Origin of the sequence: Lentzea flaviverrucosa (assembly GCF_003350445.1) — a bacterium.
Lineage (GTDB): Bacteria > Actinomycetota > Actinomycetes > Mycobacteriales > Pseudonocardiaceae > Lentzea > Lentzea californiensis.
Genome location: NZ_QQAU01000008.1, coordinates 1 through 115343 on the forward strand (window position 1 = coordinate 1; position 115343 = coordinate 115343).

Below are 115343 nucleotides of genomic sequence, written 5' to 3' on the forward strand. Positions count from 1 at the left end.
GCGACTTCAGCTCCACCAACCCGTTGTGGCTCGCCAGGTACGCGGCCACGGTGGGCCCGATGCCGTTCAAGTGGCCGTTCCACACGATCTGGCAGTACACCTCGTCGCCGATCGACCAGAACGTCTTCAACGGGGGCGCCGACCGGCTCGCCGCCCTGGCGTCGGGATGAGCCGTGCGCGCCCCGGTCCGCAGGTCTGAGCTCCTCCTGCTCGTCTTCCTCGGCATGGTGTTCGCGGTGTCGTCCACCGTCGTCGTGGCCTCCGTGACGCACATCGAGAAGATCGGCCTGACCGTCGTCGGTCTCGAGGACGGCGCGGTGCTGAGGGCGGCGGCCTTCCGCGACGTCCACATCAGCGCGGGTGATCCGGACACCCTGGAACGGGTGGAGGTCCTCGTGGACGACGCCGTGATCGCGACGCGCCGTGACGGGGACCGGCTGACCCTGGAGAGCTTCACGCCGACCGAGGGGGACCATGCGCTGATGGCCCGTGTCCGCAGCACCATGCCGTTGATCATGGATGTCGTCGTGGACCACGAGTTCACCGTCGACAACACCGCGCCGTCCCCGTGAGACGGTCCGATGTGGACCTCTGACGTGTCACTCGATGCGGTCGAATCCTGCGCGGCACGACGAGTCACGCGACCGCGCGGGTACCTGTCGGCTGACCGATCGGCCGATGTCCAGGAGGACGACATGAAGACCAGGACGACCGCACTGGCCGCACTGTTCGCCGCGATCCCGCTGGTGCTCGCGCCCACGGCCGCGAACGCGATCGCGTGCTACGGCGATTTCAGCGACACAGTCGGCACGCTGGCGGAGATCACGCGCGAGGAGTTCATGTCACGGGTCTGCCAGGCACAGCTCCAACCTGGGACAGACCGCCGGGACGTGCAGGAGCTCAAGGACGTCGTGCTGCCGAAAGCGGTCTCCGGACTGGGCAGCACGGAGATGATCTACCGCCACGGCAAGCCCGCGATCGACGACGTCGTCGAGAAGTGCTACTCGCCGGAGGACTACTGCAGCCCCGACGCCGTCGGGCGCGCCACCCGGTGCATGAAGGACGAGCTGCCGGGCGCCGCCATGAACGCGCTCGGCCCCGAATCACTGGCCTCCAGCTGTGAGGGGCTGAAGGCCGCGGCGGCGACCGACCCGCAGGCGTTACGGGACCGGGCCCGCGCCGCAGCCGAGTCCTACATCGCCTTCCTGCGGAGCCGGCAGAGCTGACCCGAACGACGTGTAGGCGCGCCGAAGGCATCCGGCGCGCCTACACGTCGTTGTGCTGACCGGCGACCGCCCGCGCGAGCTCGGCCGCGTGTTGCATGGCTTCGGCGCACAACGCCATGTGCCCCAACGACTCCACCTCTACCGACAGATCGTCCGCACCTGTCACTGGTGCCAGCCTCGTGTCCGCGATCGCACGCACGATCGACGCCGTCGCCGTGGCCATCCGCTGTGCGAGAGCGGCGATCGCGAGCATGACGTTCTCGGCCTGACTGGAACTGATCGGTGCGTGCTCGCCGCCAGGAGATCGGCCGAGGCCGGCGTCCCAGGTGGAGGCTGCCACACACAGCGCGTCGACGAACGGTTGCCAGGCCGCGTCCGTCTCGGTAGCGGATTCGTGCTCGTTCACGGGACACCTCCGGTCAGGTCCTCACCGGGTACCCGCGTCGATGACGGTCCGTGAGGAATTCACTAGACAGGGTGCTTCCAGGTCGGACATGTCTGGGGGAGGGGACGGCGGGTAGCCACCTACCACATGAACCACCCACGTTCAGGAAAGGGACATGAGCATGGCTATGGACGATCTCCTGAACGAGGGTTCCCGGCACTTCCGCACCCGGTGGCTCGGTTACGACCGGGCCCAGGTCGACGAGGAGTACGCCCGGCTGGAGGCGCAGCTGGAGCTGGCCTGCACCGACCGCGACGCCGCCCTCGAGACGGCCGACGACCTCGCCCGTCACCTGGAGGAAGCGCGTTCGGAGCTCGCCGAGTACCACACGCTCCACGCCGGGCACAGCAAGGACAACGCCGTCTCCGGGTGCATCCGCTACCTGCTGCACGTGGCCAGGCGCAAGGCGGACGAGATCGAGGCCGAGGCCCGCGCCCGCGCCGAGGACGCCGTGCAGCGCGCGGAGGAAGCCGCCGGACGTCAGGCCGTCCTGCTGGACGAGGCCGAGCAGGAGAGCCAGCGCAGGCTGGCCGAGGCGAACCGGCGCGCCCAGGAGATCGTCGGTGAGGCGCTGGAGCGGTCCCGGGTCATGCTCGCCGAGCTGTCCGAGCGGCAGCGGCTGCTGGACCAGTGGTACGCCGAGGTCACCACCGCGCCGAACATGCCGGTGCCGAGGAGTCCTGAGCCGGCAACGGCCGAGACGACCCTCTCCGGCCCCGAGACGGCGCTCACCGCCGACACGATGTTCTCCGCCCCCGAGAAGACGCTCGCCGCCTCCGAGGCGGCGCTCACCACCGCCGACACACCGAGCGTGACGCGATGACCGCGCTCGCGCACGAGTCGGTGCGGATCACGGCGACCTGCGTGCTGGTGGACGTCCGCGACTCGGGTGCCAAGGGCGTTCGATGGGCTGCCGCGTGTGCCGAGGCGCTCGGTGTCGGCCTGGTCGTGCACGCGGGCCCGAAGAACGACCCCGCTCACGCCACCGTCGCGGCACTGCTCGCCGAGCACCCCGAACTCACCGTCCACATCGAACACTCCGAGTGCACTCCCGGCCGCTGGGAAGGCGCCCTGGTGGTCATCTCCCGCGCTCGTGCCTTCGCCGCGCCACCTCTCGCGGGCCTCGACCTCCGTGACGTCGTGGTCGTGGGCGGTTCCGCCGCCGCGGTCGCCTGCCGCTTCGGGGTGGTCACCGCCGTCCTCGACGCGGTGGGGCGCGAAGGTGTTCTGCAGCGGGCGACGGCTTTCTGCCGTGCGCGAGGAGCCACCCGCCTGCGCGTGCTGACGCGTCCGTACCTCGACGCCGCCGACTCGCTCGACGCCGCCGCGGACCTCGTCCACGCCGCCTGTCCCGACGTCATCGTCGAGTTGGTGCGCGAGATCAGGTCGGTCCAGGAGGAGACGCGGCTGTTCCCGAGCGACCTGCTCGTGGTGTCCGGCCGGGAACGTGGTCCCGCGGAAGGCCTCCAGCCCGCCGCGAGGGCGGCGTTGCACCACGCGCCGTGCCCAGTGCTGTTCAGCTGCTCGTGATGGGGGAGTGAAGTCGTGACCGTCGGAAGAATCGTCATGTACGTCTTCGCCGCGATGCTCGCCGGAGTGACCATCGGCCTGTTCAAGAGCCTGCCGCAGGACACGCCCGCTCAGCACGTGGCGCAGCCGCAGATCCCGGTCGTGGGCACGACCATCTCGGTGAGGCCGGCACCTTCGTCGTCCGCGTCCCCGTCATCGCCGCCACCGTCTGAGCCGCCCTCGTCCGCCGCGCCGACGGCGCCGCTCGCCCTGGCCGGCCAGGGCGTGTTCCGTCCAGGACCGGAACTCCCGCCGGGAGTCCCGGTGCGCGCGCAGGGCGAGGGGTGGTGGCGCACCGTCCCAGGCACGACCGCGCAGGTCGGCACCGGCAAGGTGCGCACCTACTCCGTCGAGGTCGAACAGGGTGCCGTGGTGCCGCAGGCCCAACTGCCGTTCGCCGCGGCCGTCGACGAGGCCCTCGCCGACCCGCGGGGGTGGACCGCGTCGGGCGACGTCGCCTTCCGCCGCGTCGACGTCGCCGAGCCGGACGTGCGAATCCGGCTCACCGCAACGGAAACCGCCCGAGCCATCTGCGGGTTCGACCTCCCCTACGACACCTCCTGCTACGTCAGCGGTGTGGTGTACGTGAGTGCGCCGCGCTGGTTCCGCGGAGCCCAGTCGTTCGCGGGCGACCTGGAGGGGTACCGGAGGTACCTCGTCAACCACGAGATCGGGCACTTCCTCGGCCACGGGCACGAGTCCTGCCCCGCCGACGGCGCCCCCGCGCCCGTGATGATGCAGCAGACGTTCTCGGTGTCGAACGACAAGCTCGCCGAGATCACCGCCGCCGCGCCCCAGGGGCTGGCGGTGGCCCGGGACGGGAAGACCTGCGTGGCGAACCCGTGGCCCAACCCGGGGGTGACCAGGTGAAGATCGCGATGGTCTCGATGCGGGACAACCCGCTGACCGCCCTGCGCGACCAGGACGTGACCGGGCCGCGCCTGCACGTCGCCAAGCTCTCCGAAGCACTGCACCTGCACGGGCACGACCTGACGGTCTACACCCGCCGTACCGACGCACGCCTGCCGGAACGGGTGCGGATCGCGAGCGGGTTCGAGGTGGTGCACGTGCCCGCCGGACCCGTCCGGCAGCTCGACGACACCCCGTACGTCGGCGAGTTCGCGCTGTCGCTGCAGAAGATCTGGACCGGCGACGCCCCGGACCTGGTCCACGCCCACCACTGGACCTCCGGCTTCGCGGCGGTGCTCGGCGCACGCCACAGTGGAATCCCTGTCGTGCAGAGCTACCACGCACTCGAGGGAGGCGACTCCACCACGTACGAGCGGCTGGTCGGCCGCGAGGCGGCGTGCGTGATCGCCACGTCGGGCCACGAGGCGAACGAGCTCGCCAGGCTGGGGGTGCGCCGGTCGAAGATCTCGACCGCTCCCTGGGGCGTGGACCTGCGAGCGTTCACGCCGAACGGCCCCAGCGCACCGCGCAACGGGATGCCGCGCATCCTCACGGTCGGGGGTCTCGCGCCGCACGACGGGGTCGACGACCTGATCAACGCCCTCACCACGGTGAACTGGGCCGAGCTCGTGGTCGCCGGTGGCCCGAGCGGCTCCACGCCGGACGCGAACCTGGTGCGGCTGCGGGAGCTGGCGGGCCGGCGCGGTGTGGCGCACCGGGTCACCTTCCTCGGACGTGTGCCGCACGCGGACGTACCCGCTCTCCTGCGTTCCGCGGACGTCGTGGCGTGCCCGCAGTGGCACGAACCGTTCGGGATCGTGCCGATCGAGGCGATGGCGTGCGGTGTTCCGGTGGTGGCGTCGGCGGTGGGCGGCCTGACCGAAACCGTTGTGCACGGCGTGACCGGCGTGCACGTTCCGCCTCGGGAACCCCGCGCGCTGGCGCGGGCACTGCGATCACTGCTGTCCAACGAGGTCCAGCGCCAGGAGATGAGCTGCGCCGCGGAGGACCGCGCGCGCGTCCGCTACGACTGGCAACGCATCGCGCTCGAAGTGGGCCGCGCCTACCAGCGCGTGGGTGCTCCGGCCGGGGCGGAGGCGACCCCGGCGCTGCGGTGACGCCGTCAGGCGCCGTCGCGCAGGGAGTGGACCATGCTCCGCAGCACCCGGAACGCGGCCGCCTGCTCGGTCTCGCTCAGGCCGGCCAGCATTCTGACCTCGACGGACCGGACCGCCGCGGTCGCCTTCTCGAGACTGCGCCGCCCGCGAGGCGTCAACCGGGTGGGGAGGACCTTCCCGACGGGCGCCTCGGCGGGCCTGCTCACGTAGCCGTCCCGTTCCAGGGCCTGGAGCAGCACGTTCATCGACTGCCGCGTCACGAACGCGCCGCGCGCGAGCTCGGAGTTCGACAAGCCGGGCCGTTGAGCCAGCAACTCGAGGCAGGAGTAGTGCGTCACGCTCATCCCGAGCGGCCGCAGCACCTCCTCCATGGCGGCGCGAAGCACGCTCGACGCCTCCTTCAGCAGGTAGCCCAGCGACGTCTCCAGGTCGACACCGTCTTGACTCATGTCAGCATTCTGACATAGGTTGACCCGTGTCAGAATACTGACACGAACCGAAGGAGCGTCATGCCCGCCACCGGCCCCGACTTCATCTCGCTGCAAGCACGCGACCTCACCGTCTCCCAGGCGTTCTACGAGCGGTACCTGGGCCTCGTCCGCTCACCGGCCGGACCCCCGCACGCCGTCGTCTTCGAGACGAAGCCGATCGCGTTCGCACTCCGCGACGTCATTCCCGGCACGGACCTCGACTCGGTCGCCCAGCCCGGCATCGGCGCCGCGATCTGGCTGCACGCCACGGAAGTCCAGTCCATCCACGACACCCTCGCCGCCGACGGCCACACCATCGTCTCGGCGCCGATCGACGGCCCTTTCGGCCGCACCTTCACCTTCGTCGACCCCGACGGCTACCACGTCACCCTCCACGACCGCGCCTGACAGGCCCACTGACGCGGAGGTGCCGCTGCCGTCCTCACGCGGGTAATGGGCACGCAGCAGACCACCGGGCGTGAGCTCGTCCACGCCGTAGTTGACCACCTTGTCCCGAAGCCGGGAGACGGCGTCTCCGCCGGTCCTGGTCGACCGGGCTGGGCGCAGCGACCGGGGACATCGCGTCCTCTTCGCTAGGGTTGCCGCGATCCTGAAGATCGCGTTTCGCGGGAGGGGCTTGAGGCATGGGCGATCCGCTGACAGCGACAGTGGTTTCCGGAGTCTTCGCGCTTCTCGTCGCGTTGCTCGGGATCGCCGGGGCGATCGCGGCTCAGGTGATCGCGACTCGCCGGGCGTTCGAGTACTCGCTGGCGCTGTTCGAGCGTCAGACAGCCGAAGCGCAACAGGCGCGTGAAGAGGCGACACGAACCGAGAACCACCACAGGTTCGCCGATCAGAAACGCAGCACCTACGGCCGAGCACTCCGCCTGGCCGACGAAGTCGTCATCGCCCAGGAGAAGGAACGCGGAGCGCGCCAGTACCACAACCGCACGATGCGGACCTTGGACAAGGTCGGTGATCAGTCGGAGTCACTCGTCCAAGCCGCCAAGAACTACCGGACGGAGGCCGACGAACAAGCGGACCAGGCACGTCGTCTCGCCGTCGAACTGGCCGACGTCGTGGGCGAGATCCATCTGCTGTCGGCCCCTGCCGTCCGGGCAGCCGCTGAGGGCCTGCGAAGGTCCGCACGAGCCGCTGGGCACGTCGAAGAGTCGCAGTACGTCGAGGCACGCGAGGAGTTCGTGGACGCCGCGAGAGATGAGCTCGGCGTTGAGCCCGTGTGATGCTCCGTGACGAACCGCCCGAGGGTCCCGAACCCTGTCACTCAGCGGGCTTCCGGTAGACCAGCCGGATGTTCTGCGGGCCGGCCGAGCCGCGACGGCGTTCGAAGAGCTCGTCCAGCAGTGCGACGACAGGGCGGCGGCGACGCCGCGTGAACACGGGCCGCCAGAGGAACAGGACGAGTTCACCGCCCGGCCGAAGTACCCGGTGCGCCTCGCGAATGGCCGCCAGCGGGTCGGGCATCTCCTCGAGGCTGTAGCCGTAGAACAGGGTGTCGGCCTGGTCGTCGGCCAACGGGAGCTTGCAGCCGTCACCGGCCACAAAGGACACTCGCGCGCCCGGCACGCCGTCCAGCCGGTGCCGCAGTGATCGCATGGCCGACGGTGCCGGGTCGAGGGCGATCAGGGTGTTCTCGTTGCCCAGGTGGGTTTTGAGTGCCGTGGTGTAGAAGCCGCCTCCGCTGCCGACCTCCAGGCAGACCGTGCCGGGGCGCCGGTCGATCACGCGCAGGTCGTGGCGGGGCAGGTCCCAGCCGAGGATCATCCGCAGGACGGGGCTGCTGATCAGCCGGTACAGGCGGTCGGGTGTGCGCCAGCCGCCCCTGACACCCGGCTGGGCCGGATGTGTCGTGCTGGTCTTGAGGTCAAGCTCGGTCATCGTTGTGTGGTTCCTTCGTCTTGGGCAGGGCACGTGCCGCGGCGATCGTGGCGAGGACGAACAGGACGACGCCGACCACCATCGCGGCCCTCAGGCCGGTCACGAACGCGGCGCGGGCCAGCTCGAGCAGATGGGAGCCCGCTTCGGGCGGCAGCCCGGCGGCAGCGGCTGTCGCCTCGGTGAGGCCGTCGCGGGCCTGTGCCGCCGCGCCGGGAAGACTGACTGAGTAGATCAGGGTGGCGACGCTGCCCAGAACCGTGACGCCGAGCCCGGCGCCGAGCTCGTAGGCGGTCTCCTCCACGGCGGCCGCCGCGCCCGCCTGCTCGGCCGGTGCGGCGGCGAGCAGGGCGTCGGAGGCTGCGGTGAGCGAGATCGAGACACCGAACCCGGTCGCCGCCAGCACCGGCCCGAGCAGCCACAGGTTCTCGGTCACCGTCAGACCCGCGGCGGCGGCGGCCAGGGCCACCGCGCTGACCGCGAACCCGGCGACCGTCATCCGGCGGTTCCCGAACCGCTGCAACAACGGACCGGCGACGATGCTGCCGATGACCGCCGAGCCCATGACGAACATCAGCCGGAACGCGGCGGGCACGGGTTGCAGCGCGAGCACGAGCTGGAGGTACTGGGCCAGCAGCAGGCCCAGGCCGACCAGCGAGGTCATGACCAGCAGGACGCTGCCGACCGCGACGCTGAACGCGCGGTCGCGGAACAGCGTCACGTCGAGCAGCGGAACAGGCAGCTTTCGTTGCCGCCGGACGAACGCCACGAGCAACAGGAACCCGAGCAACCCGGCGACCGGGCCGAGCACGTACATCGTCCCGCCGTGCGGGGTCTGCTTGATCGCGAAGGCGACCCCGATGACGCCCAGCCCGGCCAGCACCGCGCTGAGCGCGTCCCACGGCCCGTCCGGCGGGTCCGCGGACTCCGGGATCAGCCAGTAGGTCAGCGGAATCGCCACGACCATCACCGGCACGTTGATCAGGAACGCGGCGTGCCAGGAGAACGTCTCCACCAGGAAGCCGCCGAGCAGCGGCCCGAGCACCGCCCCCGAACCGGCCACCCCGCTCCAGATGCCGATGGCGGTCTGACGTTCGGCACGGTCCGGGAAAGCCTGGCGCAACAGCGACAGCGTGGCCGGCATGATCATCGCGCCGCCGACGCCGAGCGCGGCCCGTGCGCCGATCAGCACCGCGACGTTGGGCGCCCACGCGCAGGCGAGTGAGGCCAGCCCGAACACGACGTAGCCGAGCACCAGGATCCGGCGCCGCCCGTACCGATCGCCCAACGTGCCGAAGGCGAGCAGCAGGGGCGCCGCGACCAGCGAGTAGACCGCGATGATCCACAACTGGCTGGTGGCGGTGGGCCGCAGGTCCTCCGCCAGCGCGGGCAAAGCCATGTGCAGCACCGTGGCGTCCACCGACACCAGCAGCAGACTGGCGCACAAGATCGCCAGCACGAGCCAGCGCCTGCTCACCAGCACCCTGGGAGGAACGGTCACAACCAGGTCGCCTTGCGCTGATGACGGTGCACGGGTCCAGTCTGGCCGATTTCGCTCGGTGACACCTCATACTTCCGGTGCTCGTGAATCATTCCGTGGTATTAGAAGCGCAGGTCCTACCCGCCCTGAGACGCGGGTCACTCGACCGGGACGGCCTTGGGTGAACGGAGACCGTGCACCGTTTCGACGAGTCCGATGAGGACTCCGGCCGGCGTGCGACGACTTGCCCGGCGCCGGCTCCGGCCCGATCAGTCGGACTCGAGCCTCACACCGCGCCGCCAGACCCCCTGGATGCCGAGCGTGTCGGAGATGGTCGACGTCGGGTCTCCCTCGACCAGGAGCAGGTCCGCGCGCAGGCCTTCGGCGATGCGCCCGCGGTCGGTGAGGCCGAAGCGACGTGCCGGGGTGCTGGTCGCCGCGCGCAGTGCCTCGACGGGCGTGAGGCCTGCCTGGACGAGGTACTGGAGTTCGTGGTGGACGCTCGCGCCGTGGGCGAGACCGCCGAGGAACGGCACCGGTACCGACGCGTCGGTGCCCACGATCAGGTCGACTCCGGCCTGGTGCAGTGCCGCGACCGATGCCATGACATCGCTGAGAGCGCCCTGGTGGTAGAGGTCGAAGCTGGAGCGCAACGTCTTCATCCACGCGTCGTCCAGCCGCGAGCTCACTCGGGGGTCCGCCGCGAGTTCGGCACCGGTGATGCCCATCAGTGAGGCGTTCAGCACCACGCACGGGACGACGAAGGCGCCGGAGCGGGCGATCAAGCCGATGATCTGGTCGTCGTGGGGCCGGTCGAGGAACAGGTGGGCGAAGCCGTCGACACCGGCTTCGAGGGACATCCAGGTGGCGTCGACGGTCAGGGCGTGCGCGATCGTGAGCATGCCGTGGCGCTTGGCTTCCGCGACTCCCGCGTCCAGCGTCGCCTGGTCGAGCGCGGGGATTCCCGGATGTCCTTCGACGCTGCCGTCGTCGACCATGAACTTGATGTAGTCCGAGCCGGTCTCGACGAGCCGGGGGATGAAGGCGACCGCCTGCTCCGGAGTGGTGGAGAACGGCATGACAGGCGGGCCGAAGTCACCGTTGGGGTACTGGATCGTGCGGTCGCCGACCGGTTCGAAGCCTTCCGGGAACAGTTCACTGGGATGTCCTCCCGGCGGGGTGATGGCGAAGCCCGCCGAGCGCACGTCGGCGACCGAGTCGTTGTCCGTGATGTGACCGCGGTTGCCACGCGTGTGGCTGCCCTGCATCTCCAGCTCCGTCGTCACCCCGAAACGCAGGGCGAGAGCGAGGGACTCCTCGCTGGTGTGGACGTGTGCGTCGATCAGGCCTGGCAGCAGGGTGCCGCCGCGTGCGTCGACGATCTCGGCATCGGCGGGGGCCTCGCCGCCGACAGCGGTGATCAGTCCGTCCTCGACGAGAACCGTTCGTGCGTCGAGGAGTTCACGGCCGTCGAAGATCCGTGCGTTGGTGATGGCGATGGTCATGGTGGTGCACCTTTTCGGGGAAGTGGGGTGTGGACGGGTCGGCGGCAGGACTACTTCCTCGCCTGGCGAACGCCTCGGCGCCAGACCTCCTTGATCGACAGCGAGTCACTGATCTTCGTCGTCGGATCGCCCGCGACCAGCAGCAGGTCCGCGCGTGCTCCCGCGGCGATGCGGCCGCGGTCGAGCAGTCCGAACCGCCGCGCGGGCGTGGACGTCGCCGCTGTCAACGCCGCGATGGGGGTGAGGCCGGCCTGGACGAGCAGTTGCATCTCGTGGTGGACGCTGGCGCCGTGGGCCATGCCACCGAGTTCGGGCCACGCGACGGACACGTCGGTGCCGACGAGGATGTCCACCCCGGCCGTGTGCAGTGCCGCGACGGTCGCGAGGACCGCGTCGAAGTCACCCTGCGGGTACTTGTCGAGGCTGCCGTTGAGCGTCGCGAGCCACTCGGGGCTCAGCTTCGGGCCCACGCGCGGGTCGGCCGCGAGTCCGGCGCCGGTCCGGCCCATGATGGAGGCGTTGAGGCACAGGCACGGAGTCACGAACGCACCGGACCGCACCACGTTCTCGATGATCTGCGGTGTGTGCGGCCGGTCGACGAACAGGTGCGCCAGGCCGTCCATACCGGCGGCGACGGCCTGCTCGGTCGCCGCCGCGGTCAGCGTGTGCGCGACGGTGAGCTTGCCCAGTCGTCGTGCCTCCAGCACCGCTGCCCTGACCGTGGCCTCGCTCATCATCGGCAGGCCGGGCGCGCCGAGGACGTGCCCGTCCTCGATCATGATCTTGATGAAGTCGGAGCCTCCCTCCGCTCGCGTGCGCACCGCGGCGATGGCCTCTTCCGGTGTGGTGACCTCCGACGCCGCCGGGTTCGCCGAGGACTCACCCTCCGGAGGCCCCTGCCCGTCGCCCGTGTCCGGCCCAGCGTCGTCGGGGACCAGTTCGCTGGGGTGTCCACCCGGTGCGGTCAGGCCGAACCCGGCTGAACGGACGTCGGCCAGGTCGTCCCGGTCCGCGATCGACCTGCGGCCGGCCGCGTCGAACCCGCCCTGCATCTCCAGTTCCGTGGTGACACCGAACAGCAAGGCGTCGCGCAGACCTTCCTCCGAGGTGTGCACGTGGGAGTCGATCAGTCCCGGCAGGAGCGTGGCACCCGCGGCGTCGACGATCTGGGCGTGCGACGGGGGAGTGCCGGTGACGGCGACGATCGAGCCGCCCTCGATCAGAACGGTGCGCTGGTCGAGCACCCGTTCACCGTCGAAGATCCGCGCGTTCGTGATGGCCGTCAGGCCCGGCGACCGCTGCGGCGTGTCACCGGCGCAGGCCCCCAGCAGCGTTGACGAGCCCACGGCGGCTGCCGTCAGCCCTGCTGTCCTCAGCAGCCCGCGACGGTTGATTGCACACATCGGGAACGACCCCCTTCTTTGACTATTGGCATGCATATGCATACCGTCTATGTATGCAAACTACATGCTTTTTGAAGGGCGCCGCGCCGGAGCTGAGAGTTCCCTCAGCTGGCAGCACGGTTGCCGCCGCGCGGCTGGCTCTAGACTTCGGCCTGTGGTGAAGAGGGACGAGTCCGGCGCTGGTCGCGAGGCGGATCTGCTGGACGCGGTGGGTCCGGCGTTCGCCCGGTTGCGCAGGCGCACGACGCAGGTGCCCGTGGATCCGCCGGTCGAGCGCAAGGACATGAACCGCAACCTGGTGCTCAACGTCGTCGACGAGGCGCAGGGTGAGATCAGCGTCGGCGGCGTGGCCGACGCGCTCGGGATCGACCCGTCGGTGGCCAGCAGGATGGCCGGCGACTGCATCGCGCACGGCTATCTGCTGCGCGTCCCGTCGCAGGCCGACGGCCGCCGGGCGGTGCTGCAGCTCACCGAGGCCGGAATCGCACTGCGCGACCGCTTCCGGTCACAACAACGCCAAGCCTTCGAGTACATCACCCGCGACTGGCCCGACACCGAACGCCGCGAACTCGCACGCTTGATCATCAAATACGCCGACGCAGCGGCCGAGGCAACCAGCCATTGACGCTGTTCGCCCGAGTTCCCGGCCTTCAGCTCGCCGCTCCGCTGCGGGAACGACGCTTCGCGCTGTACCTCGCCGGCCAGCTGCTGTCCCAGATCGGCGACGGCATATACCTCGTCACACTGCCGTTCATCGTGCTCGACCAGGGCGGCGGCCCGACGAACCTCGGCGTGGTGCTGGCCTGCTACGGAACGGCCAGACTGGCCTTCCTCCCGGTGGGCGGAGCGCTCGCCGACCGCCTGGGCGCCCGCCCGGTGATGCTGGCCGCGGACGCGCTCCGCGGCCTCGCAGTGCTCGGTTTCGCAGTGCTCACCGCCAACGAGCACATCCCCCTGTGGGCCATGATCACGGTCGCGGTTCCGTTCGGCGCCCTGGGCGGAATCTTCATGCCGGCCTCGTTCGCCGTGCTACCGCACATCGTGCGCCCCGAGTCGCTCGCCGCGGGCAACTCCCTGATCCAGATCATGCAGAGCACGTCGAGGATCGCCGGGCCGGCGCTGGGCGGAATGCTCGTCGCGTCACTCAAGAGCGGCGTGGGCCTGCTGATCGACGCGATCACCTTCCTGGTGTCCAGCCTGACCCTGATGGCGATCCGACCACCCGAACCCGCAGCCGGAGCAGCCGACGACACGGTTGTCCAGGACGCCGACGACACCGACCGGTTGCGAACTTGGCGATCGGTGCTGCGCTACGCCGCCGCCGCGCCCCTGGTGAGGATGACCCTGCTGACCACGCTCGTGTTCAACCTCGCCGCTGTAGGCCTGATCGAGATCGCACTGCCGGTCTTCGCCCAGGACTCGCTGGGCCGGGGAGCCTTCGGGTTCGGCGTCATGATGGCCGGCCTCGGCGCCGGCTCGGTCGTGGGAGCACTGCTGGGCCCGGCACTCCTTCGCCTGCGCCGCCGAGGGCTCGTAGCGCTCTGCCTCGGCATCGCAGAGGGACTCGCACTGGCAGGTGTCCCAGTGGGTTCCTCGCTGGTGATGGCAACCGCGGCGATGTTCACCGCCGCGTCCCTGCAAGCCACGGTGAACGTCTTCTACATGACGATGCTCCAGCGGACAGTGCCCGCCCGAGCGCTGGGCAGGGTCATGAGCCTGCTGGCCACCTGCGCCGGTCTCGCCTACCCGGCCTCCGCGTTGCTCGCGGGGACCGCACTGGCCAAGGGCGCCCCGGAGGTCGTGATCGTCGTCGCCGGACTGGGCGTGTCCGCGGCCTTCTCGGTCGGTTTCTTCAGCAGGCCGTACCGGAACCTCTGAATCGCACCCGCCGCGGTCCGTCCGGCTCGTGGGTCAGTTGACGGCACGCGTGTTCGCGTCCAGGTGTACCAAGCCTGGATCGCGCGAGCCTGAGCGCTGTTCGCGCATGCTGCTGGAGAGCACCCCCGACACCGAGATCGTCGGCGAGGCCGAGAACGGCGCCGAGGCCGTTCGGCGGGCCATCGAGTTGCCTCCGGTTCTTCCAGTGAGCCGTCACTGACAGAGGTCGTCGGCCGCTTCAGTTCCGCGAATCCTGATGGTTCTTGCGGTGGTTGGAGAACAGCGTGATGCCGCTGGCGACGGCGATCAGTCCGAAAGCGGCGCTGATGTAGAGGCTCAGACCGAAGGCTTGAGTGGCGACGTTGGCCGCGACGCTCACCACCAGGATCGTCGCGAGCAGGGCTTGGCTGCGAGCGGGAGAGAAGTTCATGACGAAGAAATTAGTCGTGTTCGCCAGCGTCGCCGATACCGCAGGCTCCCAGGTACCAGGTAGAGCAGGCTGCACCTCGATCCTTTGCGACGTCGACCGTTGTCAGCCGTGAGCCCGCTGCCGGTCACGTTCGTCTGGGAGGTCAGTTGCATGAACAACGTCACCAGTGGCTTGCAGTGGAACAGTCGTGACACCGAAATGTTCTTGCCCTGAGCGCCCAGGAGCGTCCGGTACACGAACTGGACGTACGTCTTCGAAGACGTCGCCCTTGTCGGGCATCCGCCATGCCTCGTCGCGCCGCGCCGACCCGGACGATGCCCTGCTCTCCGGCCTCGGAGAACGGCGAACGCCTGTCCACTCCGGGAAATCATCGCCATGGCGATGCTCCTGCTGATGGCCGGCCACGAGCCCACCGCGGTGTTCGTCACCAACGCGTGCGAGCCCTGACCGCCCACAGCTGAGGCTGTGGACGGTCACAGGCCTGCGGTGATCGTGCCCATCGGCTGCAAAGATCATCCACAACTGGTGGCGCGGAAGTGCGTCAGGCTGTGTCGTACTGCGTGGGCCCCACGACCGCGGTGCAGCACCCGGGGTTCGCCCACCCCTGCGCCACGAGGTTCCACTTGACCCGCACGCCTTCTGTGAAGTCGTAGTTGCAGGTCTTGGAGGTGTTGTCGCCCTTGCTGTTCACGCATTCGCCGGTGACCGCCCCGGCCTGCCAGAACACGACGGCAGCCCGGCCATCGGCTTCGTCGTCCCAGACTGTGAACGAGTCGCCATGGCTTGTGAATGTCGCGTGCGCGAGCCGGTTCGGCCAGGTTCCGTAGACGTTGCTGCTGGAGTCAGCCGTCGCGGGCGTGGCCATGACGGCGGCAAGCGCCACCGCCACGACAGCGGTCACCCCGAACTTCTGTGACAGACGCAAGATCATCACTCCTGACTGGACTCCGTTTGGCTGGACAACTACGTATTCGACGAAGCCGATCATCGGACTGATAGCCTGAACGTACGTACCGCGCCGTCCATCAGGGTGAACTCGATCATGGAATGGTTCCCGGACGGGGCCGTGTGGTGAACGGTCGTCGCTGCCGCCGAACCGCGTGTCCATGCTCGAACAACTGCCGAAGCTGCTCATCGGCGTTCCAAGCCTGATCTCGCCCCGTTTCCCCGCGCAGGAACGACGCCGCTCAGGGTGCTGTGCCCGTAGGCGTCGCTGAGAGCAGGGTGGAAGGATCCGAACGATGCGGCGCTCAAACGCCGGCCCTGCTCGCAACTGTTCGATCGGCCAGGCAGACGTCACCAGAGTGCCGGTGAACGTCCGCGCCGAACCTCGAGCGAATGCGCCGGTGATCGGATGTCCCGGTGAGGCACGGACGACGGTGGCGAGGGTGTGCGGCAACACCGAGCGCGTGTGTTGGCGCCAGACGCAGCTGCGTCACCGCGGTCACGGGCGAGCGGTCCGGTGGGAACGTCGACCGCGCCCACGAGTTCGAGCCGCACGATCAGTCACGTCATCCGAGGCGGCCAGGTACGGGAGTCGCCGCCGTGGCCCGCAGGTCCTCATCGATGGTCCGTTGTGGCTGCAGGACGGACAACAGCGGTGCGGCCATGGCCGTCGTCACCAGGGCCATGATCACCATCAGGGTGTACAGCTGCTGGTTCAGCAGGCCCAGCTGGACACCGATGCTCAGTACCACCAGCTCGGTCAGCCCCCTCGTGTTCATCAGCGTGCCGAGCACGGCCGCTTGGCGCACAGGGGCGCCGCACAGGCGGGCGGCGGCGAAGGCGCCGAGGAACTTGCCGCTGATGGCGGCCGCGAGGATGAGCGCGAGGGCACCCAGCCCGCCGGCGCCCAGTGCGGAGAAGTCGATCGCGAGGCCTGCGGCGATGAAGAAGATGGGCAGCAACAGCACCGAGTTCAGCTCGGCGACGCGGTCGTGCACGAGCTGGCGGACGCCGTTGCGCGGCATCACCGTGCCGAAGAGGAACGCGCCGAAGATCAGGTGCAGGCCGATCCACTCGGTCACCGCCGCCGACAGCAGCAGACCGCCCACGACGACGGCCAGACTGCCGGGGCTCAGCGCGCGATCCGCCGGCATGATCCTGGTCAGCAGCGGCCGCACCACTCCCAGCATCACCGCCAGGTAGGGCACCGACAGCGCGAGAAGCCACGGGGGGTTGCCGCCCTGCCCGCTCAGCGCCACGGCCACGGCCAGCAGGACCCAGGCGAGCACGTCGTTGATCGCCGCCGACACGAGCGCCAGCGACCCGGTCGTCGTGTGGTGCATGCCCCTGTCGGTGAGGATGCGGGCGAGCACCGGGAACGCCGTGACCGCCATGGCCACCGCGAAGAACATCAGGAAACCGGTGCGCGCGCCGGCTGGTGCGTGCTGATCCGCGTAGACGAGGGCGACCAGCAGGCCGAAGCCGAAGGGCAGCGCGACCGACGTCACCGCTACTGATATCGCCATCCGGCCGCCGCGGCGCACGGCGCCGAGGTCGAGCTCCATGCCGACGACGAACATGAACAGCGCCACGCCGATGTTGGCCAGCACGGACAGGTCGGCCCGGATGGCGGAGGGGAACAGGGCGGCGCCGGGTGCGGTCGTGACGATCAGGGGGAGCACCAGCACGCCCGCGAGCACCTCGCCGATCACCGGAGGCTGTCCGAGCCGCCGCGCGGCCGCTCCGAGGATCCGCGCCAGCGCGATGATCAGCGCCAGGTCGACGAGCAGGATCACGATGTGCGACATCCGCACGCCCTCCACTCAATTCTGCGGGCCGGCACCGGGATTTTCCGCTCGCCGACGTTCCGCATATCGCCGAGATCGCGTCGTATTCGTCGGCAAAGACCGGCGGTGGATCTGCTTCCGCAGTATGGCCGAACGCGTTCCGCGGCCGTCAAGAACGACCGTTCGTGTCGCGACCGGGGTCGGCGGCGGCGGCGTCCCGGCCCGGTTTGAATTCATCCTGGTGCGGTCGCCTTTTGTGTTCTGCGTTCGTGTCGCACGTGGGCCGTTCGTCGTACCGTGATTACTCCGGCCGTTGTCGCGTCCTGTTGACGGGACGCGCCGGTTGCTTGAAAGTTCTGACCGCTTGTCCAATGATTTGGGTAGAAAACGCGGTGGGGGTGGTGATGAAGGTCGGCGTGGATCAGAAGCTCTGTCTTTCGTCCGGCCAGTGCGTGCTGGCCGCTGTCGACGTCTTCGACCAGCGTGATTACGACGGCGTGGTGATCTTGAGGGATCCGGCTCCGCCGGAGAGCGCCGCCGAGGGCGTGCGTGCCGCCGCAGCCGCGTGTCCGGCGCTCGCGATCAGGATCGAGGAGTAGACCGCGCATGGCGATCCGCGCCGCCGCAGTGCCCCGATCCCTGCTGCGGGAGACCGGGAATCGAACGAACGGGTCCAAAGCGGACGGTAGCCGGGTGGGAGCGTTGCGTGTACAGTCGCTCGCAGATGGGGTTTGCATTTGTCTGCCTGCGACATATCTGATGCTGCGGGCGACATGTCGCCGTGTGATTTCCTGTCGTGGGATTGGGGGGTCCCTGATGTGATAGCGCCTGTTGCTCAGTCCTGATTGTGGAGTGACGGTCACGCGGTCTGCAGGGCTTCGACTCTGTACTGATAACGGACACCTCCGCATATTTGCCGGACATTTGTTTCGCACTCACTGGTGCAGGGCTTGGGCGACCAAGGACCTGGTCGCGCGAGCGGTGTTGCCCACGCCACCCACGGGCGACGCGACGGCCTTCGTCCCCGGCCCTGCGATCTTTTCTCGGGGGCTGGTGTGGTTGACGACGGCACATTGATCGACGAACACGTCCTGGTGAGCGACTATCCGGCGAACGGCCTGCCGGCCGCGTCGGACCGGGTGCTGATGACCGGCACCGGACTGTGGATCCCGAAGGAGCTGGGGTTCGACGAGTGGGAACGCGCGGGCCGCCAGTTGGCGGGCATCGTGGACTCCTCGTCGTGGTGGCTCGGGGACTGGCTGGTGTACGGCAAGAAGCACTACGCCGACCGCTACCGCATCGCGATCCGCAGCGCCGGTCTGCGCTACCAGACACTGCGCAACTACGCCTGGGTCGCCCGGCGCTTCGACCTGAGCAGACGTCGCGCCGCGCTCACCTTCCAGCACCACGCTGAGGTTGCCTCCCGCCCGCCGCACGAGCAGGACCAGTTGCTCGACCAGGCCGAGCAGGAGAACTGGACCACCAAGCAGCTGCGCGAGGCGACCAGAGGCGCCGTCGAGCCCGTCGTGATCCCCACCGTTCCCAGCGCTCGCATCGAGCTGCCGAACAACCGGGTCGGCGTGTGGCGCCGGGCTGCCGACGAGGCCAGGGTGGACTTCGAGAAGTGGGTCATGACGATGCTCGACTGGGCGGCGGCCGAGGTGCTCGGCGACGAGACGCCGCCCAGCTCCCAGTGACATCCCGACGTCACTCCGGCCAGCGGCGGGTGCTCACCCGCCGGCGCCCAGCCGGGTCACCAGGTCGATGAACTGACCCGCCGTCGAGTTCAGGTAGAACTCGCGCACCGACACCCTCGGCATCCGCCGCGAGCGCATGGTGATCAGCACGCGCTCGACCAGCAGCGAGTTGCCGCCGAGCTCGAAGAAGTTGTCCTCCCGCTTGACCTCGGTGTTGAGCACGTCCGACCACAGGGCGAGGACGTTGCCGCCGAGGTCGTCCCCGCAGGCGGTGTCTTCCCCTCGTGCCTGGCTCGCGAGCACGGGCTCGGGCAGCGCCGCCAGATCCGCTTTGCCGTTCGGCGTCAACGGCAAAGCGGGGATGGCGGTGATCGTCGACGGCACCATGTACTCGGGCAGCAGGCCGCGCACCGCGCTCCACACCTCGCCGACGTCCCGGCCACCGGGCAGCACGACGAAGGCGTCGATGCGCGCGCTGGCCGGGTCGTCCGGCGTGCCCAGTCCGACGGTGACCACGGCGGCCGCGACACCCACGTCGTTCACCAGGACGGATCGGATCTCGTCCAGTTCGATGCGGTAGCCGCGGATCTTCACCTGGTTGTCGACGCGGCCGAGGTGGTCGAGCCGCCCGTCCGGCCGCAGCCGGCCGCGGTCGCCGCTGCGGTAGCGGCGCTCGCCGTCCACCGGGTCCGTGACGAATCGTTCCGCCGTCAGCTCAGGCCTGCCGAGGTACCCCTCGGCGACACCGGCGCCGCCGACCCAGATCTCGCCGGGCGCCCCGACGGGCAGCACTTGTCCTGCCTGGTCCCGGACCGACACCGACCACCCCGGCAATGCCCGGCCGACCGACCGGGAACCCGTGACGACCTCCGCCGGCCCGATGGTCTGCGCCGTCACGTGCACGGTGGTCTCGGTGATGCCGAACATGTTCACCACCCGGCAGCGGGTGTGCGGGTACCGGGCGAACCAGGGCGCGGTGCCGCGCAGGTCCACCGGCTCCCCGCCGAGCACCACCAGCCGGACCGCGAGACCGTCATCCGCCTCCTGGTCGGCGCGGATCAGCTGGGTGAACGCCGAGGGTGTCTGGCTCAGCACCGTGACCTTCCTCCGCGCCAGCAACGCACGGAACGCCTCCGCGTCCCGTGCGGCCCAGTACGACACCACGACCAGCGAACCGCCCGTGAGCAGACACCCCCACACCTCCCAGACGGAGAAGTCGAAGGCACTGGAGTGGAACATCGTCCACGTGTCACGCGCGCCCAGCGCGAACTCGCCGCGGGTGGCGTTCATCAGAGCCACGACGTTGCGGTGCGGGACCAGAACTCCCTTGGGACGGCCGGTCGATCCCGACGTGTAGATCACGTACGCGGTGTCCTCATCGGATCCCGCCGCCTCCGGATCCCTGCCCTCGCCGTGCGCTTCGACGTCGCGCAGCGCCACGGCGGTGATGCCCGGCAGCGGCGGCGGGGTGCCCACCACCCAGCGCACGCCGGCGTCCTCGGCGATGAACCGCAGCCGTTCAGGCGGGTTGTGCGGCTCCAGCGGCACGTAGGCGCAGCCGGCCTTGAGCACGCCGAGCAGTGCGACGACGAGGTCGGTACCGCGGTCGAGGCACACGCCGACCAGGTCACCCCGGCGGGCGCCGAGCACGCCCAGCCCGGCCGCCACGCGCGTCGCCCGCTCGTCGAGCTGCCGGTAGGTCAGCTCGGTCTTCTCGTCGCTGACCGCGACAGCGTCCGGCGCCGACCGGGCCACAGCCGCCACGACCTGGTCTATGCGCCCGGTCAGGCCCGGCCCGGTGAGGGGGGTGCGGCCGAGCGCCAGCACCGCCGTTTCGGCCTCGGCGGACAGGTGGCCGCCAGGCTCGCCCTGCGCCGACACGAGCTGGTCGGCGACGTGTTCGACGTGGCGGCTGAACGCCTCGGCGACGGCGGGTGTGACCGCTCCCTCGTCGAAGTGGCACCAGCCGGTGAACCGGCCGCCACCGAACGCGCCGTGCAGGGTCAGTGCGTTCGGCGGTGCGAGGCGGGGCAGGTACTCGCCGCCGCCGGACACGATGATCCCGACGTCGGCGCGGTCACCGCCGGGTGTGACGTCGAAGTCCGCGAGGCCCGAGCGCGAGTCCGGAACGCCGACGCGGTGCACCGCGTCGTTGAGTCCGATGTGGACTGTTGAGGACTCCGTGTAGGTGGAGAGTGTGACGGCTGCGGCGGCGAGGAGCGTCTTCTCGTCACCCGCGACGGAGACGGGGAGCCGGTGCTGCCTGCCCGCGCGCGTCCGGTCGCCCAGACCCCACTCCGGCGCGCCACCGGACGTGGTGCGCGGCGGTGAACCGGGCTCCGGTTCGGGACCGAGGGGCTCGCCGCCGGTCACCGCGGAGGCGAGCAGGCGCAGGGCACGTTCGGAGAGCGCGGACCGGCGGGCGACCAGCACCAGGCGCGCCTGCTTGGCGCTGTGCACGAGCACCACCCGCACGCCATCCCCGACCGGGCGGGACGCTTCCCTGCGCGTCCGGTCCGCCACCGCATCGTCGGGCACCTCGCACGGCCACAGCCGCACTCCTTCGAGCGCTCGCCACCGTCCGGCCGTCCGTGCCGTCCGGCCGGCCAGCTCGTCCGGCCGGACCGGGGCGGGGGTCACGAGGCTGTGGCACTCCCGCATGTCGTCGACGTCCGCGCTCGTCATCGTCACTCCGCTCTCATCGGCTGCTGAACCCGCCGTCGACCGCCACCACCGACCCGGTCACCTGCCGGGAACCGTCGCCGGCGAGCCAGAGCGCGGCATCGGCCACGTCACCCGGTTCCATCAGCGCGTTCATCGGCTGGTCGCGCACGAACACCCGCTCGTGCTCGGCGGCCGGGACGTCCAGCGACCGCGCGATCTCCGCGAGCATGCGCCCCTCGACCATCGGGTCGTCGCGCACCGAACCGGGACACAGGGCGTTGGCGCGCACCTTGAACGGCGCGTAGTCCAGCGCGGCGGCCCTGGTCAGCCCGATCAGCCCGTGCTTGGCCGCCACGTACGCGCCGAAGCGCCGGTAGCCGACCAGTCCCGCGGTCGAGGAGATGTTGATGATGCTGCCGGCGCGTCGCCCGACCATCAGCGGTGCCACCGTCCTGATCATCCGCCAGGCCCCGGTCAGGTCGATGTCGAGCATCAGCGCCCAGTCCGGTTCGGTGATCTCGTGCAGTTCGGCGCCGGACGGTGCGGCGATGCCCGCGTTGTTCACCAGCACGTCGATCGCGTGGAACCGGTCCACCGCCGACCGGACCGCGGCCTCGACCTGGCCCAGGTCGCGCACGTCCACCGCGGCGGCGAGCACCGCGCTGCCCAGCGCCCGGCACAGACCGGCGGTGTGGTCGAGCTGGTCGCGGCCGCCCATCGGGTAGCCGACGCCGTCGATGTCCGCCGCCACGTCGAGCAGGACGAGGTCCGCGCCCTCCTCGGCGAAACGGAGTGCGCACTCGCGGCCGATCCCGCGCGCGGCCCCCGTGATGATCGCGGTCTTGTTCTCCAGGCGCATGTCGCGTCAGCTTCCGCTGATCGCGTTCAGCAGCGCCTCCGGGCCGTCGACGAGGTACATGTGCCCTCCCGGCAGCTCGACGTGGGTGAACGTCTTCACCGTCGTCTCCTCCCAGCCGCGGACCTGCTCGGCCGTCACCAGGGTGTCGTCCACGCCGCGCAACGCCGTCACAGGGACGCGCAGCGGTTCCGTCGTCGACGGGCGGTAGTTCTCGTGCATCTCCACGTCGCTGCGCAGCGTGGGCAGCAGCAGCTCACGCAGGTCAGGGCTGTCCAGCGCGCTGTGCCGGTAGCCGGCGAACTCCCGCACCCGCGCCAGGAACGCCTCGTCGTCGAGCCCGGTCGCCTGGTTCTCACGGACGTGGCCGGGTCCGGGGGAGCCGCTGACGTACACGTGCTGCAACGACGTGTTGCCCGTACGTGCCAGCTCCTGCGCGATCTCGTACGCGAGCACCGCGCCGAGGCTGTGCCCGAAGAGTGCGAACCGCTGCCCGCCCACGGCCTCCAGCACGCGCGGTGTCAGCCACCGCGCCGCTCGTACCGCGTCGATGAAGGCGCTTTCCAGGTAGAGCTCCTCCCGGCCGGGCAGTTGGATCGGGACGATGTGCAGCGCGTCGGAGTCCAGGTGCCGCCAGGCGCGGTAGACCCCGGCTCCGCTGCCCGCGAAGGGCAGGCAGGCCAAGGGCAGTGCGGTCGATGCCATGCTCGTCTCCAGTGTTGCTCGCGCACAGGTGCTGTCGCCCGTGCAGACTGGGCCTCGATACCTTCGGGCGCAAGGAAGAACGGCGCTCAGGGGAGGGTTTCGACGCGCTGCCCGAGTCGGGCGACCGCTCGCAACGTATTGCAGCGCCACGCGGTCGGGCAACACCGGAGCCGGTCGTCGCGGAGACGGACAACGCCGCTGTCCCAACGGGTTTCGTCAAGCTGGTTCGGTGTCCTGTCGACGGGACAGCCCTGTCCGGCGGCGTGCCTTGTGGCGTGCGAGCGGTGTCCACGATGCTCGGTCCGTCGTGCCGCCGACGGCCGCCGGTACCGGGTTTCCGGTGCGGCACAAGGAGGTGGGCGACCTCGCCGAATCACTCAGTTTCCCGGGGGCAGGTGGTTGATGTGCACGAGCGGTCGCCGCACGGCGGACGGGGCCGGTCGGTTCCGGCGGTGTTCGCCGCGCGCACGGCGGACGCCCCGGACAAGCCCGCGGTGGTGGCCGGCGGCGTTGTGCTGACCTACCGGGAGCTCGACGAACGGTCGTCGCGCGTCGCCGCCGCGCTCGCGGGCCTCGGCGTCGGGCCGGAGACACCGGTGGGCGTGGTGCTGCCGAGGTCCGCCGACCTGGCGGTCGTGCTCCTCGGCGTGCTGAAGGCGGGCGGCACGTACCTGCCCGTCGACCTCGGGCACCCCGCCGTGCGCATCCGGCAGATGTTCGACGACGTGCGTCCCGCCGTCGTGGTGGCGGGCGGGAAGGACGACGAGCTCGCCGCCCTTCCCGGTTCGTGCCGGCGGATCACGTTGGCAGAGCTGGAGAACACGGCGAGCGGCGCCGCACCGTCCGCCCCGCGTCCCGATCAGCTCGCGTACGTCATCTACACCTCGGGGTCGACCGGGTCGCCGAAGGGAATCGGCATCAGCCATCGCGACGTCGTGTCGCTCGCGCAGGACCGGAGGTGGTGCGGCGCAACGCAGTCGCGCGTGCTGCTGCACTCACCGCTGGTGTTCGACGCGTCGGTGTACGAGCTGTGGGTTCCGCTGCTGACCGGCAACACCGTGGTCGTCTCGCCGGTGAGCGAGCTGGAGCCCGCGACGCTCGCGGACCTCGTCGCGCGGCACGGGGTCACATCCGTCTTCCTCACCACCGCGCACTTCAACCTCCTCGCCGAGGAGGACCCGCGCTGCCTGTCCGGTGTGACCGAGGTGTGGACCGGCGGTGAACGCGTCTCGCCCGCGTCGTTCCAGCGTGCACTCCTCGCCTGTCCCGCAACGGTTTTCTCGCACGTCTACGGTCCCACCGAGACCACCGTCTTCGCCACCGCCCGGCTGGTCGACCCGGCCGTGCCGGTCGAGGGCAACATCCCCATCGGCCTGCCGTTCGACGGGCTTCGCGCGCACGTGCTCGACGACGCGCTCACCCCGGTCGGAGTGGGCGTGCCCGGTGAGCTCTACCTCAGCGGCGCCCAGGTCGGCCGCGGCTACCCGGGACGTCCCGCGCTGACCGCCGAGCGGTTCGTCGCCTGTCCCGCTGAGCCCGGCGAGCGCATGTACCGCACCGGCGACGTCGTCGAGCTGACCGCGCAGCGGGAGCTGCTGTTCCGCGGCCGCGGCGACGACCAGGTGAAGATCCGGGGTTTCCGCGTGGAACCGGGTGAGGTGGAGGCGGCGCTCGTCGCCCTGCCCGGCGTGGAGCGGGCGGTCGTGGTGGTGCGCGAGACACCCGGCGGCAAACGGCTCGTCGGCTACGTCGTGCCCGCTTCCGGCCAGGCGGTGCACGACCTCTCCTCGACCGTCCGGGAACTTCTCGGCCGGAGGCTGCCGGAGTTCATGGTCCCCTCGGCCGTGGTGGTCGTGGACGGGTTCCCGATGATGCCGTCCGGCAAGGTCGACAGGACGCTGTTGCCGGAACCCCTGTGGGACACCGGTGCTGGACGCGCACCACGGTCCGGGGCGGAGTCCCTGCTCGCCGGCGTGATCGGCGAGGTGCTCGGCGTCGGGACGTTCGGCGCGGACGCGGACTTCTTCGCCGCGGGCGGCGACTCGATCCAAGCCATCCAGGTCGCCTCCCGCGCGCGGGACCTGGGTGTGGTGATCAACGCACGGGACGTCTTCCGTGCGCGGACCGTCGCGGCCATGGCGGAGGTCGCCACGACGGACGCCCTGCCGGCGGTCGTGACCGGTGACGAGGAGACCGCACGGGTTCCGCTGTCCCCGGTGACGCGGTGGCTGAGCGAGCGCGGGCCGGGGTTCACCACCTTCATGCAGGCCGCCGTTCTGGAGCTGCCGGAGGGCATCGACCACAGTGGACTGACCGGTGTGTTCGCCGCCGTGCTGGCCCGGCATCCGATGCTGCGCGCACGGCTGCTGCCCGGTGGTGAGGCGTGGGAGGTGACCGGCGCGGGTGCGCCGGCGCTGCGCCGCGTGCCGTTCGCGGACGGTTTCGGCTCTCCGCGGTGGCGCACTCTGCTCGTGTCCGAACTGGACGGACTCGCGGACGCGATCGACCCGGCGGCGGGTGTCGTGCTCAGCGCGGTGTGGTTCGACCCCCCGTCCGGCCGGGGCAGGCTGCTGCTCGGAGTGCACCACGGCGTCGTCGACGGGGTCTCGTGGCGGATCCTCACCCGCGACCTCGCGACCGCCTGGCGTGAGCTGAGGGCGGGCCGCCCGCCCGTGCTGCCGCCGGAGCCTGCGCGGTTCGGCACCTGGGTGCGCGCGCTGACCGCCGGGGTGAGGTCCGTCGACGAACCGGAACGGCCGGGTGCGCGGCGGTGGCTGGACGAGCTGGATCGCTGGCGGTCGCTGATCAGCACCCCGGATCCCGTGTTCGGTGCACGCGTTCTCGACACCGCCGTGGACGTCCGGTCGACCGTGCACCGGGTGCGCGTGGTGGTGCCACCGGAGTTGGCCCGCGCAGTGCTGACGGCCCTGCCCGCGGCGTACCGCTGCGGCGCCGCGGACGTGCTGCTGGGCGCGCTCGTGCTCGCGGTGCTGCGCAGGCGGGCCGCGCTCGGGCAACGCGTGGACGAGCCGGTGCGGGTCAGGATGGAAGGCCACGGCAGGGAGGAGGACGTGCTCGGTGAGCCGTTCGACCTCTCCGGCACGGTGGGGTGGTTCACCAGCCTGTTCCCCGTCCGGTTCGACGTCGCGGGAATCGACCCCGCCGGCGCCTGCGCCGGGACGCCGGACGCGGGCGCGTTGATCAGGCTGGTGCGCCAGGCGCTGGCGGAGACCCCGAACCGCGGTGTCGGCTTCGGGGCGCTGCGGTACCTCAGCGACCGCGGCCGCGCCGAGCTCGGCGGACTGCACCTCGGCCAGGTCGGCTTCAACCACCTCGGCCGGGTGGCCTGCGGGGACCTGCCGGGACTGGAGGGCATGGGTTTCGGGTTGTCCCGCGACATCGCCGACGTGCCGGAACTCGCGGAGTTCGATGCGGGGCACGACGCGGCGATGCCCGCCCTCTGCGAGGTCGACGTCAACTCGGTGGTGGTGGACCTCCCGTCCGGTCCGGTGCTCAGCGCTGTGTTCACCGCGCCGTCCGGAGTGCTGGGACACGAGGAGCTCACCACGTTCAGCGAGCACTGGCTCGCGGCGCTGTCCGGGCTCGCCGCCCACGTGCCGCACCCGGCGGCGGCCGGGCTGATGCCGTCCGACGTGCCCCTGGTGCCCGTGCGGCAACACGAGATCGAGACGTGGGAACGGCGCTACGGCGTCGGCGCGACCGGCCGCGGTGTCGTCGACGTCTGGCCGGTGACGGCGCTGCAGGAAGGCCTGCTGTTCCAGTCGGCCGTCGCCGGTGGTCCCGGCACCGACCCCTACGTGGTGCAGTACGCGGTCCGGCTCGAGGGCGACGTCGACGCCGGGCGGCTGCGGGACGCCGTGGCCCGCACCGTGTCCGCGCACCCCGCGCTGTGGTCGGCGTTCGTGCCCACCGAGACCGGGGAGATGGCCGCCGTGGTCGTGGCGGGCACCGCCGTTCCGTGGCGGGAGGTCGTCGCGGAGACACCGGAGCACGAGGCACCCCGTGACTGGGACGCCGCCGCGTTGCGGATGGTGGGCGAGGTACCGGTGACCGGTGCGCCGTGGTCTGGGGACGACGTGGCCGACGACGTGCTGTCCGAGCTGCTGGCGCGGGACCGGGCACTCGGGTTCGACGTCGCCGAACCACCGTTGCTGCGAGCGATGCTGGTCCGCACGGGCGAGCGCGCGTCACTGGTGCTGACCGCCCACCACGCCCTGTTCGACGGGTGGTCGCTCGCCTTGCTGCTCGAGGACGTGCTGCGGGCGTACGCGGGTGGCGTCACGCGCAGAGCACCTGCCTTCCGCGACTTCCTGGCCTGGTATCGCGGGCAGGATCGGGCCGCGGCGCTGCGCCGCTGGCGTGAGGAACTGGCCGGGTTCGCCGAGCCCGCGCTCCTCGCACCCGTGCTGTCCCGCCTGTCCGGCGACCGCGGTGCCCGGACGGGTGGCGGTGTCGTCGGTGCGGAGCTCGGCGCGGACGCGACCCGGCTGCTCACCGGCCGTGCGGCGGAGTGGGGAGTCACGGTCAACACGCTCGTGCAGGTCGCGTGGGCGTCCGTGCTGGCCACCATGACGGGGCAGCGCGACGTGGTGTTCGCCGCCGCCGTCTCCGGGCGGCCGTCCGAACTGCCCGGAGTGGACGGAGTGGTGGGATGCCTGCTGGGCAGCGTGCCCGTCCGGGTCCGCCGCTCACCCGGTGCGTCCACCCGCGACGTCGCGCGTGAGCTGCAGGACCGCCAGGCCGCGCTGCTGGACTTCCAGCACGTGCCGCTCGCGGACCTGCAGGCAGGGCGCGCAGGACCCCTGTTCGACACCTACCTCGCGTTCGAGTCCTTCCCCGTGGACCGTGCCGCCATCGCGGCGTTCGGTGCCGCCGCCGGGATGGAGTTCGCCGCCTTCCGGCCGCTGGTCGGCACCCACTACCCGGTGACGGTGCTGGCGTTCCTCGACGAGGACAGCGGACTGCGGTTCGTGGTGCGGTACCGGCGGGACGTCGTGAACCACGCGGTCGCCGCCGGTCTCGCCGCCCGCCTGTGCCAGGTGGTCGAGGGGTTCGCCAGCGGGGTCGAGCCCGACCGGTTGCTGCCGTCCGAGCGCGCGTCGCTCGCGCGGTTCACCCGGCCGCCCCGCGCGCTCGGCGACAGCACGCTCCCGCGCCTGGTCGCCGCACAGACCGCCAGGACGCCGGACGCGACCGCGCTGGTCGTGGGTGAACGCCGGCTCTCCTACCGCGAGGTCGGCGAACGCGCCGCGCGGATCGCGGCGGCGTTGCGCGCGGGAGGAACCGGACCGGGCAGCCTCGTCGCCGTCGCCCTGCCGCGCTCGGCCGACCTCGTGCCCGCACTGCTCGGCGTGCTCAAGGCCGGTGCCGCCTACCTGCCCGTGGACCCCCGCTTCCCCAGCGCGCGCTCGGAGTTCGTCCTGCGCGACGCGGCCCCGCACGCCCTGCTCACCACTCCCGAGGTGCTGCGGGCCCTGTCCTCGGACGGGGTGCCCGCCGTGTTCGTCGCGGACGCGCTCACGGCCGCCCCGCTCGCGGCCGACGTGCCCGTCCACCCCGACGAGCTCGCGTACGTGCTCTACACGTCCGGCTCGACCGGAGTGCCCAAGGGCGTGGCGATCACGCACCGCAACGTGTGCGCCTGCGTGCCGGGACTGATCGCCGGCGCCGGGATCGGCGCGGGCGTGCGCGTCCTCGCCGGCGCGTCGGTCAGCTTCGACGTGTCGGTGTTCGAGCTGCTCGTCACGCTGTGCGCGGGTGGCGTCGTCGAGGTCGTCGAGGACGTGCTCGCACTGGCGGACGGCTTCGGCGGAGACGGCGCCCCGGTGGTGCTCAGCGGGGTGCCGTCCGTGCTGGGCGCCGTGCTCTCCGGCCGGCGGCGCGACCCCGGGGTGGCCGGCGTCGTGTTCGCCGGTGAAGGCCTGCCCAGGGCGCTCGTCGAGCGGGTGCGCCGCGCCTTCCCCGGCGCGCGCGTCGTGAACGCCTACGGGCAGAGCGAGACGTTCTACGCGTCGATGGGCGCGGTGGATCCGGGCGGTTCCGGGTTCGCCCCCGTCGGCGCCCCCCTCGACGCCGTCCGCGTGCTGGTGCTCGACCCGTGGCTGGCCGAGGTGCCGCCGGGTGTCGTCGGTGAGGTGCACGTCGGCGGTCTGTCGGTGGGCCGCGGGTACCGGGGACGTCCCGGGCTGACCGCGGACCGGTTCGTCGCCGATCCCACCGGGGGCGGTGGGCGGGTGTTCCGCACCGGAGACCTCGGGCGTGTCGTCGACGGCGTGCTGGAGTGCGTCGGCAGGGCGGACGACCAGGTGAAGGTGCGCGGCGTCCGGGTCGAGCCCGGCGAGGTCGAGTCCGTGCTCTGTTCGCACCCGCTGGTGGGCGCGGCGGCCGTGCGGGTGTGGGACGGGCGGCTCGTGGCCTACGTGACGTCCGGTGTCGCGGCGGCCGAGCTGCGCGCGTTCGCCGGCGGTCGGCTGCCGGAGTACATGGTGCCGTCGGTGTTCGTCGCGGTGGACGAGCTGCCGCTGACGCCCACCGGCAAGATCGACCGCGGTGCGCTCCCCGAGCCGGTCGTCGCGCCGTCCAGCGCCTACCGCGCACCGCGCACGCACGACGAACGCGTGCTGTGCGCCCTGTTCGCCGAGGTGCTGGAGGTTGACCGGGTGGGGCTGGACGACGACTTCTTCCTGCTGGGCGGGCATTCGCTGCTCGCGACGCGGCTGGTGGGCCGGATCAGGGCCGAGCTCGGTAGCGACGTCGCCGTGAGCAAGGTCTTCGACCACCCCGCGGTCGCGGCGCTGGCCGCGCAACTGGTGCCGGCGAAGGTGGTGCGCCCGAGGCTGCGGCGCCAGGTCCCCTCAGGTGGTGGTGTGGCGTGATTCCCCTGTCGTACGCGCAGCGCAGGCTGTGGTTCCTCGACCAGGTCGAGGGTCCGTCCGCGCGGTACAACCTGCCGTTCGTGGTGGAGGCCCGCGGTCCGCTCGACGTCACCGCGCTGCGGGCCGCCGTGCACGACGTCGTGGTACGGCACCAGAGCCTGCGGACGCTGCTCGTCGCCGACGAGCACGGTGTCCCTTGGCAGCACGTGGTTCCCGTGGACGACCTCGTGCTCGACATCCCCCTGGTCGACCTGACAGGTCAGGACGCCGGGCGCACGGAGGACTCGGTCGTCGCGGAGTGGTCCGCTCGCCACTTCGCCCTCGCCGACGAGATCCCGATCCGCGCCGGAGTCCTGCGCCGGGACGAGTCGGCGTGGGTGCTGGTGCTGGTCGTGCACCACTGCGCGGCGGACGGCGAGTCGATGGGGCCGCTGGCCGCGGACCTGTCCGCGGCCTACCGGGCCAGGTCGGCTGGCGCAGCCCCGGTGTGGGGCGACCTCGCGGTGCAGTACGGGGACTTCGCCATGTGGCAGCAGGAGCTCCTGGAGGAGGTCGCCGCGCGGCAACTGGACTTCTGGCGGGACGTGGTCGCCGGTGCCCCCGGTGTGGTGTCGGTGCCGGGTGACCGCGTGCGGGGCGCGGTGGTGTCCGGCAGGGGAGCGCGGGTCGAGTTCGAGCTGGACGCCGTGCTGACCGGTGCGCTCGGCGACCTCGCCCGCGCGCACGGCATGTCGCGGGCCATGGTGGCGCAGGCGGTGCTCGTGGTGCTGCTGTCCCGGCTCGGGGGCGGGAAGGACGTGGTGCTGGGGTCCACCGTCGCGGGGCGGGTGGAACCGGAGCTGGCGGACCTGGTCGGTTTCTTCGTCAACACGTGGGTGCTGCGCGTCGACCTGGGCGACGACCCTTCGCTCGCCGAGGTGCTGCGCCGGGTCCGCGCGCACGCGCTGGCCGCCTACGACCACCAGGACCTGCCGTTCGAGCAGCTGGTGGAGACGCTGAACCCGGAACGCTCGGTGGCCGCGCACCCGCTGTTCCAGGTGATGCTCACCTGGCAGACGGCCGAGTCGGTGCCGCTGGACATGGCCGGTGCGCCTGCCGTGCTGCGCGTGGTGCCCACCGACACGGCCAAGTTCGACCTCGAGTTCAACTTCGCCCCGCACGGTGACGGGCTGCGCTGCACTCTCGAGTACTCGACCGACCTGTACGACCGGGCGACCGTCGCCGGTCTCGCCGACCGCTTCGTACGGGTCGCCGAGCAGTTCGCCGCCGGCCTGACCACCCGTGCCGGCGCGGTGAGCGTGCTGCTGCCGCGCGAACGGGCCGAGCTCGACCGCTTCAACGACACCGCCCGCCCGCACGACCCCGCCGCGCCTGTGACCGTGCCAGAGGTCTTCGGCCGCCAGGTGCGGCTGACCCCGGACGCCGTCGCGGTCGCGGACGCGGGGCTCACCCTGACCTACCGGGAGCTGGACGAGCTGAGCGCCCGCGTCGCGGCGGGGCTGCGCGCGGCGGGGGTGGGGCCGGAGTCGCTCGTCGCCGTGGCGATGCCGCGCTCGGCCGATCTGGTGGCGGCGCTGCTCGGCGTCCTGCGCTGCGGTGCCGGCTACCTGCCCGTCGACCCGCGGTTTCCCAGCGAGCGGCTGCGGTTCGCCGTCGCGGACGCCGGTGTCGTGCTGGCACTGACCGAACCGGGAGCGCTCGCCGAGCTCCCGGACCTCGGTGTGCCGCACGTCCTGTTCGACGACGTGAGGACCACCCCGGCCGGCGCGGAGCCGGCCGTCCATCCCGACAGCACCGCCTACGTCCTGCACACCTCCGGTTCGACCGGGGTGCCGAAAGGCGTGGTGATCGCCCACCGCAACATCGTGACCTGCCTGCCCGACCTGGCGGCGGTGTCCGGCATCGAGACGGGCACCAGGGTGTTCGCCGGCGCGTCGATCGGGTTCGACGTGTCGGTGTTCGAGCTGCTCGCGACGCTCTCGGCCGGCGGCCGCGTCGAGCTGGTGCGCGACGTCCTGGAGCTCGGGGAGCGGGACGACTGGCTCTCCGGCGGGCCGGTGGTGCTCAGCGGTGTGCCGTCGGTGCTGAACCTGCTGCTGTCCGGCGTCGACGCTCCGGACGCCCCGGTGACCGGGGTGGTCTTCGCCGGTGAGGGCCTGACGTGGGCCGTGGCCGACGCCGTCCGCCGTGTCTTCCCCGCCGCGCGGGTGGTGAACGCCTACGGGCAGAGCGAGACCTACTACGCGTCCCTCGGCGTGGTGGAGCGCACCGGAGGTGTCGGGCTGGCCCCCGTCGGCGCGCCGATCGGCGGTGTGCGGATCCACGTGCTGGACGAGGCGCTCGCACCGGTGCCACCGGGTGTGACCGGTGAGATCTACGTCGGCGGGGCGTCCGTCGGCCGCGGGTACCGCGATCGGCCCGGGCTCACCGCCGGCCGGTTCGTCGCCGATCCCGCCGGGAGCGGCGGGAGGATGTTCCGCACCGGCGACCTGGGACGGGTCGCCGACGGCGCGCTGGTGTTCGCCGGCCGGGCGGACGACCAGGTGAAGGTGCGCGGCATCCGGATCGAGCCGGCCGAGGTGGAGTCCGTGACCGGCGGGCACCCCGGTGTCGCCGCGGTCGCGGCACGGGTCTGGGACGGACGGCTCGTCGCGTACGTCGTGCCGGTCGAGGTGGGCGGTATCGGCACCGTCGCCGACCTGGTGGACGTGGACGTCGACCTCACGGCTGGCCTGTCGGCGGGCGAGCTGCGGGCGTTCGTCGCCGCACGCCTGCCCGAGTACATGGTGCCGTCGGTCTTCGTGGTGGTGGACGAGCTGCCGCTGACGCCGAGCGGCAAGGTCGACCGCGCCGCGTTGCCGGAGCCCCAAGCACCGGTGGGGGCCTATCGCGCCCCTGACGGCCACACCGAGCAGGTGCTCGCGGCCGTCTACGCCGAGGTGCTCGGGGTGGACGTGGTCGGCGTGGACGACGACTTCTTCGCCGTGGGCGGCGACAGCATCCGCTCCATCCAGGTCGTGTCCCGCGCCCGTGCCCGCGGTGTCGGGATCAGCCCGCGCGAGGTGTTCCGGCAGCGCACGGTCGCCGCGCTGGCCGAGCTGGTGGAAGGTCGCGCGGGAGACACGCCGGTGCTGGCCGAGTTGCCCGGCGGGGGCACCGGGTGGGCACCGCTGCTGCCGGTGGCTCGCTACCTGCTGGAACTGGGCGGTGGCCGGAACCGCTTCGCGATGTCCGTGGTCGTCGACCTGCCGGAGGGCGTCGACGAGGCGGGGCTGGTGGCGACGCTCGACGCCGTCACCGACCGGCACGACGTGCTGCGCTCCAGGCTGGTTGTCTCCGGGGCCGAGCCGGGCCTCGAGGTCGCGCCGCAGGGCTCGGTCAACGTCCGCGCGCTCGTGCACCGGGTGCCGTGGGGCGGGCGCTGGGACGCACGACTCGCCGCCGCCCTGCTCGACGAGGCCTCGGACGGGCTCGACCCCGAGTCGGGGATCGTCGCCCGCTACGTCTGGTTCGACGCGGGCCCGGCTGCCGGCCGGTTGCTGATCGTGTTGCACCACCTCGTCGTGGACGGCGTGTCCTGGCGCGTCCTGCTGCCCGACCTCGCCGCGGCGTGGGCGCGTGTCCGCACCGGCGCCCAGCCGGGGCTCGCGGTGTCCGGCACGTCCGCACGGCGCTGGGCACACGCGCTCGCCGAGGAGGCGGTGCGGCCGGGGCGCGTCGCGGAGCTGGCTTTCTGGCAGTCCGTTGTGGACGGACCGGATCCGTTGCTGGGCAGTCGTCCGCTCGACCCGGTGCTCGACGTGGCCGGCACCGTCGAGCACCACTGGGTGACCGTCGCGGCACCGGTCACCGAGGCACTGCTGACCGAGCTGCCCGCGCGGTTCCACGGCGGTGTCAACGACGGTCTGGTCGCCGCACTCGCGCTCGCCGTCGTGCGCTGGCGCCGTGACCGCGGTGCCGGCGTGCCGTCGGTGCTGCTCAAGATGGAGGGGCACGGCCGCGAGGACGCCGTCGTGCCGGGAGCCGACCTCTCCCAGACGGTCGGCTGGTTCACCGCGATGTACCCGGTGCGGCTGGACCTCACCGGGATCGGGGTGGACGACGCGCTGGCCGGAGGAGCGCAGGCCGGTGCCGCGGTGAAGGCGGTGAAGGAACAGCTGCGCGCGGTTCCCGACCGGGGCATCGGGTTCGGCCTCCTGCGCTACCTGAACCCGGAGACCGCGCGGGTGCTCGAAGGTGCGGGAATCGGTCAGATCGCCTTCAACTACCTGGGGCGCCACGCCGCCGCCGACATGCCGGAGAACCTGCGCGGCCTCGGCTGGACCCAGGCGGGGGACACCATCGAACTCGTCCCCGTGCCCGACCCCGACATGCCCGCGATGGCCGTGCTCGAGATCAACGCGATGGCGATCGAGACCGCCGAGGGACTCTCCCTGCGTGCCCGCGTGAGCCACCCGCGCGGCGTGCTCGACGCGGCGGCGGCCACCGAGCTGATCGACCTGTGGTGCTCAGCGCTACGCGGTCTCAGCGAGCACCTGGCTGATCCGGCCGCGGGCGGCCGCACCCCCTCGGACCTGCCGCTGGTGTCCTTGCGGCAGCAGGAGATCGAGGAGTGGGAGTCGCGCTACCCCGGACTCGCGGACGTCTGGCCGCTCACCGGGCTGCAGTCCGGCCTGCTCTACCACGCCCTGCTCGCCGGGACCGGCGCCGACGCCTACCACGTGCAGTTCGTCTTCCACCTGTCCGGGCAGGTGGACCCGGAACGGATGCGCAGGGCGGGCCAGGCGCTGCTGGACCGGCACGCGCCGCTGAGGGGCGCGTTCGTCGCGAGCTCGGCCGGTGACCCCGTCCAGGTGCTGCCCGCGCGGGCCGGCCTGCCGTGGCGGCACCTCGACCTCACCGGTCAGCCCGCGAGCGTGCTGGACGAGCACCTCGAGCGGGACCGGCGCACCCCGTTCGACGTCACCCGCCCCCCGCTGTTGCGCCTGACGCTCGCCACGCTCGGAGCCGGCCGCGCGGAGCTCGTGCTCACCGCGCACCACGTGCTGTTCGACGGCTGGTCCGTGCCGTTGCTGATGAGCGACCTGCTGCGGCTCTACGCCTCCGGCGGTGACGCCGCGGCGCTGCCCAGGGTGCGCGAGTACCGCGAGTTCCTCGGCTGGCTCGCGGGCCAGGACCAGGACGCCGCCGTCCGGGCGTGGACGCGGGAACTGGCGGGCGTCAACGAGCCGACGCTGCTCGCGCGGGGCGTCGCGGGCAGTGCCGAGGCGGGCGACGTCGGACAGGTGGACGTCGCGCTGCCGGGAGACCTCGCCCGCACGCTGGCCGGCTGCGCGACCCGCCTCGGCATCACCCTCAACACGCTCGTCCAGGCCGCGTGGGGCGTGCTGCTGGGCAAGCTCACCGGTCGTGACGACGTCGTGTTCGGCGCGACCGTGTCGGGCAGGCCCGCCGACGTGCCCGGTGTCGACACGATGGTCGGGCTGTTCATCAACACCGTGCCCGTGCGGGTCGCGGGCGGGCCAGGAGAGCGGTTCGCCGACGTCGCAGCCGATCTGCAGCGCAGGCAGGCCGAGCTGCTCGACCACCACCACTGCGGTCTCGCCGGGATCCAGCGCGCCGTGGGACTGCCCGAGCTGTTCGACACGGTGGTCGTGTTCGAGTCGTTCCCGGTCGACCGGGCGGAACTGGCGGAGGCCAACACGGCCTCCGGTATCACGATCACCGGGCTGAGCCCGGTCAGCGGGTCGCACTACCCGTTCGCCCTCGTCGCCGACGCGGACCCGGTGCTGCGGCTGGCGCTGCAGTTCCGGCACGACGTCGTCGGTGCGGCGGAGGCGGAGGCGACCGCGGCCCGGTTCGGGCGGCTGCTGAGCCAGGTCGCCGCCGAGCCGGAACTGGCCGTCGGAGACGTCGACCTGCTGACGCCGGGCGAGCGCGACCTGGTCGTCCGCACGTGGAACGACACAGACCACCCGGTTCTCGCGACGACGCTGCCCGCGCTGTTCTCCGCCCAGGTGGCGAGCACCCCCGAGGCGCCCGCGCTGACCTTCGAGGACCGCACCCTGACCTACGCGGAGCTGGACGCCGAGGTCGACGCACTCGCCCACACGCTGGCCGGGCTCGGCGTCCGGCCGGAAACCGTCGTCGGTGTGCTGCTGCCCCGGTCGGCCGAGCTGCTCGTGGCGTTGCTCGCCGTGCACCGCGCGGGTGCGGCCTACCTGCCGATCGACGCCGGCCACCCCGCCGCGCGCATCGAGCACGTCCTGCGCGAGGCGCGGCCGCTGGTGACCCTCACCGGTCGGGAGGAACCGCCGGTGGAGGTGCCGGGGCGGCTCGTCGTCGGCGGCCCGCTGCCGCGGCGGCGGGCAGAACCGGTGCCACCGGCTCCCGGCAACGCGGCGTACCTGCTCTACACCTCCGGTTCCACCGGTAGTCCGAAAGGTGTGCTGGTCGAGCACGCGGCGATCGTCAACCGGCTGCTGTGGATGCGCGACGAGTACGGCGTCGGCCCCGGCGACCGGGTGCTGCAGAAGACGCCGGCCGGGTTCGACGTGTCGGTGTGGGAGCTGTTCCTGCCGCTGCTCTGCGGTGCGGAGCTCGTGGTGGCACGCCCCGGCGGGCACCGCGACCCCGCGTACCTGGCCGAGACCGTCCGGCGCGCGGGCGTGACCCTCGTCCACTTCGTCCCGACGATGCTGCGAGCGTTCCTCGCCGAACCCGCGGCCGCCCTGTGCACCTCGCTGCGCGGGGTGATCTGCAGTGGTGAACCACTGCCGGACACCCTGCGCGATGAGTGCAGGAAGGTGCTCACGGCAACGCTGCACAACCTCTACGGACCGACCGAGGCGGCCGTCGACGTCACCGCCGGCGCCGTCGCGCAGGAGGGGACCGTCACCATCGGCACCCCGGTGTGGAACACCAGGGTGTACGTGCTCGACCAGCGGCTGCGGCCGGTGCCGCCGGGCACCGCGGGCGAGCTGTACCTGGCGGGCGTCCAGCTCGCCAGGGGCTACCTGGGCAGGCCCGGGCTCACCGCGGACCGGTTCGTGGCCGACCCCTTCCGCGGGCGGGGCAGCAGGTTGTACCGCACCGGCGACGTCGTGCGCTGGGACGACCGGGGCGAGCTCGTCCACCTCGGCCGCGCGGACGGCCAGATCAAGGTGCGCGGTCAGCGGGTCGAGCTCGGCGAGATCGAGTCCGTGCTCGCCGGGCACCCCGGTGTCGCCCAGGCCGTCGTCCTGCCGCACGAGACCGCGGCGGGGGAGCGGACGCTCGCCGCTTACCTCGTCCCGTCCGCCGCGACTGCGGGCCCGGTGGCCGCGCTGACCCGGCTGCGCGCGGACGGCCTCGAACCCGACGCGGAACTGCACGAACTGCCCGGCGGCATGGCGGTCTGGGCGCACAACCGGTCCGGTGTGGACTTCCTGCACCGGGAGATCTTCGACCGCGCCGAGTACGCGAACGCGGTCGCGACGCTGCCGGAGGACGCGTGCGTGCTCGACGTCGGCGCCCACGTCGGCATGTTCTCGTTGCTGCTGGGCGACCAGCGGCCCGGCTGCCGCGTCGTCGCCGTGGAACCGGTGCCCGAGCTGGCCGCGATGCTGCGGGCCAACCTCGTGCTCAACGGTGTCACCGCGACCGTGCTGGACTGCGGCCTCGGCAGCACCCCCGGCGCGGCGGTGTTCACCTACTACCCGGACATGTCGATGATGTCGGGCCGCTACGCCGACGAGGACGCCGACCGCGAGGTGCTCGCCAGGGTCGTGCGCAACCAGACCGGCGGCGAGGAGACCGGGCTCGACGAGCTGCTGACCGACCGGTTGCGGTCCGTCCGGGTCGAGGTGCCGGTGCGCACCCTCTCGCAGGTGATCCGCGAGCACGGGCTGACGTCGGTCGACCTGCTCAAGCTCGACGTGGAGAAGGCCGAGCTGGACGTGCTGCACGGCGTGGAACCTGAACACTGGCCGATCATCGGACAGGTCGTCGCCGAGGTGCACGACCTGGACGGCAGACTGGCCACGGTCGTAAAGCTGTTGTGCGACAACGGGTTCGACGTCGCCGTGGAGGAGACCGACGCGCTCGAGGGCACCGGCATGCACTCCGTGCACGCGACGCGCCCCGGTCCGGTTCCGACCCGGGTGCCGATCGCGGCACGGGTGCGGCCGCGCTGGGGCAGCGAGCGGGCTCTCGCCGCCGACGTGCGCACGCACGCCGCGCGGCTGCTGCCCGAGCACATGGTTCCCGCCGGTCTGGTGTTCCTCTCCGAGATCCCGGCCACCGCCAACGGCAAGCTCGACCGCGCCGCCCTGCCGCAGCCCCGGTTCGGCGGCGGTGAGGCCGGGTTCCGCGCTCCCCGCACCCCGCGTGAGGCGCTGCTGTGCGGGTTGTTCGCCGAGCTGCTCGGGGCGGAACGGGTCGGTGCCGATGACGACTTCTTCGCGCTGGGCGGCCATTCGGTGCTCGTCACGAAGCTGGTCAACCGGCTGCGCGCCGAGCTGGGCGCCGACGTGCCGATCCGCACCGTGTTCGACGCGCCGACCGCCGCGCTGCTGGCCGAGCGCATCACGGAGGGAGCCAGGAGCCGGCCGCCGCTGGAACGGGCCGCGGTGCGCCCGGAGCGCGTGCCGCTCTCGGCCGCGCAGCGCAGGGTGTGGTTCATCGACCGGTTCCACGGGCCTTCCGCTGCGTACAACCTGCCGTTCGCGCTGCGTCTCACCGGACCGCTCGACGCGGCCGCGCTGCGCGAGGCGCTGTCGGACGTGGTGGGCAGGCACGAAAGCCTGCGCACCCTCGTGCACACGGACGACGACGGGGTACCGCACCAGGTCGTGCTGCCGCCGTCCGTCGCTGTCGCCGAGCTGACCGTGGTGGACGCGGGCGACGAGCGGGCCGTGCTGGCCGAGGCGGCCGCGCACGTGTTCGACCTGGCCGCGGACCTGCCGGTGCGCGCGACGCTCGTCCGCCGCGGCGAACGCGAGCACGTGCTGCTGCTCCTGCTGCACCACATCGCGGGCGACGGAGAGTCGATGCCGCCGCTGGTGCGCGACCTGGCCACGGCCTACGGGGCGCGGCTGCGCGGGATGGCGCCCTGCTGGGCCGAGCCTCCTGTCCAGTACGCCGACCACACGCTCTGGCAGCAGGAGCTCCTCGGCTCCGAGGAGGACCCGGCGAGCCTCGCCGCGGCCCAGATCGGCCACTGGCGGCAGGAGCTGGCCGACCCGCCGCCGCCGTTGTCGCTGCCGGGGCGCGCGCGATCCGCCGTGCCGAGCGGCCGGGGCGACACCGTCGAATTCGGCCTGGACGCCACACTGATGACGGATGTGCGCGCGTTCGCGGCGCGGCACGGAGCCACGGCACCCATGGTGGTGCAGGCGGCGCTTGCCGTGCTGCTGCGCCGGTTCTGCGGCGACGACGTGCTCATCGGCTCGCCGATCGCCAACCGCTCCGACGCCGCGCTCGCCGACTCCGTCGGGTTCTTCCTCAACACCTGGGTGCTGCGGGTGCGGTTCGCGGGCGACCCGGCGTTCACCGACGTGGTCGCGCAGGTGCGGGCGAGGTCGCTGGACGCCTACGACAACCAGGACGTGCCGTTCGACCGGCTCGTCGAGCTGCTCAACCCGGACCGGGCGCCGGGCAGGCACCCGTTCTTCCAGGTGATGTTCGCCTGGCAGGCGGTGTCGGCGGACGCCTTCAGCCTGCCGGGCCTGCGGGTGGGGCTGGAGGCGGTGCACACGCGCACCGCGAAGTTCGACCTGTGCTTCAACCTGACCGACCTGGGCTCGGAGGTGCTCTGCCACCTCGAGTACGCCACCGACGTCGTGGATCGCGACCTGGTCGAGGACATCGCGTCCTCGCTGCGCACGGTGCTCACGACGCTGGTCACCGATCCGGGCACCCCGATCGGTGAGCTGGTGCGGGCGCCAGGGCGGGTCGCGGCGGTGAACGGTGAGCTCGTCGCGCTCGATGCCGTCGAGGCCGTGCTGGCCGGGCTCCCCGGTGTCGCCGACGCGGCGGTCGCGGCGGGAGGCGACGGTGGCTTCGTCGGTTACGTCGTACCCCGGCACACCGGCGACGGGCTGGAGCTCGTGGACCGGCTGTCGACCGCGCGGCTGCGCCAGGCAGCCGCCGAGCAGCTGCCCGCGCACGCGGTCCCGTCGTCGTTCGTCGTCGTGGGTTCCCTTCCTCGCCTCGCGGACGGGACCGCCGATCCGGCCGCGTTGCCGAAGCCGGTCACCGGGCGGGCCCCGTACCGCGCGCCGGAAGGGGACGTGGAGGTGGTGCTGGCCGAGGTGGTCGCCGAGGTGCTCGGCCTGGACCGGGTCGGCGTGGACGACGACTACTTCCTCATCGGCGGCGACAGCATCCGTTCCATCCAGGTGGTGTCGCGGGCCAGGGCACGCGGCATCGTGGTGACGCCGCGCCAGGTGTTCGAACGGCGCACGGTCGCCGGGCTCGCTCTCGCGGCTGCCGAGGCCCGCGGGGGACCCGCGCTCGCCGAGCTGCCCGGCGGCGGGACGGGCCTGGTGCCGTTGCCGTCGATGGCCCGGTTCGTCGTCGAACGCGGTGGCGGTCTGGACCGCTTCGCGATGGTGTCGGTGCTCCGCGTGCCGCCCGGCCTGGACGAGACCGTGCTGACGGCGGCGCTGGCCGCGCTGGTGAACCGGCACGACGCGTTGCGCGCCCGGCTCACCGGTGAGGGCTTGCTGATCGGCCCGGCAGGGTCGGTCGACGCCTCGGCGTTGCTGACCACGGTGCCCGGTGACGACCTGCAGGCGGCGGCCGACACCGCGGTCGCGGGCCTGCGCCCGGCCGAGGGCGCCGTGCTGCGCTGCGTCAGCGTGCCGTCGGCGAACCGGCTCGTCGTCGCGGTCCACCACCTCGTGGTGGACGCGGTGTCCTGGCAGGTGCTGCTGCCCGACCTCGCGGCCGCCTGCGCACGGGTGCTCGAGGGCCGGGCCCCCGCGCTGCCGGCCGTCGGCACGTCGTTGCGGCGCTGGATGCACGGCCTGCTCGAGTCGGCACAGGACAGGGTCGCGGAGATGGACCACTGGCGGTCCGTGCTCGCCGGCGGCGACGTGCTGCTCGGCACGCGTGACCTCGACCCCGCACTGGACGTGCGTTCCACCGTGCGCGGGTTCACCGTCGAGGTACCCGCCGAGACGACCCGGACGTTGCTGGCCGCCGTGCCCGCCGCGCTGCACTGCGGCGTGGAGGACGCGCTCCTCGCGGGACTGGCCGTCGCCGTGGCGGCCGTGCGCGCGGAACCCGCCGGCTCGGTGCTGGTGCGGGTGGAGGGGCACGGCCGCGAGGAAGACCTCGTGCCCGGTGCCGACCTCAGCCGCACGGTCGGCTGGTTCACCAGCACGTTCCCCGTCCGCGTCGACGTCTCCGCAACGGCGCTGCCCGACGTGGCAGCCGGCGGGGCGGCCGCGGGCGAGGTCGTCGCGCGGGTCCGCAGGGCGTTCACCGAGCTGCCCGGCCGCGGTGCCGGGTTCGGTGTGCTGCGCTGGCTGAACGAGGAGACCGGGGCCGAACTGGCCGGCGCGCCGCTCGGCCAAGTCGGGTTCAACTACCTCGGCAGGCACGCCGAGTCGGGCTTCCCGGAGGAGCAGCGCGCGGCAGGGTTCGCCCAGGACCTCGACGCGGCGGCATCGGTCGAGGTCGGCTTCGACGCCGACATGCCCGCACTGGCGGTGCTCGACGTCAACGCGTTCGTCACCGACGCCGCCGATGGTTCCCGTCTGACGGCCCGGTTCGACTTCGCCTCGGCGGTGGTGCCGGCTGAGCTGGCCCAGCGGGTCGCGGAAGCCTGGCTGACGGCGCTGTCCGGCATCGCCCGCCACGCCGCGGACCAGGCACACGGCCTGTCCGCCGCGAACCTGTCCCTGGTCAGGCTGAGCGGGCGCGAGGTCGACGCGATCAGCGCTCGTCATCCCGGCGCCACCGACGTGTGGCCGGTGACACCGCTGCAGTCCGGCCTGCTGTTCGAGTCGATGGTCACGAGCGGTGTGGACGTCTACCAGATGCAACTGGTGGCGCACGTGGAAGGCGAGATCGACCCGCCCCGGCTCCACGCCGCCGCCCAGGCACTGCTGGACCGGCACGACAACCTGAGGGTCGCGTTCGCCAGAGCGGTCTCCGGCGAACAGCTGCAGGTCGTGTGCGGCGCTGTCCGGCTGCCGTGGCACGAGTTCGATCTGCGCGGTCTGCCCGACGCGGACGACCGGCTCGCGGCGTTCCTGGCGGAGGACGCACGGGACAGGCTCGACCCCGCCGTCCCGCCGCTGCTGCGCGTCACCCTCGTACGGCTGGCCGACGACGCCGCCCGGCTCGTCCTCACCGTGCACCACGCCTTGCTGGACGGCTGGTCGGTGCCGGTGCTGGTGCGCGACCTCCTCGCACTGCACCGGGGCGACGCACTCGCACCCGCACCCCCGTACCGCGACTACCTCGCCTGGCTGGCCGCCCGCGACCGCCAAGCCGGAGTGGCGGCGTGGGCGGAGGCGCTGGACGGTGTCGATGAGCCGACGTTGCTGGCCGCCGGGAGGCGGACCGGTGCGGTGGCGCGGGCTGAGGCGCTCGAAGAGCCGACGCCCCTCACCGACGCCGCCGCAGGACGGGACCCGGCCGGCGCCCGCGAGCTGGAGGTGCCGCTGTCCGCGGACGTGGCCGCCGCCCTCGCCGCAAGGGCCGCGCAGCTGGGCGTCACCCTCAACACCGTCGTGCAGACCGCCTGGGGCCTGGTCCTGTCGGCGCTGACCGGTCGTGACGACGTCGTGTTCGGCACCACCGTCTCCGGCAGGGACGCGGCCGTGCCCGGGGTGGACGAGATGGTCGGGTTGTTCATCAACACCGTTCCCGTCCGGGTCCGGCACACTCCGTGGGACACGCTTGCCGGCGTGCTCGCCGCGGTCCAGCGGCAGCAGGCCGCCCTGCTCGACCACCACCACACGGGGCTGCCCGACGTGCAGCGGGCGCTCGGGCTTCCCGCGTTGTTCGACACCACCACCGTCTTCGAGTCGTTCCCCGTCGGCGGCGCACCGGAGCGGGCGCCGGATGAGGTCGTGATCACCACGATCACCGCCGACAACGGCACGCACTACGGGATGGGCGTGTCGGCGAGCGCGGATCCGTTGCTGCGCCTGGTGTTGCGTTACCAGCGCGACCTGTTCGGAGACGGCTACGCGGAGGCGGTGCTGGCGCGGCTCGGCACCGTGCTGCGGCTGGTCGCCACCGCGCCGGACACCCCGGTCGGCGCGATCGGCCTGGTCGACCCGGTGGACCACGCCGCCGTGCTGGCCAGGACCGACGGCTCGAAGCGGGCGCCCGTCGAGGAGACGGTGCCGGTGCTGTTCGGCAAGCAGGCCGCCGCGACCCCCGAGGCCGAGGCGGTGGTGTTCGGCGACCGGGTGCTCACCTACCGGGAACTGGACGAGCGGTCCGCGGCGCTGGCCCGCGACCTGGTGCGGCGCGGTGTTCGACCGGAGTCCGTGGTCGCGGCCGGGCTGCGCCGCTCGCCCGAACTCGTCGTCGCGCTGCTCGCGGTGATGCGCGCCGGGGCCGCCTACCTCCCGATCGACCACGCGCTGCCACCCGACCGGATCCGGTACATGACCGAGGACGCGGATGCCGTGCTCGTGCTCGTCGACAAGGCGACGGCGGCGGGCCTCGCGTTCCTGCCTGCTCCCGCGCTGCGGGTGGACGCCGCCGGGCGGGACGGCGGCGCCGAGGTGGTCGAACCCGCCGTGCACGTGGACAACACCGCCTACGTGATCTACACGTCGGGTTCCACCGGCAGGCCCAAGGGTGTCGCGGTGCCGCACCGGGGCATCGCCGCACTGGCGGCGGGGCACGTCGAACGGATGCGCGTCACCGGCGACAGCCGCATGCTCCAGTTCGCCTCCGCCAGTTTCGACGTCTCGTTGTGCGAGCTGTTCACCGCGCTGCTGAGCGGTGCCGCGATCGTGCTGGCCGACCGCGAGGCGCTCACCGCGGGTGAACGGCTCGCGCGCACCATCGACGCGCACCGCGTCACGCACGCGATGATCCCGCCCGCCGTGCTCGCCACGCTGCCGGCCGACGCACTGTCCACTGTGGAGTCACTGGTGGTCGGCGGCGAGGTGACGCCACCGGAGCTGGTGGCGAGGTGGGCGCCGGGGCGGCGGGTCACCAACGTCTACGGGCCGACCGAGACCACCGCCTGCGCCACCATGAGCCTGCCGCTTACCCCCGGCGCGGGCGACCTGCCGATCGGCCTCGCCGTTCCCGGTACCCGCCTGCACGTGCTCGACCACGCGCTGCGTCCGGTGCCCGCAGGGGTGGCGGGCGAGCTGTACGTGGCGGGCAGCGGTGTGGCCCGCGGCTACGTCGGCCGGCCGGGGTTGACCTCGGAGCGTTTCCTCCCCAGCCCCTTCGGAATGCCCGGCGAGCGCATGTACCGCACCGGTGACGTGGTCTCGCTCGGCGAGGACGGCCAGCTGGTGTTCCTCGGCCGCCTCGACCAGCAGGTGAAGCTGCGCGGCTTCCGGGTGGAGCTCGCCGAGATCGAGGCCGTGCTGCTGGCGCACGAGGACGTGCGGAGGGCGGCGGTGGTCGTCGACACCTCGGCGGGTGACCGGCGCCTGGTCGCGTACGTCGTCCCGTCCGGGACCCCGGCGCCGGGGCTGGCCGCCGGGCTGCGCGAGCACCTGCGCGGCAGGCTGCCCGACTACATGGTCGTGTCCGCCGTGGTGTTGCTCAAGGCGATCCCGCTGACGACGAGCTCGAAGGTGGACCGGCGCAGGCTGCCCGCGCCGGACTACACGGCGCAGAGCGCGGGACGGCCACCGCGCACCGTGCGGGAGGAGATCCTCGCGGGGTTGTTCGCCGAGGTCCTCGGCGTCGACCGGGTCGGCGTCGACGACGACTTCTTCGCGCTCGGCGGGCACTCGCTGCTCGCCACCCGGCTGGTCGACCGGATCTCCGCGGTGCTGGGCGTGGACGTGCCGATCAAGGACGTGTTCGCCGCGACGACAGCGGCGGACCTCGCGGCGGTGCTCGAACCGGGAGCCGCGCTCGCGGCCGGGACGCCTCTCGACCCCTTCGGGCCGGTGCTGGTCATCAAGCACACAGGCGACCGCGAACCGCTGTGGTGGGTCCACCCCGGCGGCGGCATCTGCTGGCCCTACCTGGGGCTCGCCGGCAGTCTGCCCGCCGACCGGCCCGCGTACGGCATCCAGGCCAAGGGATTCGACGGCATGACGCCGCTGCCCGCGTCCATCGAGGAGATGGTCGCCGACTACGCCGACGAGGTGCTCGCGGTCCAGCCCCAGGGCCCGTTCCACCTCGCGGGCCTGTCGGTGGGCGGCACGCTCGCCCACGCCCTGGCGTGCGAGCTGCGGCGGCGCGGGCACGAGGTCGGCCTGCTCGCCGTGCTGGACAGCGCCCCCGCGCGCTATCTCACGGGCGAGTCCGCGCCCACCCCGCACGAGGTTCGCGAGTGGTTCGCCGAGCATCTCACCACCGCCGGCGCGAACACCGGCACCGAGTCCTTCGTGGACAACGCCGTCACGGTGATCGGCAACCACGTCCGGCTGATGCCGGCCTTCACGTCCCCTGTCTACGACGGCGACATCGTGTTCTTCAACGCGGTGCCGAACACCCACGGTTCCTACGGCCCGCTGTGGGAGCCCTACACCACCGGAGAGATCCGCGAGCGCGACATCGCCAGTGCGCACGGCGAGATGTACCGGCCTCGGCCGGCAGCCGAGATCTGCCAGGTCCTGTGCGAGGAGCTTGGCCCGTGAGGAGGGAAGTTCCGTGACCAGCGAACCCTACGACGTGGTCGGGATCGGCTTCGGCCCATCGAACCTGAGCCTCGCGATCGCGCTCGAGGAGACGGGCGGGCTCAGCGCCGCCTTCTTCGAGAAGCAGGACTCGCTTCGCTGGCACAGCGGCATGCTCGTGCCGGGCGCCAAGATGCAGGTGTCCTTCCTCAAGGACCTCGCGACGCCGCGCAACCCCGTGTCGTCCTACAGCTTCGTGTCCTACCTGCACGACCGAGGAAGGTTCGCGAGGTTCGTCAACAACAGCGACTTCTTCCCCACCCGGCGGGAGTTCCAGGACTACCTCCGCTGGGCGGAGGCGCGGCTGTCCCCGCCGGTGCACTACCGGGCGGAGGTCGTGTCAGTGCGCCGGGCGGAAGGAGTGCTGCGGGTGCACGTGCGTGACACGGAGTCCGGGGCGACGCGCACGGTGGACACGCGCAACATCGTCATCTCCACAGGGCTGGTGCCGAGGATGCCGGTCGGGCTCGAGGCGGGTGAGTCGGTCTGGCACAGCTCGCAGTTCCTGCACCGGTTCCACGCTCTCGGTGACCGCGACGTGCGCAGGGTCGCGGTGGTCGGAGCGGGGCAGAGCGCGGCCGAGCTCGTCCGGTACCTGCACGAGAACCTCCCGTCGGCGCAGGTGTTCGCGGTGCTGCCGAGCTACGGCTACGCGATCGCGGACAGCACGCCGTTCGCCAACGAGGTGTTCGACGCCGACGCCGTCGACGTCTTCTACGACGCGTCCGACAAGGCGAAGGCGGCGATCTGGCGCTACCACCGCAACACCAACTACTCGGTGGTCGACGACGAGGTGATCCGCGACCTCTACCAGCGCGCCTACGACGACGAGGTGCGCGGCGAGCCGCGGCTGCGGTTCCTGCCGCTGACCAGGGTCGTCGGCGCGAAGCAGGACCGCGACGGGATCACCCTGCTGACCCATTCGACAGTCGATGACCAGGCTCGGGACCTCCCGCTCGACCTGGTGGTCTGCGCGACCGGGTACGACCCGATGGACCCCGGCGAGCTGCTCGCCGGCCTCGGCTGCTCCGTCGCCTACGACGAGCTCGGGCGCCACCTGGTCGGCCGCGACCACCGCCTGGTCACCGAGCCGGACCAGGACTGCGGCATCTACCTGCAGGGCGGCACCGAGCACACGCACGGCCTCACCTCGTCCCTGTTGTCCAACATCGCCGTGCGCGGCGGCGAGATCACGCAGTCGATCCTGCGTCGCCGCGCGGAGCAGAGGAATGGAGCACCCGCATGAGCACCAACCCGTTCGACGACGAGAACGGTGAGTTCTTCGTACTGGTCAACGACGAGGAACAGCACTCGCTGTGGCCGACGTTCGCACCCGTTCCCGACGGGTGGCGCGCTGTCTTCGGCGCGAGCACGCGCCAGGAGTGCGTCGACTACGTCGAAGAGCACTGGACGGACATGCGCCCGAAGAGCCTGCGCGACGCCATGGAGCGCGACGAGCAGGCCGCCAGGGCCGCGGGCTGAGCGGGGGACAGGGGATGACGACACTCGCCCAGAAGTGGGGAATCCACCCCGAGCACGGCTGGTTGCACGGCGCCCGGCCGGACGAGCCGGTCGTGCGCGACCAGGACTCCGGGGTGTGGAACGTGTACGGGTACCGGGAGGCGGTCGCCGTGCTCGGCGATCCGGCCACGTTCTCCTCCAGGACGGCGCACCTGTTCGCGGAGGACGGCGGCGACGTCATCGCGGAGGGAGACCTGCTGCAGACCGACCCGCCGCGGCACCGCCAGCAGCGCGATCTCGTCCGGTACGCCTTCACCCCGCGCCTGCTCGCCGGGATGGAACCGCGCATCAGCGAGCTGGTGGACGAGCTGCTCGGCGCGATCGCCGACCCCACCGGGTTCGACCTGGTGGACGCGTTCTGCTCGCCCCTGCCGATCCTGGTCGTCGGCGAGATGCTCGGATTGCCGCGCGCCGACGTGCCGAAGCTGGAGCGGTGGATGCGGGAGATGGCGGCCAGCTTCGGCGACCTGTCACCCGCCGCGGACCAGGCCGAGCAGGAACGGGTCTTCGCGGCCACCGCCGTGCTGATGGAACAGGTCGTGGAGTACCTGCGGGAGCACGTCCGCGCGCGGGCGGGCGCGGGCGGCGACGGGCTGCTCGACCGGCTGGTGACCGCCGAGATCGACGGTGAGCGGCTCAGCGAGGACTACGTGGTGGCCTTCGCGAAGACGATGCTGGCGGCGGGGCACACGACCACCTCGATGCTGATCGCCAACACCGTGCTGTGCCTCGACGCGGATCCCGGGCTGGACCGCCGCGTGCGCGCCGACCGGTCGCTGGTTCCGGGACTGCTGGAGGAGTCCATGCGGTTCCTCAGCCCGATCGCCGCCACCTACCGGGCGACGACCCGCCCCACCGCACTCGGAGGCCAGGAGCTCGACGCGGGCAGCATCGTGATGGTGTGGCTGGCCGCGGCCAACCGCGACCCGGCGCAGTTCCCCGATCCCGACGTGTTCGACCCGAGCCGCACGCCCAGTTCGCAGATCGGGTACGGCCACGGCATCCACTTCTGCATCGGGGCGCAACTCGCGCGGATGGAGGCGCGGATCGCGCTCAACGCCCTGTTCGACCGGTTCCCCGGCTTGAGGGTGGCCGACGGTGCCGTCCCGAAGGTCCACCCGGCGTTCGACACGACAGGTCTCGCATCACTGCCCGTCGTGGCGCAGGTGTGACGCCATCGATGCGCCATCCCGTTCCCGGTTCGGAAGAAGGCTGTCGTGGCAGTTGATCCAGTGACTTTTTCGCTGGTGGAAGCCTGGTGGTCTGGAATTTTGGCGAGGGTGGCAACCAGTTGGGTCAGGAGTGAGTCGGTAGTCGGGTGATCACCCCGGGTTGGCATGGCGCCATAGGTGTGCCAGAATGGCGCCATGGACCTGGAACACTACGCCGACCAGCTGCGGCAGCAGTTCCTGCTCGCCGCTGAGGCGCACGGCGACGAGGCGCTCGGGGTCGCCGAGCGCCTCGTCGCGCTGCTCGACTCCGCGGTCCAGGTGGCGATGCTCGGCCTGCTGTCGGAGGCCGCCGACGAGCTCACCCGCGACCTGGCTCCGGACACGGTGGAGCTGCGCCTGCGCGGCATGGCGCCGTCGTTCGCGGTGACCAGGACGGAGAGCGGCCGCGAGCAGGGAGGCGGGCCGGTATTCGGCGTGCCGGACGGCGGGCTCCCCGCGGAGGCGGTGGCCGAGGACAGCACCCCGGCGCGCATCAACTTCCGCCCGCCGGAGCACCTCAAGGTCCGCGTCGAGGAGGCCGCGCAACGCGAGGGGCTGTCCGTCAACGCCTGGCTGGTCCGCGTGACGGCCGCCGCGCTGTCGGAGCAGTCCGGCCAGTCCGAGCGCGGCGCGGTGATGAGCAACCGCCTGCGGGGATGGGTCCGCTGAACCGCCGTGCCGATCCGCGAACCCGATGCCATCCCGGAGCCCCGATGACCGCCTTCCCGACGCCAGAACCGATCTTCCTGTCGATCCAGCTCCCCGCGGGCGAGGTGCACGTCGTCGCCGGCCCGGTCGTCGAGACCACCGTCGTCGTCGAGCCCGTGGACGCCGGCAACGCCGCAGACGTCGCCGCCGTCGAGCGCACCAAGGTCGAGCACACGCCGGGCAAGGTGGTGGTGCGCGCTCCCGGATCGGCCAAGGGCAGGCGAGGCCGGACGGACGGTGCCGTCGCGGTGCGGGTGACACTGCCGGAGGACTCGCACGTGCGTGCGGGTTCGGCGTGGGCGAACTTCCGCGCCGAGGGCCGGCTCGGAGTGTGCCGCCTGGACACCGTCACCAGCGCCATCCAGCTCGACCGCACCGGGATGCTCCAGGTGCTCGCCGTGCGGGCCGAGCTCACCGTCGGCAGGGTCATCGGCCAGGTGAAGGTCGCGACCCGCTCGGGATCGCTGTGGTTCGACGAGATCGACGGTTCCGCGGTGATCAAGAACGACAACGGCGAGTGCACCATCGGGACGGTCACCGGTCCGCTGCGACTGGTCGGCGCCAACGGGGAGTTCACGGTGGACTCCGCGGGCGCCGAGGTGCGCAGCAAGACCGCGTACGGAGCCGTGCGCATCGGCGAGCTGCTGGGCGGCACGGCCATGCTCGCGTCCGCCTCCGGCGAGGTGGAGATCGGCATCCCCGAGGGCACCGCCGCGCGCCTGGACGTCAGCACCGTGCGCGGAATCATCTACAACGGGCTCACCGAGGTCGACCGGCCCAGCGGCGGGGACCGCACGGTCGACGTGCACGCCCACACCTTCGACGGCGACATCATCATCCGGCGTACGAGACCGCGATGAGTCGTCCACGCCGGGAAAAGACGACACGAACACAAGAGAGGGGGACCGCGATGACGAGGAACGACGAGCTGGCGCTGGACGTCGAGGGCCTGCGGATGCGGTACGGCAGCACCGATGTCCTGCACGACGTCACGCTGCAGGTACGACGCGGTGAGGTGGTGTGCCTGCTCGGTCCGAACGGAGCGGGCAAGACGACGACGATCGAGATCCTCGAGGGTTTCCGGATGCGGTCGGCGGGCAGGGTCTCCGTGCTGGGCGTCGATCCGGCGAGCGGCGACGAGGCCTGGCGGGCGCGGGTGGGAGTCGTCCTGCAGTCCTGGCGCGACCACGCGCGCTGGCGGATCAGGGAGTTGCTCCAGCACCAGGGTTCTTACTACGCGCCGTACTCCGACAGCGAGGTGCAGCGGCCGTGGGACGCCGACGAGCTGATCGCCGCCGTCGGACTCACCGAGCACGCGCACAAGAAGCTGCGCATGCTCTCCGGTGGTCAGCGTCGCCGGGTGGACGTCGCGATCGGCATGGTCGGCAAGCCGGAGCTGATCTTCCTGGACGAGCCGACGGCGGGCCTCGACCCCGAGGCGCGCCGGGAGTTCCACTCGCTGGTCGCCGAGGTCTCCGGGCAGGGCCACACCACGATCGTGCTCACCACGCACGACCTGGCGGAGGCGGAGAAGCTGGCCACCCGCATCATGATCCTCGACGGTGGGCGCATCGTCGCCGACGGCACCGCGGCGGAGCTGCGCGACAGCATCGCGGGCGAGGACCAGGTCAGCTGGACACTCGACGGTGAACGCCACACCGAGTCCACGACGGACGCGACCAAGTTCATCTTCGACCTGTTCAAGGAACACGGGGACGCGGTCGCCGATCTGGACATCAAGAAGGCGTCCCTGGAGGACACCTACCTGACCATCGTCAGCCGCGCGGAGGAGCGCGCGCAGACGGACACCATCGGGGGAGCGGCATGACGAGCACGAGGTCGACGGCGGTCCGCGCGGGTTTCACCCGCGGCTGGATCGAGTTCCGCCAGTCCTTCACCAACGGTGCAGACCTGTGGTCGCACTTCTTCTGGCCGCTCCTGATGCTGGTCGTCGTCTACTTCGTCAAGGACGTGTCCTTCGGCGACAGCGGGTTCTTCCTCGGGACACTGGCACTGCCGAGCATCCTGGGCATGAACGCGGCCTTCGGCATGATCTCGATGAGCCAGCAGCTCACCGTCGATCGCGAGGACGGCACCCTGCTGCGCGCCAAGGCCACGCCGAACGGCATGACCGGCTACCTCATCGGCAAGATCGTGTCCGTGTCCGGCAGCCTCGTCGTCGACCTCGCGATCTTCCTGATCCCCGGCATGTTCCTGGTGCCCGGCCTGATGGTGAACGACTCGGGGGCGTGGCTCACGCTGATCTGGGTGCTGCTGCTCGGGATGGTCGCCACCCTGCCCATCGGCGCGGTGCTGGGCTCGGCGTTCTCGAGCGCCCGCGCGCAGCAGCTGCTGATGCTGCCGATCATCGCCCTGATCGGCATCTCGGGCATCTTCTACCCGCTGGCGGCGTTCCCCGCTTGGCTGCAGTGGATCGCGCAGGTCTTCCCGGTCTACTGGATGGGTCTGGGCATGCGGTCGGCGCTGCTGCCGCAGGGCGCGGAGTCGGTCGAGATCGGTGAGTCGTGGCGCCACCTGGAAACGGTGGCCGTGCTGGGTGTCTGGGCCGTCATCGGGTTGATCCTCGCGCCGATCCTGTTGCGCCGCATGGCTCGCCGGGAGTCGGGTTCGAGCATCGCCGAACGCCGCGAGAAGGCGTTGCAACGCGTGGGCTGACGCCCTCCTGGGAGCGCCGGGCCCCGCGAACCCCCCGCGCCGGCCCGGCGCGCAACGTGCAAGTGGCCGCGAGTCCTCCGACTCGCGGCCACCGGCACATCTGGAAAGCGGTTACCGGCTGTGCAGCCGGCGCAGGTAGTCGTACGTGGTGGGCAGCGTCTCCAGCAGCCTGGCCTGGTCCTGCTTCACCTCGGCGAAGAGCTTCTCCGCCGACTCCACCGAGTCCGAGCGGAACGACAGCACCGGTGTCGGCCGGTCCGGCAGCAGCCCCAGCCCGGCGAAGATGCAGTAGTAGTTGGCGTTGCTCCAGAAGTTGCGGAACTCGGCCTCGAAGTTGCCGTAGTAGTTGCTCTCGTCGGTCACCGGCGTGTCCACCGTCAGGCCCGCCTTGTACATCGCGACCTTCTCGGCGAAGCGGTCCGAGAACCTCAGTTCCTTGCACGCACGCCAGAACTCCGTGTCGGTGCGGGGAGCGAAGGTGAAGTGCGCCTGCAGGAAGTCGCGGGTGTCGTCGAACATCGTCTCGACCTCGGCGTTGAAGCGATCGCGGAGGACGGGTTCGAAGCGCTTGTCCGGGAAGTGCTTCACCAGCTGGTAGAGCGTGGCGTAGATGAAGTAGATCCCGGTGGACTCCAGGGGTTCCACGAAGCACGACGACAGTCCGACACCGACGACGTTGCGCACCCACGCCTGGCGGTTGCGGCCCACGCGGAACTTCACGTGGTTGAGCGGCTGTCCCTCGGGGTCGAGTCCCCACATGCCGCACAGCTCCGCGGTCGCCTCGTCCTCGGAGGTGAACCGGCTCGAGTAGACGTACCCGGTGCCGAACCGGCCCAGCAGAGGGATCTTCCAGGTCCAGCCGGACGACATGGCGATCGCCGACGTGTAGGGCTCGATGCCCTGCGAGTCGTCGTGGGGCACCGCGGTGGCGACGGCCCTGTCGTTGAGGAGGTGGTCGCTCATGTCGAGGAAGGGTTCCTCCATGGCGCCGTTCATCAACAGGCTGCGGAAGCCGGAGCAGTCGATGAACAGGTCCGCCTCGAAACGCCTGCCACTCTCGGTGTTGATCGCCGTCAGGTAGCCGCGCGAGTCGAACTCCGGTCCGATGTAGACGTCCTCCACGTGCACGGCAGACTGCCGCTGCGTGGCGAACCGGCGCAGGAAGTCCGCGACCAGGTTCGCGTCGAAGTGCCAGGCGTAGCTCGCGTACGGCGTGCCGTCGGGCAGCATCGGGGCGAGTTTCGCGTCCAGCAGCGGAGGCTGGCGGTAGCAGGCGTGGTCGAACGGTACGTCCGTCGAGCCTGAAAGTCTTTGCTGCACCCAGTAGTGCGACAGCGGCAGGTTGTCGTGGTCCGGCAGCAGGCCGAAGAGGTGGTCGAACTGGTCGGGCCTGCCTTCCGGCAGCGTGCGCGCCGCGGACTGGCCCGTTCCCGGCGTGCGCCAGTTGAGGAACCGCACCCCCATCTTGAAACTGGCATTGCACTCGGGCATCCACTCCTCCTCCTTGAGCCCGAGGAAGTCGAAGAACGTCTTCTGCAGGTTGGGAATCGTTGCCTCGCCCACGCCGATTCTCGGGATGGACGGCGCCTCCACGACGGTGATCTCGACGGCGGACCCGAGCGCGCGGCCCAGGTACGAGGCGGTCATCCAGCCCGCGGTACCTCCGCCGAGGACAAGAACTTTTCTGATCTGGTTGTCGTCCATGAAGAACGGCTCCTCCGATGCCACCGAGTGTTCAAGGGCCGCTCGCGAGCGTATCGGCCGGATCTACATTTTTCCCATGAGCAAAGGAGATCCGGTGATCCATTGATCGTTCATAGAGGCTCGATAGCCGCGGGTGCGAAGGTGGGCGGCAGACACACCATCTTGCTCCGGAGGCGACGTGAACGCAGGTGCTGACGTGACCAGAACCATCCCGGACCGGGTCGTCGTCGTCGGTGGTGGCACCGCCGGCTGGATGACGGCCTCCTATCTGAAGGCCGCTTTCGGTCACCGCGTCTCGGTGACGGTCGTCGAGTCGAGCCGGATCGGCACGATCGGCGTCGGCGAGGCGACGTTCAGCGACATCCGGCACTTCTTCGAGTTCCTCGACCTCAAGGAAGAGGACTGGATGCCCGCGTGCAACGCCACGTACAAGCTCGCGGTGCGGTTCCAGGACTGGCGCAGGCCGGGGCACCACTTCTACCACCCCTTCGAGAAGCTGCCGTCGGTCGGCGGGTTCCCGCTCACCGACTGGTGGCTGCGCAACGGCCCGACCGAGCGGTTCGACGCGGACTGCTTCGTGCTGGCGTCACTGTGCGACGCCGAGCGCAGCCCGCGCCGGCTCGACGGTTCGCTGCTCGACCGCGGCGCGATCGACGGTGGCTCCACGCCGATGGGGCTCACCATGTCCGAGCACCAGGGCGCCACGCAGTTCCCGTACGCCTACCACTTCGAGGCCGCGCTGCTGGCGAAGTACCTGTGCCAGTACGCCGTCGACCGCGGGGTGCGGCACGTCGTCGACGACGTCGAGGACGTGCTGCTCGACCAGCGCGGCTGGATCACCTCGGTGCGCGGCAAGGAGAGCGGTGAGATCCACGGCGACCTGTTCGTCGACTGCACGGGGTTCAAGGGTCTGCTCCTGAACAAGGCGCTCGAGGTGCCGTTCGTGTCCTACCAGGAGAGCCTCCCCAACGACAGCGCCGTCGCGCTGCAGGTGCCGCTGGACATGCGCGAGCGCGGAATCCCGCCCTACACACAGGCGACGGCACAGGAAGCCGGGTGGATCTGGACCATCCCGCTGTTCGGCCGGATCGGCACGGGGTACGTCTACGCCAGCGACTACTGCGCACCGGACGAGGCCGAGCGCGTGCTGCGCGAGTTCGCCGGTCCTGCGGCCGCGGACGCCGAAGCCAACCACATCCGCATGCGGATCGGCCGCAGCGCCGAGTCGTGGGTGCGCAACTGCGTCGCGATCGGACTGTCCAGCGGGTTCGTCGAGCCGCTCGAGTCGACCGGGATCTTCTTCATCCACCACGCCATCGAGCAGCTGGTGAAGCACTTCCCGGACGCGGGCTGGTCGGAGCACAACCGGGGCATGTACAACTCGGCGGTCGGCAACGTCATGGACGGCGTGCGCGAGTTCCTCACCCTGCACTACCTGGCGGCGGAGCGGTCGGACACCCAGTACTGGCGCGACGCCGCGCACCGCCCGATGCCGGACGGGATGGCGGAGCGGCTCGAGCGGTGGAAGGTGCAGCTGCCCGACACCGAGAACATCTTCCCGTACTACCACGGACTTCCGCCGTACTCCTACATGTGCATCCTGCTGGGCATGGGCGGCATCGCCACGTCCTACCCGCCCGCGGTGGGCCTGTCCGACGACACCGCCGCGCAGAAGGAGTTCGCCGCCATCCGCGGCCGGGCCGGGCATCTGATCGAGTCGTTGCCGAACCAGTACGACTACTTCGCGCAGATGCGCAAGGGTTCCCTGCGGTGAGCGAGTCGCTGCTGCCCGCGGTGACGCCGGACGACGATGTCGCGGAGGAGTTCCGGACGATGATGCGCGGCTTCCCCACCGGGGTCGCCGTGGTGACGGCGCTCGACACGACCGGCAGGCCGTGGGGGATGACCTGTTCGTCGATCTGCAGCGTCACCCTCGACCCGCCGACGTTGCTGCTGTGCGTGCGTTCGGGCAGCCCGACGCTGGCCGCGATGCGCGGGCGGGGTGCGTTCACGGTCAACCTGCTGCACGAGGGGGCCAGGGACACCGCGGCCCTGTTCGCTTCCGGCGACCCGGACCGGTTCGACCGGGTGGAATGGGGTTTCGGCGGTGGCGGCCCGCACCTGAAGGCGGACGCGCACGCGGTGGCCGACTGCGTGATCGCCCGTCCTCCGGTGGAGGCGGGCGATCACGTGGTGGTGTTCGGCGCGGTGGAGCGGGTCGCGCTGGTCACCGGCGATCCGCCGCTGCTGTACGGGCACCGGCAGTACCGAGCCTGGTCCGCGGCCTCCTGATCGGGCCGGCGGTGGTCAGACTCCTGCGAGCAGGGCCGGGTCTGCGGTGAGGATCGCGTGGTGCACCTCGCGCAGCAGCAGACCCGGCTCGACGCCGAGCTCCTCGCTCAGGATGCGCCGGCCTCGCTCGTAGTGGCTGAGCGCCTCCGCCTGCCTGCCCGAGCGGTAGAGCGTGGTCATGAGCTGGGCCCGGAACCGTTCGCGCAACGGGTGCCGTGCCACCAGCCTGGTGAGCTGCGGCAGCACGTGGCCGTGCCGGTCCAGCGCCAGCTCGGCGTCGATGAGGTGTTCCAGCGCGGAGATCCGCGCCTCCTCCAGCCGTGGCCCCTCCGCACTGCTGAGGTGCTCGGACACGTTGGCCAGCGCCGGCCCCCGCCACAGCGCCAGTGCGAGCTGCAGCAGGGTGCGGGCGTCCTGCGCTCGGCCTTCGCCGAGCGCGGCGGCACCGCTCACGGAGAGGTGCTCGAACTCGGCGAGGTCGAAGCGCGCCCCGTTGAGGCGGGTCAGGTAGCCGGGGGCGCACCGCGTGATGCTCACCGCGGGCCCGAGCGCCTTGCGCAGCCGTGACACGTAGTTGTAGATCTGCGCGTTCAGCGTGGCCGGCGGGTTCGCCCCCCACAGGTACGCGCTCAGCTCCGCGTCCGACACGAAGCCGTGCTCCGCGGTCAGCAGCGCGGCGAGCACGGTTCGGTGCTTGGCGCCGTCGAGCGTGACGCCCACCCCGTCGTCAAGCACCTCGACCGGTCCGAGGATCCGCAAGTACATCGTTCACCCCCATGTGGCGGCGGCCCGCCACCAGGACGGGCCGCCCCTCGTTCAGTCGTCCGGCGCGCACTCGATGAGCTGGTAGTCGGGCAGCCCCTCGGTGGACGCGGCGTTCGTCGTCGACATCACCGCGAAGCCCGCCGCGCGCAGCAGAGCGCGGTACTCCTCCGCGGTGCGTTCCCTGCCGCCGGCGTAGACGAGGTTGTTGAGGTCGGTCATGCCGTACGCGGGCGAGTCCTCCGCGCTGAGCACGACGGGCATCACCGTCTCGACCACGATCAGCCGCGCTTCCCGCCCCATCGCCGCGCGGCAGTTGCGCAGCAGGGCGACGGCGTGGTCGTCGTCCATGTCGCGCAGGACGTGGTTGAGCACGTACGCGTCCGCGCCGGTCTCGACGGCGACGGCGGCGTCGCCCCCCGCGATCTCGCACCGGTCCGCGACGCCTGCTTCACGCAGGGTCTCGGCTGTCTGCTCGTGCGCCTGGGGGAGGTCGTAGACGATTCCGCGGGTCTCCGGTGCCGAGGCGAGGATCGCGGCGAGGAACGTGCCGCAGTCGCCACCGAGGTCGGCCACCACTCCGAACGCGCTGAAGTCGTACACCTTCACCGCGCTCGCGGTGAACTCCAGGCTGGCGCGCGCCTTCGCGGTGCGGTAGAGCCGGGACAGCTCGGCGTGGCGTGCCGTGGTCTCGAACGCGGTGTACCCGGTGTCGCGGTCGCGCACCGGCTTCCCGGTCCGCACGGCCGTGGCCAGCTCGCCCCAGGCGTGCCACAGCGCGGGCATGGTGCAGAGCAGGATCGTGTCGCGGATGGAGTCCGGCACGTCCGCGCGCAGCTGCGCACCGGTCTCGGTGAGCGCGAACGTGTCCGCGTCGGCCTGTGCCACCACGCCGAGCCCGACGAGGGCGCGCAGCAGCCGCAGCACCGCCGCGGTGTCGGCACCGGCTCGTGCGGCGACCTCCGCCGCGCTCAACGGTCCTTCCGCGAGCACGTCGGCGATGCCGAGCTCGGCCGTGGCGTAGAGGATCTGCGCGGGCAGGTAGGCCGTTGCCTGCTGCAGCAGCGACTGGTCCATCGCGCCCCCTACCTGGTCCGCAGCGGCAGCGACTTGATGCCGATCATGTCCGAGGTGGGCACGAACGTCGGCGGGTCGTCCGGGTCTGTCTCCAGCACCGGGAACTGGTCGAGCAGGGCGTTGAGCGCCACCTCGCCCTCCAGGCGGGTGAGGCCGGCGCCGACGCAGAAGTGGATGCCCCTGCCGAAGCCGAAGTGCGGGTTGGGGTCGCGGTCCGGCAGGTACGCGGCGGGGTCGGGGAACCGGCGCGGGTCGCGGTTGCCGGCACCGAGCCAGAGCAGCAGCAGCTGGTCCGCGGGGATGGTCGTGCCGCCGATCCGCACCTCTTCCTTGGTGGCGCGGGTGAGCACGGTCGATGGCGGCAGGACGCGCAGCGCCTCCTCGATCGCGCCGGGCACGAGCGAGCGGTCCGCGCGCACCCGCTTGGCCTGGTCCGGGTTGGCGTCGAGGCACAACAGGGTGTTGCCCAGCAGCATCGTCGTGGTGATGTGCCCCGTGACCAGGATGATGTTGGCGACGTTCACCGCCTCGGTCTTCGTCAGCCGTTCCCCGTCCGCCTCCGCACAGGCGAGGTGGGTGAGCAGGTCGTCCCTCGGGTTGGCCCTGCGGTCGTCGAGGTGCTCGGCGAGGTAGTCGAACAGCGGGCGCACCACGTCGGCCGCGTTGTCGAGGTTCTGCCTGCCCTCCTCACTGCCGTCGAGGAAGGAGAACCCGCTGAAGCTCTCGATGATGTTCTCCGCCCAGCCCTTGAACAGGTCGCGGTCCTGCGCCGGCACGCCGAGCAGCTCGGCGATGACGATCACCGGCAACGTGTAGGCGAGGTCGGCGACCAGCTCGATGCGGTCGCGGCCCTCGATCTCCCGCATCAGCTCCGCGGTGATCTCGTGGACCCTGGGCTCGAGCTTCGCCACGGCACGCGGGGTGAACGCCTTGCTGACCAGCTGGCGGAACTTGCGGTGCTGGGGCGGGTCCATCTGGGTCATGTCGCCCGCGACCAGGTCCGGGTCCACCTCGACCGGCAGCAACCGCGTGGTCTCCGAGGAGAACCGTTCGTGGTCGCCCAGCATCTCGAAGATCTCCGGGTGCCCGTAGACGTTCCAGACCTTCTGCTCCTCGTCGTACACGATCGGGGTCTGCGGGCGCTCGCCACGCAGCCAGCGGTGCTCGGGATGGATGTTCCAGCGTTCGACGACCGTCGTCATCGGAGGTCCTCCTGGGGCCGGTGGTAGGTCGCTGTCACGAGGTGACGACGGGCAGGTTGCTCAGACCGCCGGCATCGGCGATCTGGTAGAAGCGCGGCTTGTTCTCCGGGTCCACCCGCAGGGTGGGGAAGCGGTCGAGCAGCACGTCCACCGCGATGCGCGACTCGAGCCTGCCCAGCGCGCGTCCAGGGCAGATGTGCAGGCCGCGGCCGAAGCCGAGGTGCGGGTTCGGGGAGCGGTCGGGGAGGAACTCGTCGGGCCGCTCGAACTTCCGCGGGTCCCTGTTCGCCGCGCCCGTCCACGCCATCAGGACCGAGTCCCTGGGAATCAGCGTCCCGCCGACTTCCACGTCCTCGTTGGTGCAGCGCATGATCCCGGAGATCGGGGCCATGAACCGCAGCGTCTCCTCCAGCAGTCCCGGGATCAGCGAGCGGTCCTCGCGCACCCGCTTGGCCTGCTCCGGGAACGTGTCCAGGCACAGCACGGTGTTGGCGAGCAGGATCGACGTGGAGTGGTGGCCCGCGATGAACAACCGGTTGGCGATGTTGAAGATCTCGGTGTCGGACAACCGCTGCCCGTCGATCTCGGCCGTCGTCAGGTTCGTCAGCAGGTCCTCGCGTGGCTGCCTGCGTCGTTCGGCCACGAGCCCGGACCAGTAGTCGCGCATCTCGCGCAGCAGGTCCAGCGCCGCTTCCAGCTCACCCTGCTGGCGCGCCAGCTCCTCCCCGGTGGGCTCCTCGTACGGGTCGAAGTCGCCGGCGCCGTCGAGCAGGCGGTGCATCCACTCGTGGATGAACTCGTGGTCGGCCTCCGGCACGCCGAGCAGCTCGGAGATCACGACCACCGGCAGCGGCAGGGTGAACTCCTCGACCAGGTCGAAGCGGTCCCGGTCGCCGATCTTGTCCAGCAGGCCGTTGATCAGTTCGCGCACGTGCGACTCGCGCTGCACGATGGTGCGCGCGCTGAACGCCCTGTCCACGAGACCGCGCACCTTGCGGTGCTCCGGCGGGTCCATCTGGGCGAAGTCGCCGGCGCAGATCTCCGGGTCGATCTTGATCGGGTCCAGCCTGCCGACGTCGTTGGAGAACACCGACGGGTTCGTGAGGATTTGCACGGTCTCCGGATATCCGTAAATGTTCCAGATCTTCAACCGGTCGTCGTGGACCACGAATTCGTCCGGCTGCCGCCCGTGCAGCCAGAAATGCTCCGGATAGATTTCCCAATCCTCGACGGTGGTCACTGGGCGGTCCTCTCTGACGCACAACCGCGCGCCACTGCCGATGTGAGCCGGCGGGCGCATGATTTCTGGAGCTTCACGGCAGGCAGGGCGCGGTGTCAACGGATGTCGAGCCCGGTGGGAAACCGTCCTGCCGACAGGACATCAGTGCTCGGCGACGGGCAACCGGTCCATCATCTCCGCGATCAGGCAATGGTGTGTCCGCTCGCTGCCCGCGAAGTGGTCGCGCACGCGCAGCCGCACCTCCGGCGGCTGTTCCTGGCTCAGCTTGAACATCGCGTCCACGCCGGTCACCGCGAGCCGGAAGGCCCCCACCCCGGGCAGCAGCTGGTCGAAGTAGTCCAAAGAGGACTCCATCGACCAGCCCGTGCCGTGGTCCGCCTCGAAGGCGCGCACGGTGGCCGTGACGGTGGCGAGTGTCTGCTCCGCGTCGAGCACCCTGCGCAGCGTGCCGCGGACGTGCACGGCGGTGAAGTCCCACGTGGGGGCGGCGGGAGTGCGTTCGTAGACCGTCGGCGAGACGTAGGAGCCGGGGCCGGTGAACACGGCGGTGACCTCGGTGCCGTCGCCCAGGGCGGCCCAGTGCGGGTTCGCCCGGTTGAGGTGTCCCCACAGCACCGCGCCGTGCAGGTCGTCCGGGTGCGGGTCGGGGTGGCCGGGGTCGAGGATGATCGGCGCGTGCGTGACGTACGGGCTCGATCCCGCAGGCCCGTTGCTCACGAGCTGGGCCAGCGGATGCCCGCGGACGAGGTCGGTGATCCAGTGTCCGTGCGGTTCGCGGTACTGCGCCGGGACGAACATGTGCAAACCCCTCTCGCTCTGGCGGAGCCGGTGACGCGCCGCGCCGGCGGCATGCTGATCGCTGTCCTGTCGACCGGACGAGAACGCGCGCCGGTTCGCGGTGCAAATGCGGTGAATGCGCCTTGACGGGTTAGCAGGCGGATCTGAAGCATCGCACAGGAATGCCGACCGCGGACCCGTGCGGTGCTTCGGTCCGAACCCACGACGCGCAGGCGGTGAAGCGTGATTGGAACCCGCGGGATTGGTGAGCGACGCGTGGTCGACGAGGCCATCTCGACAGTGGGCGGCGCTTTTCTCGGGGGTGTTGGAAAATGGTGCGGCAGAGCGGCGGTCATCGGTGCCGGTGAGACGCTGGGCTACCGCGAGCTGGACGAGCGGTCGAACCGGACGGCTCGCTGGCTGGCCGCGCGCGGAGCCGGCCCGGAACGCGTGGTGTGCGTCCGCCTCGACCGGTCGGCGGACCTGGTGGTCGTGCTGCTGGGCGTGCTGAAGGCGGGTGGCGCGTTCCTCGTGCTCGACCCCGGTCTGCCGCGTGATCGTGCGGAGTACGTCATCTCGGACGCGCGCCCGGTGCTCCTGGTGGACGAGGTGCCCGACGTGTCGGGCTGCTCCGCCGCGCCGCTGGACGTGCGGGTGGGACCGGACCACGCGGCGTACGTGATGTACACGTCCGGGTCGACGGGCCGGCCCAAAGGCGTGGTGGTGACGCATCGGTCGTTGATGAACCGGATCTGGTGGGGGCAGGACGCCTACCGGCTCGGGGCAGGCGACCGGGTGCTGTGGAAGACACCCATGAGTTTCGACGTCTCGCTGCCCGAGGTGTTCTGGCCACTGGTGACGGGTGCCGCCGTGGTGGTCGCCGGGCCGGAGGATCACCGGGACCCCGCGCGGCTGGCGGAGTTGGTGCGCGACTTCGCTGTGACGAGCGCGGACTTCGTGCCGTCGATGCTCTCGGCGTTCCTGCTGGACGACCGGGTGCGCGAGCTGGCCGGCTCGGGTGGCCTGCGCACGCTGCGGCGGGTGGAGGCGGCGGGAGAGGCGTTGCCCGCGGAACTGGTGCGGCGCTTCGGCGAGGTGTTGCCGCACACCGAGCTGCACAACCTGTACGGGCCCACCGAGGCGGCGGTCGAGGTGACGGCCGCCGACGTGACCTCGACCGGGCCGGGCGAGGCGGTGTCGATGGGAGGTCCGGTGTGGAACACGCGGGTGCGCGTGCTCGGGCCGGACCTGCTGCCGGCGGACAGCGGTGAGCTGTACCTGGCCGGTGTGCAGCTGGCGCGCGGGTATCTCGGCAGGCCCGCGCTGACGGCGGACCGGTTCGTGGCGTGCCCGTTCGAGCCGGGTGCGCGGATGTACCGCACCGGGGACCTCGTGGAGTGGGGCCAGGACGGCGGTCTGGTGTTCCGGGGACGTGTGGACGACCAGGTGAAGGTGAGCGGTTTCCGGATCGAGCCGGCGGAGGTGGAGGCGGCGCTGCTCGGTCACCCTGCCGTCGCGCACGCCCTCGTGGTCGCGGACGACGGAGAGCCCGGCTCCGGTGGCGGCCGCCGGCTCGTCGGGTACGTGCAGGTGGTGCGGCACCACGGCGGCGACCTGTCCGCGGTGCTGCGCGACCACCTGTCGCGGAGTCTTCCGGAGTACATGATCCCGGCTGTTTTCGTTGTGCTGGAACAGTTCCCCCGAGTGCCCTCCGGCAAGATCGACAGGTCCGCGCTGCCCGCACCGGCCGTCGCGGCGGCGGAGGGCCGACCGGCGGACACCGAGGCGGAGAAGGCGCTGGCGGCCGCGTTCGCCGAGGTGCTCGCCGGGCGGGATGTACAGGCGGACGACGACTTCTTCGCGCTGGGCGGGGACTCCATCCAGGCGATCCAGGTGGTGTCCTGCGCCAGGGCGCTCGGGGTCGCGGTGACGGCGCGCGACGTGTTCCTGCACCGCACGGTCGCCGCGCTCGCGCAGGCCGCGCAGGAGCGTGCGGGGTCGGCGGGTGCGGGAGTCCCCGGCACGGGCTGGATGCCGTTCACGCCGGTGGCCAGGTGGATCACCGAGCGCGGACCGGGTTTCGAGCACTTCACGCAGGCGGTCGTCCTGCACCTGCCGGACCACGCGGGCCGTGCGGAGCTGGTCGCGGCGCTGCGGACCGTGGTCGACCACCACGACCTGCTGCGCGCCCGGCTGGCGGGCGATGGCTGGGTCGCGGGAGGACCCGGCACCGTGGAGGCGGACGGCCTGGTGCGCCGGGTGGAGTGTGCGGGCTTCGCCGGAGCGGGATGGCGTGACCGGGTCGCGGCCGAGGTGCGGCGGACCAGCGCGTCGCTCGACCCCGGCGAGGGCCGCGTCCTGGAGTGCGTGTGGTTCCACGACCCCGCTTCGGGACACGGCAGGCTGTTGCTGGTCGCGCACCACGGTGTCGTGGACGGTGTCTCGTGGCGCGTGCTGGCCGAGGACCTGGCCGCCGCCTGGGAACACCGCGCACTGCCGGAGGTGACGACGTCGTTCCGCGCCTGGTCGGCAGGATTGGCGGAGGCGGCGCGGCGGCGGTCCGGCGACCTGCCGCACTGGCGTGCCGTCGCGGGGACACCCGACCCGGCGGTGGGCGCGCGCCCGCTGGACCCGGCGGTCGACCTGATGGCCACCGTCGCCAGGTCCAGGGTGGCGGTGCCGTCCGCCGTGGCCGAGGTGGTGCTGACGGCGTTGCGGTCGACCGTGGCGGAGGGCCTGCTCACCGCGCTCGTGGCGGCCGTGTGGCGCAAGCGGGGCGGCGACTCGGTGCTGGTCCGGCTGGAGGGGCACGGCCGCGAGGAGCAGATGGTCGAAGGATCCGACCTGTCCCGCACGGTCGGCTGGTTCACCACGATGTTCCCTGTCCGTGTCGACACCGGCGGCTTGGAGCTCGGCGACGTCTTCGCCGGTGGCCCCGGTACCGCCCGCGCGCTGGAACGCGTCGTGTCGACCGTGGCAGCGGTACCGGACAAGGGCATCGGCCACGGTCTGCTGCGCCACCTGGCCGGTGAGGAGAGCCTGCGGGAGGCGCCGCTGGGCCAGACGGGGTTCAACTACCTGGGCCGCTTCACCACCGGCGACCAGCCGTGGCAGCTGACCGAGGACCTGGTCGAGGTGCCGGAGCTGACCGAACTGGACGCCGGCCACGACCCGGCGATGCCCGCACTGTGCGCCTTGGACGTCAACGCCATCGCAGTGGAACGCGACGGCCGCACCGAACTGCACGCCGTGTTCACCGCCCCGGCCGGTGTGCTGACCGCCCCCGAACTCGACGAGCTCGCCGGCTGGTGGAGCGAGGCACTGGCCGGGCTCGCCGCGCACCTGTCCGCCCACCGCCAGAGCCCCGCCGCCGACGTGTGGCCGGTGACGCCGCTGCAGGCGGGCCTGCTGTTCCAGTCGGCCGTGTCCGCGTCCGACGACCCCTACCTCGTGCAGTACGTGGTTCACGTCCGGGGCGACGTGCGCCCGGACCGGCTGCGGGCAGCGGCCCGGCACGTGCTCGACCGGCACCCGGAGCTGCGCGTGGCCTTCGCCGACACGCCTGCCGGGCACCCCGCCGCGGTGGTCGCGGAATCGGTGCCGCTGGCGTGGCGGGAGGTCGATCTGACGGCCCCTGAGCACGTTTCGGCCGTGCCGGACGACACCGCTGGGGAGAGCGGGGTGGCGCGGTGCGCTCCGGCTTCCGGGCAGGCCGCCGGGTTCGTCGCGGAGCCGCTGCCCGGACAGGCGCCGGACGTCATGGGCGACATCGTCATGGGCGACAGCGTCGCGGGCGACGACGGCACCGGCTCTCCGGAGGCGGAGGCCGGGGTGCGGCGGTTCCTCGCGGAGGACCGGGCTGTGCTGTTCGACGCCGCGGTGCCCCCGTTGATCCGCTTCGCCCTGCTGCGCACCGGTGAGCGGAGTGCGGAGCTGGTCGTGACGGCTCACCACGCGCTGTTCGACGGGTGGTCGCTGATGGTGCTGTTGCGGGAACTGCTGGAGTCGTGTGCCGCTCCGGTCGTCACGCCGGTGCGCCCGGTGTTCACGGACTTCCTGCGCTGGCGGGAGCGGCAGGACCAGGCCGCATCGGTGCGGGCGTGGTGTGAGGAGTTGCGCGGGGGCGGTGAGCCCGCGTTGCTCGAGCCGGTGCTCGCCGGAGCCCCCGACGGCGGTGGCGCGGTGGCCGTGCCGCTGCCCTGGCGGGTGGGTGCGGGGCTGACCTCGGCCGCCGCGGGGTGGGGCGTCACGCCGAACACCCTGTTGCAGGCCGCGTGGGCGTTGGTGCTGGGCAAGCTGACCGACCGCCGTGACGTCGTCTTCGGCACCGCTGTGGCGGGGCGGCCTCCTGCGCTCGACGACGTCGGCGACGCGGTCGGCATGTTCCTCAACACCGTCCCGGTGCGGGTGCGGTGGCATCCCCGCGACCCGTTCGGGCAGCTGGTGCGGGACCTGCAGGACCGGCAGGCCAGGTTGCTCGACGACCACCACTTCTCCCTCGCCGAACTGCAGCGCGCCACCGGGCACGACGCGTTGTTCGACACCTACGTGGCGTTCGAGTCGTTCCCGGTGGACCGGGAACGGATGCGGGCGGCGGCGGACGCGGCGGGCATGCGGTTCACCGGGCTGCGGCCGCTCGTGGCCACGCACTACCCGGTCACCGTGCTCGCCTTCCCCGGCCGGCGCGGGATGCGCGTCGTCCTCCAGCACCGCGGCGACGTCGGACGTGCCGCCGCCGAGACGCTCGCGGCCAGGCTCGGAGGTGTGCTCGCGCAGATCGCGGACGGCGGCGACGGCCTGCGCACCGGCGACCTGGACCTGGTGCTGCCCCACGAACGTGCGGAGCTCGCCGCGTTCACCCGCCCCGTCGCCGCCCGGCCTCCGAGCGGAACCGTCCACGGCCAGGTGCGTGCCCAGGCCGCGAAGACCCCGGACGCGATCGCCGTGGCGGGGGGCGGCCACGAACTCACCTACGCGGAGCTCGTCGCTGCCGCGGACCGGGTCACCGCCGGGCTGCGTGCCCGCGGCGCGGGCAGGGACCGTCCCGTCGGGCTCGCTGTGGGACGCACCCCCGGTCTCGTCGTCGCACTGCTCGGCATCCTGGGCAGCGGTGCCCCGTACGTCCCGGTCGACCCGCGCTACCCGAGCGACCGCCTCCGGCTGGTGCTCGACGACTCACGTGCCGCACTCGTGGTCGCCGACACCGGTGCGGTCGAGGCCGTGCCGGAGATCGGCCCGCGGGCGGTGCTGCTCGGCGACCTGCTGACAGCCGCCCCGTGCGACCCGGTGCCGGTGCGCCCTGACGACGTCGCCTACGTGCTTTACACCTCCGGGTCGACCGGCACGCCCAAAGGCGTCGCCATCACCCACGGCAACGTCGCCGCCTGCCTGCCCGGCCTCGCCGGGAGCACGGGCCTCGGGCCGGACGCCCTGGTGGTCGCCGGGGCGTCGATCGGGTTCGACGTGTCCGTCTTCGAGCTGCTCGGCACGCTCGCCGCCGGCGGCCGCGTCGAGCTGGCGCGCGACGTCGGGGAACTGGCCGAGCGGGACGACCTGCTGACAGGAACCGGCTCCGCCGTGCTGAGCGGCGTGCCGTCGCTGCTCGTCCCGGCGTTGTCCCGGTTCGACGGCGCGAACGGTGTGTCGGACGTGGTGTTCGCGGGTGAGGGCCTGCCGTGGAGCGCGGTCGGCGCGGTGCGGAAGGCCTTTCCGCGAGCGCGCGTGGTGAACGCGTACGGGCAGAGCGAGACGTTCTACGTGTCGGCGGGTGTGGTCGGCGAGGACGACGGATACGGCTTCGCGCCTGTGGGAACGCCGCTGAGCTGCGTCCGCGTGCACGTCCTCGACTCGGCGTTGGCAGAGGTGCCGCCAGGGGTGGTGGGAGAGGTCTACGTCGGCGGGCTGTCGGTGGCGCGCGGCTACTGGGGCCGTCCCGCCCTGACCGCCGGCCGGTTCGTGGCGGACGTGTCGGGCGGTGGTGGACGGCTGTTCCGCACCGGCGACCTCGGCCGGGTCGTCGGCGGCGCCCTGCAGGTCGTCGGGCGGGCCGACGAGCAGGTGAAGGTGCGCGGGGTGCGGGTCGAGCTCGGTGAGGTCGAGTCCGTGCTGAGCCGTCACCCCGCCGTGACCGGTGCGGCCGTGCGGGTCTGGGACGGGCGGCTGGCCGCCTACACCGCCGGCACCGCGGCACCGGCCGAGCTGCGCGAGTTCGCGGTGGCGCGGCTGCCCGAGTACATGGTGCCTGCGGTGTTCGTCGCCGTGGACGCGCTGCCCGCCACCTCGAGCGGGAAGGTCGACCGCGCCGCTCTGCCCGAACCGGGCGGTCCCGGCGCGGGCCCGGTCCACAGGGACCCCCGCGACCACCGCGAGCGCGTGCTGTGCGCGTTGTTCGGCGAGGTGCTCGGCGTGGGCCGGATCGGCATCGACGACGACTTCTTCGCACTCGGCGGTCACTCGCTGCTCGTCACCCGGCTGCTCGCACGGGTGCGCGCCGAACTGGCGGAGGAAGTGCCGCTGCGGGCGATCTTCCTCAACCCCACGGTCGCGGGGCTGGCCGGCCGGCTGATGTCCACGAAAGCCACCCGGCCGCGGTTGCGGCGGCGGGTCTCCGGTGGGGGTGTGGCGTGATTCCCTTGTCCTTCGCGCAGCGCAGGCTGTGGCTCCTCGACCAGGTCGAGGGGCCGTCGGCGCGGTACAACCTGCCGTTCGCGGCCCGGATCCGCGGGACGGTGGACGCCGGCGCATTGCGTGCCGCGGTGCGCGACGTCGTCATCCGGCACGAGAGCCTCCGCACACTGCTGGTCGCCGGTGAACACGGGACTCCACGGCAGCACGTGCTCGCACCGGCGGAGGTGGAGATGGACGTCCCGCTCGTCGAGGTGCCGGACGCGGACGCCTTGGTGCGGGAGTGGTCTGTGCGCCCGTTCGACCTCGCGCGGGAGATCCCGGTGCGAGCGGCCCTGATCCGCCGCGGCGCGCAGGACTGGGTGCTGCTGCTGGTCGTGCACCACTGCGCCGCCGACGGCGAGTCGATGGCGCCCCTGGCCGCTGACCTGTCCGCGGCGTACGCGGCACGCCTGGCCGGAAACAGTCCACAGTGGAGTGAGCTGGGGCTGCAGTACGGCGATTTCGCGGTGTGGCAGGCCGAACTCCTGCAGAGCGTCGCCGCGGAGCAGGCGGAGTTCTGGCGCGGTGCGCTGACGGGCGCGCCCGCGGTGGCGTCGGTGCCGGGTGACCGCGAACGAGCCGAGGCCGGCTCCGGTGACGGCGCCACGGTGGAGTTCCGCCTGCCCGCCGGCCTGGCGGAGGCGCTGCGTGCCCTGGGCAGGACGCGGGGGATGTCGCTGCCGATGGTGGTGGAGTCGGTGCTGGTGCTGACCCTGTCACGGCTCGGGGCGGGGCTCGACGTCGTGGTGGGATCGACCGTGGCGGGACGGGGCGAACCCGAGCTGGAGGAGCTGGTCGGATTCTTCGTCAACTCGCTCGTGCTGCGCGCCGACCTGTCGGGTGACCCGCGGCTCGACGAGGTGCTCGACCAGGTGCGCGACCGGTTGTTCGACGCGACCGAACACCAGGACCTGCCCTTCGACCAGGTCGTGGAGGCGGTGAACCCGCCGCGCGTCACCGGCGCCCACCCGTTGTTCCAGGTGATGTTCACCTGGCAGAGCGCTGCCGCCGTTCCGCTGCGCCTGCCCGGTGCCGACGCCGTGCTGGAGCCGCTGGCCACCGGTACCGCGAAGTTCGACCTCGAGTTCAACCTCACCCCGGACGGCGACGGCCTGCGCGGCACGCTGGAGTACGCCACCGATCTCTACGACCCGGACACCGCCGCCGCCATCGCCGCCCGGTTCGAGGCGGTCGCCGAGCTGCTCGCCGAGAACCCCTCCGCACGGCTCGAATCCCTGCCCGTCGAGCCGCCCGCCCGTGGACGGTGCCCGGCACGCGACAGCGACGTGGAACGCGTGCTGCTGACCCACCCCGGTGTGGCCGAGGCGGCTGTCGTGCCGTCCGGGACGCGCACCGTGGCGTACGTCGTGCCCGTGGTCTCGGGGGCGCTGGGCACCTCGGCCACGCTCGGCGGCACCTCCGTGGACCTGAGCGCCGGTGTGACGCCCGCAGAGCTGCGCAGGCTCGTCGTGGCGCGCTGCGGCGAAGACCGGGTGCCCGCCGCTTTCACCCTCGTCGACCGGCTCCCGTCCGCTGAGGACAGTGCGGTCACCGGCGCCGGGCGCGCCCCGTTCCGCGCGCCCACCACCCCGGCGGAGACGGTGCTCGCCGAGGTCTACGCCGAGGTGCTCGGCGTAGACCGGGTCGGTGTCGACGACAACTTCTTCGTCATCGGCGGCGACAGCATCCGGTCCATCCAGGTGGTGTCGCTGGCGGCGGCCCGAGGCGTCGTGATCACCCCGCGGGCGGTGTTCGAGTGCCGGACCGTCGGCGCGCTCGCGGCCCGCGCGGGCGCCGCAGCGGCTCCGGTTCCGGCGGCCGATGCCGACGCCGGCACGGGTTTCCTGCCGCTGCCACCGGTCGCGCGGTTCCTGCTGCGCCGGGGCGGAGGCATCGACCGGTTCGGCATGTCGGCGGTGCTGGACCTGCCCGCGGACGTCGGCGAGAACGACCTGCTCGCCGTCCTCACCGCCGTGGTCGACCGGCACGACCTGCTGCGGTCGCGGCTGCTGCCCGGCGGCCTGCGCGTGGACCGTCCGGGATCGGTCGACGTCGCGACACTGCTCACCCGCGTGCCGGAGGAGGCCGACGTCCTCGCCCAGGCCGCCGCGGAGCTCGACGCCGCGACCGGCAGGCTCGCCCCGGCCGAGGGGGTGATGGCCCAGTTCGTCTGGCTCCACCCCGGCCGGTTGATCGTCGTGCTGCACCACCTCGTGGTCGACGGCGTGTCCTGGCGCATCCTCGGCGAGGACCTCGCGGCGGCCTGGGAGCAGGTGCGCTCCGGCCGGCGGCCCGTGCTGCCCGCCACCGGCACCTCGATGCGCCGGTGGACGCACGCGCTGATCGACGAGGCGGTGGCCCGTGCCGGCGAGCTGCCGGCCTGGCTGTCCATCGTGGACGGACCGGACCCACTGCTGGGCAAACGTTTGCTCGACCCGGCGGTCGACACCACCCGCACCGTCGACACGCTGTGGGTGCGCTGGGACGCGGCGACGACCGAGGCGGTGCTGACCACCGTCCCCTCCGCGTTCCGCGCGGGCACGGACTCCGCCCTGCTCACCGCGCTCGCCCTCGCGCTCACCCGGTGGCGCCGGTCGCGCGGCTGCGACGAACCCTCCCTGCTGCTGCGGCTCGAAGGCCACGGCCGCGAGCAGGACAGCGTGCCGGGCGCCGACCTCACCCGCACCCTCGGCTGGTTCACCACCGTCTACCCGGTGCGCCTCGACCTCGGGACCGTCGACGTCACCGAGGCGCTGGCGGGCGGGCCCGCCGCGGGAGCCGCGGTGAAGGTGGTGAAGGAGCAGCTGCACGCCGTACCGGGTCGCGGGCTCGGGTTCGGCCTGCTGCGCCACCTCAACGACGAGACCGCGGACCGGCTGCGGGACCTCCCCACCGGCCAGGTGGCGTTCAACTACCTCGGCAGGACCTCCGCGGGCGACCGGCAGCGAGCGGCGCGCGGGCTCGGGTTCACCGAGACGCCCGGCACCGCCGAACTGGTCGCCGAACCAGACCCGGACATGGCCGCACTCGCCGAGCTGGACATCACCGCCCTCGTCACCGGATCCGGTGACGACCAGCGGCTCACCGCCCGCCTCGCGTTCCCGTCCGGCGTGCTCTCGCGTGCCGACGCCGAGGAGATCGCCGGGCTGTGGGACAGGGCGCTGCGCGGCCTCGCCGCCCACGTCGCCCGCACCGGCGCGGGTGGCCTCACGCCGTCGGACCTGCCGCTGGTGCGGGTCGGCCAGGCCGAGATCGACGCCTGGGAACAGGCCACCCCCGGGCTCGTCGACGTGTGGCCTGCCACGGCGTTGCAACGCGGCCTGCTGTTCCACGCGATGCTCGCCGGGACGACGTTCGACGCCTACCACATGCAGCTCGTGCACCACCTGAGCGGACCGGTGGACGCGGCGCGGATGCGCGCGGCAGGGCAGGCGCTGCTCGACCGGTACCCGAACCTGCGCACCGCGTTCGTGCCGGACGCCGCCGGTGATCCCGTCCAGATCGTGCTGGGCCACGCGGAGCTGCCATGGCGTCACCACGTCCTCGGTACCGGCGACCCCGACGCGGAGCTGGAGCGGCTGCTCGCCGACGACCGGGACGCGCACTTCGACCTGACCACGCCACCGTTGCTGCGCATGGCACTGGTCACCCGCGACGAGGACACCGCGCACCTGGTGCTCACCGCTCACCACGTCCTGTTCGACGGCTGGTCGGTGCCGATCCTGATGAAGGACCTGCTCCGCCTCTACGACGCGGGGCGGGCGCTGCCACCCGCGCCGGCGTACCGCGACTTCCTGGCGTGGCTCTCCACCAGTGACCCGGCCGCGTCCGCACGCGCGTGGGCCGCGGAGCTCGACGGCGTCACCGGGCCGACGTTGCTGGCAGGCCAGGCCGGCGTGCACGCGCCCGCGAAGGACATCGGTCAGGTCGACCTGAGGCTGCCGCGCGACCTGGCACGCCACGTGGCCGCCCGTGCCGCCGAGCTCGAGACGACCGTCAACACCGTCGTGCAGGCGGCGTGGGCCGTGGTGCTGGGCAGGCTGACCGGAGCCGAGGACGTGCTGTTCGGCGCGACGGTCTCCGGCCGCCCGCCGTCGCTGCCCGGCGTGGACGAGGTGCTGGGCCTGTTCGTCAACACCGTGCCCGTGCGGGTGCGGTGCGCACCGGGGACGCCGTTCCACCGCGTGCTGGCCGACCTGCACCGCCGCCAGGGCGCCCTGCTCGACCACCACCATCACCCGCTGGCCGACGTCCAGCGGGCGGCGGGCCTGCCGGTCCTCTTCGACACGGTGGTGGTGTTCGAGTCCTTCCCCGTCGACCACCTGGGGCTCGAGGAGGCGAACAGCTCCTCGGGGGTCCGCATCACCGGCCTGACGCCGATCACCGGCACGCACTACCCGCTGACCGTCACCGCGGACGCCGACCCCGACCTGCGGGTCGCGCTGCAGTACCAGCACCACCTGTTCGGTCACGCCGAGGTGGAGCGGATCGCCGGGCGCCTGCTGGCCGTGCTGGAACAGGTGGCGACCGATCCGCACACGGCGGTGGGACGGCTCGGTGGTCCCGTGGACGCCGAACGGGACATCGCGCTCGGCCTCGGCACCGGTGAGGACCGGGAGCTCGACGAGTCCGCACTGACGATCGGCGGGGCGTTCGGCGCCGGGGTACCGCGCTGGGCCGACCGGATCGCGGTGGCCACCGAGGGGGAGGCGCTGTCGTTCGAGGAGGTCGACGCACGGTCGAACCAGGTCGCGCGGTGGCTCGCCGGACGTGGCGTGGGCGCGGAGTCCGTCGTGGGCGTGCGGCTGGGGCGTTCGGCCGATCTGCTGCTGGTGCTGCTGGGCGTCGCGAAGGCGGGCGGAGTGTTCCTGGTGCTGGACTCGGGCCTGCCGCCCGACCGGCTGGAGTTCGTCGTCGGCGACGCACGCCCGGTGCTGGTGCTGGACGAGATACCGGACGTGTCCGGGTTGTCCGCCGCGCCGGTGCGAGTGCCGGTGGATCCGGACAACGCGGCGTACGTGATGTACACGTCGGGCTCCACCGGGCGCCCCAAGGGTGTGGTGGTGTCGCACCGCTCGTTGATGAACCGCGTGTGGTGGGGCCACGGGGTGTACGGCCTCGGCGCGGGCGACCGGGTGCTGTGGAAGACGTCGATGAGCTTCGACGTGTCGCTGCCCGAGGTGTTCTGGCCGCTGGTGACGGGCGCCGGTGTCGTCGTCGCGGAGGCGGAGGACCACCGCGACCCCGCGCGCCTGGCGGGACTGATGCGCGACTTCGAGGTCTCCAGCGTGAACTTCGTGCCGTCGATGCTGGCGGCGTTCCTGCTGGACCGCGACGTGCGGGAGGTGGCGGCACGCGGCGGGCTGCGGTCGCTGCGCCGGGTGGAGGCCGCGGGCGAGGCGCTGCCGGTGGAGCTGGTGCGGACCTTCGGCGAGGTGCTGCCGCACGTCGAGCTGCACAACCTGTACGGACCGACGGAGGCGGCGGTCGAGGTCACCGCGGCCGACGTCACCGGCGTGACGTCGAGTGACGGCGTGCCCATGGGCCGGCCCGTGTGGAACACACAGGTCTACGTGCTCGACTCCGGACTCTCCCCGGTGGGCCCTGGCGTGCGCGGCGAGCTGTACCTGGGCGGCGTGCAGCTGGCTCGCGGCTACCTGGGCAGGCCCGGGCTGACCTCCGATCGGTTCGTGGCGTGCCCGTTCCGGCCGGGCGGTCGCATGTACCGCACCGGCGACGTCGTGGAGTGGGGCCCGGACGGGCTCGTGTTCCGGGGACGGTCGGACGACCAGGTGAAGGTGCGCGGTTTCCGGATCGAACCGGGCGAGGTCGAGGCCGCGCTGGTGAGCCATCCCGCCGTCGCGCAGGCGGCGGTGCTCGTCCGCGACGACCGGCCGGACGACCAGCGACTCGTCGCCTACGTGGTGCCGGGTGGCACCGAGGTGGACGGAGCACTCGCCGAGGAGCAGGTCAGCGAGTGGCAGCAGGTGTACGACAACACCTACGCCGGCGCGGCGGCGGGGGAGTGGGGCGAGGACTTCTCCGGCTGGATCTCCGCCTACACCGGCGAACCGATTCCGCCGGCCGAGATGCGGCAGTGGCGGCGGGCCGCCGTGGCGATGGTGCTCGAGGGCGGGCCGAGGCGCGTGCTGGAGCTGGGAGTCGGTTCCGGTCTGCTGCTGTCCCGGCTCGTGTCCGAAGTGGACGAGTACTGGGGCACCGACTTCTCCGGACCGGCGATCGACGCCCTGCGCGCCAAAGCGGAGGCGAACGGCTTCGGTGACCGCGTGCGCCTGCGCTGCCAGCCCGCCGACGACACCGGGGGACTGCCCGGCGGCGCGTTCGACGCGGTGGTGATCAACTCCGTCGCGCAGTACTTCCCGTCGGCCGAGTACCTGGAACGCGTGCTCGGCCAGGCGCTCGACCTGCTCGCCCCCGGCGGCCGGGTGGTGGTCGGCGACGTCCGCTGCCTCGGCACCGCGCGGGTCTTCTACGCCGCGGCGCACCGCGCGCGGCACCCCGGCGCGTCGCCGGAGGTCGTGCGGGCGGCAGTCGAACAGGCGGCGCTGGTGGAACGTGAGCTGCTGCTCGACCCGGAGTGGTTCTCGCGCTGGGCGGCGGGCCGGCCGGTGACGGTGGACGTGCGGCTCAAGGAGGGCACCACGCACAACGAGCTGACCCGCCACCGCTACGAGGTGGTGCTGCACCACCGGCCCGCCGGGGTGCTGACGGTCGCGGAGGCACCGACGCTGGTGTGGGGCAGGCAGGTGAGCGGCCTGGAGGAGCTGGCCCGGTTCTGCGAGGACCGGCCTGGCCAGGTGGTGCGCGTGCAGCGCGTCCCCAACGCCCGCCTCGGCGACGAGGTCGACCCGGTGCCCGGCCTCGACCCCGCGCTGGCCGGCCGGTGGGCCGAGTCGGCGGGCCTGTGGCCGGTGTGCGCTCCGTCCGCCGACGCCCCGGAGTGCTTCGACCTGGTCGTGCTGCCCTCCAGGCCCGCACCCGGCGTCGCGGTCGCGGGCGCGTTGCGCGCCACCGGACGCCCCGCCCGCGCCCTGTGCACGGATCCGGTGCGCGCGCGGGCGATCGGCTCGCTCGTCGCCGGCCTGCGCGGGCACCTCGGCGAGGTGTTGCCGGACTACATGATGCCGTCGGCGATCGTGCCGGTCGGAGCGCTGCCGCTCAACGCCAGCGGCAAGCTCGACCGCGCCGCGCTGCCCGTTCCCGACTACGCCGCTCCCGCCGCCGGCCGCGCACCGCGCACCCGGCGGGAGGAGGTGCTGTGCCGGCTGTTCGCCGAGGTGCTGGGTCTCGACCGGGTCGGCGCGACCGACGGGTTCTTCGACCTGGGAGGACACTCGCTGCTCGCCACCCGGCTGGTGAACCGCATCCGCGCCGTCCTCGGCACGGGCCTCGAGATCCGGACCGTCTTCGACCATCCGACCCCGGCCGCGCTGGCCGAACGCCTGGACGAGCAGCGACCCGTCAGGCCGCCGCTCGTCCGGGCCGACCCGAGGCCGCGGCAGCCCCCGCTGTCGTTCGCCCAGCAGCGGCTGTGGTTCGTCGACCAGTTCGCGGGCCCGTCCGCGACCTACAACGTGCCGCTCGTGCTGCGGCTGGAGGGCGAACTCGACGTGGCCGCCCTGACCGCCGCCGTCGGTGACGTGGTCGGCAGGCACGAGTCGTTGCGCACGGTGATCGCGCTCGGCGCAGACGGCGTGCCGCACCAACGCGTGCTGCCCGTCGAGGACGTACCGGACCTGGTGGAGTTCGCCGAGGCGGAACCCTCCACAGTGGACATAGCTGCCCGGCGACCCTTCGACCTCGCCTCGGATCCGCCCCTGCGCGCCACCGTCCTGCGCCACGGCGACCGCGACCACTCGCTTGTGCTGACCGTCCACCACATCGCGGGTGACGGCGAGTCGATGGCACCGCTGCTGCACGATCTCGCCATCGCCTACCGCGCGCGCCGGGCCGGCATCGCCCCCGGCTGGGCGCCGTTGCCCGTCCAGTACGTCGACTACGCGCTCTGGCAACGCCAGGTGCTCGGAGTGGAGGACGACCCGGAAAGCCTCCTGTCCCGGCAGACCGCCCACTGGCGGGCCGAGCTGGCGGGCGTGCCGCAACCGCTGCGCATCCCCGCCGACCGGCCGCGGCCCGCCGTCGCCAGTCATCGCGGTGACGTCGTCGAGTTCTCCCTGGACCCGGCGGTGGCGGCCGCGCTCGGCGAGCTGGCGGCGGCACGGGGCGCGACGGTGTCCATGGTGCTGCAGGCAGCGCTCGCCGTGCTGCTGTGCCGGCTCGGCGGAGGGGAGGACGTCACCATCGGCTCTCCCATCGCCAACCGCGTGGACGAGGGACTCACCGGGCTGGTCGGGTTCTTCGTCAACACCTGGGTGCTGCGCGTGCGCCTCGACGGCGACCCCGTCTTCGGCGAGGTGGTGGAACAGGTCCGCCACCGCGCCCTCGCCGCGTACGACAACCAGGACGCGCCGTTCGAACGGGTCGTCGAGCTGGTCAACCCCGACCGGTCCACCGCGCACCACCCGTTGTTCCAGGTGATGCTGGCCTGGCAGAACCTCGCCTGGGGCGACCTCGATTTCGGCGACCTGCGCGTGTCACCGGAGTCGCCGGGCACCGGCACGGCCAAGTTCGACCTGTTCTTCAACATGGCCGACCTCCCCGGCCGGGGAGTGATCGGCAACCTGGAGTACGCGACCGACCTGTTCGACCGGTCCACCGCCGAGCGGATCGCGGAACGGTTCACCCTCGTGCTCGCGCAGCTCGTCCGCGACCCCGGCACGCGGGTCGGGTCCGTGGACGTGTTGTGTCCGGGCGAACGCGAGCTGCTGCTGTGCGCGGCCACCACCGCCGCACCCGCCGCGCCCGCGCTGATCACCGACCTGGTCGCCCGGCAGGCCGAGCGCACTCCGGACGCGCTCGCGGTCGTCTGCGGCGACACGCGGCTGACCTATCGCGAGCTCGTGGCGCGGTCACGGCGGGCCGCGCGGGCGCTGACCCGCCGGGGCGTGGGCCCGGAGACGCTGGTCGGTCTCGCTGTCGGGCGCACCGCGGACCTGGTGACCGCCGTGCTGGCGGTGCTGGAGTCCGGCGCCGCCTACGTGCCGCTGGACCCCCGCGCGCCGGCGCGACGGCTGGCCGCCGTGCTCGGCCACGCGAGGCCCTCGTTCGTGCTCACCGACCAGGGCTTCACCGTGCCGCTGCCGCGGGACGTGCCGCAGGTCGGCTGGGCGGACCTGGTGGCAGGGGAACCCGGCGCTGCCGTCGTGGGCGGGGCACGTCCGGACAACCTCGCCTACGTGCTGTTCACGTCGGGTTCGACCGGGGTGCCGAAAGCGGTGGGCATCACGCACGCCGGGGTGGTCAACGGCGTGACGGGGCTGCTGCGCGAGGTCGGGTTCACTCCGGGTGCCCGGACGCTGGCCGGTACGTCGGTCACCTTCGACGTCTCCGTGTTCGAGATCGTCTCCACGCTCGCCTCGGGCGGGGTCGTGGAGGTGGTGCGCGACGTGCTCACGCTCGACGAACGCGACGGCTGGGCCGGCGGAGTGCTCAGCGCCGTGCCCACGGTCTTCGCCGAGCTCGTCGATCGGCTGGACGGCAACGTCCTCGCGGACGCCGTGGTGTTCGCCGGTGAGCCGCTGCCCGCTGGTCTGGTGCGGCGTGTGCGGCGTGCTCTGCCGGGTGCGCGCGTTCTGAACGCTTACGGACAAAGCGAGACGTTCTACGCAACCGTCCACAGTGTTCCGTCCGATGTGGACTGCACCTCCGCGACCGCGCCGATCGGCAGGCCGGTGGGCGGCATGCGCGCCTACGTGCTCGGCCCCGCGCTGCGGCTGGTGCCGCCCGGTGTCGCGGGGGAGCTGTACGTCGGTGGTGTGATCGGCCGCGGTTACCACGCGCGGCCAGGGCTGACGGCCGGGCGATTCGTGCCCGACCCCTTCGGACCGCCGGGAGCGCGTATGTACCGCACGGGCGACCTCGCCCGGTGGACCGCGGCGGGGGAGCTGGAGTTCGCCGGCAGGGCCGACGGCCAGGTCAAGGTGCGTGGTCAGCGGGTCGAGCCCGGCGAGGTCGAGTCCGCGCTCGGCACGCATCCCGGTACGGCGCAGGCGGTCGTGGCGGCGGGGACGGACGGGCTGGTCGCCTACCTGCGCCCGGTCGTCGGCGGCGTGCTGCCCGGCGACGCGGCGCTGCGCGAGTTCCTCGCCGCGAGGCTGCCCGAGTACATGGTGCCCGCGCACTTCGTGCGGCTGGAGGAGTTTCCCACCACGCAGTCGGGCAAGGTCGATCGGGCGGCGTTGCCGGCACCCACGCCGCGGTACGAGGACTACCGCCCGCCGCGGTCCACGGAGGAGAAGGAGCTGGCGGCCGTGTTCGCCGAGGTGCTCGGCACCGACCGCGTCGGGGTCGACGACGACTTCTTCGCCATCGGCGGCGACAGCATCCGTTCCATCCAGGTCGTGAGCCGTGCCAGGGCGCGTGGCGTCGAGGTGAGCGCACGGCAGATCTTCGAGCACCGCACCGTCGCCAGGCTCGCCGCGGCAGGCGGCGCGGGTGGCGGGGTCGTGCCGCTGGCCGAGCTGGCCGGCGGCGGCACCGGCTCCATGCCGTTGATGCCGGTGGCGCACCGGTTCCGCGGTCTCGGCGCCGGATTCGGCACGTTCTCGATGGCGACCGCGGTCGTGCTGCCCGAGGACGTCGACCGGGACGGCCTGGTGGCGACGATCGCCGCCGTCGTCGACCACCACGACGTCCTGCGCGCCCGCCTGGCCGGTGACGAGCTGGTCGTGGGTGAACGCGGCTCGGTGCGGGCGGAGGACCTGCTGCGCACCGTGCCGGAGCCCGCAGACCTGCAGGACGTCGTGACGGAGGAGACCCGCGCGCTCGATCCCGCCGCGAGTGTCGTCGCCCGCTTCGCCTGGCTGCCCGAGGCGCGCAGGCTCGTGATCGTGCTGCACCACCTGGTCGTCGACGGGGTGACGTGGCGCGTCCTGCTGCCCGACCTCGCCGCGGCCTGGGCGAGCGTCCGCGCGGGTGCCACCCCGGCACTGCCGGAGGTGGGCACGTCCGCGCGCCGCTGGGCGCACGCGCTGGCCGAGCAGGCACCGCTGCGGCGGGAGGAACTGCCGTGGTGGACCGGGGTGCTGGAGGGTGGAGACCCGCGGCTCGGCTCCCGTGACCTCGACCCGGCGGCCGACGTCCGCGCCACGCTCGACGAGGTCGAGGTCGAACTGCCTCCGGACGTCACCGAGGCGCTGCTGACCGCGGTGCCGGGGGTGTTCCGCTGCGGTGCCCACGACGGACTGCTCGCGGGCCTGGCGGTGGCCGTGCCCGCGTGGCGCGGTGCCGGAGAGGACTCGTCCCTGCTGGTCCGCATGGAGGGCCACGGCCGGGAGGAGGACGCGGTGCCGGGAGCCGACCTGAGCCGGACGGCGGGCTGGTTCACCACCGTGTACCCGGTGCGGCTGGACGCGGGCAGGCTCAACCTCGCCGAGGTCCGCGCCGGCGGCAGGGCAGCCGCACTGGCGGTGAAGGCGGTGAAGGAACAGCTCGCCGCGGTCCCCGGCCGCGGCCTCGGGTTCGGGATGCTGCGCCACCTCGACGACGTGTCGGCCGAGGCGCTCGCGCACCTCCCCGCGGAACGCGTCGCGTTCAACTACCTTGGCCGCTTCTCCGCCGCCGACATGCCCGGCGAACTGGACGGCCTGGGCTTCACCGAGGACGTGGCCGCGACGACCGGCCTGCGCTCCGCGTTCGACGACGAACTCCCCGTCTCCGCCGAGCTGGACATCACCGCCGTGGTGGTCGACGGACCGGACGGGCCGGTGCTGCGCGCCCGGTTCGAGTTCCCGCGCCGCCTGCTCGACCGCGCCGACGTCGCCAGGCTTGCCGAGAGCTGGTGCGCGGTGCTGCGCGGAGTCGCCGCGCACGCCACGACCCCTGGCGCCGGCGGGCTCACACCGTCCGATGTGGACCTGGTGCGGATCGGCCAGCCGGAGCTGGAGGTCTGGGAGCGGCGCCACCCCGGTCTGTCCGACATCTGGCCGACGACGCCGTTGCAGGAGGGGTTGCTGTACCAGTCGTCCGTGGCGGACAACGGGTTCGACGCCTACCAGGTGCAGCTGGTGTACCACCTGGCCGGCGAGGTCGACGCGGTCCGGCTGCGAGCGGCGGGACAGGCTCTGCTGGACCGGCATCCCGTGCTGCGGGTGGCCTTCGGCCGCACCGCCGGTGGCGATCTCGTCCAGGCGGTGGTCGACGGCGTCCGGTTGCCGTGGCGCGAGGTCGACCTCCTCGGCAGGGCCGACGCCGACCGGCTGCTGAACGAGTTCCTCGCCGAGGACGACGAGGACCACTTCGACCCGTCCCGGCCGCCGCTGCTGCGGATGGCGTTGGTGCGCATGGGATCCGGCCGGCACGAGCTGGTCGTGACCGTCCACCACGCGGTGCTGGACGGGTGGTCGATCCCGTTGCTCACGAGGGACCTGCTGCGCCTGTACGCCGGGGACGGCGTGGTTCGCGGTGCGCCCGCCTACCGCGGCTTCCTCTCGTGGCTGACCGCTCAGGACCACGACGCCTCGGTGGCCGCGTGGGCTGCTGAACTGGCGGCGGTGGACGAGCCGACGTTGCTCGCCCCCGCGACCGGCGCGGCGGTGGATCCGCGTGACATCGCCGAGATCGACACCTGTCTGTCCACTCGCGACGGTGAAGCGCTGGTGGCGGCAGCGGCGCGCATGGGCGTCACGCTCAACACCGTCGTCCAGGGCGCCTGGGGCGTCGTGCTGGCCGAGCTGACCGGCAACCGCGAGGTCCTGTTCGGCGCCACCGTGTCCGGCAGGCCGCCGCAGCTGCCCGGCGTGGCCGAAATGGTGGGACCGTTCATCAACACCGTGCCGGTCCGCGTCTCCAGCACCCCGTGGCGCACGCTGCGGCAGGTGCTGACCGACCTGCAGGACCGGCAGGCCACGTTGCTCGACCACCACCACGTCGGGCTGACCGAGGTGCGGCGGGCGGCAGGGCTGCCCGCGCTGTTCGACACGGTGATGGTCTACGAGTCGTTCCCGGTGGAGCAGCGCGCCATCGACGACGCGTCCCGCGCGGCCGGGTTCACGATCACCGGCCCGGACACCGAGAGCACCACGCACTACCCGATGGGCGTGGCCGCCGTCGCCGACCCGTTGCCGCGCATCACCGTGCAGTACCAGCGCGACCGGTTCGACGAGGCGACCGCGGACGCCGTCGTGCGGAGGTTCGCCGCGGTCCTGCGGCAGATCGCCGAGGACCCGGACGTACGGGTCGGCGCCGTCCGCACCCCGCGCCCCGCCCAGCACGCGATCGCGGGGCCACCCGCCGCACCGGTGCCGGACCTGTTCGCCCGGCAGGTGACGGCGGCGCCCGGCGCGATCGCGGCGGTGTTCGGCGACGAGCAACTCACCTACGCCGAGCTCGACGCGCGGTCCGACCGCCTCGCCGCCGCGCTCGCCCAGCGCGGGGTGAGCCGTGAGGACGTCGTCGCGGTGGCGTTGCCCCGTTCGCTCGACCTGCTCGTCGCGGTGCTTGCCGTGCTGAAGGCGGGCGCCGCCTACCTGCCGGTCGACACGGCCTACCCGGCCGAGCGCGTCGAGTTCGTCGTCACCGACTCCGGTGCGCGCCTGGTGCTCGCGAACGCCGCCACGGAGGCGGCGTTGGCCTGCCTGCCCACCCCGTTGCTCAGGGTGGACGAACCGCTGCCGGAGGGCGCCCGTCCGTGCGGGCCGCTGCTGGCCGGCACCGCGTACGTGATCTACACGTCCGGCTCCACCGGTCTGCCCAAAGGCGTGGCGGTTCCGCACACGGGCATCGCGAGCCTCGTGGCGGCATTGGCGGCACGCATGCGCGTGACGCCGGCGGCACGCATGCTCGCGCTGGCCTCGCCGAGCTTCGACGTGTCGCTGTGCGAGATCCTCACCGCGCTGCTCAGCGGCGCCCGCGTGGTCATGGCGGACAAGGCCGACCTCGCCGCGGGCCCCGCGCTGGCGGCGACGGTGGCACGGCACGGGGTGACGCACGCGTTCATTCCGCCCGCGATGCTCGCCGTGATGCGGGCGGACTCACTGCCCACGCTGGAAAGCCTGATCGTCGGCGGGGAGGCCGCACCGCCCGACGTGGTCGCGGCATGGGCCGGCGGCCGCAGGATGACCAACGGCTACGGCCCGACGGAGGCGACGGGCTGCGCGACGGTGAGCGGCCCGCTCGTGGCGGGCGAGGCCGTACCGATGGGCGAGCCGGTTCCGGACACGACCCTGCACCTGCTCGACGGCGCTCTCGGCCCGGTACCGCCGGGCGTGGTCGGCGAGGTGTACGTCGCCGGTGCCGGCGTGGCCCGCGGCTACGTCCACCGCCCCGGCCTGACCAGCACCCGCTTCACGGCGAGCCCGTTCCACCCCGGCGAGCGGATGTACCGCACCGGCGACCTCGCGGTCCGCACCCCCGCCGGCGCGCTGCTGTTCCAGGGCCGCGCCGACGACCAGGTCAAGATCAGGGGCTTCCGCATCGAACCGGGCGAGGTCGAGTCCGCGCTGGCCGCACACCCCGAGGTGGCCAGGGGTCTCGTGGTGGTCGACGAGAACGCGGGCGACCGCAGGCTGGTGGGGTACGCGGTGCCGGACGCGATCGCCGGCCCCGACCTGCTCGACCGCCTCCGCGCCTACCTGGCGGACCGCCTGCCCGCCCACATGGTCCCGTCGGCGCTGGCGCTCATCGACGAGATCCCGTACACCTCGCGCGGCAAGGTGGACAGGACCGCACTGCCCGCGCCGGGCAGCACCTCGGCCGGTTCCGGCAGGCAGCCGCGCACCACGCAGGAGGAGATCCTCCTAGGACTGTTCTGCGAGGTGCTCGGCGTGCGGGACCTCACCGTCGACGACGGCTTCTTCGCGGCGGGCGGCCACTCGCTGCTGGTGACCCGCCTGCTGGCGCGAGTCCGGTCAGTACTGGGCGTGGACCTGCCCGTCCGCGCCGTGTACGACCACCCCACAGTGGCCGAACTGTCCGCACACCTGAGCGAGGAAGGCCCCGTGCTCGACGGCGACCCGTTCGCAGCGGTCCTGCCGATCAAACCGACCGGATCCGCCGAACCGCTGTGGTTCATCCACCCAGGTGGCGGTCTGTGCTGGCTCTACCTGGGTTTCGCGGCGAAACTGCCGCGGGACCGCCCCGCCGGTGGCATCCAGGCCAAGGGCTTCGATGGCACGACCCCGCTGCCCGCGACCATGGACGACATGGTCGACGACTACGTCGCCGAAGTGCTGGCGGCGCAACCCGAAGGCCCCTACCACCTGCTGGGCCTGTCGATCGGCGGCACACTGGCCCACGCCATGGCCGCCCGCCTGCGGGCCGAGGGCCACGAGGTGGCGTTGCTGGCCCTCTTCGACAGCGTGCCCAGCGACTACCTCAGGTCCCACACCCCGCCCAGCGCCGAGGAGATCCACGAGCACCTGCGTGAACACATGACCGTCGATCAGGCACCGTTGCTGGACGGCGCGGTCGCTGTGATCCAGCACCACACCAAGCTGATGGAGGACTTCCACTCTCCGGTGTTCGACGGCGATGTGCTCTTCTTCAACGCGATGCAAGGACAGGACGGCCCGTTCTCCGACCTGTGGGTGCCGCTGACCACAGGATCGGTGTGGCGGCACGACATCCGGTGCGCGCACGGGGACATGTACCTGCCCGGTCCGGCCGACGAGATCTGCCGCGTGCTGCGCGAACACCTGGGGGAGGAGTAGGAACTCACCCGGTGAAGATGAAGCGTCTGCGGATGCCGCCCTCTCCGACACGTCGTGGCGGCGATTCCTGCGTGCCCAAGCGGCGTGCGACTTCTTCCACGTCGACTGCATGGTCCCGTTGAGGATCGTTCAGGCGTGTTCGATGCACGGAGTTGCTCCCACTTTGCTCCCACTCCGTGCTCCCAAGGCTCATCGGCTCTGTCTCGTCTGAGGCCGGCGTGCACGCTCGGCGGCATAGCGGACGTGGACGTGCGGCGGTCCGACCGCCGATCGGGCCGCAGGCCCGGTGCCGGATGTCGTGCAGCGGCGCGTTCTGACCGGCGAGGTCGTTGGGGACGGTGGCGCACCGACGAACTGATCAAGGGGCTTGGCCACTGACTGTGGTCCACGAGGCCGGAGAGTCGGTCATCTGTTGGAGAGGAATCTCGGGCCTTGTTGTCGAATCCGGCATCGCGCGATCGACGTGCAGGTGGGAGTGGCGGGTCCAGCGGCCGAGGTGCCCACCGGCGACACCGCCACCGACCGGCCACAGAGAGGAACTCGAAGATGTGTAGGACACCACTGCGGCTGTACATGTCCATGTCGGTCGACGGGTACATCGCCGGACCGGACGACCGGCCGGGCCAGGAACTCGGCCGCAACGGAGGGCGGCTGTTCAATTGGCTCGACGACCGGATGTCCGAGGGCATCAATGGGCTGGTGCACGCCGAGGCCCTGGCAACCGGTGCCGTGATATCCGGACGTCGCACGTTCGAGCTAGCTGGTCGATGGCAAGGTGACCACCACGACGGAGTGCCGATCCACGTGCTCACACACCACATCGACCCGGCCGACAAGCCTCCAGGTAGCGCGAAGTACTACACGGACGTCAACGCGTGTGCCACCGAGGCCCGAGAAGCAGCGGGAAATCGAGCCGTGATGGTCCACGGCGCGAGTGCGGCGCAGGCGTTGCTGGCAGCCGGCCAGCTCGACGAACTCGAACTGCACGTTGTTCCCGTATTGATGGGCGACGGACGGCGACTGTTCGCGCCGACCGGACACGACCACATCGAACTGGAGCTCGTGCGCCGACTCGAAGGCCGCGACGCCACACATCTGCGTTACCGCGTAGTCCATCGAAACGGGGAACGGCCGTGACCACCGCTTGCTGACCGCAGAGACCATGGGTTTGCCCCGTTTTGACGGACAGGGCCGATGAGGTGTTGTCACGCTACCTGATCGACCGGTTGGTATCGGGTGGCTTCGTGGGCGGTGGGGCTGGGGCAGCCGAGGCTGGAATGCCTGCGGCGCGTGTTGTACCAGCCCTAATGGCAACCGCGAAGACTGCCTTGTGCACCTTAGGTTTTCGCGGGCCAGGCCTGCCGGTCGAGCAGCTCGGTCTTGATGGTGGCGAAGAACGACTCTGCGACCGCGTTGTCCCAGCATTGGCCCTTGCTGCCGACGGACAGCCGCACCCCGGCGTCGGCGGCCGCACGGGTGGGCCGGGAGTGTCCAACGCGACCTTTGAATACCTGCGTTGCCATGTCTGGCACCGGGTCATGCGATGGATCCGCAGGAAGCGCCGCGGATCAACTGGGAGAAGTCGCTCTCAGAGATCATCCTCACCGCTGTGTCGATGCTCAGCGGTGCCGCGTACCAGCTGCAGGGTTCGCCTGACGATGCCGGCATGCTGAGCGAAGCCGTCGGCCAGCCGGCCGGCCTCCGCGGCAGGCCCGGATCTCGGGGTTGCCCTCACTCCGGTCACGGTCGCGATCAACGTGTCCACCACGGTACGCAGTCGGGTGGCGGCCAAGTCGGTGTGGTCGTCATCGGGTCACACGCGCACCATGTGCAGCAGTGCCGTCCGCGCTGTGCGGCCCGGTTCCGGCGCGGCCACGAACGAGCAAGGGCCGGCGGAGATCACCTGGCCCTTGCCGTGGGCGTAGACAATTCCAAACGGCCAGTAATTTCTCGCGCAGTTCAACAATGCTCGGAACTCGGGCGTTGTCTCATCGGATTCTTCTCGCCAGGATGAGGAACTCGGCAACGGAATTGGGGGCAGGGGCTTCATGAGTTCAGATACGCCTTTGCCGGACGGCACCCGCACGGCCGGCCGGACCAGGGTGCGCGACGTGGTGAGAGACGTGGTCGAGGAGGTTGCTCGCGACGAACTTCCCGTGGTGGAAGCGTTGTGCACGTTCGACGACGGTACCGTCGTGCGCCGGTTGAGTGGCCGGGGTGGGCGTCGTGAGCCGCTGGGCTTCGGTCTCGGCGAGGTCGTGCTGTGGGTTACCCCGATTGTGTGGTTGGTGCTCGACGCGGTGGCGAAACGAGCCGCGGATTCCGCCGTTGAAGGCGCGGCCAGGGGAACCAAGGCGATCCTGCGAAAGGTCTTTCGCCGAGGTGTCGAACCGGTGGAGTTCCCGCGCCTGACCGAGGAGCAGCTGGCGTGGGTGGAGCGGGAGTCGCTGGAGGCTGCCAGGAACGACGGCCTGCCGGAGGACCGCGCCCAGGCGATCGTCGACGCACTGGTGAGGAGGCTGGCCGTGCGCAAGCCGGACCCGGAACCCGACGACGAGGCACGCGACGAAGGCCAGGAGTAGCCCGTGGACACGGCGCCCGCCCGCTCGGGGGTCGACGAGCGGGCGATGACGGCTGGCACGACCGTGCGGTTCGCGCTGCTGGTGGTCCTCCTGCTGGTGGCCAGTGGCGGGTGGATGCTGTCTGTCGCCACGGGGCTCTACGGGTCCGGCACGTGGGGTTGCCGGCTCGCGGCCGGAGTGGACCCCAACGACGGCGGCGACCTCGCCGCGGCTTTCCACACCGTCGTCCAGCGGGACGCCTACCAGGCCTGCCTCGCCCGGTTCGTGCGGCAACCGCCGGGGTGGGTGATGTTCGCGTGGCCGTTGCTGGTCCTCGTGGTCGCAAGGATGCTGTTCCTCGCGTTGCCGTGGTGGCGGGAACGGCGCGGCCTGGTGGTGCCGCTGGAGAAGGTCGACCCCGGTGACGAGATCCGGGCCGTCGTGAAGGAACTGGCGGGGGAGATCGGCCTGGCCCAGACGCCGCGCGTCGTCGTCGACCTGGCGAAGCCCTTGATCGACGGGGTGGTGCTCGGCAGCAACAGCCGTCCGACGGTGTGCATGTACAACGGAATGCTGAGCGCCAGGACGGACCATCCGGAGAAGTTCCGCGCGGTGCTGCTGCATGAGCTCGCCCACATCCGCAACCGCGACGTCACCATCACCTACGCCACGATCGCGACCTGGCGGGCCTTCCTCGTGCTGGTGCTCCTGCCCTACGTGACGTGGTACGTCTTGGCGGTGGTGGATGGGCTGGCGTCACCGTTCTGGCCCAGTTACGCCCCGACCATGGCGCGCACTTTCCTGCACGCCGCCTTCCTCGTCGTGCTGGTCTACCTGGCGCGCTCGGACGTGTTGCGCAGCAGGGAGATCTACGCCGACCTCGCCGCGGTTCGCCACGGCGCGCGGGTGCACAGCTGGACCGGCCCGGAGCAGGCGGAGGGGAAGCTGAGACGGGCGCGCGACGCGTTCGTTGAACTGTGGCTCACCCATCCCAGACGGCAGCTGCGCGAGAAGTCGTTCACCGATCCGGCGGTGCTGTTCCACCTGAAGGCGCTGCCGATGTTCCTGACCGGCGCCGCCATCACGATGATCATCAGCGAGATAACGGGCTATCTCAAGAAGTACGGCCTCGGTCCGTTCGGCGTGGCCGGACCGTGGCAGGTCCAGGTGATCGCGCTGTACGCTCCGATCACGCTCGCCACAGTGGTGGTCGGTGTCGCATTGTGGCGGGCAGTGCTCTACGGAGTGCTCACCCCAGGCCAGTCGCCGCCTTCCGGTGTCGGAGCCGGCCTGTGGCTGGGCGGTGGCATGGCGGCCGCCGAGCTCGTCCTGGGCGAGGCCACCATCTACCAGGCGCTGCCCAGCAGGATCGAGGCGCTGCTGCTCGTCGTGGCAGTGGGCGCTGTTTTCACGTCGTGGATCGCCCAGTGCGCGCAGCTGTGGATCACCACCTGGCGGGGCCGGTCGATCGCTCCACTGATGTGGATGACGCTGGCGGGTGCGGTCCTCGTGCTGTCCTCGTGGTTCGTGTGGTGGCAGTACCAGGGCACGCTGTTGCTGGCCGGGGTGCAGCTCGCTCCAGACGAGGGCTTGCGGCTCTTCACCGAGGCGTACCCGGCCACGGCCGCGGCGCATCCGACCATGACGTGGGCGGTCAACGTCGCGATGTCGACGCTGGCCGTCACGACCCGCTGGCCGCTGTTCCTCTCCGCGATCGGCGTGCTGTGGGTCGTGCCGTTGCTGGCCTGGGTGCTGCGGCCGAGGACGGAGGGCACCGCGAGCTGGACCGGTGCTGCCGAAGTGACGGCGGAACCGTTGCCGCAGTTGCGGAAGGTGCTGCTGCCCGGACTGCTCGCCGCGGTGCTGTGCTGGGGTGCGGCTGCCGCGGTGCAGGCCTATCTGCACGGGTTGCCGCTTGAGCAGCGCAACGGTCTGTACATCCACATCTACCTGGTGTGGATGCTGCTGGTGATGGTGGCGTCGTCGGCTTTCGCTGCCGTTGTGGCAAGTCTGCTCGCCGGCCGCCTGCGGCTTCTCGTCGCGTTGATCGCGGGCCACATCGCGACTCTCGTCGGCTTCCTCGGGATCTTGGCACTGGCTGCTTTCGACGGATGCGTTGCGCCGTTGAGCACGTTCCAGGAGACCTGCGGCTTCCGGCTCGACATGATGTGGTCGAGCATCGCCCCGTACTTGGCCCTCACGCTGGTGGCCACCACGGTCGTCGCCGTTGTCGTCTCCGCAGTCGTGTCGGTACTGCGAAAGACGAACGATGCCGCTCCGTCCGGAAAGCTGGCGCCACGTCGTCTAGCCGCAGGACTGACCTGCGCCGCCGCCGCGCTGTTCACCGCGGTGCTGGCGAACGCCTCGGACCCGTGGCGACCCGCCTGGTGGACAGGAGGAGCAGAGGATCAGCCACAGGTGGACGCCGCCACCGCGGACAGGCGCGCGCGGTCGGTGGACCCGCACGTCGAGACGGTGCCGACTGCGCAGACCAAGACGGCGCAGTTGACCGCCTGGCGTGACCACGGCGGTGTCGAGCTGCTCGACCGCTTCGGCGGTCACTGGGGCAACCTCACCGAGTCTCTGCCGAGCCCCGAGGCGTGGGCGACCGGGTTCGCCGACCTCTCCCGCAGCCGCCCGGTCTGCGCGGACATCGGCAAGACCGCGCGGGAGGCTGGCCGCTACTTCCGCGTTCCCGACGCCGAGGCCCAGGTGTTCTGGCGCAAGCTCGTGGAGCAGGCGGAGGAGGCAAGCAACGACTGCGACCGAGCGGCGGCAGGGCGCGACCGCAAGCTCTTTCTGCAGTCCGTCGGAAAGCTCACGGAGGCTGCGGACGCCGGACTCGAGGTGTATAAGCGGCTTCCACGGTGAACAACACCGTCCAGGACGGGGACGCGCGTTGCGCTCGACCGGGTTCGTCAGATTCGGACCTGCCACGCTGAGTGCTCGGCGGCATCGATCGTCTGGCAGTGCTTCATCAGGTCGCTCTGACCTGCGCAGATGTGGCGGGCTGACGACCGGACGTGCGCTCGTGACCCACGATGCCCAGCCGAATGGGGCCGATCATGAAGATCGCGCTCTCATGGCTCCCCTTTATGTCAAGGGGTGGCCCTGGCGAGGCTAGGCTTGCGGGTGGCAGGTTCGGGTTGTGGCTTGTCCGAAGGGCCGGCGTCCGGGGTCAGGCCGGTCACGCTGGATTGCAGAGTCGTCCCCGAGTGCCTCCCGGGCCTGCCGCCTCACGTCGTTTCTGGTCGACGAGCATGCGGGCGTAGACGACGTTCGATAACCGTCGTTTGAGGGCGCGCATCGCTTCCATCGAGGTCTTGCCAGCCGCTTTCTTCCCATCGAAATAGACACGACCAGCGGTGGGATTGCGGAGCTGAACCACTCCCATGATGTGCAGCGTCCGGTTGATTCTGCGGTTGCCGGCGCGGGATAAGCGATGCCGTTGTTGTTCGCCGGAGGATGCGTCCAACGGCGCGGTGCCGTTCCAGGACGCGAATCGGTCCCGGCCGGCGAACCGGTGGATGTCGCCGACATCGGCCAGCAGCCGTGCGGCACCAGACGGGCCGATGCCGTGCAGGTCGAGCAGAGTGGAGCCGCGGGCGATCACCAGCTCGCGGAGATCTCTGTCCGCAGCTTTGATCTTCTTGTCGATGGTCTCGAGTTCTGCGATCAGCTCGACCGCCAGTCGGCGTCGAGTCTTGCCCACGACGTCGCGTGGTTTGATCGTCGCGACGAGCGCGCGTGCTTGCATCGCGGACAGGAACTTCTTTGCTCCACCGGGAAACAGCTCCAGCAGCAGGCGGTGGAGACGGTTGACGGTCTGCGTTCGCGCGCGACCGAGCTCGTCACGACGGTCGACCAGCATGCCCATCACGACCAGTTCGGGGTCGGCCTGGAGACGCACCAGGTTCGGGGTCCGCAGCGCGACCAGAGCAACTGAGTGCGCGTCGATCGGGTCGGTCTTGCGGCCGTTGCCGGTCGCGAACACCCGCACCTGCGCCGACAGCTTCGCCGGCACGTCCAGGACGGTCTCGCCGTCGTGGATCAGCCGGTGGGCGATATGGCGGCCGACGCCGTTGCAGCCCTCCACCGCCCACACCCGGCCACTGAACCGGCGCCCGGTTGCCAGCATCTCGGCATATCCGACCCGGTCTGTGCCGAGTTCGCCGCCCGTGATCATGTTGCCGAGTTCGTTGATCACCTCGATCGTGGCCGACCGTTTATGCGGATCCATTCCGATGATCACGGGCATCCGGTTCTCCTTGCCTCGACACCGATATCAGCAAGGAGGGCACCGCTACTTCGAGCAGGACAGACCCCTTTTCAGCCACTCCTCGCGCGGTGCCCGGCGAGACGCATGCCATGAGAGAGCCACGCCAATGACACCGGCGGGCAGCCGCTGCGAGCGAGCGACTCGCCGAGCACCTGGACCTGAGTCTGGCCGGACCCGGTCCTGCCGCCCAGTCTTAAGTAGCCCGCTACCAGCACAGTTGGCAGCAGTTGGAGTGATCAGAAAACGCTTTCATCGGCAGGTTTTCCACAACCGGCTTGCTGCACGGTGACCTGTGGGGTGCCAGAACTCTGCAGTCGCGGCTGAGCTGCGGTGATCGTTCCATCGTTCTGGCGGCATGATCGTGGATGTGGCGCTGCGATTGCTGTACTTCATCTTCGTCCGGCTAGTGAGCTGGCTGGTTCTGCTCGGTCGGTCGTCGGCGGCGAAGGACGTGGAGTTGCTGGTGTTGCGGCACGAGGTCGCGGTGCTGCGTCGTGGCCATCGTCCTCCGCGGCTGGACTGAGCTGATCGTGCGGTGCTGGCCGCATTAGTACTGCGGCCGCCTGTCTGGTTGCGGAAGCACCGGTTGGTGTCTCCCAGCACGGTGCTGCGGTGGCATCGGCGCTTGGTCGCAAAGAAGTGGACCTACCCGAACCGAGCCGGGCGCCCACAGGTCAACGACACCGTCGTGGCGCTGATCGAACGCATGGCGCAGGAGAACACCGGATGGGGTTACCGCCGTATCCAAGGCGAACTGCTCAAGCTCGGCCACCGCATAGCCGCGTCGACCGTCCGTCGTGTACTCAAGCGACTGCGGATACCACCCTCTCCGACGCGGCACACCGACACATCGTGGCGGCGGTTCCTGCACGCCCAGGCCGCGAGCATGCTGGCGTGCGACTTCTTCCACGTCGACTGTGCCGTCACGTTGAAGCGGGTGTACGTGTTCTTCGTGATGGAGGTCGGCACCCGCTATGTCCACATCCTTGGTACTACCACGAACCCTGACGGCCGCTGGACCACCAGCAGGCCCGTAACCTCCTTTTGAGTCTGGACGATCGGGTCAACGACTTCCGGTTCATGGTTCGTGACAGAGCCGGTCAATTCGCGGCATCGTTCGATTCAGTACTTGCCGACGCCGGTATCGACGCTGTGAAGATCCCACCGCGCTGTCCGCGGGCCAACTGCTACGCCGAACGGTTCGTCGGCACCGTCAGGCGAGAGCTCACAGACGGGCTGCTCATCATCAACGAGCATCACCTGAAGTCAGTGCTGAATCGCTATGTGTCCCACTACAACCACCGACGACCACACCGGGGCGAGGCGCCACACCCCACCGCGACCCGATCGCCCGATCGCAGAGCCAGACTGTCGGTCCGTTCGTCGTCGGCAAGTACTCGGCGGCTTGATCAACGAGTACGAACCTGCAGCTGCTTGACGCGCAGATCAGACCTATCGGGCCGTGTTTTGGCACCCCACACGGCGATTCGGCTTCGGCGGAAGCAGCGCGAAGTCGACTGGAAGGAGGCTGACGTGTCGTGGCAGGAGAGCGACCTGCTCTTCACGACCCGCCACGGCACGCCGATCGAGCCGCGGAATTTCAACCGGTCATGGGACCGCCGGTGTGAGAAGGCGGGGGTTCCGAAGATCACGGTTCACGACGGCCGGCGGAGTTGCGCGTCGCTGCTCGCGGAGCTGAACGTGCACCCAAGCGTGATCATGCGGATCCTGCGTCACGCGAATATAAGGGTCACGATGGAGATCTACACCGAGATCTCAGACGAGGAGACGAGGAAGGCGCTTCAGCAGCTGAGCGAAAGCCTCGATTTCTGACCCGCTGCTGTACTTTGCTGCTTGCGCCAACGCCAAAGGCCTGGAACCTCGTAAGGTTCCAGGCCTTTGACCTGCAATGGGCGATACTGGGATCGAACCAGTGACCTCTTCGGTGTGAACGGATCCTGTCGAGTATCAGACCATCGCATCGGTCTCAGTGTATCCGTCTTGATCTGCATGGATGACCGGATCGGGTCCCAGGGACTCGCTGGCGTCCCGGTAGCGGGCACGCGTCTCAGCTACCGGATTTACTACCAGTCCAAGGTTCGCATGGTTCGCGGCAGTTCGTTTATTGGTTCAACGCGCGAGCCGGATCATCTAGCGTGAGGGCGTCGTTGGCTCCTTGATCATGCCAAGCAACATGATGGGTGGTGTATAAAGGCTTCGCGCACAGAGTCGCTGTCTCATGCTCGCTTTGCCGACCGGCGGCTAGGTCAGCGTAAGCGAGTGCTCTTGACGTACCGAAGAACGTCGAGATCCTTCAACGTCTCGGGGTGGTCTTCGCCGTATTGAGTGAGATCGATGTCGTAGGCTTCTTTTGCCGTCGCGATGGCGCGACTTTTGGATCCGGCAGCGTGCAGGACGATCGCTAGATGTACCAGGACTCCGGTAAGCATGCCGTTAGCCGGCGGGGGCATCGCGCGCAGGAAGTTAGCACAATAGGTGAGGTCACGTAGCGCGGCTGAAAGCCTCTTCTGGTGTAGACGCAATCGTCCGCGCACGGCCAACACATTCGCGTAGGACTCGGTGTCAGTGCCAAAAGTTCTTTTGGCGACTGCCACCGCCTCGTCAACGAGTTCCTGAGCCAGCCTCAGATTGTTCGCCTCGATGGCGGCATCTGCGGCGGAGTATAGCGACTCGACAAACCATCGGTCCGGTCGTCTGCCGTTCGCTTGCTCGGATCGGCGAAGCTCAAGCAGAGCGAGTTCGTGGCGTAGCCACCCCTCAGAGTCATCAATCGTTCTGGCAACGTATGCGGCTGTTCGAAGAGTCGACTGGTGAACCGCCTTAGGTAGTTGGTTTTCGGTCAACTGCTCGCAAGCCCATTCAATGGCTGCTTGAGCCTCGCTGACCTCATTGAGCGACATATGGATCTGAGCACTGCTATTGGCTAATGTTACCAGCAGATCGATGTCATGGGGAGCTGCTCGCTGAATGTCGATGGCATGAAGGACCCGCCGGGATATCTCGTGTTTACCGACCACTGATGCAATTTCACCTGCGGTACGCAACGCGTAGACGTAGTGAAACGAGTCGTGCGCCTGAGCGCTGATGCGAAGCGCCTCGTCACACCGCGCAAGTGCTTCGAGAGACCTGCCTTGCCTGAAGACGACGATGGCTAACGCGATCTGTGCCCGGGAGTGGAGGGTAGCGGCGGCGCGTGGCGGCAGGCCCTTTGGGATGTCTGTCGTCAGAACATGCTCAGCAAACCGCTCAGCGTTGACCGATTCGTTCCCTGCTCCCAGGTACGCAAGACGGCGCGCTAGATGTACGCACGCTTCAAGGACCACCGTTCCCCGGTGCCCGTGCTTGATGGCTGTCGCCGCGAGTTCCGCAAGGTGGCCGATACAGGTGTCGGCATCCTGCTGCCCGCCGACCTCGGTGTGGACCTGACCGATGTGGCGAGCGAATAGACCAAAGCCGATCTGCAACCATGGCAACGGTTCGCTGACCTTCGCCCGAGTGATCAAGGCGACCAGCGGGTGGATGAGGTAGCCGTCCTGGCTGATTTTGATCAACGAGAGTTGCAGAAGTGCTGTGACGGCTCGATCGCGGCTGAGTGATTCGCGGATCGCCTTCATCGTGCGCCAGGTTCTCCTGCTGTGCTCGCTGAATACTTTGTTCAGACGCTTCGGCCAGCGCAGCCTGGGGAATCCGTAGCCGCTCACATACGTGAGCGGGAAGTCTTGTTCTAGAAACGAGCTCGCAAGCGGCTCCGCGCCTAGGTGAGCCAGAAGCATCAACAGGTCTTTGGCCACTGGCTCTCTTCTGGCGGCCAAGTCGATGTTCATCTCGATAGAGCGCACGGTCGTCCGGCGATGGCCGCTGGCGTCGCCGAGTTCAAGTGTGCCGACTGGCTCGCTGGTTAAGCGTTGAAGGAAAAGTTCAACGGGGCGGTCCAGCAATCTGCAGTGGTGCGCTGCCTGGGTGAGGGCGAGCGGATGGTGATGGAGTGCTGCGGCTAGTCGAGTTCGGTCGCCTTCGGTGCTGGTCGGCAGCACCACCGAGAGGTACTGGGCGCTCTCCTCGGGCGTCCAGTCCATCAGTTCGACGTGGGTGTAGCCGTGATCTAGGTATCGCACGGTGCTCGTGATCAAGATCCGGCACTCGGCGCTCCTTGGCACGATGCCATGGAGGGTTTCTGCGCTCGTGACGCCGTCGATGATCAACAGCGTTTCGGGCGAGGTTGGGAGCTGCGGCGTGACCGGGCCGGCAGCCGCTGTGAGCCCATTTGGCCGTGTAGCTGTTGTGTATGCCTCGTCGCTCAGCCGATGGAGTTCCTCCAACAGAGAAGTGCGAGTGGATGCGTCGACGAAGATCGGTGTCACTGAGTCCGAAACTTCTGCGCCCAACTGAGTGGCGATGCTGGTCTTGCCGCTACCGGTCATGCCGTGCAGGACAACAGGTGGCGAAGTTCCCGGTTGCCCGAGTCTCAACAGCTCTCGGAGTTGCTCAAGCATGTGCGTTCTGCCGGTGAAGTTCGGATCAGGTGTCCACCGGGACGTCTGCATCGCGTGGCCTTTGTAGGCGGTCTCGTGGTGGTGAACGTGGAGATCTCCCTGCAGCCGTCCTACTTGCACGGCCAATCCCGAAACCTCACCGGAGATCATGTTGTTCACCTGCGGCTGGTTTTCGTCGTCGGCAGGCGGTGATGTGGGCACAAGTTCGAGCTTGCCATCGGGGAGAGGCGTACAAAGCTGCTTCTGTGTGGTTCAGCTGTTCGGCTGACAGGTGTGAGCAGCAGGTAGTCGTCTGAGTCGCAACCTGTCTACAAAATGTCAACTATTTGGCCGAGCACTGTCGGATTAGGTCCAGCCGCCCAGGCGGTGTGTGCGAAGCGGATTGGAAGGCTGATGTCGTCGTCGAGTGTCGTGAAGAGCATCGTCGTCCTCGGCGGCGACCCGGTGAAGCACCGCCTCCGCGATGACCTAGTGTCGATCTTCGAAGCTGCCAGGAAGTTCTTCGATGACGACCCGTGACAGGGGAGCAGTTGTTCGCTCACGTCGTCGAGCGCGCGGGCTGGGAGTTCGGCGGAGCGCACAGCGGACACCTGATCAACCAGTTTCCGTACGAGACCATCGATAGCGCCAAGATTGCTTCTTACATCGCTCCAGGCCGCGACCAGCCGATGCGCCGCACCGGCCGCAACGGCCAGGTCTGCCACTGGTTCCTGGAGATCCACCAGGTCGACCGGGAACGCCAGATCGGCAGGTTCTACGAAGAACTCCCGGACCTTGGCCACCAGCAGAGTTGCTGCAGTGCGTACCGGCCGGTCCTTGGCTAGCCGAACAGTCCGATCTCGTGCGCGACCGTGCCGGCCCGGAAGAGAAGGTCCGGTCGGAACTCAGCGATTCGGTTGTAGTCCACAGAGGTCAGTACCGTTCGCAGATCCAGATGGCGATGATCAGGGTGCCGGTAGCCGGCCTCGTACAGCCGCAGCCACGCGTCCAGCAGCGGTGCCTCGAACCCAGCACGTGACTGTGGGGCGAATCCGCCGTTGACCCGAGAGATCTGCAGGTCGTCGAACACGTCTAGCAGAGCTTCGTCTGGTCCGCCTCTGCCGATGCGTTCGCAAAGCTGGATGATGAACTGGCTGCTTACCCCGAGTTCAGCCTTTGCCAGTAGCCGCAACGTTTCCGGGCTTACGTTAACGTCGCGGTGCAGGCACTGCAGAACGAGATCGGGGTAGCGATCACACCAGTGCAGGTAGTGCTCGGCGCGTTCGTCCGGTGGCACCGGGGATGACGTGAGCTGGATCAGCGCCGTTGCATACTCCACGTCGAACCGGCTCTCCGGCAACGCTTCGAAGGCGTACTTGAATTCGTTCGCCGCCGCGTCACCAGTGAATCGCGCGTCCAACGCGGCTTCGCGCAGTGAGACGCGCTTGGCCAGTCGATCCGCCTCGGCTGTCTCGGGCAGTTGGGTGCCGATCGCGAGCGTGACGTGGGGAGGGTTTTCCCAGCGCACGTAAAGGGACTCGATCAGGGTGCGCCACTCGGCGTTCGACAGCTGGCCCTTCCAGAACATCGTCAGCTTCGACCAGTCCTCGATGCCGATGTCGCTGGACTCGCACACCCGCGTGAGCACTACGTGCAGCAATACCAGGTTGAGGCTGTAGATCGCATACCTGGCCGGTGCGGCCCGGTTGACCGGTTGGTAGGTGTCGAGCGATCGAGCGCGATGGACCTGAGACAGCGCCAGGAGACGCTTCACCAGCGACTTCAGCTCCTGGCGGTTGTTGGAGCCACACGCCAGCTCCGACAGGAACTCGATCACTGGTGTGCTAGCCGTCAGCGGCGCGAACGACAACAGCGCGCACAGCAGGTTGTCGTCAGGCAGGCCATCGATGATGCGTGGGCCTGACGACTCGCGCTTGTGCAGGTCGTTGAGTACGTACCAAGTGAAGCGAGCCACGAGGAACTCGCCGAACGTCGCATGGAGGAACTCGTAGGTGTGCAGCCGTGTCTCGTCGCGGGTGGCCCGCGCACACTGCACGAAGAAGAATCGGCCGACCACCTTGTCACCCTCGCTCAACGGGGTGCGTATGCCGTGAGTAGACGGCGCGACGCCAGAATTGAGCAACGCAGCCATGTCCTCGTTGATCGCGATGTCCGACACCCACTGCACGCCCCGCTGAAACATGGCGAAGGCGACGACGGACAGCCGCGCCAGCTCGTACTCGACGCTGATGTCCAGGTCGGCCATGTCTTGGTGGGTGTCCTTGTCCACCTCGCGGCGGGCGAACCGGCTCAGCAACTTCTCGTACAGCACGACTCGGCCGAGACTGTCGTGGTGGCGTTGCAAGGCGTTGTCGACCGCGTCGTACAACGCCAGCATCAACAGCAGAAGTGGCTGCGCAGCCAGGCCGCGGTGGTCCAGCACCACCTCATGCGGCAGTGGCGCCAGGCCGTGCTCGGCGAAGTAGTCCGCGTTGGGGGCGTTCCACACGTCCAGCCACGCCTTGATGTTCGCATCGGTGAACGGAACCAGGCGCAGCACATCGGAGTTCATCGGGATCTGCATACCGCCGGACACGCTGATCCGGCTCGTGACCACCACCGCTACAGGTTTGCCGAGATCCGAGCGTTCTCGCTGGAACGCCTGCACTCGATGAAGGAAGTCGGTCTGGCGCACGCCCGTCGCTTGGAGCAGTTCGTCGAACCCGTCCAGCAGCACGACCGGCAGCGCGTCGCCCGCCATCCGGGACATCTCGGCGAAAGTGACGTTCTCTTGCAGCGCCCTGCTCAACCCGTAGTCGATCTGCCGGTGCAGATCCGCCTCCGCCGCGGCCGTCCGCAACTCGATCCGCACCGTGAAGTAGTCGCTGGCGGGCAGTCGGGCGGCGAGCACTTTCGTCAGCAGGGACTTGCCCGAGCCGGGATCACCGAGCACCACCAGCGGGTGAGTGACAGCTTTCGGTGAGGTCAGGTAGCCGGCGAGGTAGTGGTGGAGGTCGGATCGCGCCGGGATGTCGAACCATGATGCCAGCAGTGCCGGGCGGGCGCCTTCGGTCATGGGACAGACCTGGTAGTCGGGATCGACGTATGCGTCGCAGGTCAGCGGGATCTCGAGGCCGGCTGGCACCTGGTCGGTGTTGATGATCGGCTGGTTCAGCGCGGACCGGTAGTGGTTGGACAGTTCTCGTCTGCGCTCGTCCGGTTCCGCGCCGACCCGCGTTGCCTCGAGCGTCTCTTCGAGGCGTTGCAAGCCTGCGGTGACGTGGGCGTTGTGCTCGGACTGCAACCAAAACGCCAGCTCCGGGTACTGCACGGTGAGCTGGCGGATCAGCTCCTCGTAGCGAAGCAGAGCGCGACCGTGCAGCCGCGAGAGTGCGGCGTCCGTTTTCTTCTGCTGCTGGGAGGACAACCTGGTCCAGATCGCGTCGTCGTGCAGGAGCTCCAGGAACTCCCGGGACGCTTGTTCATACTGGTCCCTGAGCGCCTTGAGGTTGAGCTCGTAGGGCCGACTGGGGCATGGCAGCACGCTGTTGCCGTCGAAGATGCTGGTCAGACCCACCAACGCGCGTTGGCCGTCTTTGTCGAGCCGGATCTTTCTCAGCTTGAACGGCAAGTCGACCTGCTTGAGGGCGTCGAACAGCGCCACGATGACGATCACGGTATGTGCGGCGTGGAGGCGTTCTGAAGCGCTGTAGCGACTCAAGCCTGATCGCTTCTCCCCGGCCTTCACCAGCAGCTGGTGGCAGAGCCGGACGAACTCGGTCTTGGCGTCGAACCAGCCGAGCAGATCGGCGACTCCCCAGGCAACGCCGCCGAGCAAGGCCGTTCCCGTCAACTTGTCCAACGCGTCGACCAGTGCGTTCTCGCGCTTTCCGAGTAGTTTGACGGCGTCGGAGATGCTGTAGGTCTTCGGCACCGTTCGAGTCTCGCGCTACCGGCGGTCGCCAGAGAGTGGCAGACGCGGTAGCAGGTCGTTTGGAGCCGGTGAACGGTCCGCGGTGACTAGCGGCAAGGACCAGGTGCGACGAAGTGGTGGTCGCAGTGGATTACTGCTAAAGATCAGCAATAAGTCTGCTCGGCAGCAGCCAACATGGCTTCAGCCCGACCAGGCGTCATTACACCACCCATCCTGGCCAGATCGTCGACCAGCTTTGCGCGAGCAGCACCGCTGGCGAGCTCGTTACAGATCCCCTGCGCAATCAACACTTCAGAGTCGCCGCTGACGCTCACCGGTACCCCTTCAGCCGAGAGTGCGGCCAGGTACTCGGCGCGCTTGTCGATGGGTCTCGCAGCCTCCCCGTCAGAGGTGGAAATCGGGGTCGTCGCGGAGATGGTCACCCCGGTCGAACTGATCGTTGGCGCCGCGGTGCTCGACGCGTTCGTCTCCGAAACCGGAGGCGCCGCCGTGCCGGGCGAGGAACCGCACCCTCCAGCGTTCAGCGCTAACAGGACGGCACCAACAGCAGCCAGAGCGAGCCTAACCCTGCTCATATTTCTCCTCCACAACCACGTGCTGTCCTCGAAGCATCAGAATCGCCGCTGCGACAGCTATGTATCGCCAGAAAAGCCCTGACCGTCACCGCTGACCTCCTCGGCAATCCTGATGAGCTATGGAAGGCGATTCCGCAGTCACGATCGTCGTCCGCATACGATCTCGGGCCCGTTCGACGGCGCCGCGCACGAAGCACTCGACGTCGAGACGACCTTCACCGACTGCGAGCTAGTCCTTCGCTGGGGTGCGATAGCGCACGTCTGCGACTTCACATCGCTCGTTGGGCGGCGGTGGATCGATGTGACCAGCGGCTTCTGCCGTACTGCGAGAGTGTTCCGGTCAGGTGACTTCGAGCTGTCGAAGTTTGTTTCCCCGTAGAGAAAACGTGGTGCGGGAGCGTGCAGGACTGCGTGGGAGCGTCCCCACGAGTCACGTTGTGATCTTGCTCGTGATCGGTAATGTCTCGGGCTCTGCACACGATGTGAGGGCCAAGGGGAGGGTGCGACGTGCAGAACGTTCTTGGGGACCATCCGAGAAACAACAGGAGCGACTACAAGTTGGAAGCCCGGCCGCTGGGCGAAGGCGGTCAAGCGCGCGTGTACCGCGGCACGCACAAGGCGACCGGTGTCCAGGTCGCGCTGAAGCGTCTGTTCTCCTGGGGCGTCGACGATGTGGCGAGAATGAGGCGGGAGATCGACTTCGGCCTGAGGTTCCCTGCGCATGAGCACGTCATGCCGGTGCTCGACTACGGCATGACCCACGAGTGGTTCGTCATGCCGCTGGCGCAGGGCAACGCCGACGAGTCCAGGGCGGCAATCTCTGGCGACGAGGAGCTCTTCACGTTGGTCATGGCTGTGTGTTCGGCGCTGGAAGTGGCACACGAGGCAGGATGGGTGCACCGGGATCTGAAGCCCGCCAACCTGTTGCTGCTCGACGGGCACTGGACCGTCGCGGACTGGGGATTCGGCAGACGCCCACGTGGCGAGACCACGTTCACCGGCAGGACCGCGGTGGATGAGCTCTTCGGCACTCACGGTTTCGCCGCTCCCGAACAGTCGATCGACGCCCACGAGGCGACCGCCAGCGCCGACTTCTACAGCCTCGGCCAGATCATCGGCTGGGCGCGCACCGGTCGCGAGCCCAAGGACGGAGCTCCTCTCCTGCCGGAGAACGAGCCCTGGCGGTCGATCGTGGCCGCTGCTACCCGAAGGGATCCGTCCGCGCGGCCGCAGAACGCGCAGGAGTTCCGCGAGCTGGTCACGGCAGTGAGGAAGTAGTCGCTGATGGAGATCATCGGAGGGCAGTACGTCCAGCTGCCGCAACCGCCGCGAGAGGGGGGACTCTCCGTCATCTACAAGGCGTTCGACCCGAGCGACGCGGGGATGGTCGCGGTCAAGCTGGTGGCGCGCACGGACAACCACCTGCGTGAGCTCGGATACCAGCGTGAAGTGGCGAGCCTCCGCAAGCTCAGCCATCCCAACATCATCAGGTTGAAGGCCTCCGGCGTCGACGAGGAGCGAAACTCGCACTTCCTCGTACTCGAATGGGTGGAGGACTCGCTGCAGAGCATCCTCGACACCAAGGGGCCGTATGAGTGGGAGGAACTCGCCGACAAGATCGCGGTACCGCTGGCACGCGCCTTGAGTTACGCGCACCTCAACAGGGTGGAACACCGCGACATCAAGCCGAGCAACGTCCTCGTCACGGAGGCCGGCGAACCGCTGCTGGCCGACTTCGGCATCGCGAAGGTCGTGCAGGGCGAGCCCAGCGACCACACCCTCGTCGCCTCGCACTCCGGCCCGTACACGCCACCGGAACGGGACGGCGCCACCAAATGGGTGCGGGACGTGTACTCGATGGGCGTGCTGCTGATCCGCTCGATGCACAAAGACCGGTTGCGCACTTTCGCGGACATTGCTCCGGCTCTCCAGGCGATCAACGTGCCTCCTGACGTGCGCAAGCTCCTGGCTCGCTGCGTCGAGGTCGACAGCAGCCTGCGCCCCCTCAACGGCGCGGTCTTCGCCGACGAGCTGACCAACGTTCTCCGCGGGCGTGCTGTTCTTCCTGTCGCCAGTCGCAGCACCATGTGGCTCACTCTCACGCAGGCCGTGAGGAAGCAACTCATGGAGCACGCGGACGATCCCGACACCACCCCTGAGGCTGTGGTCAAGAACGATCTCAGCGATGACGTGTACGCCGAGTATCGGTACGACGGTCCCAAGCGCTCAGCCGACCGCTCTACCGTCTCAGTCGCGGGCAAGCAGTGGAAGTTCACGCTGAAACTGGACAGACCGCCCGCCCTCGTGGTCACGAACGCCAGGTTGCTGGAGTACGAGCAGCTCGAACGGTTCCGCAAGCACGCTCTGAACGTCGGGGACTTCGCGTCGTGGGTCTACTCCGAGCCGCGCAGTCGTCTGCAGGCGGCCAATGGGAGAGATGACCTGCTGCGCGCGCTCGACGACCACGACGAGCAGAAGGACCTGCAGCGCCAGGGTGATCTGACAGTCGGGTACGACGGTCTTGACATCCTCAGTGAGTGGAACAAGGTCCTTCAGGCCCGTGAGGATCTCGCCCGAGGCTCGATGATGACCTTCAACTACACCGACCGGGTGGTGCGGGGCAGAGAGGTGGACCTCGTCCTCCGTGAACCCGTCGAGGAAGACCTCATCGGCACGGACTGGGAGATCGTCGGAGAGTCGCGACGACCGCTCGCGTACGGCCAGGTGATCGGTCAAGACGACACCACGCTGACGTTGCGCGGTAAGCGTGCGATCTCGGGGTTGCCCCCTGCCGGCGTGGTCCGGCCGTACCTTGGGCCCGCAACGATTGCCCTGCAACGCCAGCGGGACGCGCTTTCCGCTTTGGGGGATGGCACTGCGGCGCGCCCCGACCTCCGAGCTAAGATCCAGGACCCTGCTCTGGTTGACCCGCCCGTCCCGTGCGAGGTATCGGAGTGGAGCAAGGACCTGGACGAGAGCAAGAAGGAGGCCGTCGAGTCCGCACTCGGGCTTGCGGACGTGCTCCTGGTCGAGGGGCCGCCCGGTACCGGCAAAACCGACCTCATCGCTGAGATCGTGTTGCAGTCGTTGAAAGAGCGGCCGACGGCCCGCATCCTCATCGTCAGCCAGACGCACGTCGCGGTCGACAACGCCCTGGCACGACTGGAGCAATCGGGCGTCTCGGGCATCGTTAGGCTTGGGCACCCGGACGATCCGAGAGTGGACCAGTCAGTTCGTCATCTCCTGCTGGACCAGCGGATGGCGCAGTGGTCGGAGAAGGTCCGCCGCAATGCGATGCGCCACCTGGAGAAGCTCGCCCGTGAGAACGGCATGGACGTCCGTCATCTCCACGCAGCCCTGTCCCTGCGACAGCTGTCGAAGGTGGCAGGCGAACGCGCGGACGTCGAACGCGAGATCGACCGGCGTGCTCAGGGACAGAGCTCCGCCACTGAGCTCGCGACCTCGCTGGAGATCGTCGAGGACGACAGCCACCTCCAGGAGCGCGTGGACGACCTGGATTCCCGCTACGCTCAGCTGTACGCGGAGGCGGTCGAACACCTCGAAGGGGACGTGACGCTGCCAGGCGAACTGACGGCCGACTTGGCTCTCACCGTCGCGGACGCGGTACTCGGCACGTCGTCTGCGGCGCGGAGACTGCTCGACCTGGTCGACCTCCAAGCGCAGTGGCTGCAGCGGACGAAGTCCGACCAGCGCCTCGCCGAAGCCTTCCTCGGTACCGCGAAGGTCATCGCCGGCACCTGCATCGGGTTTGTCGGGCACAGTGCCGTGCGCAATCTTGAGATCGACCTCTGCGTCCTGGACGAGGCGTCGAAAGCCACCGCGACCGAGGCGCTCGTGCCGTTGTCGCGGTCCAAGCGGGCGATCCTGGTCGGCGACATCAACCAGCTGCCTCCTCAGGAGGAGGATCTCTTGCGTTCGAAGGAGATCCTCGAGGAACACGGCATCGACCGCCAGCTGGTCGAGGAAACCCTGTTCAAATGGTTCTCTGACCGCCTCCCCGAACACTCCAAGTTCCAGCTGCGCGACCAGTACCGCATGATCGCACCGATCGGAAACCTGGTCTCCACCTGCTTCTACGAGGGAAGACTCCATTCACCGCGAACCGAAGGCCTGCAGGGCTACGGGTTGCTCGGCAAGCCGGTGCGCTGGATCGACACTGCCGGGCTCGGCTCTGGGCGGCGGGAGACTCCGGGACAGGGCGGGATCAGTTTCGTCAACCGCGGTGAGGTGAAGATCGTCTTTGACCGGCTGCACACGCTGGAGAACGCCATCGCCAAGAGAGTCGTGCGGCTCCCGGAGCCGGATGGCAAGCTTGAAGTACTCCTGATTGCCCCGTATCGCCGTCAGGTGACCGAGTTGAAGCGGAAGCTTTCCGCGTCGACCTTCAAGTGGCTGCAGGTCGACGTGCTGTCCGTCGACGCGGTGCAAGGCAGGCAGTGCGATGTGGCGATCTTTTCCGTGACCCGAAGCAATTCCCAGCTGAAGCTGGGGTTCCTGGGGGCGGACCACTGGAGGCGCATCAACGTCGCGGTCTCGCGCGCTCGGTACGGGCTGACCATCGTCGGTGACGCCGAGTTCTGCCGCTCGACTGACGGGGCGTTGCAGCAAGTCGTGCGATACATGGAAAAACACCCGGAGGACTGCGAGGTGGTGCAGGGTGCATAGCCCGGAGCTGCTGCTCACCAAACGTTTCGGCGGTGACCGGCCCGGTCTCCTGCTGCTGGGCATCGAGAAGGCGGCCGTGCCGGTCACCGTTGTCGCGGCCGAGGTGCTGGCACAGGAGATCAAACAGCTTCCGCTGCTCGACGAGTTCGTTCTCCGCCTGCTCAAGACCGGCGTGGGAGCTGTGCCGGACATCGCCGCCTTCCTGGGGTTGGAACGAGAACTCGTCGAAGTGGCCGTCGCGGACCAGTACCGGGAGGGCGCGGTCGCGTTCGGGGCTGCTCCTGGCGATCTCCTCCTGACCGCACGGGGCGAGCAACTCGCTCGGGAGCACGAGTCGGTCAGGCCGGTCCAGAAGACCTTCAAGGTCGTCTTCGATCGGCTCACGTGGTCCGTCGCGACCTATGAGGAACGAGCGCTGATCAGCAAGTCGTCGGCTGTCGCGGACGGTCGGATACTGCTGCCCGGCCAGCGCACCACCAGGGTCAAGCGGGAGGACATCAGCCCGGCTGCGGTGAACTCGATCCTGAGGCAGCCCGGCCGATCGGCGTCCATCGACGTGCTGGACGTCATCGACGTCACGCCGTCGACCTACAAGTACATGCCGGTCGACGTGCTGGTGTACGGCGATGAGGAGAGTGGTGACGTCGAGACGGCCGTCGTCGTCGACGGTGATCACAGCGAGAAGCACGACTCAGTGCTGGGCAGGCTCGGAGGCGTGGCCAAGCTGGGATTCCGCATCGAACCAGCAGGACCGCATCCCGCTCTGCCCCCAGGCGTGGAAGTTCAGCGCGTGCAGGGGGCACCGCTCGAGGAGAGCTCTCCGCCCGTGTGCGGCATCGGGGTCTGGGAACACCAACTCGTGCTGACGGCCGCATTGCAGTCCGCCACCGAACGACTGCTCATCGCCACGGACCTCGCGGTGTGCTCGGTGGTTGATGCGCATTTCCTCAGCAGACTGGAACAGCGACTGCGTGCTCGCGTTCAGGTCGATCTGGTCGTGGCGCGGTGTGACGAGGTGACCGAGGCCGCGCTTGGCAGGCTGGCTCAGCGGTCGCGATACCGGCTGAACCTGCACCGTCCGGAAGGAGAAGTACGCAATACGTTGGTGTACGACGGAAACTGGGTCGTGTCGGACTTCCCCTGGCTGTCGTACCGCGGTGCTGCGCGCCCGTTCCGCGCCTATGAGGGCACCGTGGTGGCTGTCCAGGAAGAGGCGGATCGCGAGTATGCCGCGTTGTTGCCACCGGTCGAGAGCTGAGCCGCGTCATCCCGATTCGGCGGCTACATCAGCGGGACACGAGGCTGTGAATGTTCGTGCACGGTTCTTGACGCGCCCCACATGATCGGTTCGTAGTCGTGCCTGAGAGCGATGGCCTTGCACGATCGGAACATTCGCGTGTCGCCGAAGATCGGGCTGAGCGCCGAGCCCTGTGGGGTGCTAGAACACCGCACTCATGCGCTGAGCTGCGGTAATCAGGTTCTGTCGTCCTGCAGGCATGATCGTGAGCGTGGCGCTGCGACTGCTGTACCTCGTCCTTGTCCGGCTGGGTGGCTGGCTGGTTTTGCTCGGTCGGTCCTCGGCGGCCAAGGACGTCGAGTTGCTGGTGTTGCGGCATGAGGTCGCGGTGTTGCGTCGTGGCAATCGACGTCCACGATTAGATTGGGCTGATCGCGCGGTGCTGCCCGCGTTGACGCGGCGGTTACCGGTGTGGCTGCGACAGCACCGGTTGGTGTCTCCGGGCACCGTGCTGCGGTGGCATCGGCGGTTGGTCGCGAAGAAGTGGACCTACTCGAACCGGTCTGGTCGCCCGCGGGTCGATGAGACCGTCGTGACGTTGATCGAGCGGATGGCGCGGGAGAACGCAGGCTGGGGTTACCGCTGTATCCAAGGTGAACTGCTCAAGCTCGGCCACCGGACGGCCGCGTCGACTGTTCGTCGTGTGCTGAAGCGTCTACAGATACCGCCCTCGCCGACTCGGGATACCGACACGTCGCGGCGGCGGTTTCTACGTGCTCAGGCGGCGAGCATGCTGACGTGCAACTTCTTCCACGTCGACTGCGCGGTCACGTTGAAGCGGGTGTATGTGTTCTTCGTTATGGAGGTCGACACCCGCTATGTCCATATTCTTGGCACTACCACCAGCCCTGACGGCCGGTGGACTACACAGCAGGCTCGAAACTTCTTCATGGAGCTGGATGCTCGGGCCAGCGAGTTTCGTTTCCTGGTTCGTGACAGGGCCGGCCAGTTCACGACGTCGTTCGATTCCGTTCTCGCGGACGCCGGCATCGACGTTGTGAAGATCCCACCGCGATGTCCGCGGACTAACAGCTATGCGGAACGGTTTGTCGGCACCGTTAGACGCGAGCTCACGGATCGGCTGCTGATCATCAACGAGCGGCACCTGGAGTCAGTGCTGAATCGCTACGTCCTCCACTACAACCACCGGCGACCACACCGAGCGCGACACCACTCTCCACCTCGCCCCGATCACCTGGCCGGAGACCCAGATTGTAGATCCGTACGTCGTCGACGAGTGCTTGGCGGCTTGATCAACGAGTACGAACCTGCGGCCGCCTGACGCGCAGGTCATACCGCCAGGCCTAGTTTTGACACCCAACACGCTGGTAGGCGCGTGCGCATTCTCGGCACAACCGCGCACCCAACGCATGCTTGAGTGACACAGGCCGTCCAAAATCTCCTAATGGACCCCAAGGACGCCGACAGTCTTGCACGAGTCAGGTTTCTCATCCGTGATCGTGACGGCAAGTAGCCCAGTGCAGGCCTCAGGAACGCGCTCGACTCAGGTCATGTTGGCCTACTCTGTACACGTTCACGGCCTTGACATCGACGCCGCCAAGGCAGTGATTGGTCTGCTTCGGAAGCCCACGTCGACAGGGCTGATGTGACGTGCAACGAGGCGATTCTGCTACCACTTTTACTACCGAGGCTCCGAGAGTAGGGAGCGAGGGGCACGGAGAGACCTTCGATCTGCGCAGGTCAGAGGCTTCGGGTGTAAGGACGATGCCCGAGAGCAAGCCTAGTGACCTCTTCGGTAGTGGCGAATAGATCACAGGCTGGATGGGTGACAAGTCGCTGACCTGCGGGTTCGCAGTCTGCAGACCTGAGGTTGGCAGGGCAGTTCCGCCCTACGCAACGCAGACGGCCTGTCGATGGACTCCATCGACAGGCCGTCTGAACTGGTGAAACACACTGTGGGCGATACTGGGATCGAACCAGTGACCTCTTCGGTGTGAACGGATCCTGTCGAGTGTCAGTCCGTCGCGCTGGTCTCAGTTCATCTATCCTGACCTGCTCGAACGTTCGCTTGACGTTTCATTGGGTGCCTATTGTCTCACTGATCCTTGGGTGTCTCAGCTACCGGATTTACTACCGGTCTCACTCTGGCGCCGCTCGCGGTGGTGCGTTCATTGGTCTGTCGAGTACAGAATCTCGTGTCGCAAAAGCCCATTTTGCGTCCAAGACTTGTAGGGCGATTTGTTGCTGGAGGATGTAGTCCGGGCCGACCTATCTCATCTCTGAAGGTTTGGTTCGACTTCCGGGTAGGCCCACGGTGACGACGTGCCTCGCGATCGGATCGCCGGGCACGTCAAACACCGTGTGGCCTACCAGTGCGCTCAGGTGAGGCGGTGCGCCGGTGAGGTCAAATGCCTTGTGGCGAAGCGATATTAGGAACCCGATGCGAATATCGGAGACCTGATAAGTGACTGCCTGTTTCAGGTAGGCCTGCTTGTCGCTGAGCGGCTTCTTTGTCGAGTCTGTTTTCATTTCGATGTAGATGCCGAAGCCACTGAACTTGAGGCGAAGGTCGATTCGGCCGCCGCCGACGTGCTGTACCTCGAACTCTGTGATTGCCCCGAGGTGACTTGACCTTAGGAAGCTCAGGAGATCCTGGTGAATGTGCTTCTCGACGGACTTGGGGTCGAACAAGTACGGGAACAGGTCGGACTGGCCGTTGAGCCGCGAGCTCGCGAACTGGATGATGAGTCGAAGAATATCGTTTACCGCCTCCTTCGGCTCTCCCGCGTAATCGGGACTGGATTCGAGCTGGTTTTGGATGGAGGCGTACACGCCGTCCTCGATCAGATTGAGACTGTGCTTGCCGATGGTGGCATTGCTGATCGCTTCGGCTAGTTCAGCGAGAGCCTCAGGCGGGAGGACGGTGAGTCCGATCGCGGCCGCAGATCCGGGCGGGACAAGCTGCCTGAGTGGCTGCGGCAGCGGCGCAGGCGCCGTGCCGCTATCGGCTTTTCCCGGTTCCGCACCCGCCAACGCTTGTGACCTGGCAGCGCGGAGAACAGCTCGGGCGACTGCCAACTTCTCGGTCACCTCGTGTTCTCGGTCGCCTGTCGCGGAGACGGCTTCCTGCTCCAAGGCGAGAGTGTGGTCCTCGAGGTTGCTCAGAAGGCCGGCGGTTCGAGCAAAGCCCGACTCGATGACTGGCTGTACGAGGCGGAGCAGGCCGTCCATGTCTTCTGCATGAGACACCACGGCTGTGGAGCGTGAACCCAGGTAGATCTGAAGCAGGTTGTCGACAACTACTTCCGCCTTGTAGAAGCTGTCCCGCTTGAACTCTTCGCGGAGGCTTCCCAGATCGTCGGCCAGACGGCTCCAAGCAAGCAGCGCCGCGCGCTTCGGCTCTCCGTACCAGTGGTTCAAGCCCATGGACGTCACGTTGATCCGGCGTACCCGCTCGGCTAGGTCGGCCAGCGCTTGCGGCTCAAGCCGGGGCGTCGATAGAGCCTCCACCCTAGGCCGCGGCACGGAGTCGCCGAGAAGTGCGCAGAGGATGTCGACGACGGCAAGCAGGACGCTGGCATCTTCGCGTTCGTAGGTGTCCTGTGCGAGCCTCAGGTACTTCGCCGAGGATTCCAGCTTGCTTTGCATTGCAGGGAGATTCGCAGCGCGGAGTGCGCTGACCAGTTCGATCCCTGCGAGCACCCACGAAGCATCAGAGGCAACATCCTCGGGATCGGCGTCTGCGCGGACACGGCTGGCCAGTGGAGGTGGGTCGATGCCCGCTAGGCGACGCACGACAGTTATGAGGCCGGTGGCAAACGGCCAGCGGTCAACCGCTACGCCGACCGCTCGGACGACGGCGGTGCCGAGGGGTTTGGGTAGAGGAGCATCGAAGCGCTCGAGAAGTGCGAGCAGCGCAAATGGTGACCCGATCTCGCACAGTGCCAACCGAGCGCGGGCCTCGAGCGCGCCCGCCGCTCGTAGTGCGAAACGATTGTCTGGCTCCGCCGAGCCGAGGAAGTCTTGGACGGTTGCTTCCAGTGCCGCGGCCAAGAGATCTCCGACTTCGTTCAGCGCGGGCCCGCTGGTGATCAGCGTTTCCAAGCTGTCGATGAGGATGGCCGGACTTGTGGTGGAGGTGACTGCGGAGGACACGCCGCGCATGGCTTCGGCGTAGCTGTCGGTCCTGCGGTCGGAGTCGGCAGCTTCTGTGGTGACCAGGTGAACCAACGGCGGAAGAACCGGACTGTCTGCCAGAGCGGCGGCGTCGCGGGCCAAGCGTTCCCAGCCACCGAGTGCCGCAAAGGCGTCCTCAATGGATGGTTGTCCGCTGCCGGCCGTCAGGATGGCCGTCAGCTGTCCTTCCAGATCAGTGGCGGTTCCGCTGCTCATGGCGCTCCTTTCGGCGGCAGCTACTGTGCAGCCTCTCACCACACGTAGGAATTGCCCTCCGCGACAACCCGATTGGCCTCAGGAAGCAGCTCAACGAGTGGTGCGGCGTTCCGGGTGGCCACAAAGATCTGCATCTCGGCTTCGGCCGCAACATCCTGCAGCGCCTTGACCATCGTGGCGAGGTCCTCCTCCGGCATCTCTTCTGCGGACGGCGAGTCGAGTACGAGGAGGCCGGGGTGGCGACCTACCCCGCCCACGTAGCCGTGCTTGATGAGTGCGATGGCGGCTGCGATCTTGACCCGGAGCTTCTCTCCTTCGGTCAGGCCGGAGTAGGTCTGCTTGACTCCGTTCTCCCGGAGCGCCAAGTTGGCTGCTCCGCTGAGGTAGAAGTCGCTGAGGTTCTCGGCACCGAAACTCCGAGTCAGGTGTTCGATGTCTGCGGAGATGAGGCGCAACATCGGGTCTTGGGCGTCCTTCACCCACTTCTTGAGCACTTGCTCGGCTGCTTCTGCGACGGCGAGTTGCACAGGGTCGGTCGGGTCGACCCTTGCAGGGTCGGCCGGCTGGGTGAGTGCCGCCAAAGCGCCTTCAGCCCGCGCCAGTTCGAGTTCGAGAGCACGACGATTCTTGGCAGCCGCAAGCAGTTCGTCTCCAGTGTCGAGCCGGGAGACAGCTTCGTTGCGGTGCCCGGTCAACTTGGCGATCTCGGTTTCCAGCGCTGACACCGCGTCGTCGGCGGCGGCGGACGCGCGCTCCGCCGCGTTGACGTCGTCCAGATGGGCTTCGTGATCGGAGCCTTCTTGCTCAGGGAGACCTACGGCGAAGGCCGCTGCTCCATCGTGAGGCACCGAGGCGGCAACAATGACATCAGATCTCAGTGCTTCAAGGTTCAGTTCGCTGGAGCACACCGAACACTCGTGCTTGTCCGGTTCTGCTGCTTGTCGCTCTGGGGTGACCTGGGCAGCACAGCGCGGACAGACAGACGGACGCATGTGGTGGAAGAACCTGGTCGCGAGCGCGTCCTCGTACTTGGCGTGAACCTGGGCCTTGACGGCCTTCAGCTGCTGACGTGCAGTCTCAGCCAGCGAAGTCTGTGCGATCCATGCCGCCTCGAGCCGATGCAACTTCCGCGAAATGTCCGAGGCACGGATCGCGTCGTCCAGCATGGCCTGAACGTCTGGTGCGTCGCCAGGCAGTTTTTCGATCTTGGTCTGGATATCTCGTACGGAATTCTCCGCCGCCCGCCGACTGACCTCGACCGCTTCGCCCGCCGCTTGGGCTTTTTGCTGCGCGGCAGCCTGCACTGCAGCCATCCCTCGCCTTGCCGTCATCGCAGCGGCCTGTACGGGCGCCCAGTCCGTACCGATGAACATCTGCATCATCCGAACGCCGATCGTCTGCTCGTTACCGACGATCGGATCGAGCTGGTTCGCACGGACGACGAAGGAGCTCGAGTACGCAGGCCACGCATGCACTCGCGCCGCGGTGTCGGTCCAGACCGGAATGTTCTCCAATCGCAAACGAGCCATCATCAGCGTGCCCATGACGCCCTCGAAGTCGTTGCCGTCAAACCGCCCGAGGACGGTGGTCCTAGTGGTGGAGTCAACCGTCTTCACGCTCACCACCTGACCCGTGGCTGTCCCGTTCACCGCGTCGAACTCCACGCGGAGGTGCTCGGCTCCCATCTTCCAGTCGACTTCGACGTGCTCGATCCAGCTGCGCACGTCGTTCTGGAACTTCGGACAACGACCGGTCAAGGACCACATGAGGACGTTGAGGAGAGTCGACTTGCCGCGGAGGTTCCGTCCTGAGCCGATCCCGTTGACTCCTGGTCGCGGTGACCACTCGAACTGGAACGGCACCCGTGCTTTTGGGCCGGCGACTTCGTTGGAATCCGGTGTCGCAAGAGCTTCCGCTGCATCGTCAGCAGGAAAGCGTTGGTCCACACCTGGCCTTACCCACTCAGGAAGATCAGCCACCTCGACCAGTGGCTGTCCTTGCGCCTCAGGGTGATTCGGGTTGAGCCACTTTGTGCCGCGGAAGCGTATCCGGATCGCACGCAGAGGTACTGGAACAGCTTTCGTTCCGAGGAGCGGAATGCCGAGCCTGCTCAGGATCTCGTCGACTTCGTCGACGCTGAGAACAACCGGGCCGCCTGCTCGTCGCTTGGCCAGGACACCGGCAATCTCCTTGCCCAGGACGCTCACGCCTCGACCTCCTTGCCGACCTTCTCGACAACTGCGGTGCTCATTGCGTCCAGCCGCTCGCGCACTCGCGGAGCGATAGGTGCGATGTCTACTCCGAGCTCGGTACCCGCGTAGGTGGCCTGCAGGTACTGGCGGTCTTTCAACGCCTGACCACCATCGTCTCCTGCGACCAACGCCACCAGCTTGACCTGCTGGGCGTACCACCCCAAGGTCGGATCCTTCGCAAGGTCGGCAACGGCGGCGGCTCCGGCCGTTGTCAGATAGAACTGGTTTCGCTTGCTCTTCTTCCCTGGTTGGCCGAGGCGACGCAGTGTGGCTAGGCCATACGTCTCCAGCAGCGAGAACGCGTCATCCAGCTGCTCGTATGCGCCGAAGAACCACCGCGGCATCGGGTACCAGCGGAGGTCGGGTTCCGGATCGTCCAAGAGCGAGCGCGCCGTGATCAAATGGCTCGGATCAGCCGTGCCCACCTGCACCATCGTCAACAGCTCATCGGCGAGGTAGTCCGGGTTCCGCAGCCAGAAGTCCATCGCCTGGAGCCGCAACTCGCTACGAACGGACTTCACAGTTCCCGCTGGGTCACCATCTATGGTCTGGACACCGCATCCATCCAGCAGAGCCAGCAGCCGAATCGCGTGCTGGGTCCGCGTAGCCGCCGGTCGGCTATTGCTGCTGGGCCCCGGAGCGGTACGTATCTCGTTCAACGTCGCAACCCCCAAAGCGCAATCACTCGAAAGGGTGAAATTTCGAGTGACGTCATACACGTCACCAGGTCGCTCGCAAGCGGCCTGGCTCACCACCTGCGCGACGGATAGCCAGGTCGTCAAACACATCGGACCAATGCGGCCACTCGTTACGGCTAGTTGACGGTCTACGGTCGTGACCGTTGCGTGACGGCGGAACTCGTCGTGTTGTCGGTTTGAGTCCTGGCGGGTTCGCCCCGGTCTGCAACAGCCGGGACGAACCTGGCGCTCAGGGAGGAGTCGCTGGAGCTCATCGCCGAGGCCTCAGCCGCGGTGTTTGCGCCGCATGGGGGACACTCCGCGGTCTGTCTGGACCGATCGTGTGGTGCTGAAGCGTCATTTTGGTAGACGACATCGCAGCTGGATTCTTGTTCGCAAACCACGTGCAGTCGGTGTCGCGTCGCACCTCCACGTGCGAACCGACCCTGCGTATTGTATCGAGGTGATCGGGAACGCCCGCGCGGGTAAAGGCAGCGTCGCTGGCGCAAGTGGCGACGCCGGCGTCGAATATCGGAGAGCCGTCGCCGCATACGCCGTCGCCCATGGGTTGGCAGGTTCGCCGCTGCTCGGAGTCTGCGTGCCAGTGGCGCACGCTCACGTGCGTGCCGTGAGCCTTGAAACCGAGGACGCAGTTGATGATCTTCGCGTTGAGTTCACTTCGGGGTGGATCGCTCAGATCCAAGCAAAGCGCACACTGCGCAAAGGCTCAGTGCTCACAAAGGTGGTGCAGCAGTGGGTACAGGCGGGTCAGCGAGATCTAGATCCAGACAGAGACAGATTGGTTGTGGTCGCCGGCTCCGTTTCGGGGTCGTTGAGACATCTGCGGAGCGCCCTCGATCGTGGGCGATTGACGGACCCAGGGCCTCCCACCGACGACGAGGCGGCAATTCTCGAACATGTCGCAGAGTTGCTCGCCGATCTGAGTGAACCTCAGCGTCAGCGTGTGCTCAGGTGCGCTGTGGTTTGGGAACTGCCTGTTGAGGAGATCGACCAGTACGGCGCTCAGCATGCGATGCAGCTGCTGAAGAGTGTGATCAAGAGCGGTGCTCCTGTGGACGCGAGGCGCGCTTGGGAGTCATTGCTCAAGGTTTGCGGAGTTACTGCTCGCCTACGGGGCGGGCGTGACTTGGCCGGTTGGCACAAGGCGCTGGTAGGCGAAGGGGTCGTCTTCGGCTCCGATGGCGCATCGCCGGCGGCAGAACTCGAGGTCAACCACCAGGCTCTCGATCGGTACCGCGCGCGCCTCGTCTACCAGGGTGAGCACATCGATCTCCGAAGTCTTGGAGCACAAATTCCGCCGCTGTCCCTCATCGAGGCCGACTGCAACGTCAAGGTCAACACCGGCAGCCGTAGCGACCGAGAAAGCCACGAGCTGCTCTGGGCGTTCTTGTCCCGAGGACGGACGGTGCTCACTGGCCTTCCTGGCGGCGGAAAGTCCACCGCAATCAAACGGTTGGCAGCGGATCTGTGCTCGCTTCCTGGTGCTCCGCTGCCTGTGCTGGCGTCCCTGCGTGACATCAACGCACTTCCTGGCACGAGAACCTTTCGCGACCGGATGATCGACATCGCGATCCGCCACGAGAGAAGCGAAGACCGCATCGTTCTGGCCGGCGAAATTGAGCGGCGGCTGCACCATGGTGGTGGCATCGCTCTCCTGCTGGATGCCCTGGACGAGACCTACGACGATCGTGCTGGGGTCGTGGGTGAGATCGAAGCGATGCTCGCTGACATCTCGCCGGACGTGGACGTCCTGCTGGCCACGCGCGATGTGGCTTACGGACACGCCGAAACGCTGGGGTGGCTGACGTTGCGAGTGCTACCGCCTCGCGACACGAACCGCACGGTGCGGGCAGTGTTGAGTGGATCGAGCGGTGCCACCGATGAAGAGTGGGTTGTCGAACGCGTCGGCTGGGTCAACAAGGCCTTGGCCAAGGGGCGCGGTCTGCACGAGACACCGCTGGTTCCGGTTTTGCTGGCAATACTCGCGGCTGAGCGATCTATCCCGGCTCTGCCCGCGCGCCGGGCGGGGATCTTGGCAGCCGTTGTGGAGAGCGTCGTGGCACGGCGCGAGCTGAAACGATCTGACGAAAAGTCACTCGGACCGCTCAGCGGCAGTTCGATGGAGACAGCTGCGATGCACGCTTTCGCGGCTGAGGCAAAAGCGATTCTGGACAACAGTGGCAAGATCTCCCTCCGTGCCGCTGTCGATCGGATCGCGACCGAGCTCGCGAATCAGTGGGGACTGCCGCCAGGGCATGCGAGGACGGCTGCTCTTGAGGCAGTACATTTTCTTGACGAGAGTGGGATCTTCGTCCTTTCTGGAACAGATCAGACCGTGGTTCCTCGGCTCGCATTGCTCGCAGAGATCGGCGACGCTTTGTGGATCAGTGCACATGAAGCACAGATCGAGGAGTGGGTAGAGCGACGGCTGACGGGGGAACAACTTGAGCCACTTGTGCTGGGAGCCGGGTTGAACACCTCGGTCGCAGCCGCTCTCGACCACCTGTTGGTGAGCCATCTCGGCGACCGAGTCGTCGCCGAGGCCGCGGTGCGAGCTGTCGAGGACGGCGCGGTGTTCGCCGAAGCAACGACCAAATCGTTGTGCGAAGCGTTGATCCGCCATGTCGCCATCGGAACAGCTGAAGGTTGGGCTTGCTGGTCGATGTTGATCAGATTGGGATTGCCGCCTGATCTGCGTCTTGACGCCGAAGAAGCCGCAGCCAAGCACGGCACTGTCCATGCCATGGTCGCCAAGGTAGGACTCGATCTGCTGTTCGCGTCTGACGAGACGCTCACTCGGTCCGCAGGCGAGTTGCTTGCGGTGCTCGACGTCCCCCGACTACCTGCCCGGAATGCCGAACAGCCTGGAACGGCAGTCGCCCTCT

64 protein-coding genes and 2 pseudogenes (1 of these 66 running past the window's edge) are annotated in these 115343 nt (G+C 69.8%); 40 read left to right on the forward strand and 26 right to left on the reverse strand.

Going from position 1 to position 115343, the window contains the following annotated elements:
- The 3 genes and pseudogenes from DFR72_RS47070 to DFR72_RS24350 form a co-directional block, all read left to right on the forward strand.
- Positions 1–170: pseudogene (locus DFR72_RS47070) on the forward strand (lysozyme); the annotation flags it as partial.
- A gap of 3 nt (positions 171–173) precedes the next feature.
- A complete protein-coding gene (locus tag DFR72_RS24345; RefSeq protein ID WP_090066799.1) occupies positions 174–572 on the forward strand; it encodes a hypothetical protein in 399 nt (132 codons plus the stop codon).
- Positions 573–695: 123 nt separating this feature from the next.
- Positions 696–1226 (forward strand): hypothetical protein, encoded by a 531-nt coding sequence (locus DFR72_RS24350; RefSeq protein WP_090066800.1) that lies wholly within the window; start codon positions 696–698, stop codon positions 1224–1226.
- A 40-nt stretch (positions 1227–1266) separates the two neighbouring features.
- Here DFR72_RS24350 and DFR72_RS24355 read toward each other — a convergent pair whose 3' ends face one another.
- Positions 1267–1632 carry a hypothetical protein gene (locus DFR72_RS24355; protein ID WP_090066801.1) on the reverse strand — a complete coding sequence of 122 codons (366 nt, stop codon included), beginning with the start codon at positions 1630–1632 and terminating at the stop codon, positions 1267–1269.
- 166 nt (positions 1633–1798) lie between these two features.
- Between DFR72_RS24355 and DFR72_RS24360 the strand changes: the two genes are divergently transcribed.
- Genes DFR72_RS24360 through DFR72_RS24375 form a run of 4 tightly spaced genes read left to right on the forward strand, consistent with a single transcriptional unit; the run spans position 1799 to position 5267 of the window.
- Entirely contained in the window at positions 1799–2494 is a 696-nt protein-coding gene (locus DFR72_RS24360) for a F0F1 ATP synthase subunit B family protein (protein WP_090066802.1), read from the forward strand.
- Complete coding sequence (locus DFR72_RS24365) at positions 2491–3201, forward strand: hypothetical protein (protein ID WP_090066803.1); 711 nt, start codon at positions 2491–2493, stop codon at positions 3199–3201. Before DFR72_RS24360 ends, DFR72_RS24365 begins: the two co-directional genes overlap by 4 nt.
- A 15-nt stretch (positions 3202–3216) precedes the next feature.
- On the forward strand, positions 3217–4110 hold the full coding sequence (locus tag DFR72_RS24370; protein WP_245983441.1) for a DUF3152 domain-containing protein: 894 nt from the start codon (positions 3217–3219) through the stop codon (positions 4108–4110).
- Positions 4107–5267 (forward strand): glycosyltransferase, encoded by a 1161-nt coding sequence (locus tag DFR72_RS24375; RefSeq protein ID WP_090067075.1) that lies wholly within the window; start codon positions 4107–4109, stop codon positions 5265–5267. The genes DFR72_RS24370 and DFR72_RS24375 overlap by 4 nt, the downstream gene beginning before the upstream one ends.
- 5 nt (positions 5268–5272) lie before the next feature.
- On the opposite strand, the gene DFR72_RS24380 is transcribed toward DFR72_RS24375, so the two are convergent.
- The gene (locus tag DFR72_RS24380; protein ID WP_090066804.1) at positions 5273–5716 is read right to left on the reverse strand and encodes a MarR family winged helix-turn-helix transcriptional regulator; all 444 of its coding nucleotides are present in this window, start codon (positions 5714–5716) and stop codon (positions 5273–5275) included.
- Positions 5717–5776: 60 nt separating this feature from the next.
- Here DFR72_RS24380 and DFR72_RS24385 point away from each other — a divergent pair, with 60 nt between their 5' ends.
- Together DFR72_RS24385 and DFR72_RS24390 are read left to right on the forward strand one after the other, a co-directional pair.
- On the forward strand, positions 5777–6145 hold the full coding sequence (locus tag DFR72_RS24385) for a VOC family protein (protein ID WP_090066805.1): 369 nt from the start codon (positions 5777–5779) through the stop codon (positions 6143–6145).
- Positions 6146–6381: 236 nt separating this feature from the next.
- Positions 6382–6981 (forward strand): hypothetical protein, encoded by a 600-nt coding sequence (locus DFR72_RS24390; RefSeq protein WP_090066806.1) that lies wholly within the window; start codon positions 6382–6384, stop codon positions 6979–6981.
- Positions 6982–7018: 37 nt separating this feature from the next.
- On the opposite strand, the gene DFR72_RS24395 is transcribed toward DFR72_RS24390, so the two are convergent.
- The 4 genes from DFR72_RS24395 to DFR72_RS24410 all read right to left on the reverse strand — a co-directional run bounded on the left by DFR72_RS24395 (position 7019) and on the right by DFR72_RS24410 (position 12021).
- Entirely contained in the window at positions 7019–7636 is a 618-nt protein-coding gene (locus DFR72_RS24395; protein ID WP_090066807.1) for a class I SAM-dependent methyltransferase, read from the reverse strand.
- A complete protein-coding gene (locus DFR72_RS24400) occupies positions 7623–9110 on the reverse strand; it encodes an MFS transporter (protein ID WP_245983443.1) in 1488 nt (495 codons plus the stop codon). Before DFR72_RS24400 ends, DFR72_RS24395 begins: the two co-directional genes overlap by 14 nt.
- Before the next feature lie 272 nt (positions 9111–9382).
- Positions 9383–10618 carry an amidohydrolase family protein gene (locus DFR72_RS24405; RefSeq protein ID WP_090066809.1) on the reverse strand — a complete coding sequence of 412 codons (1236 nt, stop codon included), beginning with the start codon at positions 10616–10618 and terminating at the stop codon, positions 9383–9385.
- A gap of 50 nt (positions 10619–10668) precedes the next feature.
- Positions 10669–12021 carry an amidohydrolase family protein gene (locus DFR72_RS24410; protein WP_090066810.1) on the reverse strand — a complete coding sequence of 451 codons (1353 nt, stop codon included), beginning with the start codon at positions 12019–12021 and terminating at the stop codon, positions 10669–10671.
- A 154-nt stretch (positions 12022–12175) separates the two neighbouring features.
- Between DFR72_RS24410 and DFR72_RS24415 the strand changes: the two genes are divergently transcribed.
- Together DFR72_RS24415 and DFR72_RS24420 are read left to right on the forward strand one after the other, a co-directional pair.
- Positions 12176–12646 (forward strand): MarR family winged helix-turn-helix transcriptional regulator, encoded by a 471-nt coding sequence (locus DFR72_RS24415; RefSeq protein WP_245983445.1) that lies wholly within the window; start codon positions 12176–12178, stop codon positions 12644–12646.
- Complete coding sequence (locus tag DFR72_RS24420; protein WP_170176378.1) at positions 12643–13899, forward strand: MFS transporter; 1257 nt, start codon at positions 12643–12645, stop codon at positions 13897–13899. The genes DFR72_RS24415 and DFR72_RS24420 overlap by 4 nt, the downstream gene beginning before the upstream one ends.
- Positions 13900–14137: 238 nt before the next feature.
- Here the strand turns inward: DFR72_RS24420 and DFR72_RS24430 are convergent, their stop codons facing one another.
- The 3 genes from DFR72_RS24430 to DFR72_RS24440 all read right to left on the reverse strand — a co-directional run bounded on the left by DFR72_RS24430 (position 14138) and on the right by DFR72_RS24440 (position 17082).
- Complete coding sequence (locus DFR72_RS24430; RefSeq protein ID WP_090066813.1) at positions 14138–14329, reverse strand: hypothetical protein; 192 nt, start codon at positions 14327–14329, stop codon at positions 14138–14140.
- 541 nt (positions 14330–14870) lie between these two features.
- On the reverse strand, positions 14871–15464 hold the full coding sequence (locus tag DFR72_RS24435; RefSeq protein WP_143086750.1) for a hypothetical protein: 594 nt from the start codon (positions 15462–15464) through the stop codon (positions 14871–14873).
- Between the two features lie 376 nt (positions 15465–15840).
- Positions 15841–17082, reverse strand: a complete 1242-nt coding sequence (locus DFR72_RS24440) for a cation:proton antiporter domain-containing protein (protein WP_090067076.1) — start codon at positions 17080–17082, stop codon at positions 15841–15843.
- Between the two features lie 383 nt (positions 17083–17465).
- Between DFR72_RS24440 and DFR72_RS24445 the strand changes: the two genes are divergently transcribed.
- On the forward strand, positions 17466–17660 hold the full coding sequence (locus DFR72_RS24445) for a ferredoxin (RefSeq protein ID WP_090067077.1): 195 nt from the start codon (positions 17466–17468) through the stop codon (positions 17658–17660).
- A gap of 474 nt (positions 17661–18134) precedes the next feature.
- Positions 18135–18758 carry an LmbU family transcriptional regulator gene (locus tag DFR72_RS24450; RefSeq protein WP_245983447.1) on the forward strand — a complete coding sequence of 208 codons (624 nt, stop codon included), beginning with the start codon at positions 18135–18137 and terminating at the stop codon, positions 18756–18758.
- A 33-nt stretch (positions 18759–18791) separates the two neighbouring features.
- Here the strand turns inward: DFR72_RS24450 and DFR72_RS24455 are convergent, their stop codons facing one another.
- The 3 genes from DFR72_RS24455 to DFR72_RS24465 are packed head-to-tail and all read right to left on the reverse strand — an operon-like array spanning position 18792 to position 22983.
- Complete coding sequence (locus DFR72_RS24455; protein ID WP_211335516.1) at positions 18792–21443, reverse strand: non-ribosomal peptide synthetase; 2652 nt, start codon at positions 21441–21443, stop codon at positions 18792–18794.
- Between the two features lie 13 nt (positions 21444–21456).
- Positions 21457–22281 carry an SDR family oxidoreductase gene (locus DFR72_RS24460; protein WP_090066815.1) on the reverse strand — a complete coding sequence of 275 codons (825 nt, stop codon included), beginning with the start codon at positions 22279–22281 and terminating at the stop codon, positions 21457–21459.
- A 6-nt stretch (positions 22282–22287) separates the two neighbouring features.
- A complete protein-coding gene (locus DFR72_RS24465) occupies positions 22288–22983 on the reverse strand; it encodes a thioesterase II family protein (RefSeq protein WP_090066816.1) in 696 nt (231 codons plus the stop codon).
- 404 nt (positions 22984–23387) lie between these two features.
- Between DFR72_RS24465 and DFR72_RS24470 the strand changes: the two genes are divergently transcribed.
- The 9 genes from DFR72_RS24470 (at position 23388) to DFR72_RS24510 (ending at position 51822) form a co-directional block, all read left to right on the forward strand.
- The gene (locus DFR72_RS24470) at positions 23388–29879 is read left to right on the forward strand and encodes a non-ribosomal peptide synthetase (RefSeq protein ID WP_170176379.1); all 6492 of its coding nucleotides are present in this window, start codon (positions 23388–23390) and stop codon (positions 29877–29879) included.
- Positions 29876–45667: a non-ribosomal peptide synthetase gene (locus DFR72_RS24475; protein ID WP_090066818.1), complete on the forward strand. Its 15792-nt coding sequence runs from the start codon at positions 29876–29878 to the stop codon at positions 45665–45667. Before DFR72_RS24470 ends, DFR72_RS24475 begins: the two co-directional genes overlap by 4 nt.
- Positions 45668–45680: 13 nt before the next feature.
- Positions 45681–46952 carry a lysine N(6)-hydroxylase/L-ornithine N(5)-oxygenase family protein gene (locus DFR72_RS24480; RefSeq protein ID WP_090066819.1) on the forward strand — a complete coding sequence of 424 codons (1272 nt, stop codon included), beginning with the start codon at positions 45681–45683 and terminating at the stop codon, positions 46950–46952.
- Entirely contained in the window at positions 46949–47188 is a 240-nt protein-coding gene (locus DFR72_RS24485) for an MbtH family protein (RefSeq protein WP_090066820.1), read from the forward strand. Before DFR72_RS24480 ends, DFR72_RS24485 begins: the two co-directional genes overlap by 4 nt.
- 14 nt (positions 47189–47202) lie before the next feature.
- On the forward strand, positions 47203–48399 hold the full coding sequence (locus DFR72_RS24490; protein ID WP_090066821.1) for a cytochrome P450: 1197 nt from the start codon (positions 47203–47205) through the stop codon (positions 48397–48399).
- Positions 48400–48594: 195 nt separating this feature from the next.
- On the forward strand, positions 48595–49107 hold the full coding sequence (locus DFR72_RS24495; protein ID WP_090066822.1) for a hypothetical protein: 513 nt from the start codon (positions 48595–48597) through the stop codon (positions 49105–49107).
- A 44-nt stretch (positions 49108–49151) separates the two neighbouring features.
- Positions 49152–50006, forward strand: a complete 855-nt coding sequence (locus tag DFR72_RS24500) for a DUF4097 family beta strand repeat-containing protein (RefSeq protein WP_090066823.1) — start codon at positions 49152–49154, stop codon at positions 50004–50006.
- 50 nt (positions 50007–50056) lie between these two features.
- The gene (locus tag DFR72_RS24505) at positions 50057–50974 is read left to right on the forward strand and encodes an ABC transporter ATP-binding protein (RefSeq protein WP_090066824.1); all 918 of its coding nucleotides are present in this window, start codon (positions 50057–50059) and stop codon (positions 50972–50974) included.
- Positions 50971–51822, forward strand: coding sequence for an ABC transporter permease (locus tag DFR72_RS24510; protein ID WP_090066825.1), 852 nt, complete (start codon positions 50971–50973; stop codon positions 51820–51822). The genes DFR72_RS24505 and DFR72_RS24510 overlap by 4 nt, the downstream gene beginning before the upstream one ends.
- Positions 51823–51933: 111 nt before the next feature.
- Here the strand turns inward: DFR72_RS24510 and DFR72_RS24515 are convergent, their stop codons facing one another.
- Positions 51934–53526: a tryptophan halogenase family protein gene (locus DFR72_RS24515; RefSeq protein ID WP_090067080.1), complete on the reverse strand. Its 1593-nt coding sequence runs from the start codon at positions 53524–53526 to the stop codon at positions 51934–51936.
- Positions 53527–53722: 196 nt separating this feature from the next.
- Here DFR72_RS24515 and DFR72_RS24520 point away from each other — a divergent pair, with 196 nt between their 5' ends.
- On the forward strand, positions 53723–55300 hold the full coding sequence (locus DFR72_RS24520; RefSeq protein WP_245983449.1) for a tryptophan halogenase family protein: 1578 nt from the start codon (positions 53723–53725) through the stop codon (positions 55298–55300).
- Entirely contained in the window at positions 55297–55818 is a 522-nt protein-coding gene (locus DFR72_RS24525; RefSeq protein ID WP_245983451.1) for a flavin reductase family protein, read from the forward strand. Before DFR72_RS24520 ends, DFR72_RS24525 begins: the two co-directional genes overlap by 4 nt.
- Positions 55819–55833: 15 nt before the next feature.
- Here the strand turns inward: DFR72_RS24525 and DFR72_RS24530 are convergent, their stop codons facing one another.
- The 5 genes from DFR72_RS24530 to DFR72_RS24550 all read right to left on the reverse strand — a co-directional run bounded on the left by DFR72_RS24530 (position 55834) and on the right by DFR72_RS24550 (position 60897).
- Positions 55834–56583 (reverse strand): AfsR/SARP family transcriptional regulator, encoded by a 750-nt coding sequence (locus tag DFR72_RS24530; protein WP_090066826.1) that lies wholly within the window; start codon positions 56581–56583, stop codon positions 55834–55836.
- A 51-nt stretch (positions 56584–56634) separates the two neighbouring features.
- On the reverse strand, positions 56635–57657 hold the full coding sequence (locus DFR72_RS24535; protein WP_090066827.1) for a methyltransferase: 1023 nt from the start codon (positions 57655–57657) through the stop codon (positions 56635–56637).
- An 8-nt stretch (positions 57658–57665) separates the two neighbouring features.
- The gene (locus DFR72_RS24540; RefSeq protein WP_090066828.1) at positions 57666–58859 is read right to left on the reverse strand and encodes a cytochrome P450; all 1194 of its coding nucleotides are present in this window, start codon (positions 58857–58859) and stop codon (positions 57666–57668) included.
- Between the two features lie 34 nt (positions 58860–58893).
- Entirely contained in the window at positions 58894–60099 is a 1206-nt protein-coding gene (locus DFR72_RS24545) for a cytochrome P450 (RefSeq protein ID WP_211335517.1), read from the reverse strand.
- Between the two features lie 141 nt (positions 60100–60240).
- Positions 60241–60897 carry an FMN-binding negative transcriptional regulator gene (locus DFR72_RS24550; protein ID WP_090066830.1) on the reverse strand — a complete coding sequence of 219 codons (657 nt, stop codon included), beginning with the start codon at positions 60895–60897 and terminating at the stop codon, positions 60241–60243.
- Positions 60898–61152: 255 nt separating this feature from the next.
- Between DFR72_RS24550 and DFR72_RS24555 the strand changes: the two genes are divergently transcribed.
- The 3 genes from DFR72_RS24555 to DFR72_RS24570 all read left to right on the forward strand — a co-directional run bounded on the left by DFR72_RS24555 (position 61153) and on the right by DFR72_RS24570 (position 84467).
- On the forward strand, positions 61153–67503 hold the full coding sequence (locus DFR72_RS24555; RefSeq protein ID WP_170176380.1) for a non-ribosomal peptide synthetase: 6351 nt from the start codon (positions 61153–61155) through the stop codon (positions 67501–67503).
- Positions 67500–83330 (forward strand): non-ribosomal peptide synthetase, encoded by a 15831-nt coding sequence (locus DFR72_RS24560; RefSeq protein WP_090066832.1) that lies wholly within the window; start codon positions 67500–67502, stop codon positions 83328–83330. Before DFR72_RS24555 ends, DFR72_RS24560 begins: the two co-directional genes overlap by 4 nt.
- 546 nt (positions 83331–83876) lie before the next feature.
- A complete protein-coding gene (locus tag DFR72_RS24570) occupies positions 83877–84467 on the forward strand; it encodes a dihydrofolate reductase family protein (protein WP_090066833.1) in 591 nt (196 codons plus the stop codon).
- A gap of 200 nt (positions 84468–84667) precedes the next feature.
- On the opposite strand, the gene DFR72_RS24575 is transcribed toward DFR72_RS24570, so the two are convergent.
- Positions 84668–84853 carry an integrase core domain-containing protein gene (locus tag DFR72_RS24575; RefSeq protein ID WP_114773752.1) on the reverse strand — a complete coding sequence of 62 codons (186 nt, stop codon included), beginning with the start codon at positions 84851–84853 and terminating at the stop codon, positions 84668–84670.
- A 525-nt stretch (positions 84854–85378) separates the two neighbouring features.
- On the opposite strand from DFR72_RS24575, the gene DFR72_RS24585 reads away from it, so the two are divergent.
- Both DFR72_RS24585 and DFR72_RS24590 read left to right on the forward strand, forming a co-directional pair.
- The gene (locus DFR72_RS24585; protein ID WP_143086752.1) at positions 85379–85912 is read left to right on the forward strand and encodes a hypothetical protein; all 534 of its coding nucleotides are present in this window, start codon (positions 85379–85381) and stop codon (positions 85910–85912) included.
- A 3-nt stretch (positions 85913–85915) separates the two neighbouring features.
- Positions 85916–88762, forward strand: coding sequence for a M48 family metalloprotease (locus tag DFR72_RS24590; protein WP_090066836.1), 2847 nt, complete (start codon positions 85916–85918; stop codon positions 88760–88762).
- 316 nt (positions 88763–89078) lie between these two features.
- On the opposite strand, the gene DFR72_RS24595 is transcribed toward DFR72_RS24590, so the two are convergent.
- Positions 89079–90149 (reverse strand): IS110 family RNA-guided transposase, encoded by a 1071-nt coding sequence (locus DFR72_RS24595; protein ID WP_211335518.1) that lies wholly within the window; start codon positions 90147–90149, stop codon positions 89079–89081.
- A 376-nt stretch (positions 90150–90525) separates the two neighbouring features.
- On the opposite strand from DFR72_RS24595, the gene DFR72_RS47075 reads away from it, so the two are divergent.
- From DFR72_RS47075 to DFR72_RS47090, 4 genes and pseudogenes are all read left to right on the forward strand, one after another.
- A complete protein-coding gene (locus DFR72_RS47075) occupies positions 90526–90693 on the forward strand; it encodes a hypothetical protein (protein ID WP_245983453.1) in 168 nt (55 codons plus the stop codon).
- 81 nt (positions 90694–90774) lie between these two features.
- Entirely contained in the window at positions 90775–91218 is a 444-nt protein-coding gene (locus tag DFR72_RS47080) for a helix-turn-helix domain-containing protein (RefSeq protein ID WP_342768670.1), read from the forward strand.
- A 32-nt stretch (positions 91219–91250) separates the two neighbouring features.
- Positions 91251–91430: pseudogene (locus tag DFR72_RS47085) on the forward strand (integrase core domain-containing protein); the annotation flags it as partial.
- A 273-nt stretch (positions 91431–91703) separates the two neighbouring features.
- Entirely contained in the window at positions 91704–92003 is a 300-nt protein-coding gene (locus tag DFR72_RS47090) for a tyrosine-type recombinase/integrase (protein ID WP_245983512.1), read from the forward strand.
- Between the two features lie 434 nt (positions 92004–92437).
- On the opposite strand, the gene DFR72_RS24610 is transcribed toward DFR72_RS47090, so the two are convergent.
- Positions 92438–94885 carry a tetratricopeptide repeat protein gene (locus tag DFR72_RS24610; protein WP_143086753.1) on the reverse strand — a complete coding sequence of 816 codons (2448 nt, stop codon included), beginning with the start codon at positions 94883–94885 and terminating at the stop codon, positions 92438–92440.
- A 314-nt stretch (positions 94886–95199) separates the two neighbouring features.
- Here DFR72_RS24610 and DFR72_RS24615 point away from each other — a divergent pair, with 314 nt between their 5' ends.
- Positions 95200–95508: a hypothetical protein gene (locus DFR72_RS24615; RefSeq protein WP_090066839.1), complete on the forward strand. Its 309-nt coding sequence runs from the start codon at positions 95200–95202 to the stop codon at positions 95506–95508.
- On the opposite strand, the gene DFR72_RS24620 is transcribed toward DFR72_RS24615, so the two are convergent.
- A complete protein-coding gene (locus DFR72_RS24620; RefSeq protein WP_090066840.1) occupies positions 95505–98597 on the reverse strand; it encodes an NACHT domain-containing protein in 3093 nt (1030 codons plus the stop codon). The genes DFR72_RS24615 and DFR72_RS24620 overlap by 4 nt on opposite strands.
- 143 nt (positions 98598–98740) lie before the next feature.
- Positions 98741–99019, reverse strand: a complete 279-nt coding sequence (locus tag DFR72_RS47560; protein ID WP_170176381.1) for a DUF732 domain-containing protein — start codon at positions 99017–99019, stop codon at positions 98741–98743.
- Between DFR72_RS47560 and DFR72_RS45665 the strand changes: the two genes are divergently transcribed.
- The 5 genes from DFR72_RS45665 to DFR72_RS47100 all read left to right on the forward strand — a co-directional run bounded on the left by DFR72_RS45665 (position 98988) and on the right by DFR72_RS47100 (position 106437).
- Entirely contained in the window at positions 98988–99254 is a 267-nt protein-coding gene (locus tag DFR72_RS45665; protein ID WP_170176377.1) for a hypothetical protein, read from the forward strand. The two genes, DFR72_RS47560 and DFR72_RS45665, sit on opposite strands and share 32 nt — an antisense overlap.
- Positions 99255–99679: 425 nt before the next feature.
- On the forward strand, positions 99680–100450 hold the full coding sequence (locus DFR72_RS24630) for a serine/threonine-protein kinase (RefSeq protein WP_090066842.1): 771 nt from the start codon (positions 99680–99682) through the stop codon (positions 100448–100450).
- 6 nt (positions 100451–100456) lie between these two features.
- Positions 100457–103858 carry an AAA domain-containing protein gene (locus DFR72_RS24635; protein ID WP_090066843.1) on the forward strand — a complete coding sequence of 1134 codons (3402 nt, stop codon included), beginning with the start codon at positions 100457–100459 and terminating at the stop codon, positions 103856–103858.
- On the forward strand, positions 103851–105116 hold the full coding sequence (locus DFR72_RS24640) for a phospholipase D-like domain-containing protein (RefSeq protein WP_090066844.1): 1266 nt from the start codon (positions 103851–103853) through the stop codon (positions 105114–105116). Before DFR72_RS24635 ends, DFR72_RS24640 begins: the two co-directional genes overlap by 8 nt.
- 250 nt (positions 105117–105366) lie before the next feature.
- On the forward strand, positions 105367–106437 hold the full coding sequence (locus DFR72_RS47100) for an integrase core domain-containing protein (RefSeq protein WP_090067083.1): 1071 nt from the start codon (positions 105367–105369) through the stop codon (positions 106435–106437).
- Between the two features lie 947 nt (positions 106438–107384).
- On the opposite strand, the gene DFR72_RS24650 is transcribed toward DFR72_RS47100, so the two are convergent.
- From DFR72_RS24650 to DFR72_RS24660, 3 genes are read right to left on the reverse strand one after another with little or no spacing between them, the layout of a single operon-like run.
- On the reverse strand, positions 107385–109508 hold the full coding sequence (locus DFR72_RS24650) for an ATP-binding protein (protein WP_090066845.1): 2124 nt from the start codon (positions 109506–109508) through the stop codon (positions 107385–107387).
- Between the two features lie 35 nt (positions 109509–109543).
- A complete protein-coding gene (locus DFR72_RS24655) occupies positions 109544–111715 on the reverse strand; it encodes an ATP-binding protein (protein WP_170176382.1) in 2172 nt (723 codons plus the stop codon).
- The gene (locus DFR72_RS24660; RefSeq protein WP_211335519.1) at positions 111712–112245 is read right to left on the reverse strand and encodes a hypothetical protein; all 534 of its coding nucleotides are present in this window, start codon (positions 112243–112245) and stop codon (positions 111712–111714) included. The genes DFR72_RS24655 and DFR72_RS24660 overlap by 4 nt, the downstream gene beginning before the upstream one ends.
- 655 nt (positions 112246–112900) lie before the next feature.
- Between DFR72_RS24660 and DFR72_RS24675 the strand changes: the two genes are divergently transcribed.
- A protein-coding gene (locus DFR72_RS24675) for an NACHT domain-containing protein (RefSeq protein ID WP_143086754.1) crosses the window boundary here: on the forward strand, positions 112901–115343 show its 5' portion. It continues 1166 nt past the right edge of the window; only the first 2443 of its 3609 coding nucleotides appear in the window; the start codon lies at positions 112901–112903; the stop codon falls past the right edge of the window.

Excerpts from the sequence above, each read along its gene's own strand:
- DFR72_RS24435 (WP_143086750.1), bottom strand. The coding sequence starts at position 15,464 with ATGAGCAGCTTCGGCAGTTGTTCGAGCATGGACACGCGGTTCGGCGGC.
- DFR72_RS24550 (WP_090066830.1), bottom strand. The coding sequence starts at position 60,897 with ATGTTCGTCCCGGCGCAGTACCGCGAACCGCACGGACACTGGATCACC.
- DFR72_RS24505 (WP_090066824.1), top strand. The coding sequence starts at position 50,057 with ATGACGAGGAACGACGAGCTGGCGCTGGACGTCGAGGGCCTGCGGATG.
- DFR72_RS24635 (WP_090066843.1), top strand. The coding sequence starts at position 100,457 with ATGGAGATCATCGGAGGGCAGTACGTCCAGCTGCCGCAACCGCCGCGA.
- DFR72_RS24445 (WP_090067077.1), top strand. The coding sequence starts at position 17,466 with ATGAAGGTCGGCGTGGATCAGAAGCTCTGTCTTTCGTCCGGCCAGTGC.
- DFR72_RS24465 (WP_090066816.1), bottom strand. The coding sequence starts at position 22,983 with ATGGCATCGACCGCACTGCCCTTGGCCTGCCTGCCCTTCGCGGGCAGC.
- DFR72_RS24380 (WP_090066804.1), bottom strand. The coding sequence starts at position 5,716 with ATGAGTCAAGACGGTGTCGACCTGGAGACGTCGCTGGGCTACCTGCTG.
- DFR72_RS24515 (WP_090067080.1), bottom strand. The coding sequence starts at position 53,526 with ATGGACGACAACCAGATCAGAAAAGTTCTTGTCCTCGGCGGAGGTACC.
- DFR72_RS24660 (WP_211335519.1), bottom strand. The coding sequence starts at position 112,245 with ATGGACTTCTGGCTGCGGAACCCGGACTACCTCGCCGATGAGCTGTTG.
- DFR72_RS47075 (WP_245983453.1), top strand. The coding sequence starts at position 90,526 with ATGATCGTGGATGTGGCGCTGCGATTGCTGTACTTCATCTTCGTCCGG.
- DFR72_RS24535 (WP_090066827.1), bottom strand. The coding sequence starts at position 57,657 with ATGGACCAGTCGCTGCTGCAGCAGGCAACGGCCTACCTGCCCGCGCAG.
- DFR72_RS24385 (WP_090066805.1), top strand. The coding sequence starts at position 5,777 with ATGCCCGCCACCGGCCCCGACTTCATCTCGCTGCAAGCACGCGACCTC.
- DFR72_RS24460 (WP_090066815.1), bottom strand. The coding sequence starts at position 22,281 with ATGCGCCTGGAGAACAAGACCGCGATCATCACGGGGGCCGCGCGCGGG.
- DFR72_RS24530 (WP_090066826.1), bottom strand. The coding sequence starts at position 56,583 with ATGTACTTGCGGATCCTCGGACCGGTCGAGGTGCTTGACGACGGGGTG.
- DFR72_RS24485 (WP_090066820.1), top strand. The coding sequence starts at position 46,949 with ATGAGCACCAACCCGTTCGACGACGAGAACGGTGAGTTCTTCGTACTG.
- DFR72_RS24585 (WP_143086752.1), top strand. The coding sequence starts at position 85,379 with ATGAGTTCAGATACGCCTTTGCCGGACGGCACCCGCACGGCCGGCCGG.
- DFR72_RS24595 (WP_211335518.1), bottom strand. The coding sequence starts at position 90,149 with ATGCCCGTGATCATCGGAATGGATCCGCATAAACGGTCGGCCACGATC.
- DFR72_RS24390 (WP_090066806.1), top strand. The coding sequence starts at position 6,382 with ATGGGCGATCCGCTGACAGCGACAGTGGTTTCCGGAGTCTTCGCGCTT.
- DFR72_RS24395 (WP_090066807.1), bottom strand. The coding sequence starts at position 7,636 with ATGACCGAGCTTGACCTCAAGACCAGCACGACACATCCGGCCCAGCCG.
- DFR72_RS24495 (WP_090066822.1), top strand. The coding sequence starts at position 48,595 with ATGGACCTGGAACACTACGCCGACCAGCTGCGGCAGCAGTTCCTGCTC.
- DFR72_RS24360 (WP_090066802.1), top strand. The coding sequence starts at position 1,799 with ATGGACGATCTCCTGAACGAGGGTTCCCGGCACTTCCGCACCCGGTGG.
- DFR72_RS24410 (WP_090066810.1), bottom strand. The coding sequence starts at position 12,021 with ATGTGTGCAATCAACCGTCGCGGGCTGCTGAGGACAGCAGGGCTGACG.
- DFR72_RS24430 (WP_090066813.1), bottom strand. The coding sequence starts at position 14,329 with ATGAACTTCTCTCCCGCTCGCAGCCAAGCCCTGCTCGCGACGATCCTG.
- DFR72_RS24650 (WP_090066845.1), bottom strand. The coding sequence starts at position 109,508 with ATGAGCAGCGGAACCGCCACTGATCTGGAAGGACAGCTGACGGCCATC.
- DFR72_RS24490 (WP_090066821.1), top strand. The coding sequence starts at position 47,203 with ATGACGACACTCGCCCAGAAGTGGGGAATCCACCCCGAGCACGGCTGG.
- DFR72_RS24500 (WP_090066823.1), top strand. The coding sequence starts at position 49,152 with ATGACCGCCTTCCCGACGCCAGAACCGATCTTCCTGTCGATCCAGCTC.
- DFR72_RS24570 (WP_090066833.1), top strand. The coding sequence starts at position 83,877 with ATGTGTAGGACACCACTGCGGCTGTACATGTCCATGTCGGTCGACGGG.
- DFR72_RS24510 (WP_090066825.1), top strand. The coding sequence starts at position 50,971 with ATGACGAGCACGAGGTCGACGGCGGTCCGCGCGGGTTTCACCCGCGGC.
- DFR72_RS24455 (WP_211335516.1), bottom strand. The coding sequence starts at position 21,443 with ATGACGAGCGCGGACGTCGACGACATGCGGGAGTGCCACAGCCTCGTG.
- DFR72_RS24405 (WP_090066809.1), bottom strand. The coding sequence starts at position 10,618 with ATGACCATCGCCATCACCAACGCACGGATCTTCGACGGCCGTGAACTC.
- DFR72_RS24540 (WP_090066828.1), bottom strand. The coding sequence starts at position 58,859 with ATGACGACGGTCGTCGAACGCTGGAACATCCATCCCGAGCACCGCTGG.
- DFR72_RS24350 (WP_090066800.1), top strand. The coding sequence starts at position 696 with ATGAAGACCAGGACGACCGCACTGGCCGCACTGTTCGCCGCGATCCCG.
- DFR72_RS24365 (WP_090066803.1), top strand. The coding sequence starts at position 2,491 with ATGACCGCGCTCGCGCACGAGTCGGTGCGGATCACGGCGACCTGCGTG.
- DFR72_RS24440 (WP_090067076.1), bottom strand. The coding sequence starts at position 17,082 with ATGTCGCACATCGTGATCCTGCTCGTCGACCTGGCGCTGATCATCGCG.
- DFR72_RS24575 (WP_114773752.1), bottom strand. The coding sequence starts at position 84,853 with ATGGCAACGCAGGTATTCAAAGGTCGCGTTGGACACTCCCGGCCCACC.